At 72.1% G+C, this 87,854-nt stretch carries 92 protein-coding genes and 1 tRNA gene (1 of these 93 running past the window's edge); 35 read left to right on the top strand and 58 right to left on the bottom strand.

Annotated features, from left to right (window positions below; all coding sequences use genetic code 11):
- Positions 1 to 620 precede the first annotated feature (620 nt).
- On the bottom strand, positions 621 to 1,109 hold the full coding sequence (locus E4622_RS20725) for a MarR family transcriptional regulator (protein WP_134742122.1): 489 nt from the start codon (positions 1,107 to 1,109) through the stop codon (positions 621 to 623).
- 96 nt (positions 1,110 to 1,205) lie between these two features.
- Between E4622_RS20725 and E4622_RS20720 the strand changes: the two genes are divergently transcribed.
- Together E4622_RS20720 and E4622_RS20715 are read left to right on the top strand one after the other, a co-directional pair.
- Positions 1,206 to 2,597 carry a cytochrome ubiquinol oxidase subunit I gene (locus tag E4622_RS20720; RefSeq protein ID WP_245156130.1) on the top strand — a complete coding sequence of 464 codons (1,392 nt, stop codon included), beginning with the start codon at positions 1,206 to 1,208 and terminating at the stop codon, positions 2,595 to 2,597.
- Positions 2,594 to 3,595 (top strand): cytochrome d ubiquinol oxidase subunit II, encoded by a 1,002-nt coding sequence (locus E4622_RS20715; RefSeq protein WP_209022033.1) that lies wholly within the window; start codon positions 2,594 to 2,596, stop codon positions 3,593 to 3,595. Before E4622_RS20720 ends, E4622_RS20715 begins: the two co-directional genes overlap by 4 nt.
- A 4-nt stretch (positions 3,596 to 3,599) precedes the next feature.
- Here E4622_RS20715 and E4622_RS20710 read toward each other — a convergent pair whose 3' ends face one another.
- Together E4622_RS20710 and E4622_RS20705 are read right to left on the bottom strand one after the other, a co-directional pair.
- Positions 3,600 to 4,430 (bottom strand): SDR family NAD(P)-dependent oxidoreductase, encoded by an 831-nt coding sequence (locus E4622_RS20710; protein ID WP_134742121.1) that lies wholly within the window; start codon positions 4,428 to 4,430, stop codon positions 3,600 to 3,602.
- A complete protein-coding gene (locus tag E4622_RS20705; protein ID WP_348537015.1) occupies positions 4,427 to 4,933 on the bottom strand; it encodes a VOC family protein in 507 nt (168 codons plus the stop codon). The genes E4622_RS20710 and E4622_RS20705 overlap by 4 nt, the downstream gene beginning before the upstream one ends.
- A 144-nt stretch (positions 4,934 to 5,077) precedes the next feature.
- On the opposite strand from E4622_RS20705, the gene E4622_RS20700 reads away from it, so the two are divergent.
- A complete protein-coding gene (locus E4622_RS20700) occupies positions 5,078 to 9,739 on the top strand; it encodes a M1 family aminopeptidase (protein ID WP_134742119.1) in 4,662 nt (1,553 codons plus the stop codon).
- 61 nt (positions 9,740 to 9,800) lie between these two features.
- Positions 9,801 to 11,000 (top strand): sialidase family protein, encoded by a 1,200-nt coding sequence (locus E4622_RS20695; protein WP_134742118.1) that lies wholly within the window; start codon positions 9,801 to 9,803, stop codon positions 10,998 to 11,000.
- Here the strand turns inward: E4622_RS20695 and E4622_RS20690 are convergent.
- The 3 genes from E4622_RS20690 to E4622_RS20680 are packed head-to-tail and all read right to left on the bottom strand — an operon-like array spanning position 10,997 to position 13,623.
- Entirely contained in the window at positions 10,997 to 11,428 is a 432-nt protein-coding gene (locus E4622_RS20690) for an SRPBCC family protein (protein ID WP_134742117.1), read from the bottom strand. The two genes, E4622_RS20695 and E4622_RS20690, sit on opposite strands and share 4 nt — an antisense overlap.
- A 55-nt stretch (positions 11,429 to 11,483) precedes the next feature.
- A complete protein-coding gene (meaB, locus tag E4622_RS20685; RefSeq protein WP_134742116.1) occupies positions 11,484 to 12,449 on the bottom strand; it encodes a methylmalonyl Co-A mutase-associated GTPase MeaB in 966 nt (321 codons plus the stop codon).
- Positions 12,433 to 13,623 carry an acetyl-CoA C-acetyltransferase gene (locus E4622_RS20680; protein WP_134742115.1) on the bottom strand — a complete coding sequence of 397 codons (1,191 nt, stop codon included), beginning with the start codon at positions 13,621 to 13,623 and terminating at the stop codon, positions 12,433 to 12,435. The genes meaB and E4622_RS20680 overlap by 17 nt, the downstream gene beginning before the upstream one ends.
- Before the next feature lie 162 nt (positions 13,624 to 13,785).
- Between E4622_RS20680 and mce the strand changes: the two genes are divergently transcribed.
- From mce to E4622_RS20660, 4 genes are all read left to right on the top strand, one after another.
- Positions 13,786 to 14,256, top strand: a complete 471-nt coding sequence (gene mce / locus E4622_RS20675; RefSeq protein WP_134742114.1) for a methylmalonyl-CoA epimerase — start codon at positions 13,786 to 13,788, stop codon at positions 14,254 to 14,256.
- Positions 14,257 to 14,314: 58 nt separating this feature from the next.
- On the top strand, positions 14,315 to 15,667 hold the full coding sequence (ccrA, locus tag E4622_RS20670; RefSeq protein WP_209022032.1) for a crotonyl-CoA carboxylase/reductase: 1,353 nt from the start codon (positions 14,315 to 14,317) through the stop codon (positions 15,665 to 15,667).
- 100 nt (positions 15,668 to 15,767) lie between these two features.
- Positions 15,768 to 17,006 carry a hypothetical protein gene (locus E4622_RS20665; protein ID WP_134742112.1) on the top strand — a complete coding sequence of 413 codons (1,239 nt, stop codon included), beginning with the start codon at positions 15,768 to 15,770 and terminating at the stop codon, positions 17,004 to 17,006.
- Positions 17,003 to 18,205 (top strand): AI-2E family transporter, encoded by a 1,203-nt coding sequence (locus E4622_RS20660; RefSeq protein WP_134742111.1) that lies wholly within the window; start codon positions 17,003 to 17,005, stop codon positions 18,203 to 18,205. Before E4622_RS20665 ends, E4622_RS20660 begins: the two co-directional genes overlap by 4 nt.
- A gap of 3 nt (positions 18,206 to 18,208) precedes the next feature.
- Here E4622_RS20660 and E4622_RS20655 read toward each other — a convergent pair whose 3' ends face one another.
- Positions 18,209 to 19,192, bottom strand: a complete 984-nt coding sequence (locus E4622_RS20655) for a DMT family transporter (protein WP_134742110.1) — start codon at positions 19,190 to 19,192, stop codon at positions 18,209 to 18,211.
- Positions 19,193 to 19,230: 38 nt separating this feature from the next.
- On the opposite strand from E4622_RS20655, the gene E4622_RS20650 reads away from it, so the two are divergent.
- The gene (locus E4622_RS20650) at positions 19,231 to 19,773 is read left to right on the top strand and encodes a CGNR zinc finger domain-containing protein (RefSeq protein WP_134742109.1); all 543 of its coding nucleotides are present in this window, start codon (positions 19,231 to 19,233) and stop codon (positions 19,771 to 19,773) included.
- 16 nt (positions 19,774 to 19,789) lie between these two features.
- On the opposite strand, the gene E4622_RS20645 is transcribed toward E4622_RS20650, so the two are convergent.
- Genes E4622_RS20645 through E4622_RS20635 form a run of 3 tightly spaced genes read right to left on the bottom strand, consistent with a single transcriptional unit; the run spans position 19,790 to position 21,966 of the window.
- Positions 19,790 to 20,566, bottom strand: a complete 777-nt coding sequence (locus E4622_RS20645; protein ID WP_134742108.1) for an alpha/beta fold hydrolase — start codon at positions 20,564 to 20,566, stop codon at positions 19,790 to 19,792.
- Positions 20,557 to 21,324 carry an endo alpha-1,4 polygalactosaminidase gene (locus E4622_RS20640; protein ID WP_134742107.1) on the bottom strand — a complete coding sequence of 256 codons (768 nt, stop codon included), beginning with the start codon at positions 21,322 to 21,324 and terminating at the stop codon, positions 20,557 to 20,559. The genes E4622_RS20645 and E4622_RS20640 overlap by 10 nt, the downstream gene beginning before the upstream one ends.
- Positions 21,325 to 21,333: 9 nt before the next feature.
- Positions 21,334 to 21,966 (bottom strand): GNAT family N-acetyltransferase, encoded by a 633-nt coding sequence (locus E4622_RS20635; RefSeq protein ID WP_134742106.1) that lies wholly within the window; start codon positions 21,964 to 21,966, stop codon positions 21,334 to 21,336.
- Between the two features lie 25 nt (positions 21,967 to 21,991).
- Between E4622_RS20635 and E4622_RS20630 the strand changes: the two genes are divergently transcribed.
- Both E4622_RS20630 and E4622_RS20625 read left to right on the top strand, forming a co-directional pair.
- On the top strand, positions 21,992 to 22,480 hold the full coding sequence (locus E4622_RS20630) for an SRPBCC family protein (protein ID WP_245156129.1): 489 nt from the start codon (positions 21,992 to 21,994) through the stop codon (positions 22,478 to 22,480).
- A gap of 1 nt (position 22,481) precedes the next feature.
- A complete protein-coding gene (locus E4622_RS20625; RefSeq protein ID WP_134742104.1) occupies positions 22,482 to 23,420 on the top strand; it encodes a hypothetical protein in 939 nt (312 codons plus the stop codon).
- Here E4622_RS20625 and E4622_RS20620 read toward each other — a convergent pair.
- The gene (locus tag E4622_RS20620) at positions 23,417 to 25,219 is read right to left on the bottom strand and encodes a 3-hydroxybutyryl-CoA dehydrogenase (protein ID WP_245156128.1); all 1,803 of its coding nucleotides are present in this window, start codon (positions 25,217 to 25,219) and stop codon (positions 23,417 to 23,419) included. The genes E4622_RS20625 and E4622_RS20620 overlap by 4 nt on opposite strands.
- A 57-nt stretch (positions 25,220 to 25,276) precedes the next feature.
- Positions 25,277 to 25,819, bottom strand: coding sequence for a GNAT family N-acetyltransferase (locus E4622_RS20615; RefSeq protein ID WP_167736178.1), 543 nt, complete (start codon positions 25,817 to 25,819; stop codon positions 25,277 to 25,279).
- Between the two features lie 25 nt (positions 25,820 to 25,844).
- On the opposite strand from E4622_RS20615, the gene nucS reads away from it, so the two are divergent.
- Together nucS and E4622_RS20605 are read left to right on the top strand one after the other, a co-directional pair.
- Positions 25,845 to 26,531, top strand: a complete 687-nt coding sequence (gene nucS, locus E4622_RS20610) for an endonuclease NucS (RefSeq protein ID WP_134742101.1) — start codon at positions 25,845 to 25,847, stop codon at positions 26,529 to 26,531.
- Positions 26,531 to 27,091, top strand: a complete 561-nt coding sequence (locus E4622_RS20605) for a DUF952 domain-containing protein (protein WP_134742100.1) — start codon at positions 26,531 to 26,533, stop codon at positions 27,089 to 27,091. The genes nucS and E4622_RS20605 overlap by 1 nt, the downstream gene beginning before the upstream one ends.
- Positions 27,092 to 27,170: 79 nt before the next feature.
- Here E4622_RS20605 and E4622_RS20600 read toward each other — a convergent pair whose 3' ends face one another.
- The 5 genes from E4622_RS20600 to E4622_RS20580 form a co-directional block, all read right to left on the bottom strand.
- Positions 27,171 to 28,082: an FAD-dependent oxidoreductase gene (locus tag E4622_RS20600; RefSeq protein WP_134742099.1), complete on the bottom strand. Its 912-nt coding sequence runs from the start codon at positions 28,080 to 28,082 to the stop codon at positions 27,171 to 27,173.
- 45 nt (positions 28,083 to 28,127) lie between these two features.
- Positions 28,128 to 28,652, bottom strand: a complete 525-nt coding sequence (locus E4622_RS20595) for a ferritin (protein WP_134742098.1) — start codon at positions 28,650 to 28,652, stop codon at positions 28,128 to 28,130.
- 37 nt (positions 28,653 to 28,689) lie between these two features.
- Entirely contained in the window at positions 28,690 to 28,896 is a 207-nt protein-coding gene (locus tag E4622_RS20590; RefSeq protein WP_134742097.1) for a hypothetical protein, read from the bottom strand.
- Positions 28,897 to 28,976: 80 nt separating this feature from the next.
- Positions 28,977 to 30,974, bottom strand: a complete 1,998-nt coding sequence (locus E4622_RS20585; RefSeq protein ID WP_134742096.1) for a protein meaA — start codon at positions 30,972 to 30,974, stop codon at positions 28,977 to 28,979.
- 88 nt (positions 30,975 to 31,062) lie between these two features.
- Positions 31,063 to 31,368: an STAS domain-containing protein gene (locus E4622_RS20580; RefSeq protein ID WP_134742095.1), complete on the bottom strand. Its 306-nt coding sequence runs from the start codon at positions 31,366 to 31,368 to the stop codon at positions 31,063 to 31,065.
- 152 nt (positions 31,369 to 31,520) lie between these two features.
- On the opposite strand from E4622_RS20580, the gene E4622_RS20575 reads away from it, so the two are divergent.
- Together E4622_RS20575 and E4622_RS20570 are read left to right on the top strand one after the other, a co-directional pair.
- Positions 31,521 to 32,111 (top strand): cob(I)yrinic acid a,c-diamide adenosyltransferase, encoded by a 591-nt coding sequence (locus tag E4622_RS20575; RefSeq protein ID WP_134742094.1) that lies wholly within the window; start codon positions 31,521 to 31,523, stop codon positions 32,109 to 32,111.
- A complete protein-coding gene (locus tag E4622_RS20570) occupies positions 32,108 to 33,055 on the top strand; it encodes a hypothetical protein (protein WP_134742093.1) in 948 nt (315 codons plus the stop codon). The genes E4622_RS20575 and E4622_RS20570 overlap by 4 nt, the downstream gene beginning before the upstream one ends.
- Here the strand turns inward: E4622_RS20570 and E4622_RS20565 are convergent.
- The 23 genes from E4622_RS20565 to argS form a co-directional block, all read right to left on the bottom strand.
- Positions 33,027 to 34,202 (bottom strand): MFS transporter, encoded by a 1,176-nt coding sequence (locus E4622_RS20565; protein WP_134742092.1) that lies wholly within the window; start codon positions 34,200 to 34,202, stop codon positions 33,027 to 33,029. The two genes, E4622_RS20570 and E4622_RS20565, sit on opposite strands and share 29 nt — an antisense overlap.
- The gene (locus E4622_RS20560) at positions 34,199 to 34,639 is read right to left on the bottom strand and encodes a DUF2550 domain-containing protein (protein WP_134742091.1); all 441 of its coding nucleotides are present in this window, start codon (positions 34,637 to 34,639) and stop codon (positions 34,199 to 34,201) included. Before E4622_RS20560 ends, E4622_RS20565 begins: the two co-directional genes overlap by 4 nt.
- A 104-nt stretch (positions 34,640 to 34,743) precedes the next feature.
- The gene (locus tag E4622_RS20555) at positions 34,744 to 35,139 is read right to left on the bottom strand and encodes a F0F1 ATP synthase subunit epsilon (protein WP_134742090.1); all 396 of its coding nucleotides are present in this window, start codon (positions 35,137 to 35,139) and stop codon (positions 34,744 to 34,746) included.
- Entirely contained in the window at positions 35,139 to 36,596 is a 1,458-nt protein-coding gene (gene atpD, locus E4622_RS20550; protein ID WP_134742089.1) for a F0F1 ATP synthase subunit beta, read from the bottom strand. The genes E4622_RS20555 and atpD overlap by 1 nt, the downstream gene beginning before the upstream one ends.
- A gap of 18 nt (positions 36,597 to 36,614) precedes the next feature.
- Entirely contained in the window at positions 36,615 to 37,535 is a 921-nt protein-coding gene (locus tag E4622_RS20545; RefSeq protein WP_134742088.1) for a F0F1 ATP synthase subunit gamma, read from the bottom strand.
- A 1-nt stretch (position 37,536) separates the two neighbouring features.
- Positions 37,537 to 39,180 (bottom strand): F0F1 ATP synthase subunit alpha, encoded by a 1,644-nt coding sequence (atpA, locus tag E4622_RS20540; RefSeq protein WP_134742087.1) that lies wholly within the window; start codon positions 39,178 to 39,180, stop codon positions 37,537 to 37,539.
- A gap of 51 nt (positions 39,181 to 39,231) precedes the next feature.
- Positions 39,232 to 40,041, bottom strand: a complete 810-nt coding sequence (locus E4622_RS20535; RefSeq protein WP_134742086.1) for a F0F1 ATP synthase subunit delta — start codon at positions 40,039 to 40,041, stop codon at positions 39,232 to 39,234.
- Entirely contained in the window at positions 40,041 to 40,640 is a 600-nt protein-coding gene (locus E4622_RS20530; protein WP_209022031.1) for a F0F1 ATP synthase subunit B, read from the bottom strand. Before E4622_RS20530 ends, E4622_RS20535 begins: the two co-directional genes overlap by 1 nt.
- A gap of 44 nt (positions 40,641 to 40,684) precedes the next feature.
- The gene (gene atpE, locus E4622_RS20525; RefSeq protein WP_056908071.1) at positions 40,685 to 40,888 is read right to left on the bottom strand and encodes an ATP synthase F0 subunit C; all 204 of its coding nucleotides are present in this window, start codon (positions 40,886 to 40,888) and stop codon (positions 40,685 to 40,687) included.
- A gap of 61 nt (positions 40,889 to 40,949) precedes the next feature.
- A complete protein-coding gene (atpB, locus tag E4622_RS20520) occupies positions 40,950 to 41,795 on the bottom strand; it encodes a F0F1 ATP synthase subunit A (protein ID WP_245156127.1) in 846 nt (281 codons plus the stop codon).
- A 310-nt stretch (positions 41,796 to 42,105) separates the two neighbouring features.
- A complete protein-coding gene (locus E4622_RS20510; protein WP_134742084.1) occupies positions 42,106 to 42,510 on the bottom strand; it encodes a hypothetical protein in 405 nt (134 codons plus the stop codon).
- A 102-nt stretch (positions 42,511 to 42,612) separates the two neighbouring features.
- The gene (locus tag E4622_RS20505; protein WP_134742083.1) at positions 42,613 to 43,824 is read right to left on the bottom strand and encodes an MraY family glycosyltransferase; all 1,212 of its coding nucleotides are present in this window, start codon (positions 43,822 to 43,824) and stop codon (positions 42,613 to 42,615) included.
- Between the two features lie 3 nt (positions 43,825 to 43,827).
- Positions 43,828 to 44,487 carry an L-threonylcarbamoyladenylate synthase gene (locus E4622_RS20500; protein WP_134742082.1) on the bottom strand — a complete coding sequence of 220 codons (660 nt, stop codon included), beginning with the start codon at positions 44,485 to 44,487 and terminating at the stop codon, positions 43,828 to 43,830.
- A gap of 4 nt (positions 44,488 to 44,491) precedes the next feature.
- The gene (gene prmC, locus E4622_RS20495) at positions 44,492 to 45,334 is read right to left on the bottom strand and encodes a peptide chain release factor N(5)-glutamine methyltransferase (RefSeq protein WP_134742081.1); all 843 of its coding nucleotides are present in this window, start codon (positions 45,332 to 45,334) and stop codon (positions 44,492 to 44,494) included.
- On the bottom strand, positions 45,334 to 46,407 hold the full coding sequence (gene prfA / locus E4622_RS20490) for a peptide chain release factor 1 (RefSeq protein WP_134742080.1): 1,074 nt from the start codon (positions 46,405 to 46,407) through the stop codon (positions 45,334 to 45,336). Before prfA ends, prmC begins: the two co-directional genes overlap by 1 nt.
- 82 nt (positions 46,408 to 46,489) lie before the next feature.
- A complete protein-coding gene (rpmE, locus tag E4622_RS20480; protein WP_134742078.1) occupies positions 46,490 to 46,726 on the bottom strand; it encodes a 50S ribosomal protein L31 in 237 nt (78 codons plus the stop codon).
- A gap of 176 nt (positions 46,727 to 46,902) precedes the next feature.
- Positions 46,903 to 47,268 (bottom strand): response regulator, encoded by a 366-nt coding sequence (locus tag E4622_RS20475; RefSeq protein ID WP_134742077.1) that lies wholly within the window; start codon positions 47,266 to 47,268, stop codon positions 46,903 to 46,905.
- A gap of 54 nt (positions 47,269 to 47,322) precedes the next feature.
- Positions 47,323 to 49,398 (bottom strand): transcription termination factor Rho, encoded by a 2,076-nt coding sequence (gene rho, locus E4622_RS20470; RefSeq protein WP_134742076.1) that lies wholly within the window; start codon positions 49,396 to 49,398, stop codon positions 47,323 to 47,325.
- Positions 49,399 to 49,625: 227 nt separating this feature from the next.
- On the bottom strand, positions 49,626 to 50,534 hold the full coding sequence (gene thrB, locus E4622_RS20465; protein WP_134742075.1) for a homoserine kinase: 909 nt from the start codon (positions 50,532 to 50,534) through the stop codon (positions 49,626 to 49,628).
- Positions 50,534 to 51,634, bottom strand: coding sequence for a threonine synthase (thrC, locus tag E4622_RS20460; protein WP_348537014.1), 1,101 nt, complete (start codon positions 51,632 to 51,634; stop codon positions 50,534 to 50,536). The genes thrB and thrC overlap by 1 nt, the downstream gene beginning before the upstream one ends.
- Positions 51,631 to 52,938, bottom strand: a complete 1,308-nt coding sequence (locus E4622_RS20455; protein ID WP_134742074.1) for a homoserine dehydrogenase — start codon at positions 52,936 to 52,938, stop codon at positions 51,631 to 51,633. Before E4622_RS20455 ends, thrC begins: the two co-directional genes overlap by 4 nt.
- Positions 52,935 to 54,332, bottom strand: a complete 1,398-nt coding sequence (gene lysA / locus E4622_RS20450; protein ID WP_134742073.1) for a diaminopimelate decarboxylase — start codon at positions 54,330 to 54,332, stop codon at positions 52,935 to 52,937. The genes E4622_RS20455 and lysA overlap by 4 nt, the downstream gene beginning before the upstream one ends.
- A 4-nt stretch (positions 54,333 to 54,336) precedes the next feature.
- Positions 54,337 to 55,992, bottom strand: coding sequence for an arginine--tRNA ligase (gene argS / locus E4622_RS20445; protein ID WP_134742072.1), 1,656 nt, complete (start codon positions 55,990 to 55,992; stop codon positions 54,337 to 54,339).
- 125 nt (positions 55,993 to 56,117) lie between these two features.
- On the opposite strand from argS, the gene E4622_RS20440 reads away from it, so the two are divergent.
- Positions 56,118 to 56,190: transfer RNA gene (locus tag E4622_RS20440), tRNA-Arg, on the top strand.
- A gap of 173 nt (positions 56,191 to 56,363) precedes the next feature.
- Here the strand turns inward: E4622_RS20440 and E4622_RS20435 are convergent.
- Complete coding sequence (locus tag E4622_RS20435) at positions 56,364 to 57,260, bottom strand: LCP family protein (RefSeq protein ID WP_134742071.1); 897 nt, start codon at positions 57,258 to 57,260, stop codon at positions 56,364 to 56,366.
- The gene (locus tag E4622_RS23375) at positions 57,257 to 57,856 is read right to left on the bottom strand and encodes a hypothetical protein (RefSeq protein ID WP_167736177.1); all 600 of its coding nucleotides are present in this window, start codon (positions 57,854 to 57,856) and stop codon (positions 57,257 to 57,259) included. Before E4622_RS23375 ends, E4622_RS20435 begins: the two co-directional genes overlap by 4 nt.
- 173 nt (positions 57,857 to 58,029) lie before the next feature.
- On the opposite strand from E4622_RS23375, the gene E4622_RS20425 reads away from it, so the two are divergent.
- Genes E4622_RS20425 through E4622_RS20420 form a run of 3 tightly spaced genes read left to right on the top strand, consistent with a single transcriptional unit; the run spans position 58,030 to position 62,676 of the window.
- The gene (locus E4622_RS20425; RefSeq protein WP_134742070.1) at positions 58,030 to 61,833 is read left to right on the top strand and encodes a multifunctional oxoglutarate decarboxylase/oxoglutarate dehydrogenase thiamine pyrophosphate-binding subunit/dihydrolipoyllysine-residue succinyltransferase subunit; all 3,804 of its coding nucleotides are present in this window, start codon (positions 58,030 to 58,032) and stop codon (positions 61,831 to 61,833) included.
- A 6-nt stretch (positions 61,834 to 61,839) separates the two neighbouring features.
- On the top strand, positions 61,840 to 62,016 hold the full coding sequence (locus E4622_RS22950; RefSeq protein WP_167736176.1) for a DUF6104 family protein: 177 nt from the start codon (positions 61,840 to 61,842) through the stop codon (positions 62,014 to 62,016).
- A gap of 36 nt (positions 62,017 to 62,052) precedes the next feature.
- Positions 62,053 to 62,676, top strand: coding sequence for an acetoacetate decarboxylase family protein (locus E4622_RS20420; RefSeq protein ID WP_134742069.1), 624 nt, complete (start codon positions 62,053 to 62,055; stop codon positions 62,674 to 62,676).
- Positions 62,677 to 62,704: 28 nt separating this feature from the next.
- Here the strand turns inward: E4622_RS20420 and E4622_RS20415 are convergent, their stop codons facing one another.
- Complete coding sequence (locus E4622_RS20415; RefSeq protein ID WP_134742068.1) at positions 62,705 to 64,042, bottom strand: aminotransferase class I/II-fold pyridoxal phosphate-dependent enzyme; 1,338 nt, start codon at positions 64,040 to 64,042, stop codon at positions 62,705 to 62,707.
- A gap of 100 nt (positions 64,043 to 64,142) precedes the next feature.
- Between E4622_RS20415 and E4622_RS20410 the strand changes: the two genes are divergently transcribed.
- On the top strand, positions 64,143 to 65,081 hold the full coding sequence (locus E4622_RS20410) for a helix-turn-helix domain-containing protein (RefSeq protein ID WP_134742067.1): 939 nt from the start codon (positions 64,143 to 64,145) through the stop codon (positions 65,079 to 65,081).
- Here the strand turns inward: E4622_RS20410 and E4622_RS20405 are convergent.
- Positions 65,078 to 65,296 (bottom strand): hypothetical protein, encoded by a 219-nt coding sequence (locus tag E4622_RS20405; RefSeq protein ID WP_134742066.1) that lies wholly within the window; start codon positions 65,294 to 65,296, stop codon positions 65,078 to 65,080. The two genes, E4622_RS20410 and E4622_RS20405, sit on opposite strands and share 4 nt — an antisense overlap.
- Before the next feature lie 85 nt (positions 65,297 to 65,381).
- Here E4622_RS20405 and E4622_RS20400 point away from each other — a divergent pair, with 85 nt between their 5' ends.
- A complete protein-coding gene (locus E4622_RS20400; RefSeq protein WP_134742065.1) occupies positions 65,382 to 66,002 on the top strand; it encodes a TetR family transcriptional regulator in 621 nt (206 codons plus the stop codon).
- 4 nt (positions 66,003 to 66,006) lie between these two features.
- Here the strand turns inward: E4622_RS20400 and E4622_RS20395 are convergent, their stop codons facing one another.
- Both E4622_RS20395 and E4622_RS20390 read right to left on the bottom strand, forming a co-directional pair.
- Positions 66,007 to 66,699, bottom strand: a complete 693-nt coding sequence (locus E4622_RS20395) for an SDR family oxidoreductase (protein ID WP_134742064.1) — start codon at positions 66,697 to 66,699, stop codon at positions 66,007 to 66,009.
- Complete coding sequence (locus tag E4622_RS20390) at positions 66,696 to 67,673, bottom strand: zinc-binding dehydrogenase (protein ID WP_134742063.1); 978 nt, start codon at positions 67,671 to 67,673, stop codon at positions 66,696 to 66,698. Before E4622_RS20390 ends, E4622_RS20395 begins: the two co-directional genes overlap by 4 nt.
- 55 nt (positions 67,674 to 67,728) lie before the next feature.
- On the opposite strand from E4622_RS20390, the gene zwf reads away from it, so the two are divergent.
- Complete coding sequence (gene zwf / locus E4622_RS20385) at positions 67,729 to 69,171, top strand: glucose-6-phosphate dehydrogenase (RefSeq protein ID WP_134742062.1); 1,443 nt, start codon at positions 67,729 to 67,731, stop codon at positions 69,169 to 69,171.
- 30 nt (positions 69,172 to 69,201) lie between these two features.
- On the opposite strand, the gene E4622_RS20380 is transcribed toward zwf, so the two are convergent.
- Both E4622_RS20380 and E4622_RS20375 read right to left on the bottom strand, forming a co-directional pair.
- Positions 69,202 to 70,389, bottom strand: coding sequence for an NADP-dependent malic enzyme (locus E4622_RS20380; protein WP_280633787.1), 1,188 nt, complete (start codon positions 70,387 to 70,389; stop codon positions 69,202 to 69,204).
- A gap of 71 nt (positions 70,390 to 70,460) precedes the next feature.
- On the bottom strand, positions 70,461 to 70,832 hold the full coding sequence (locus E4622_RS20375; protein WP_280633786.1) for a S24 family peptidase: 372 nt from the start codon (positions 70,830 to 70,832) through the stop codon (positions 70,461 to 70,463).
- On the opposite strand from E4622_RS20375, the gene sodN reads away from it, so the two are divergent.
- The 3 genes from sodN to E4622_RS20360 all read left to right on the top strand — a co-directional run bounded on the left by sodN (position 70,831) and on the right by E4622_RS20360 (position 72,686).
- The gene (sodN, locus tag E4622_RS20370; RefSeq protein WP_134742060.1) at positions 70,831 to 71,232 is read left to right on the top strand and encodes a superoxide dismutase, Ni; all 402 of its coding nucleotides are present in this window, start codon (positions 70,831 to 70,833) and stop codon (positions 71,230 to 71,232) included. The genes E4622_RS20375 and sodN overlap by 2 nt on opposite strands.
- Before the next feature lie 205 nt (positions 71,233 to 71,437).
- Positions 71,438 to 71,863, top strand: a complete 426-nt coding sequence (locus E4622_RS20365; RefSeq protein ID WP_134742059.1) for an anti-sigma factor — start codon at positions 71,438 to 71,440, stop codon at positions 71,861 to 71,863.
- Between the two features lies 1 nt (position 71,864).
- Positions 71,865 to 72,686 carry an RNA polymerase sigma factor SigF gene (locus E4622_RS20360; RefSeq protein WP_134742058.1) on the top strand — a complete coding sequence of 274 codons (822 nt, stop codon included), beginning with the start codon at positions 71,865 to 71,867 and terminating at the stop codon, positions 72,684 to 72,686.
- Between the two features lie 4 nt (positions 72,687 to 72,690).
- Here the strand turns inward: E4622_RS20360 and E4622_RS20355 are convergent, their stop codons facing one another.
- A complete protein-coding gene (locus E4622_RS20355) occupies positions 72,691 to 73,089 on the bottom strand; it encodes a hypothetical protein (protein ID WP_134742057.1) in 399 nt (132 codons plus the stop codon).
- A 192-nt stretch (positions 73,090 to 73,281) separates the two neighbouring features.
- Here E4622_RS20355 and E4622_RS20350 point away from each other — a divergent pair, with 192 nt between their 5' ends.
- Entirely contained in the window at positions 73,282 to 73,533 is a 252-nt protein-coding gene (locus E4622_RS20350) for a WhiB family transcriptional regulator (protein WP_091026397.1), read from the top strand.
- Positions 73,534 to 73,546: 13 nt separating this feature from the next.
- Here the strand turns inward: E4622_RS20350 and E4622_RS20345 are convergent, their stop codons facing one another.
- Positions 73,547 to 75,022: a PAS domain-containing sensor histidine kinase gene (locus E4622_RS20345; RefSeq protein ID WP_134742056.1), complete on the bottom strand. Its 1,476-nt coding sequence runs from the start codon at positions 75,020 to 75,022 to the stop codon at positions 73,547 to 73,549.
- A gap of 87 nt (positions 75,023 to 75,109) precedes the next feature.
- Here E4622_RS20345 and E4622_RS20340 point away from each other — a divergent pair, with 87 nt between their 5' ends.
- The 4 genes from E4622_RS20340 to E4622_RS20325 are packed head-to-tail and all read left to right on the top strand — an operon-like array spanning position 75,110 to position 78,528.
- The gene (locus E4622_RS20340) at positions 75,110 to 75,952 is read left to right on the top strand and encodes a DUF2785 domain-containing protein (protein WP_134742055.1); all 843 of its coding nucleotides are present in this window, start codon (positions 75,110 to 75,112) and stop codon (positions 75,950 to 75,952) included.
- Between the two features lie 9 nt (positions 75,953 to 75,961).
- On the top strand, positions 75,962 to 77,644 hold the full coding sequence (locus E4622_RS20335; protein ID WP_134742054.1) for an acetolactate synthase: 1,683 nt from the start codon (positions 75,962 to 75,964) through the stop codon (positions 77,642 to 77,644).
- Positions 77,644 to 78,144 (top strand): GNAT family N-acetyltransferase, encoded by a 501-nt coding sequence (locus E4622_RS20330; RefSeq protein ID WP_134742053.1) that lies wholly within the window; start codon positions 77,644 to 77,646, stop codon positions 78,142 to 78,144. The genes E4622_RS20335 and E4622_RS20330 overlap by 1 nt, the downstream gene beginning before the upstream one ends.
- Positions 78,145 to 78,528 carry a thioesterase gene (locus E4622_RS20325; protein ID WP_134742052.1) on the top strand — a complete coding sequence of 128 codons (384 nt, stop codon included), beginning with the start codon at positions 78,145 to 78,147 and terminating at the stop codon, positions 78,526 to 78,528.
- 302 nt (positions 78,529 to 78,830) lie between these two features.
- Here the strand turns inward: E4622_RS20325 and E4622_RS20320 are convergent, their stop codons facing one another.
- Complete coding sequence (locus tag E4622_RS20320) at positions 78,831 to 79,403, bottom strand: TerD family protein (RefSeq protein WP_134742051.1); 573 nt, start codon at positions 79,401 to 79,403, stop codon at positions 78,831 to 78,833.
- Between the two features lie 67 nt (positions 79,404 to 79,470).
- Here E4622_RS20320 and E4622_RS20315 point away from each other — a divergent pair, with 67 nt between their 5' ends.
- Entirely contained in the window at positions 79,471 to 80,403 is a 933-nt protein-coding gene (locus tag E4622_RS20315; protein WP_134742050.1) for a pseudouridine synthase, read from the top strand.
- Positions 80,404 to 80,432: 29 nt separating this feature from the next.
- Positions 80,433 to 80,732: a hypothetical protein gene (locus E4622_RS20310; RefSeq protein ID WP_134742049.1), complete on the top strand. Its 300-nt coding sequence runs from the start codon at positions 80,433 to 80,435 to the stop codon at positions 80,730 to 80,732.
- A gap of 15 nt (positions 80,733 to 80,747) precedes the next feature.
- On the opposite strand, the gene E4622_RS20305 is transcribed toward E4622_RS20310, so the two are convergent.
- Positions 80,748 to 81,350 carry a TetR/AcrR family transcriptional regulator gene (locus E4622_RS20305; RefSeq protein WP_134742048.1) on the bottom strand — a complete coding sequence of 201 codons (603 nt, stop codon included), beginning with the start codon at positions 81,348 to 81,350 and terminating at the stop codon, positions 80,748 to 80,750.
- A 67-nt stretch (positions 81,351 to 81,417) separates the two neighbouring features.
- Here E4622_RS20305 and E4622_RS20300 point away from each other — a divergent pair, with 67 nt between their 5' ends.
- On the top strand, positions 81,418 to 82,845 hold the full coding sequence (locus tag E4622_RS20300; RefSeq protein WP_134742047.1) for an MDR family MFS transporter: 1,428 nt from the start codon (positions 81,418 to 81,420) through the stop codon (positions 82,843 to 82,845).
- A gap of 28 nt (positions 82,846 to 82,873) precedes the next feature.
- On the opposite strand, the gene E4622_RS20295 is transcribed toward E4622_RS20300, so the two are convergent.
- The 6 genes from E4622_RS20295 to E4622_RS20270 all read right to left on the bottom strand — a co-directional run bounded on the left by E4622_RS20295 (position 82,874) and on the right by E4622_RS20270 (position 86,592).
- Complete coding sequence (locus E4622_RS20295; protein ID WP_134742046.1) at positions 82,874 to 83,353, bottom strand: VOC family protein; 480 nt, start codon at positions 83,351 to 83,353, stop codon at positions 82,874 to 82,876.
- A gap of 108 nt (positions 83,354 to 83,461) precedes the next feature.
- Positions 83,462 to 84,136, bottom strand: coding sequence for a haloacid dehalogenase type II (locus E4622_RS20290; protein WP_134742045.1), 675 nt, complete (start codon positions 84,134 to 84,136; stop codon positions 83,462 to 83,464).
- Positions 84,137 to 84,173: 37 nt separating this feature from the next.
- Positions 84,174 to 84,452, bottom strand: a complete 279-nt coding sequence (gene rsrA, locus E4622_RS20285) for a mycothiol system anti-sigma-R factor (RefSeq protein WP_134742044.1) — start codon at positions 84,450 to 84,452, stop codon at positions 84,174 to 84,176.
- On the bottom strand, positions 84,449 to 85,123 hold the full coding sequence (locus E4622_RS20280) for a sigma-70 family RNA polymerase sigma factor (protein ID WP_245156125.1): 675 nt from the start codon (positions 85,121 to 85,123) through the stop codon (positions 84,449 to 84,451). The genes rsrA and E4622_RS20280 overlap by 4 nt, the downstream gene beginning before the upstream one ends.
- Positions 85,124 to 85,195: 72 nt before the next feature.
- Positions 85,196 to 85,843 carry an alpha/beta family hydrolase gene (locus E4622_RS20275; protein ID WP_134742043.1) on the bottom strand — a complete coding sequence of 216 codons (648 nt, stop codon included), beginning with the start codon at positions 85,841 to 85,843 and terminating at the stop codon, positions 85,196 to 85,198.
- A complete protein-coding gene (locus tag E4622_RS20270) occupies positions 85,840 to 86,592 on the bottom strand; it encodes an SOS response-associated peptidase (RefSeq protein ID WP_134742042.1) in 753 nt (250 codons plus the stop codon). The genes E4622_RS20275 and E4622_RS20270 overlap by 4 nt, the downstream gene beginning before the upstream one ends.
- 123 nt (positions 86,593 to 86,715) lie before the next feature.
- On the opposite strand from E4622_RS20270, the gene E4622_RS20265 reads away from it, so the two are divergent.
- Together E4622_RS20265 and aroA are read left to right on the top strand one after the other, a co-directional pair.
- Positions 86,716 to 87,243: a DoxX family protein gene (locus tag E4622_RS20265; RefSeq protein ID WP_134742041.1), complete on the top strand. Its 528-nt coding sequence runs from the start codon at positions 86,716 to 86,718 to the stop codon at positions 87,241 to 87,243.
- Between the two features lie 30 nt (positions 87,244 to 87,273).
- Positions 87,274 to 87,854, top strand: partial view of a 3-phosphoshikimate 1-carboxyvinyltransferase gene (gene aroA / locus E4622_RS20260; RefSeq protein WP_134742040.1) — the 5' portion only. 685 nt of this gene lie beyond the right edge of the window; 581 of the gene's 1,266 nt are visible here — the first part of the coding sequence; the start codon lies at positions 87,274 to 87,276; its stop codon lies beyond the right edge, outside the window.

Raw genomic sequence — 87,854 nt, 5'->3', positions numbered from 1 at the left:
GGCGGGGCTGCTCATGGGTCCACTCAAGCAGCGACCACCGACAGTCATAGGCGTGAAAGGGCGCTTATCCACAGGGTGTGGAGGGTTAGTGGCTTTCTTTCTCCGATTTTACTTTCAGCCCTCTGGGGTGGGGTGGTTTCGAGGCTCGCTGCGCTCGCACCTCAACCACCGAGGTCGGCGTCGTGGGTTGAGGAGGTTGCGCAGCAACCGTCTCGAAACCCCAGCGACCAAGAAGCCGGCAGCGGCGCGCAAGCACCGCCTACCTCGTCCCCGTCAATGCCAGAGACCGCGACGACCGCGGCGCCGCACGCGACCACCGATTCACGCCAGGAGACGACCAGAGGTGCGGGGTCTCGACGGGCGCTCGTCGCTGGCGCTCCTCACTGCTCGACCACCGGCACGTGGTTTCGAGGCTCGCTGCGCTCGCACCTCAACCACCGGGAGCCGGCAGCGGAGCGCCACCACCGCCCACCTCGTCCCCGTCAGTGCCAAGGACCGCGACCACCGCGGCGCCGCACGCAACCACCGATTCACGCGAGGAGGCGACCAGAGGTGCGGGGGGCTCGACGGGCGCTCGTCGCTGGCGCTCCTCACTGCTCGACCACCGGTTCTCCCGAGCGTCAGAAGTCGCCGGCCTGGCGGCGTACGGGGCGGAGGAGCTCGGAGAGGGCTTGGAGGTCGGGGTCGCTCATGGCGTTGAGGGCGAAGCCGGACTCGACGAGGTCGCGGGTCGCGGCCTCGACGACGGCGCGGCCCTCGGCCGTGATCTCGGCGAGGACGGCACGGCCGTCGTCGGGGTGCGGGCGGCGGGTGATGTGGCCCGCTGCCTCGAGGCGGCGTGCGATCGAGGTGATGGAGGTGGGGTGGACCTGGAGCCGCTCCCCCATCTTGCCCAGTGGCAGCGAGCCTCGCGAGGAGAAGACGAGCAGCACCAGCGCCTCGTAGCGGGCGAAGGTCAACCCGTGCGGCTTGAGGAGCGCGTCCAGCTGGCCGATGACCAGCTGCTGCACGCGCATGAGCGAGGTGACCGCGTGCATGGAGGCCACGCCGTCCCAGCGCTTGCCCCACTGTCGAGCGGCTTCGTCGATGGGGTCGAAGGGCAGGGGCATGGTCCGGACATAGTGGCAGCCGGGACCCCGGTTCGGAACTTGTGAAAACTTTCACAAAGGGTGGGACGATCGGCCTCTGCGTCCTACGGTCGGGGTGTGACGGTCTCCGCGCTCACCCTCCAGCTGCTCACCGCCGAGGACCCGGCGGGCCTGCTGCCGGCCCGCGAGCAGATGGCGCTCTCGCTCGGCTGGCACATCGTGCTGGCCTGCTTCGGGGTCGCCTTCCCCGCGATGATCTTCGTCGTGCACCGTCGCGGCATCGTCCGCGACGACCCCGTGGCTCTCGGCTTGGCCAAGCGCTGGTCGAAGGTCTCAGCGGTGCTGTTCGCCATCGGCGCCGTGTCCGGCACCGTGCTCAGCTTCGAGATGGGGCTGCTGTGGCCCGGGCTCATGGGACCGTTCGGCGACGTGCTGGGGCTGCCGTTCGCGTTCGAGGGGCTGTCGTTCTTCGTCGAGGCGATCTTCCTGGGGATCTACCTCTACGGCTGGGGCCGGATGCCACCGCGCCGGCACCTGCTGATGCTCCTGCCGATGGCGACCGCCGGCGTCGTGGGCACGTTCTGCGTGATCTCGGTCAACGCCTGGATGAACGCACCGGCCGGCTTCACGATGGTCGACGGCGAGGTCACGAACGTCGACCCGTGGGCGGCGATGTTCAACGACCTGGCGTTCATGCAGTTCCTGCACATGTGGGTCGCGGCCTTCATGGTGGTCGGCTTCACCGTCTCCGGGGTCTACGCCGTCGGCATGCTGCGCGGGCGCCGCGACGCGCACCACCGGCTCGGCTTCATCGTGCCGTTCGTCTTCGCCACCGTGGCCGCCCTGACGCAGCCGTTCATCGGCCACCTGCTCGGCGGCAACCTCGGGGACCGGCAGCCGGCCAAGCTGGCGGCGTTCGAGCTGGCCGAGACGACCGAGAGCCCCTCCCCGCTGCGGATCGGCGGCGTGCTCGTCGACGGCGAGGTCAGGTGGGCGATCGACATCCCCGTGCTGGGCTCCCTCATCGCGCAGAACTCCTTCACCGAGCCCGTGCCCGGCCTCGACACGATCCCGCCGGAGGACCAGCCGCCGGTCAACTTCACCCACTGGGCCTTCCAGACGATGATCGGCGTCGGCACCCTGCTGGCCGGCGCGGTCCTGCTGTTCTGGCTCCTGCGCTGGCGAGGGCGCGACCTGCTGGAGCGGCGGTGGTTCCTGCGCTTCGCGGCCACCGCCGGGCCGCTCGCGGTCGTCGCCCTCGAGGCGGGCTGGATCGCGACCGAGGTCGGCCGCCAGCCGTGGGTCGTCTACGGCGTCCTGCGCACCACCGAGGCCGCGGGCAGCAACTCCGGCCTGTGGTGGCTGCTCGGCGCGACCGTCGTGGTCTACGCCGGCATGACCACCGGGGCCGTGGTCGTGCTGCGCTCCATGGCACGTCGCTGGCGCGCCGGCGAGACCGACCTGCCGAGCCCCTACGGGCCCGAGCCGCGCGAGGAGGTGGCGCGGTGACCCTGCCGATGCTGGTCGTCGCGGCACTCTTCGTCGGCGTGCTCGCCTACGCGCTCTTCGGCGGCGCCGACTTCGGGTCGGGCTTCTACGACCTGACCGCGGGCGGCGCCGTCAAGGGCGCCGAGCTGCGCACGCTGGTCGACCACAGCATCGGCCCGGTGTGGGAGGCCAACCACGTCTGGCTCATCTACGTGCTGGTCATGTGGTGGACGGCGTTCCCCGAGACCTTCGCGAGCACCATGTCGACGCTGATCCTGCCGATGCTCCTCGCCCTGCTCGGCATCGTGCTCCGCGGCGCGAGCTTCGCCTTCCGCAAGTACGCCGGCACGCTGGGCCAGGCCCGGCTGTTCGGCGCGGTCTTCGCGGTGTCCTCGGTGGTCACGCCGTTCTTCCTGGGCGCGGTCGCCGGAGCCATCGCGTCCGGTCGCGTGCCCGCCACCGGCCGCGGCGACCTCTGGTCGTCCTGGCTCAACCCCACCTCGCTCTTCGGCGGCGCCATCGCCGTCGGCACCTGCGCCTTCCTCGCCGGCACCTTCCTCACCGCCGACGCCGTGCGCAGCGGAGCCGAGCGGCTGTCCGAGGAGCTCCGGCGCCGGACCCTCGCCGTCGGCGTCGTCACCGGGGCGGTCGTCTTCGCCGCCCTGGTCCCGCTGACCCGCGACGCCCCGACGCTCACCGACGGTCTCGCCGGGCGCGCCGCTCCCCTGGTGGTGCTGTCGGGCCTCGCGGGCACGGCGACGCTGGTCCTCCTCGTCCGTCGACGCCCGGCGGTCGCCCGCATCACCGCGCTGGGCGCCGTCGCAGCGGTGGTCCTGGGCTGGGGCGTCGCGCAGTACCCCTATCTCCTGGTCGACGAGATCACCATCGCCGACGCCGCCGGCGCCCCGGCCACCCTGCGCGCCCTCCTGGTCGCGGTCGTGCTCGCCGGGGTCATCGTCGTCCCGGCCCTCACCTACCTCTTCCGCCTCACCCAGAGCGAGGAGTGGACCCACTCCTGACGCGTCAGGCGCCGTCCACCCAACGGCTGGTCGCGTCCCACAGCCGGGATGCGGCATCGGCGTCCAGCGCCTCCGGCGAGGGCTCGGCGACGGCCGAGCGACGGTGGTAGGCACCCGGCACCGCCTCCGGCGACGTGGCGCAGAAGACCGTGGTCCTGGCGCCGTCCGCGGGCGTGGCCAGGGCCCGTCGCTCGAGCGGCGCCGCGAGCCGACGTAGCCGGGCGAGCACCGGCGCGGTCTCCAACCCGCGATCGGCGACGTGCGTGTAGACGGAGCCGGGGTGCAGCGAGTAGCCGTGCACTCCCTGGCCGCCGAAGCGCCGCTCGACCTCCGCGGCCTCGTGCACCAGGGCCAGCTTGGAGGTGCCGTACGCCGCCCACGAGTCGTACGGCGCGAGGTCGCCCCAGAGCCACGCGTTGCGCCCACGCTCGTGCAGCTTGGAGACGACGTCGACCACCCGCGCCTCCCCGTGCCGGGTGGCCGTGTCGAGGAGCGACGGCAGCAGCAGGCGGGTGAGCTGGGCCGTGCCGAGGTAGTTGGTGCGCCAGTGGACCTCGTGGCCGTCCACCAGCTGCGGCGCCCTCCACTTCGAGCGCAGGTCGAGGTGGACCCCGGCGTTGTTGACCAGGGCGTCGAGCCGGTCCGTCGTCGACGACACCCACTCCCCCAGCCGGGCGACGGACGCCCGCTCGGTGAGGTCGAGCGGGTGCTGGTCCTCCTCGACCGCACAGCTCCGCGTCGTCGTCAGCACCCGCCACCCCAGGTCGCGCAGGGCACGAGCCGTGGCCTCCCCGAGGGAGCCGCCGCCGGCGCCGGTGACCAGCGCGACCCTCACCGCGCCGCCCGCAGGCTGGCGGCCTTGACCCCGTCGTAGAGCTCGCGCATCAGCGGCCCGATCCGGGCGAGCTCGACGTAGGGCACCCCGGAGGCCGAACCGTCGACGTAGGCGAACTCGATCTCGCCGCCCATCATCGAGCCCCGCATCAGCACCGGCACCCCGGCGGCCTCGGACCGCGCGCACGCCGCGTCGACGTCGTCGACCTCGAAGCAGAGGTGGTGCAGCCCCGGCCCGTGCGCCGTCAGGAACTCCGCGTGGATCGTCTCCCCCCTCACCGGCTGGATCAGCTCCAGCTGCAGGTCGCCGGCGTAGCCGAGCGAGACGTGGAGCGTGAAGTCGGCCGGCTCGCCGCGCAGCGTGGTCTCCTCCGGCCCGAAGCGCACGTCCTCCATCCGGGTCCACGCCCCGACGCCGAACTGCTCGCTGAGCAGCCGCTCCGTCGCAGCGACGTCGTCAGTCACCCACGCCAGCTGGACGACCGGCCCCTCCGCGATGCTCATGGCCGCGACCCTAGTGGGATCCAGCATCCGAGATTGTCGGACAACATCACCGAAAGTGACACGGCCGTAACACGACCTCACTAGGTTTCTCGTCGATCCCGCTCTCGGAACACTGCCGCGGGGCACGACCCGAGAGATGCACACGTGACGACTGCGCGACGCCGCACCGGCCTGCTGGCCACCCTCGCCCTCACCACCGGCCTGCTGGTCACCGTCACCGGGGCGGAGTCGGCGCAGGCCGCCGACGCCGTGGCCGGCGGGCAGACCGCGAGCCCCGCCGACTCACTGTTCCCGAACCAGGGCAACAGCGGCTACGACGTGAGCCACTACGACGTCGACTTCCGCATCGACGTGGGGATCGGTGCGACTCACAACGCGCCGTCGACGACGACCCTGCAGGACGCCACCGCGACGATCGACGCGACCACCACCGCCGGGCCGCTGTCGTCGTACTCCTTCGACTTCCAGGGCACCTCGACGACGCTGGAGGCGTCGACGCTGAACGTCGACTCCGTCACCGTCAACGGCGCCCCCGCGACGTTCACGCGCATCGAGAACACGACGATCCCCGACGCCACCACGGACAAGCACAAGCTGGTCGTGACCCCGGCCACGCCGGTCAGCGGCGCGTTCACCACCGTCGTGACGTACTCCGGCCAGCCGGTCAGCCACCGCGACACCGACAACTCGATCGAGGGCTGGAACAACACCGTCGACGGCGCCACCTTCGTCAACCAGCCGGTGGGCTCGATGACGCTCTTCCCCAACAACAACACCCCGCGCGACACGGCCACCTACACCTGGACCGTCGACGCCCCGAGCAAGCTCGGCACCTCCAACATCGCCGTCGGCGGCGACCGCACCTACCAGGCCGCCGTCGTGAGCAACGGCGAGCTGGTCTCCCGGACCCCGAGCGGCGACGGCACCCGCACGACCTGGGTGTGGGACCAGCAGGAGCCGCAGGCCAGCGAGCTGTCCTTCTTCTCGATCGGCCGCTACGACATCTACACCAGCGACATCGCCCTCTCCGAGGGCCGCACCATCCCGGAGTGGACGTTCATCGACCCGGCGCTGTCCCAGGCCAACAAGGCCACGACGCTGAGCACCCGCGCCCAGATCGGCGCGGCCCTGACCTTCTTCGAGAGCAAGTACGGCGCCTACCCGGGCAACAGCACCGGGCTGGTCGTCGACAACACCACAGGCATCAACTACGCCCTGGAGACCCAGGACCGTCCGTTCTTCCCCAACAGCGCCAGCCGGGCCACGACGTACCACGAGCTCATGCACCAGTGGTGGGGCAACGCGGTCGCGCCGACCGACTGGAACGACATCTCGCTCAACGAGGGACCGGCGCAGTACTCGGAGTTCCAGTTCCCCTACGAGGGCGCCGGCTCCACCACGACGACGACCGAGCAGGCCAACTTCGCGCTCTACACGTCGCGTTCCGCCACGAGCGACACCTTCGCGGTGCCGCCGGCCGCTCTGACGGAAGCCGGCGAGCTGTTCGGCGACCAGTCCTACGAGCGGGGCTCGCTCGCCCTCGAGGCCCTGCGCACGTCGATCGGCGCCGCCGACTTCGAGACCCTCATGCGGGAGTACCAGGTGACCTACGGCGGCACCCAGATCCCCGGTCGCCGCATCGCCGCCTTCGAGGCGCTGGCGGAGGACATCTCGGGCCGCGACCTCGGCGAGTTCTTCCAGACCTGGTACTTCACCGCCGGCAAGCCCGCGTGGCCGGTGAAGTTCAACCTCAACCTCGCCGGCCCGACCGGACCGGTCGACTCCGGAGACCCCGTCACCTACACGCTGAGCGCCCGCAACACCGGCAAGGTCGCGATGCCTGCGGGAGGCACCGTGGTGAAGGTCGACCTCGCCGGTGTGCTCGACGACGCCACCATCGGGCCACTTCCGAGCGGCACCACGCTCGACGGGAGCACCCTGACGTGGACCGTCCCGGCCACCGCCCTGGCCGCCACGGCGAGCATCGACATCCAGGCCACCACCGAAGCCGGCACCATGGGAAGCACGCTGGATGCGGTCGCCCGCGCGGACACCCTCGGCGGCACCTGCGTGGACTGCGCCCCGCGCCTGACGATCGGCACGGCGACGACCTCGCCCGCACCGGTCCCGGCGATCACGGGCGGCCCAGCGACGGTCGGCACTCCGCTGACCGCCGACGCCACCGGCTGGGCCGAGGGCACCACCTTCTCCTACCAGTGGCTCGTCGACGGGACTCCCTTGCCCGACGCCACCACCGCCTCGTACACGCCGACCGCAAGCACCGTCGGCCTTCCCGTCCGTGTGAGGGTGACCGGCACCAGCGCGGGCCTCAACCCCGCCTCCGTGACCAGCGCCGCGACCGCCAACGTCGCACGCGGCACCCTGACCACGGCGACGCCCACGATCACCGGCGCCCCGCAGGCGGGCCAGCCGCTGACGGTCTCCCCCGGCGCCTGGACCCCGGGGACCGTGTTCACCTACGCGTGGCGCAACGGCGGCACCGCCATCAACGGAGCCACCGGCACGACCTACTACCCGACCGCCGGCCAGGTGGTGAGCGTGGTCGTCACCGGCACCCGCGCCGGTTACACCACGGCGACCGCGACCAGCGCCGCCACCGACGCGGTGGCGGCCGGCCCGGCCCTCGAGCAGACCCCGGCACCGGTGCTCGACGGCACCCCCAAGGTCGGCGCGCCCTTCGAGCCGACGCTCGGGACGTGGGACACCGGCACGGTGCTGACGTTCCAGTGGGCGGCCAACGGCACCAACATCGCCTCCAACCAGGGCGGCACCGGCGCGACCCTCACTCCGACCGCCGCGCAGCTCGGCCGGACCCTGACGCTCACCGTCACGGGCACCAAGCCCGGGCTCACGCCGGTCTCCCGCACCACCGCCGTCGCCAGCGCACCGGTCGAGGTCGGTACGCAGGTCCTCCAGCCGACGCCCACGATCAGCGGCACGCCGCGCGCACAGTCGCCCTCGACCGGGGTCCCAGGCACCTGGGACGCCAACACCACGAGGACCTACCAGTGGTACGCCGACGGTGTCGCCATCGCCGGAGCCACCGCGACGACGTACCAGCCGCTGCTGTCGCAGATCGGCCAGGCGCTGACGTTCGAGGTCACCAGCACGCGCGCCGGCTACACCACGGTCACCAAGACCAGCGCGCCGAAGACGGTGCTCGGCCTGCAGCAGGCCGAGGCCCCGACCCCGACGATCAGCGGCACGCCGAAGGTGGACGCGCCGCTGACCGCCGACCCGGGCACCTGGGACGAGGGGACGACCCTCGCCTACCAGTGGTCGGCCGACGGCGAGCCCGTCACCGGTGCGACCGAGCTCGTCTACACCCCCGGCGTCGCCCAGCTCGGTGCCCGGATCACGGTCACGGTGACGAGCAGCAAGCCGGACCACGAGACGGTCTCCCGCACCAGCGAGCCCACCGAGGCCATCGGTGACGGCGACCTGGTCTCCACCCCGAGCCCGACGATCACCGGCACCCCGAAGGTCGGCGTCGAGCTCACCGCCGTGCCCGGCGCGTGGGACGAGGGCACCACCTTCGGCTACCAGTGGTCCGCCGACGGCGTGGCCGTCGACGGTGCCACCGGAGCGACCTACACCCCCGGCCCCAGCCGCCTCGGCGAGATCATCACCGTCGCCGTGACCGGCAGCCGGACCGGCTACACCTCCGTCACCAAGTCCAGCGACCCGACCGCCCCCGTGGCCGCCGGCGACCTGGGCTCCAGCCCCAAGCCCACCATCGCGGGCACCCCGAAGGTCGGCGTCGAGCTCGACGCCGCCCCCGGAGCCTGGGACGAGGGCACCACCTTCACCTACCAGTGGTCCGCCGACGGCCAGACCGTCGAGGGCGCGACCGGAGCGACCTACACCCCCGGCCCCGGCCGCCTCGGCGACGTCATCACCGTCGCCGTCACCGGGACCCGCACCGGATACACCCCCGTCACCAGGACCAGCGACTCGACCGCCCCCGTGGCTGCCGGCGACCTGGCCGTCGCGCCCACCCCGGTCGTGACCGGCACCCCGAAGGTCGGCGTCGAGCTGACCGCCGTCCCCGGCACCTGGGACGAGGGCGTGACCCTGACCTACCAGTGGCGGGCCGGCGAGACGCTCATCGAGGGCGCCGACAGCGCGAGCTTCACCCCGGGCCCCGGCCTCGCGGGTGAGCGCCTCACCGTGACCGTCCGCGGCACCAAGGACGGCTACGAGCCGGTGTCCCGCACCAGCGAGCCCGCCGCCCCCGTGGCCCTGGGTGACCTGACGACCACGCCGGAGCCGACCATCACCGGCATCGCGCAGGTCGGCAGGACGGTCTCGGCGGCCTCGGCCCCGTGGGACAGCGACACGGTGCTGACCTACCAGTGGCAGCGCAACGGCGTGGCGATCGCGGGCCGCACCGCAGCGACGTACGCCGTCGTCGCGGCCGACCGCGGCACCCGGCTGAGCGTCGTGGTGACGGGCACCAAGCCCGGCTACGCCCCGGTCAGCCGCGTCTCGCCGGCCCCGCTCGTGGCCGCAGGGACGCAGACCCGCGCTCCCAAGCCGCGCATCACCGGCACCCCCCAGGTGGGTCGCACGCTCCGCGTCGCCCCGGCGGCGTACGACGCCGGCGTGCGGCTGACCTACCGGTGGCTGGTCGGCGGCAAGGTCGTGGCCGGCGGCAAGGCGAAGACCTTCCGCCTGACCAAGAAGCACGTCGGCAAGCGGGTCACCGTCCGCGTCACCGCCACCAAGGTCGGCTACGTCACGAGGACCGCCACCAGCGCGGCCACGCGAGCCGTCCGGCGCTGACCCACCCGGGGCGGCCGGGCCGGAGGGACAACTTCTCTCCGGCCCGGCGCGTCCCAGGGGCGTGACCCAGACCCGAACCGTCCGCGGCGCCGTCGCGGTCCTTCTCGTCACCGCGACGGCCGGCCTCGCTGTCGCCCTGCTCGCGCCCGGGAGCGACGAGTCGCCGCCGACCCCCGGTGGGAGGCCCACCACCACTCCTGCGACGGCGGGTACCCCGTCGCCCGCCCCCCAGCCCGACCCCCCGCCCGACCCGGCGAGCATCGTCGACGACCCCCAGGCACGGATGGCCGGACACACCGTCCGCGCCGCCGACCCCGACGTCCGCAGTGTCGTGTGGCGGCTCTGCCGGACCCCGCGCTGCCGACGGCGCGACGAGGTCCTCGCGGTCACCGACGACGGGTTCAGGACCCGGCACCTCCTCGCGGTCTCCCCCGAGGTGCTCGAGACCCCCCTGGACGGCGTCTTCCTCCTGGGCCGGGGCGCACGGGCACGGCTCGTCCAACCCGACGGGTCGCTGACACCGGTGGCGTGGGAGGCCTCGAGGCCGGGCCCCCTGAGGAGGGGCGAGCACCTGGTGACCGTCCACCGGTCCGGGGCGCTCTACGCCCTGCACCCCGCCACCGGGCGAGGTCACCGGGTCTCCGCGCCGCGAGGCATCCTCGACGTGGTGCGCGACGGTGACGGCCTGCTCCGTGGCCGCCTGCACGACCGTCCGCCGCGCCTCGTCGCCTCCGCCGACGGGGGCCGCACGTGGACGACCACCCGGGTGCCCGACGAGGCGGAGGGGCTGCTCACCGACCTGGTGGCGTCTGCGTCGGCCGCGCGCGCCCTGGTCAGCGGTGGGGACGGGGCCACCTTCCTGCCCTTCCACGTGACCCATCGCAGTGACGACGCGGGGCGCACCTGGACCAGCCGGCAGCAACCAGGGCCCAGCATCATGGTGAACCGGGGCCTGGCGGTCCTGCCCGACGGGCGCCTGCTGGCCGACCTCATGGGAGGCGGCAGCCCGAGACTCGGGCTGGTGGGTCGCCAGCCCTCCGGGCTCTGGCTGAGCGACGGTCAGGACTGGTCCGAGGTGGCGCCGGTCGCCATGGGAGCGCCGTTCGACGCGCTGGACCTGCGTCGCGAGTTCTCCCCCGTCGTCAGCATCGAGGTCGCACGCGACACCGTGACCGTCTACGCCGCCACCGACACGCTCCACCAGACGCTGTGGGCCTCCACCGACGCCGGCACGACCTGGCGCAAGGTGAGGGCGCGCTAGAGCGCGGCGAGCTTCTCCTGCATGCTGGCGGCGACCTTGTCGGCGAGCACCTTGAGGGCGAGCGGCATCAGCGGCTCGGCGAGCTTGGCGGCGCCGTGAGGGGAGAACTCCGCGTGGTAGGTCACCGACGTGCCGGTCGCCGTGGCCTCGAAGGTCATCGTGTCGAGCAGGTCCATCGAGCCCGCGTCTCCGGCGATCTGGAAGCGCTGGTGCGGGACGACCTCGGTGACGACGTACTTCACCTCGGTCTCGTTGCCGAGGAACTTCGACACGTTCGTGTACGTCGTGCCGACGCCACCCTCACCGGAGGTGCGGACCGTCGAGACGGTCGGTGGGTCCCACTCCTCGGTGGTGGTGAAGTCGGAGAGGTAGGTCCAGACCTTCTCGATCGGCTGGTCCACGGTCACGGTGCGCTCGACACTGGGCATGCCTCCAGGTGCCCGAACCCCTGACGACCGAATCGCAGGCCCGGTGCCGCCGCGCTCAGCCGACGAGGGACTCCAGCAGCCGGTCGGCGGCGCGGTAGGGGTCGGAGTCGCCGGCGACGACCGCGGCCGCCAGGTCGTCCAGCGAGGCGTGGCCCTGCACGTCGCCCCAGCCCCGTCGGAGCGACGTGAGCGCGATCGCCTCGATCTCGCTGCGGGCGCGGCGCACCCGGCGGCGCCCCAGCTGTCCCGAGGACTCCAGCCAGGAGCGGTGCCGCTCGAGCTCCGCCACGACCTCGTCCACGCCCTGCCCGCTCTGGGCGACCGTCGCGAGCACCTCGGGGCGCCAGGCCCCGTCGGGGCGCTCGCCCTGCGCGAGCATCCCGCGCAGGTCGCGGCGCACCTGGTCGGCGCCCTCGCGGTCGGCCTTGTTGACGACGTAGAGGTCGCCGATCTCGAGGATCCCGGCCTTGGCGGCCTGGATCCCGTCGCCCATGCCGGGGGCCAGCAGCACCAGGGTGGTGTCGGCCAGGCCCGCGACCTCGACCTCGCTCTGCCCCACGCCCACGGTCTCGACGAGGACCACGTCGCAGCCGGAGGCGTCGAGGACCCGCAGCGCCTGCGGCGTCGTCCAGGCCAGGCCGCCCAGGTGGCCGCGCGCCGCCATCGAGCGGATGTAGACGCCTGGGTCGGACGAGTGGTCGCGCATCCGCACGCGGTCGCCGAGCAGGGCACCGCCGGAGAACGGCGAGGAGGGATCGACCGCGAGGACGCCGACGCGCTTGCCCTCGCGTCGCAGCGCGGTCACCAGCGCGTCGGTGGACGTCGACTTGCCCACGCCGGGCGAGCCGGTGACGCCCACGACGTGGGCGTGTCCGGCGTACGGCGCGAGGGCGGCCATGACGTCGCGCAGCAGCGGCGACTCGTCCTCGACGAGCGAGATCAGGCGGGCGACCGCCCGGGCCTCGCCGGCGCGGGCGCGCTCGACGAGGTCCGGGACGTCGGCCTCAGTCCTTCGGGACACGCACGATCAGCGCGTCACCCTGGCCGCCGCCGCCGCACAGGGCGGCCGCACCGACGCCGCCGCCGCGGCGCTTGAGCTCCAGGGCGAGGTGGAGCACGACGCGGGTGCCGGACATGCCGACCGGGTGGCCCAGCGCGATGGCGCCGCCGTTGACGTTGACCTTGGCGTTGTCGATGCCGAGCTCGCGGGCCGAGGCGATGCCCACGGCGGCGAAGGCCTCGTTGAACTCGACGAGGTCCAGGTCGGTCGGGGAGATGCCGTCCTTCTTGCAGGCCAGGGCCGTCGCGTTGGCCGGCTGCAGCTGCAGGCTCGAGTCGGGGCCGGCGACCATGCCGTGCGCGCCGATCTCGGCCAGCCACTCCAGGCCCAGCTCCTCGGCCTTGGCCTTGCTCATCACGACGACCGCCGCGGCGCCGTCGGAGATCTGCGAGGACGAGCCGGCCGTGACCGTGCCCTCCTTGCTGAACGCCGGGCGCAGCTTGGCCAGCGACTCGGCCGTGGTGTCGGCCCGCACGCCCTCGTCGACGGAGACGACGACCGGGTCGCCCTTGCGCTGCGGGATCGAGACCGGCACGACCTCGTCCTCGAAGACGCCGTTCTTCCACGCCACGGCGGCCTTCTGGTGCGACTGCGCGGCGAACTCGTCCTGCTCCTCGCGGGTCAGGTTGGCGCCCGCGGCGTTGCGCTCCTCGGTGAGCAGGCCCATCGCCTGCGACGTCACCTGGTCGAAGAGTGCGTCGTAGGCCATCGAGTCGACGAGCGGCACGTCGCCGAACTTGAAGCCCTCCCGTGACTTGGGGAGCAGGTGCGGGGCGTTGGTCATGGACTCCATGCCGCCCGCCACCACGATCTCGACCTCACCGGCGCGGATCATCTGGTCGGCCATCGCGATCGAGTTGAGCCCCGAGAGGCAGACCTTGTTGATGGTGATGGACGGGACGTCCATGGGGATGCCGCCGGCGACCGCGGCCGTGCGGGCGGGGTTCTGGCCGGCGCCGGCCAGGATCACCTGGCCCATGATCACGTAGTCGACCTGGTCGCCGGTCACGCCCGCCTTCTCCAGGGCGCCCTGGATGGCGTGGCCGCCGAGCTCCGCGGCCGAGAGGCCCTTGAAGCCGCCGAGCAGGCGGCCGATGGGGGTGCGCGCTCCGGCGACGATGACGGATCCGGACATGGGTGCCTCCGTGGAGTTCTGGCCTGGTGGTCCCGGCCTGGGTGGGTCTCTCGTGACGATACCCACGAGCCACGGCGGGGGCGAGGGTGCCGGGGACCCCCGTCGTGAGGAACAAGTCACAACCGGTCGCGGCGACGGCGGCGGCGTACGACCATGTGGCGCATGACCGCACCGACCCCGTCCGTCGACCCGGGCACCGGCCTGCCGGGCCACCTGTTCACCGCCATCGACCACGTCGGCATCGCCGTGCCGGACCTCGACGTCGCCATCGCCTTCTACCGCGACACCTTCGGCATGGAGCTCGTGCACGAGGAGGTCAACGAGGAGCAGGGCGTCCGCGAAGCGATGGTCGCCGTCGGCGACTCCGGCTCCTGCCTGCAGCTCCTCGCTCCTCTCAACGAGGACTCCACGATCGCGAAGTTCCTGGAGCGCTCCGGGCCCGGGATGCAGCAGCTGGCCTACCGCGTGACCGACGTCGAGGCCGTCAGCGCGACCCTGCGCGAGCGCGGCGTGCGCCTGCTCTACGACGAGCCCCGCCGCGGCACGGCCGACTCGCGGATCAACTTCGTCCACCCCAAGGATGCCGGCGGCGTCCTGGTGGAGCTGGTCCAGCCCGCGACCACCTCCCACTGACCGGTTACCCATCGGTAATATCCGCCCCGACCCACGACCCGCACCACCAGGAGCTGACGTGCAGAACATCCTCGACGCCATCCTCGCCGCCTCGCAGAGCCCGGGCAGTGCCTCCACGGAGGACTTCGCCGCCCTCGACCTCCCCGAGTCCTACCGGGCCGTGACCGTGCACAAGGACGAGGTCGACATGTTCGAGGGGCTCGAGGCCCGCGACAAGGACCCGCGCAAGTCGCTGCACGTCGAGGACGTGCCCCTGCCCGAGCTCGGCCCGGGCGAGGCGTACGTCGCCGTGATGGCCTCCGCGATCAACTACAACACCGTGTGGACCTCGATCTTCGAGCCGGTGTCGACGTTCGGCTTCCTGGAGCGCTACGGCCGCCTCTCCGAGCTCACCAAGCGCCACGACCTGCCCTACCACGTGGTCGGCTCCGACCTGGCCGGCGTCGTCCTCAAGACCGGCCCGGGCGTGACGAAGTGGAAGCCCGGCACCGAGGTCGTGGCCCACTGCCTCTCGGTGGAGCTCGAGGACCCCGACGGCCACGACGACACGATGCTCGACCCGCAGCAGCGGATCTGGGGCTTCGAGACCAACTTCGGCGGCCTCGCCGAGATCGCGCTGGTCAAGTCCAACCAGCTGATGCCCAAGCCGGCCCACCTCACCTGGGAGGAGGCCGCCTCCCCCGGGCTGGTCAACTCCACGGCGTACCGCCAGCTGGTGTCCAAGAACGGCGGCAACATGAAGCAGGGCGACAACGTCCTGATCTGGGGCGCCTCGGGCGGCCTGGGCGGCTTCGCGACGCAGTACGCCCTCAACGGCGGGGCCACGCCGGTGTGCGTGGTCTCCAACGAGGAGAAGGCCGCGATCGCGCGCAGCATGGGTGCGGAGCTGATCATCAACCGCTCCGAGGAGGGCTACCGGTTCTGGAAGGACGAGCACACCCAGGACCCGCAGGAGTGGAAGCGCCTGGGCGCCAGGATCCGCGAGCTCACCGGCGGCGAGGACATCGACATCGTCTTCGAGCACCCGGGCCGGGAGACCTTCGGCGCCAGCGTCTACGTCACCCGCAAGGGCGGCATCATCACCACCTGCGCCTCGACCTCGGGCTACATGCACGAGTACGACAACCGCTACCTGTGGATGAACCTCAAGCGGATCATCTCCTCGCACTTCGCCAACTACCGCGAGTCGTGGGAGGCCAACCGCCTCATCGCCAAGGGCATGATCCACCCCACGCTGTCGCGCACCTACGGGCTCCACGACGTGGGCCAGGCCGCCCTCGACGTCCACAAGAACGCCCACCAGGGCAAGGTCGGCGTGCTCTGCCTGGCGCCCGAGGAGGGGCTGGGCGTGCGCGACCACGAGATGCGCGCCACCCACCTCGACGCGATCAACCGCTTCCGCGGGGTCTGAGGGCGGACACCCGAGCGAGGGGCTGGGTTCTTTCAGGCAGATCGTGGAGGATGGGCGGACTTCCCCTTCTGCACCCCACCACAGCGAGGTAACTCCCCCCATGAGCGACCAGGGCCTGTCCATCTTCGACCGCGAGCCCGACGGCACCGGCTCCGACGCCGACGCCGAGGCGACCCAGGTCATCCCCGTCACCCCGGACCAGCGAGGCGACAAGGCGGGCTCCGACCGCACCACCGCCCAGCAGCGACCGGTCCTGCCCCCGCCGCCGCAGTCCGAGCGCACCCAGGCCGCGCGGCCCCCCGCGGCCGCGCCGCAGCGACCTGCCGCCCCCATGCCCCCGCCGCCCTCCGGTGACCTGCCCGTCGTACGTCGTGGCGGTTACGACCGGGCGGCCGTCGACGCCCGCGTGACCCAGCTGGCGCGCGACAAGGCCGGGCTGAGCGCCAGCCTGACCCAGTCCGAGCAGCGGCTGGTCGAGCTCGAGTCCGAGCTCCAGGACGCCCGCCACCAGCTCTCGGAGGTCCAGTCCCCCTCCTACGCCGGGCTCGGAGGTCGCGCCAGCGCGATGCTGCGCCTCGCCGAGGAGGAGGCCAACGAGATCCGGACCACCGCCGAGCGCGAGGCCACCGAGATCCGCGAGCAGGCCGCCCGCGACGGCAAGGCGATCCGCGCCGAGGCCACCCGCGAGGCCCAGGACATGCGCACCGTCCAGCTCCAGGAGCTGGAGCAGACCCGCGTGCGGGTCCTCGCCGACGCCGAGCAGGAGCGGACCATGGCCAAGGCCGAGGCCGAGGACCTGCTCGCGTCCGCGCGCCGCGAGGCCGACCAGGTCCGCCTCGCCGCCCAGCAGGAGACCAGCGAGATGCGCACCTCCGCGACGCGCGAGGTCGAGCAGGCCCGCGCCGCCGCCGACCGCGAGGTGCAGGAGGCCCGCCGCACCCTGGCCGTCGAGAAGGAGCGCCTCGCCCGCGAGGCGACCGACCACCACAACAGCGCCACGGCCGAGACCAAGCGCCTCGTCGATGAGGCCGAGCAGCGCGCGGCCGCCGCCGAGAAGCGCGCCAGTGAGGCCAGCAAGCAGGCCGCCGAGGGTCGCGCCGCCGCCCAGGGCGAGGCCGAGGCCCTCCTGGCCCGCGCCCGCCGCGAGGCCGAGCAGATCGTCGCGACCGCCCGCAGCCAGGCCGAGTCGGTGGAGTCCACGGGCACCGCCGAGATCGAGCGCGAGATCGCCGCGCGCCGCGCGGAGCTCGACCGCCTCACCAAGCGTCGCGACGCCATCACGGCCCAGCTCGCCTCGCTGCGTGACGTCGTCGCCGGGTTCGGCGAGGACGAGAGTTGAGCAACGAGCACGCAGCTGCCGCGGAGGACGCCGCCGAGCGGGAGGACGCGGCCGAACGGGCCGACGAGTCCGCCGACCAGGCGGAGGCGACGGCGGAGGCGATCCCGGAGCCGGTCCACGACGGCGAGCTCGCCGAGCACGACCGTCACTACGGCGTGCAGGGCCCGCCGTTCGAGCACCGCTCGCCGTTCTACGTCGGCTTCTTCGGGGCGCTGGGCGCGCTGCTGGCCTACTTCCTGTGGTCGGCGATGCTGGGCATCGGCTCGACCCTGCTCCTGATCGTCGTCTCGCTCTTCCTCGCCGCGGGCCTCAACCCCTCGGTCGAGGCGCTCCAGCGGCGCGGCCTGCGGCGCAGCTGGGCCGTCACCGCCGTCATCACCGCGTTCCTCGCCGCCGTCGCCCTCTTCGTCATCGCGATCGTCCCGGTCATCACCGACCAGGTCACCGCGATCTCCCAGAACGCCCCCGAGTGGCTGGAGCGGCTGCAGGAGAACAAGCAGGTCCAGAAGCTCGACGACGAGTACGACATCATCTCCAAGGCACAGGACTACGTCGCCAACGGCGACTTCGTCAGCGGGCTCTTCGGCGGCGTCCTCGGCGTCGGCCTCAAGATCCTGGGCGCCCTGTTCAACGCCTTCATCATCCTCGTGCTGACGCTGTACTTCCTCAGCTCGCTGGACAAGACCAAGCAGGCGTTCTACCGCCTGGCCCCGGCCTCGCGACGCACCCGCGTCAGCTTGCTCGGTGACCAGATCGTCCGCAACGTCGGCGGCTACGTCTCGGGCGCGTTCATCGTCGCGCTCTGCGCCGGCGTCTCCACGCTGGTGTTCCTCTTCGCCGTCGGCCTGGGCGAGTACGCCGTCGCGCTGGCGTTCGTCGTGGCGCTGCTCGACGTGATCCCGATGATCGGGGCCACCATCGGCGCCGTCATCGTGACCGCGATCGCGTTCGCCACGGACGTCAAGACGGGCATCTTCTGCGCCATCTTCTTCCTGATCTACCAGCAGGTCGAGAACTACATCGTCTACCCGCGGGTGATGTCGAAGTCCGTCGACCTGCCGGGTGCCGTCATCGTGATCGCGGCGCTGGTGGGCGCCGGTCTGCTCGGCGTCGTCGGCGCCCTGCTGGCCATCCCGACGGCCGCCGCCATCCTGCTCATCATGCGCGAGGTGGTCGTGCGCCGACAGGACGCTCGCTGAGCGCTACTCCTCGTCGCTGACGAGCACGGGCTGGGCCACCACCTCGCGCTCGCCGAGCTTGACCCCGACCACGCCCAGGAGGATGAGCACGCCGCCGACCAGCTGCAGCGCCTGGGGCAGCTCGTCGAGGAGGAGCCAGGCCCACAGCACGCCCGCGACGACCTCGGCGAGGGCGACGAACGAGGCCAGGCGCGAGCCGAGCCGGCGGATCGCGAAGATGCCGGAGACGTAGGCGACCGCGGCGGTGACCAGGCCGAGCAGGAGCAGCGGCACCCACCACGCGAACGACTCCCCCGCCATCGTGACGTCCTGGGTGGACGCGGCCATGGGCAGCAGCCGCACCAGCCCGAGCAGCGCCAGTGAGACGCCGCCGACGATGAGGCCGCCCGCGGCCAGCGCCAGCGCCGGCAGCCCGTTGTCCTCGTCGGCCGAGATCAGGAAGTAGGCCGCGCACCCGATCATCGCCCCGAGCGCCCACAGGACGCCCGGCACGCTGAGGTCGGCGCCGGAGAGCAGGTCCAGGACGAGCACGAGGCCGAGTGCGGCGAGGCCGGCTCCGGCGAGGGTGAGGCGGCCCGGGCGCTCGCCCTTGCGTATCCACAGCCAGACCACGACGGCCGCCGGCGCGGTGTACTCGATGAGCAGCGCCGGGCCCACCTGCATGTGGCCCACCGCGGAGAAGTAGCAGAACTGCGCGCCGGCCACGGCCAGCAGGCCGTAGGTGAGCACCAGGGCGAGGTTGGGGCGCAGGGCGCTCCAGCGCCCCCGCATGGCGTAGGCGCCGAAGGGGGCGACGACCACGGCCGCCAGGGCGATCCGCACCAGCACCACCGACCCGGGGGTCCAGCCGGTGTCGAGCAGCCCCCGCGCCAGGGCGCCCGACAGCCCGAACGTCACTGCGGAGAGGAGGGCCAGCGCCAGGCCGCTCACCGTGCGCGATGCCCGCATGGTGGTGGAGGCGTCGTCGTCACGAGTCAAAGTCGTCATGGGTCATGACACTAGGCGGGATGCAGTAACCTGTCAACGTGGTTTTCGCTCATGACACCGAACTGTCCCTCCAGGCGGCCGCGACGCTGGTCAACACCGAGGACGACGACGAGGACACGCTGTCGACGATCGCCGACCTCGACGCCTTCTTCCGCGACTACGCCTACACCGGTCGCCGCGACCGTGACCGCGCCGAGCTGGACGCCGTGCGGGCCCTGCGGCCGCGCCTGCGCGAGCTGCTGACGGCCGAGCGCGACGACGCCGTCGCCCTGGTCAACCAGATGCTGCGCGACGGCCAGGCGCTCCCCCAGCTCGTGCGCCACGACCCCTTCGACTGGCACCTGCACGCCGTCGTCGACGACGCCCCCCTGGCCACGCGCATCATCGTGGAGACCGCCATGGCGATGATCGACGTCATCCGCACCGACGAGATGTCGCGCCTGGCGCTGTGCGCCGACGACGACTGCAACGGCGTCGTGCTGGACCTCTCGCGCAACCGCTCGCGGCGCTTCTGCTCCACCTCGTGCGGCAACCGCAACGCGGTGGCCGCCTACCGCGCCCGGCAGGCGGCGGGCGGCTGACCCGAGCCGCCCGAGGTCAGCTGGCGAGGAAGCGCCGGAGCACCTCGGTGAAGACCGCGGGCTGCTCGGAGTGCACCCAGTGGCCGGCGTTCTTCACCGTCACCTTGCGGTTCTGCGGGAACCACCGGTCCATCGCCGCGTCGTAGTCGTCGGTGACGTACGACGAGGTCTGGCCGGCGACCCACATCACGGGCCCGGCGTAGGGCTCGAGACCCTCGAGCCGGTCGGCCGGCCAGCCGGCCAGCGTCGCGAGATCCCGACCGAGCACGGCCAGGTTGGGCTGCCACGACCAGGAGTCGCCCTCGCGGCGCAGGTTCTGCAGGAGGAAGCTGCGCACGGTGCGGTCGGGCACCGCCGCCGCCAGCGCCTCGTCGGCCTCGCTGCGCCGAGTGAGCCGGTCGAGGTCCAGCCCCAGCATGGCCTCGATGAAGTCACTGAACTCCGTGAGCCCGTGGTAGTCGACCGGCGAGATGTCCACGACGCACAGGCGCTCGACCAGCTCGGGGTGGCGCAGCGCGAGCACCATGGCCGTCTTGCCGCCCATCGAGTGGCCCACGAGCGCGACCGGGTCCTCGGCGGAGAACAGGGCGGCCACCTCGTCGGCCATGTCCACGTAGTCGACGCGGTGGTGCCAGTCGGACCGGCCGTGGTTGGGCATGTCGACGAGCAGCACGCGGTGGTCCTCGGCCAGCGTCTTGGCGATCGAGGTCCAGTTCTTCCCCTGCCCGAAGAGCCCGTGGCAGAACGCCACCAGGGGGCCCGACTCCCCCAGGGTCACGGTGTTCAGCACCATGCGTGCACGCCGTTGCGGCTCAGGGCGCGGTCGCGCAGCACGATGGCCACGTCGTCGCCGTGACGACGGCAGGCCCGCCGGAAGTCGGCCCGGCGGTACTCGATCATCAGCACCTGGTCGCCGTAGTGGTCGACGTAGTCGCCGCACTCGGCGTAGCGGCCGCACTCCTCCGAGACCGCGAAGTCGAAGCCGACGGCCGTGCCGTCGTAGTCGGCGAGGTTCTTCTGCCCGGCCGCCAGTCCCTCCGCGTGCGCCCGGCGCACCAGCAGCCGGGCGAAGGCCACGGCGTGGCGCCGCTTCAGGAGCCGGTGACTGCGGCTGAACGAGTCCAGGTTGTCGTACTCCACCGCGTCGAAGCCGTCGGCCGCGCAGCCGGCGGTCCAGCGTCCGACGATCCGCGCGATCGCCTTCCGCTTCCGCGCCGTGCGCAGGTCGAGCAGCCACTCGCCCCACGCCTCGTCGACGACCGCACGGCCGCCGCGCTTCAGCACCAGGGACCAGTGCCGGCGCCAGAAGCGCTTGGCGTCCGGCTGGGTCTGGAAGCCGTTGACGTAGCAGACGTTGTAGCGCCCCGCGGCCGGCTTCTCGGTGCGGTCGCGCACGATGATCCCGACGTGCGCCGGGAGCTGCTTCGGCCCGCCGAGCTGGTAGTCGACGTCCGTGCCGGTCGGGAGCCGCTCGACGTCGGCGGAGGACGGAGCGGCGGGTCCGGCGAGGAGACCGACGAGCAGGAGCAGCAGCAGAGCGGTACGGCGCATGGTGCGAGCCTAGGGCGTGCCCTCACCGCACCAGGTGGTCATGCCCGCCGCGACGTCCCAGCCGAGGCGTGCGTAGAGGGCCTGGCCCTCGGGTGACGCGGCCAGCAGCCCGGTGCGTGCCCCGTTCGCCAGCGCCCAGCCCTCCAGTGCCTGCATGACCCGGCTCGCGTGCCCGCGGCGTCGGTGGCCGGGCGTCGTCCCGATGCGGTCGAAGATCGCGTGCTCGCCCAGCACCGCCACCCAGCCGCTGGCCGCGACGTCCCCGTCGGCGCGGACCACGGCTTGCAGGCGGTGCCCGTGCGGCTCCAGGTCGACGCCGCTCGGAGCGACCCGGTCCCCCACGAGCCGGCGGGTCATGAGCACCTCGTCGTCGAGCTGCCTCCGCATGCCCTTCGGCGCCGGGTGCTCGCCGGGATCGAGCGAGAAGGCGGTCACCCAGACGTCGGGCGCCAGCGCCGCCCTCGCCGCCGTGGCCTCGAGCAGCTCGGGCGTCGGCTCGGTCAGGACCAGCTCCATCCGGCGTCCGCCGTCCTCGACCTCCACCTCGAAGACGTCGCCGTAGCGGGCGTAGGCGACCTGGCGCGAGCGGGCGAAGCCCTCCACCCACCGGTCGACGAGGTGGGCGAGGTCGGGCGTCGTCATGGGGCGATGCTGGCATGATCGCGGCGTGACCGACACCCGACTGGAGGCCGAGCGCCTCGTGGCCGCCCCCGCGGCCGACATCTTCGCCCTGCTCTGCGACCCGCAGGGCCACGTCGCGATCGACTCCTCCGGGATGCTCCAGGACGCCGAGGGCGACCCGGTGCGGGCCGCCGGCGACAGCTTCGTCGTGCACATGGACCGCGAGGCGCTCAACGACTACCCCGAGATGGGGCGCTACGACGTCACCGTCACGATCCGCGACTTCGAGCCCGACCGGCTCATCTCGTGGACGGTGCTGGGCCGGATCCGCCCGCAGATCGGCCACGTCTACGGCTACCGCCTCGAGCCGGACGAGGAGTCCGGCGGCACCCGGGTGACGTCGTTCTACGACTGGTCCACCATCGCGCCGGAGTGGCGCAACTCGGGCATCTTCCCCGTGCTCACCGAGAACGCCCTGCGCGGCACGCTCGGCATCCTGGACCGCACCGTGCGGCGCGGCTACCCACAAGGCTGACGTGCACGTCGACCTCGAGGCCGCGACGTCCCTGCGCTTCGAGGACGGGGCGCCGGTGCGCGCGGCCTCGGCCGTCGCCCGCCTCGGCGACGGCCTGCTCGTCGCGCAGGACGACGCCACCGTCGGCTGCTGGCTGCGTCCGGGCGCGGGCACGCGTGCGGGCACTCCGGTCCGGCTGCTGCCGCCGGTGGCCGGCCACGACACCTTCTCCCCCGCCGAGGGCACCAAGCACCTGAAGCCCGACCTGGAGGCGGCCGTCCAGGTCGAGCTCGACGGCGAGGCCGCGGTGCTGCTGTTGGGCTCCGGGTCCACCCCGGCCCGCACGCAGGCGGTGCTCGTCGGGCTGCGCCAGGGCACGCCCTGGACGCTCGCGCGCGACCTCACCCCCCTCTACGACCGGGTGAGCGTGCTCCTCGGGCTGGCACCCGGCCAGCTGAACCTCGAGGGCGCCTGCGTCCTGGACGGCACGCTGCGGTGGTTCCACCGCGGCCTGCCCGCCGCCGGGCTCCCCAGCAGCAGCGTCGACCTGGACCTGGCCCGGCTGGTGGCCACGGTCGCCGGCCGCGCCAGGACCGCCGGCCCCGCCGACCTGCACCCGACCGCCGTACGACGCTATGAGCTGGGCGCCGTCGGAGGTGTGGGGCTGGCCGTCACCGACGCCGTCGCACTGCCCGACGGCACCGTGCTGGTGAGCGCGGCGGCCGAGGACAGCCCCGACGCCTACGACGACGGGCCGGTCGTCGGATCGGCGCTCGCCGTCGTGGACGACCACGAGGTGCGCGCGGTGACGCCGCTGCCTCTCCTCGCTGGGCGCGTCGCCAAGGTCGAGGGCCTGACACTGGACCGCTGGGACCCCACGGGCGGCCGCGTGGTCGCCGTCGTCGACGAGGACGACCCGGCGGCCGCCTCGCCGATGCTGACGCTGCGGGTCGGCCTCTAGCGCTGGCTGTAGTCGCGGAAGCCGCGCTTGGTCTTGCGGCCGAGGTAGCCGGCGGTGACCAGGTGCTCGAGCAGCGGGGCCGGCGCGAAGCCCGGCTCGCGGAACTCCAGGTAGAGCTCGCGCTGGATGGCCAGCGAGACGTCGTTGCCCACCACGTCGAGCAGCTCGAAGGGGCCCATCGGCAGCGCACAGCCCTGCTTCATCGCCAGGTCGATGTCGTCGGCGGTGGCGTAGTGCGCCTCGAGCATCTTGACCGCGTCGTTGAGGTAGGGGAACAGCAGGGCGTTGACGATGAAGCCGGCCCGGTCGCCGCAGGACACCGCCACCTTGCCGACCTTCGCGCACAGGGCGCGGGTGGTCTCGGTGACGTCCTCGGACGTGGCGACCGTGGAGACGACCTCCACCAGCTTCATCACCGTCGCGGGGTTGAAGAAGTGCATCCCGACGACGTCCTGCGGGCGGCTGGTCACCTTGGCCATCGCGATGATGGGCAGGCTCGAGGTGGTCGTGGCGAGGATGGCGCCCTGCTTGCAGATCTCGTCGAGGTTCTCGAAGAGCGTGGTCTTGATGGCGAGGTCCTCGGCGATCGCCTCGACGACGAGGTCGACCGAGGCGAGGTCGTCGAGGCTGGTGGACCCGCTGACGCGTCCGAGCACCTCGGCCTTGGCCTCCTCGGTGGCCTTGCCGCGCTGGATCTGCTTGTCGAAGCTCTTGGTGATCGTCGCGGTGACGCCGGCGACCTTGTCGGCGCTGCGACCGACGTAGCGCACGTCGTAGCCGGCCTTGGCGAAGACCTCCACGATCCCGCTGGCCATCGTGCCGGTGCCGACGACGCCGACCTGCCGGATCTCGTGGCGCAGCTGCGGCTGCTCGTCGGCGGACGGCGTCTTGTCGTCGTCGACGACCACCGGGCTGTCGGGGCCCTCGTAGGTGTAGAAGCCGCGCCCGGTCTTGCGGCCCAGCAGTCCGGCCATGACCATCTGCTTGAGGACCGGGGTCGGCGCGTGCAGGCGGTCGCGGCCCTGGCGGTACATCGTCTCGAGGATCTCGTAGGCGGTGTCGAGGCCGATCAGGTCGAGCAGCGCCAGCGGCCCCATCGGGTAGCCGCAGCCGAAGCGCATGGCGGCGTCGATGTCCTCGCGCGAGGCGTAGCGGCCCTCGAACATCGACGCGGCGTGGTTGAGGTAGCCGAACAGCAGCGTGTTGGCGATGAAGCCCGCCTTGTCGCCGCAGACCACGGGGCTCTTGCCCAGCTGCGCAACCAGGCCCTGGACGTCGTCGAGAACCGCCGGCTCCGTCACGACGGTCCGCACGATCTCGACGAGGTTCTGCACCGGCGCGGGGTTGAAGAAGTGGACGCCGACGACGCGGCCCGGCGAGGAGTTGGCGGTGGAGATCTCGGTGACCGAGAGCGAGGAGGTGTTGGTGGCCAGGATGGCCTCGCCGGAGACGATCGAGTCGAGCTCGGTGAAGATCGCCTTCTTGGTCGCCAGCGACTCCACGACCGCCTCGATGACGAAGTCGGCGTCGGCGAGGTCGGCCAGCGAGGTCGTGAACGTGATCCGCCCCAGGAGCTCGGCCTGCTCGGCCTCGGAGAGCTTCTCGCGCCTGACGGCGCGGTCGGTCGAGTTGGCCAGGTGCTGGCGGCCGCGCTCGAGGCCCTCGTCACTCTGCTCGACGCCCACGACGGTGAAGCCGTGGCGGGCGAAGACCTCGGCGATCCCGGCGCCCATCGTGCCGAGTCCGACGACGCCGATCGTCGTGAACGTGCGGGCGGAGGTCTCAGGCGTGCTCGTCATGGCGCGCATCATCGCACGGTCCACAGGCCCCGGGCTGTGGGGTAACTCACCAGTAACTTACGGCCTCGCGGGTCGCTGGAGACGGGTCGACATCACCACGCGCGGGCCGTGCCGGTCCAGCCCGAGGGCGATCTCGTGCTCGCGCTGGCGGGTCTCGAAGGGCTCGGGTCGGCTCTCCTCCACGAACCCCAGGCGGGCGTAGAAGGGGCCGTTGAAGGAGAGGTCGCGGTACGTCGTCAGCGACATCCGCTCGTAGCCGGCGTGCCACGCCTCGCGCATGGCCTCCCGGACCAGCGCCGACCCGAGGCCCTGGCGCATCCGCTCCGGGTGGACCGACAGCTGCGCGAGGTGCGCCGAGCCGTCGACGTACGTGACGTGGGCGAAGCCGGTCGGCTCCCCCACCTCCCCGGTCACCAGCAGGAAGCCCGGCTCGCCCACCCGGTCGCGGCCGTCGGGCGCCGGCGAGGACAGTGCGTCGCCGCTCAGGTCGCCGAACGCCGTCTCGAACAGCGTCACGCCGGCGTCCTCGATCGCACGCAGGTGGAGCAGGTCGGCGGCGCGGGCGTGCCGGACGGTCACGGCACCCTGGTGGTCGGTCACGGGGACCACTGTAGATTCGTCGCCCGTGAGACTCGTCGTAGCGCGCTGCCAGGTCGACTACGCCGGACGCCTGACGGCGCACCTGCCGATGGCGACGCGGGTGCTGATGATCAAGGCGGACGGCTCGGTCCTCGTCCACTCCGACGGCGGCTCCTACAAGCCGCTCAACTGGATGTCGCCGCCGTGCACCCTGCGCGAGGGCACCACCGAGGACGGTCAGGTGGAGTGGACGGTCACCAACCCCAAGACCGACGACACGCTGCGCATCCTGCTCGCCGAGGTCGTCAGCGACTCCTCCCACGACCTCGGCATCGACCCGGGTCTGCAGAAGGACGGCGTGGAGAAGCACCTCCAGGCGCTCCTGGCCGACCACCCCGGGACGCTCTCGGAGGGTCTGACGCTGGTCCGCCGCGAGTACCCCACGCCCATCGGCCCCGTCGACCTGATGTGCCGCGACGCCCTCGGCGTCAGCGTGGCCGTCGAGATCAAGCGCCGCGGCGACATCGACGGCGTCGAGCAGCTCACCCGCTACCTCGAGCTCCTCAACCGCGACCCACTGCTCACCGGCAACGGCCCGGTCCGCGGGATCTTCGCCGCCCAGGAGATCAAGCCCCAGGCCCGCGTCCTCGCCACCGACCGCGGCATCGCCTGCGCCGTCGTCGACTACGACGCCCTCCGCGGGCTCGACGACCCGAGCCACCGGCTCTTCTGATGCGGATCTTCCACCTCGCCACGGTCGCGGAGTGGGACGCCGCCCGCGCCTCCGGCGCCTACACCACCTCGACGATCGGCCGCACGCTCGCCGAGGAGGGCTTCATCCACGCCAGCCGCGCCGACCAGTGGCAGGGCGTGCGCGAGCGCTACTACGCCGACGTCACCGAGCCGCTCGTGCTACTGGTCATCGACACCGACCGCCTCACCTCGCCCGTGATCGAGGAGCGCGTCGGCGAGGGCCCCGAGACCTTCCCCCACATCTACGGGCCGATCAACCCCGACGCCGTCGTCCAGGCGCTGCCGGTCGGCGACCAGGGCGCGTCCGTGCCCGACGGCTCGACGTTCACCCAGGTCTTCCTCGGCGAGGTGGTCCACCGGGTGGTGCTCGCCCTCGTCGCGATGGCCACCGCGGTGCTGGGCGCCGTCATCGGCGCGGCCGTCGTCCCCGACCCGGGCGCGGCCGTCGGCCTGCTCGTGGGCTTCGCGGTCGGCGTGCTCCTCGCGGTGCTCGTGCACCGGCGTCGTGGGCGTCGCTCGCGTGGGGCCAGATCAGTCTGACCCCTCACGCCACGCCGGCCCCACTGCCCGCCCGAAACTCACGCTTCCCGTACGAAGTTTCATGCCGGAAGCGTGAGTTTCACCGGGTACCCGGTGAATCTCCCGCGGAGTCGACCAGCGCGACGACCTCGTCGGCACAACCCCAGCTGAGGGTGACGCCGGCGCCGCCGTGGCCGTAGCAGTGGACGACGCGGCCGTCGCGCTCGACGCGGACGGCGGAGCGGGCGGGGCGCAGGCCGACGCGGTGCCGCAGCACCCGGGCGTCGGCGAGCTCGGGCACCAGCACCGCCGCGCGCTGGAGGATCGCCTCGGCCACCTCGGGTGACGGGGTGCGGCTCCACTCCCCCTCCTCGTAGGTGCCACCCACCACGATCTCGTCGGCCCGCGGTACGACGTACAGCGGCTCCGGGCCGGCGTCGAGCCACCAGCGCTCGAGGCCGTGCTGCTCGACGTGGACGACCTGGCCGCGCGCCGGGGTGACCGAGAGGTCGGCGGCGAGCAGGCGGGAGCCGATGCCGGAGCAGTTGACGACCAGGTCCCCGCCTTCGGGCAGGGCGCTCAGGTTGAGCCTCGTGACGGTGCCGCCGAGCTCCTCCACGCGACCCGAGAGCCAGCGCAGGTAGGTGGGCGTCTCGGCGACCGGCGCCACGAACGACCAGCCGTCCGCCACCCGCCTCAGCGACGGCACGGCGTCGGCCCACCACGGATGTGGGGCGTCCGGTGCGACGACCTCGGTCCCCTCCAGCATCCGTACGCCGGTCGCCTCACGGGCGGCCAGGGACTCGAAGACCTCATACGAGCGCGCCGCCCACGCCGCGACCCGGGGGTCGGCGGGCGTGCCGTAGGGGTACCAGAGTGCCGCCGCCACGGCCGACGTCGTCTCCAGCGGCAGGTCGCGGGCGACCACGTCGACGCGGTGCCCGGCCTCGAGCAGGCGGACCGCGCAGGTCAGCCCGACCACCCCGGCGCCCACGACGATCACTCGGCTCATCCGCCGAGTGTGCACCACGGGTCGCGCCCCGGGGAGGGCGTCGGGTCAGGCGCCGGCGATCCGCGGCGCCGTCGGGTCGACCTCGCCGCTCTTCTGCTCGCGGGCGACGTACTCCTCGATGTCCTCGATGTCGTTCTGGTTGCGGGTCACGACCGCCAGCAGGTCGCTCATGGTGGCGACCTCCTCGACCTGCTCCTTGATGAACCACTGCATGAACTGCTCGGAGGCGTAGTCGTGCTCCTCGCGGGCGATCCGCAGCAGGCCGTTGATCTGCTCGGTGACCCGCTTCTCCTGTGACAGGGCGAGCGCCACGGGCGCGATGACGTCGGCGAAGGAGGAGACCGGGGCCTCGACGCCGGGGATGACCGCGTCCACGTCGGTGTCGAGGAGGTACTGGACCATCATCATCGCGTGGTCGCGCTCCTCGAGCGCCTGGGCGTAGAAGAACGCCGCCATCTGCGGCATGGTCTTGTCGTCGTAGTAGACGGCGCAGGCGAGGTACTGGTTGTGCGCGGCGAGCTCGTTGCCGATCTGGACGTTGAGCTGCTCGGCGAAGCGGGCTGCGGGCATGGGGATCCTCGGCTTTCGTCGGCGGACCGCCAGTGTGTCAGGCGGCCTTCGCGAGCTTCTTCTTGGTGACCTTCTTGCCGTCCACCGTGACGAGCTTGCGCTTCTTCACCGTGTAGCCCGCGGGCAGCGTGCCCTCCTTGAGCATCCGCAGCGGGCACCGCCCGCACTTGGACTTGGAGACGCAGCACTCGGTCTTCGGGAGCTTGCTCACCGAGGACTTCGCGGACGCCTTCTTCTTGGGCACGTAGGGGAGCCTAACAGAGGCAAGCCTTGCCTAGCAGTGACCCCGCCCACGCTCCCCGAGTCCCCGAGGCTCGCGCCCGGTCAGTCGAGGTCGTGCGCGCGCCGGATGACGTCGACGATGCCGCCCATGATCTCGGTGAGCCCGAAGTCCTTGGGCGTGAACACCGCGGCGACGCCCAACGACAGCAGGCGGCGCCCGTCGGAGTCGGGGATGATCCCGCCGACGATGACCGGCACGTCGCCCAGGCCGGCCGCCCTCAGGCCGTCGAGCACGTCCGGCACCAGCTCCATGTGGGAGCCGGAGAGGATGGAGAGGCCGACGCAGTGCACGTCCTCGGCCACGGCCGCGGAGACGATCTGCTCGGGAGTCAGGCGGATCCCCTGGTAGATCACCTCGAAGCCGGCGTCGCGTGCCCGCACCGCGACCTGCTCGGCGCCGTTGGAGTGCCCGTCGAGCCCGGGCTTGCCCACCAGCAGCCGCAGGCGGCCGCCGAGCTCGTCCCCGGTCGCCCGCACCCGCTCCCGTACGGCGGACAGCTCGGCGCCCGCGTCGGCCGCCCCGACCGCGCCACTGACCCCCGTGGGCGCGCGGAACTCGCCGAACACCTCGCGCAGCGTGCCGGCCCACTCCCCCGTGGTCGCGCCCGCGCGGGCGGCGACCAGCGTGGCGGCCATCAGGTTGTCGGTCGTCTTGGCCGCTGCCGCGAGGGCGGCCAGCGCGTCGGCGACCTCGGTCTCGTCGCGCTGGGCCTTCCACTCCTCGACCGACGCCAGCGCCGACTGCTCGGCCTGCGGGTCGGCGGTCATGATCGCGGCGTCGAGGTCGGCGGTCAGCGGGGAGGGCTCGGTGGTCTCGTAGACGTTGACGCCGACGACCTTCTCCTCGCCGCTCTCGATGCGGCCGCGGCGCGCGGCGTGCGCGGAGACCAGGGCCTGCTTCATGTAGCCGGACTCGACCGCGGCGATCGCGCCACCCATCGCCTGCACCCGGTCGATCTCGGCGCGGGCGCCGTCGACCAGCTCGGCGACCTTGGCCTCGATGACGTGCGAGCCGTCGAAGATGTCCTCGTACTCCAGCAGGTCGGACTCGAAGGCCAGGACCTGCTGGAGCCGCAGCGACCACTGCTGGTCCCAGGGGCGGGGCAGGCCCAGCGCCTCGTTCCACGCGGGCAGCTGCACGGCGCGGGCACGGGCGCTCTTCGAGAGCGTCACGCCGAGCATCTCCAGCACGATCCGCTGGACGTTGTTCTCCGGCTGCGCCTCGGTGAGCCCCAGCGAGTTGACCTGCACGCCGTAGCGGAACCGGCGCATCTTGGGGTCCTGCACGCCGTAGCGCTCGCGGGTGATCTCGTCCCAGAGCTCTACGAAGGCGCGCATCTTGCACGTCTCCTCGACGAATCGGACGCCGGCGTTGACGAAGAAGGAGATCCGACCGACCACCTTCTCGAAGTCGTCCTCCTCGACCTGTCCCGCCGCCTTGACCTGGTCGAGCACCGCGATCGCGGTGCACAGCGCGTAGGCCAGCTCCTGCGTCGGCGTCGCGCCGGCCTCCTGCAGGTGGTAGCTGCAGATGTTGATCGGGTTCCACTTCGGGATCTGGTGGACGGTGTAGGCGATCACGTCGCCGATCAGGCGCAGCGAGTGCTCGGGCGGGAAGACGTAGGTGCCCCGCGAGAGGTACTCCTTGATGATGTCGTTCTGCGTGGTCCCCGCGAGCTGGGCGGCGACCTCCTCGGGCGACAGGTCGGGGTTCTGCTCCTCGGCGGCCACCTGGTAGAGCGCGAGCAGCCACATGGCGGTGGCGTTGATGGTCATCGACGTGTTCATCGAGGTCAGCGGGATGTCGTCGAAGAGCTTGCGCATCTCGCCCAGGTGCGGGACGGGGACGCCCACCTTGCCGACCTCGCCGCGCGCGAGGGGCGAGTCGGGGTCGTAGCCGGTCTGGGTGGGCAGGTCGAAGGCGACGGACAGGCCGGTCTGGCCCTTCGCGAGGTTGCCGCGGTAGAGCGCGTTGGATGCCGTGGCGGTCGAGTGCCCGGCGTAGGTGCGCATCACCCAGGGGCGATCCTTCTCGGTCATGGGTCCGAGAGTAGGACGAGACCTACCACTTGGTAACCGGCGCGACGTGTGGCTTATCCGACACGCCGTGCCCCCGGACGGCGCGCCGTCAGGCGCTGGCGACCTCGCGCTCGAGCTCCACCACGCGGATCAGCCGGGAGATGTGGAGCATCCGGCGCACGGCGGGTCCGCAGCCTCGCAGCGTGAGGTGGTGCCCGTCGCGGACGGCGAGGCGGGTGGCGAACGCGAGCACCTTCAGCGCGGTGTGGTCGACCGTGGTCACGCCGCTGAGGTCGACCACGACGTCGTCGTAGGTGTGCAGGTGGTCGTGCAGCGCGTTGCGGACCTCCCAGGTGCTGCGCACGTCGAAGTCGCCGCTCAGCACCAGCGTGGGCCCATCGAACGCGATGTCCATGCCTGCCTCGTCCCTTGCGAAGGTAGAAGAACCTAGTCACTCACTATGACGCGCACCACTCCCCTGAGGTTGCACCCGCAGGGGAGGAATTTTCCGGACCTGCGCCCGGGCGCGCCGCGAGCGGCTCGGAGGCCCCCACTAGGGTCGGCCGCATGGTCAACCTCACGAGGATCTACACGCGCACCGGCGACGGCGGCGAGACCCGGCTCGGCGACATGAGCCTCACGTCCAAGAACGACCCCCGCCTGCACGCCTACGCCGACGTCGACGAGGCCAACGCGACCCTCGGCCTGGCGCTCTCCGTGGGGACCCTCGACACCGACGTCGTGGCGGTGCTGACCCACGTCCAGAACGACCTCTTCGACGTCGGCGCCGACTTCTGCACGCCGGTCGTGGCCGACCCGGAGTACCCGCCGCTGCGCATCGAGCAGGACTACGTCGACCGGCTCGAGGCCTGGTGCGACCACTACAACGAGCCGCTGCCGGCCCTGCGCTCGTTCATCCTCAACGGCGGGACCCCCGGCGGCGCTCACCTCCACGTCGCGCGCACCGTCGTACGGCGTGCGGAGCGGTCGGCGTGGGCCGCGTTCGAGCAGCACGGCGACACGATGAACAAGCTCGCGATCACCTACCTCAACCGGCTCTCGGACCTGCTCTTCATCCTGGCCCGCCACGCCAACCGGGAGCAGGGCGACGTGCTGTGGGTTCCCGGCGGCGAGCGCGGGGCATCCTCACCTGCATGAGACCAGCCCTCCCGGCCGCCCTGGCGCTCCTGCTCACGCTCACCGCGTGCGCACAGGAGCCCGACACGGCGGCCGCGGAGCGTGACCTGGCCGCGGTCGACGGCGTCGTCGACGCCGACGTCCGGTGGGTCGAGGGCAGCTTCAAGGTCCCCGCCAGCGCGGCACTCGCGGTGGCGGTGGGCGAGGACCTCACCACGGCGTCGGTGGACCGTCTGGTCCCGGGACTGCTCGACGCCGTCGCGGACCTCGGCTGGGACGGGGACGTGACCCTCGCCGTCCAGGTCAGCGACGAGGCCGACGGCTCGCCGTTCGTGCCGCGACCTCCGGGGAAGGGACAGGTGCCGCAGCCGACCGACGTGACCGTCTACAGCGCCTCGGTCGGCAGCCTCGAGGACCGGGACCTCGCCGCCGACCTGTCACTCCTGGTGGAGGCCCGTGACGTGCTCGGAGGGCAGGCGCAGCTGCGGGCCGAGGGCGGCGGGACCTCGACCCTCACCGCCGAGCTCGAGACCGACGCCGTCGGGTCGGTCGGACTGGTCGAGGAGGCGAGCGCACGGCGCACCCTCACGGTCGACGACCTGACCTGGCGGGTCAGCGGCCGGGGCCTCCTGCTCGAGGTCGAGTCGGCGCTCACCCCGGCCGACGGTCTCCTCTGGGCCGCGGTGGTCGACGGGACCTCGGACCTCGGCGGCCTCGAGCGGGAGCGGTTGGTGCTCAGCGTGGACGCCGAGCAGGGACTCACGGTCGTGAGCGTCGAGCTCCGCGCCGAGGGTCCGGTCGCCGAGGCCACGGGTGCGGTGTCGCGCCGTGCGCAGGAGCTCCAGGAGCGCTGGGCGGGCGGCGCCGGCGTCGACGAGGTGCGCGTCGAGGTGACCGGGACCGACGGCTCGCGGTCCCGCACCTTCTTCGAGGGCGCTACCGAGGGCTGGGAGCCGGGCGCCTGACCGGTGTCCCCACGGCGAGGACCGCCACGGCCGCGGGTGCCATGAGGACCGTCACCGCGAGCAAGGCGTCCAGGGTGCCGACCGCGTCGCCGAGGGCGCCGAGCAGTGGCGGTCCCGTGAGGAACGCCGCGTAGCCGACGGTGGCGACGACGCTCACGCGCGCCGCCGAGCGGACCGGGTCATCGGCCGCGGCGCTCATGCCCACGGGGAAGCCCAGGGACGCTCCCGTGCCCCACACCAGGATGCCGAGGACGGCGAGGACCGGCCCGCCGAGCACGGTCAGCAGGGTGCCGGCGGCCACGCCGGCGGCCGAGGCCCACAGCACCGACCGGCGCCCGAAGCGGTCGAGCGCCACGGGACCGAGCAGCCGGCCACCCGTCATCGCCGTGACGAACAGGGCGTAGCCGCCCACGCCGACCCAGTGCTGGGCGTCGTAGCCGTCGATGATCGCCAGCGAGAGCCAGTCGTTGGCGGAGCCCTCGGCCACCGCGAAGGTCAGGACCATCAGCCCGATCGCGAGCGTGCGGGGCTCGGTCCAGGCCGAGCGTGGCCGGCCGGCCGGGTGCTCCTCCTCCACGCGCACGGGCAGGAAGTCGCGCACCGCGACCAGGGCGGCGACCAGTGCCAGCACGGAGATCACGCCGAGGTGCGCGGGCACCGGGGCGTCCCAGGCCGCCATCGCCACCCCGACCCCGGCCCCGCCGATGTTGCCGAAGGACCACCCGGCGTGGAAGCGCGGCATGATCGTGCGACCCAGCAGGCGCTCGACCTCCGCGCCCTCGACGTTCATCGCGACGTCCCAGACCCCGCTGCCGACCCCGAAGAGGAACAGCCCGACCGCGGCCGCCGCCACCGAGCCGGCCGTGAACGCGCCCACGGCGGTGGTCACCAGGCCGACGGCGCCGAGGACCGCGCCGAGACGCACCACGCTGGCAGCGCTGCTCCAGGCGATCAGCCGGCCGCTCGCGGGCAGCGACAGGACCGAGCCGGCCGCGATCGCCAGCAGGAGCAAGCCGAGCGCGCCGTTGTCGAGGTCGAGGCGCTCCCGCAGGGAGGGGATCCGCGAGATCAGGGTCGCCATCATCACGCCGTTGAGCGCGAAGGCCAGGGCGACCGCCCGCTTCGAGGCGGGCAGGGAGGCCGTCACCGCGACCAGTCGGTGCCGGGCGGACGCGCCTCCAGCCACGACTGGAAGCCGGTGAGCGAGGCCTGGCTCAGCGCCAGCTCGATCTCGCCGGCCGCCGTCTGGCAGTGGATGACGACGTGGTCGGGGTAGAGCGAGACCTGCTCGGCGCCCTGCTGCTCGCGGCGACCGTCGTAGTAGAGGTCCTCACGCGCCCAGGTGCGCTTGGGACGGGGTGCGAGCGAGAACAGCCGGAACCACTGCAGGTCCTGGCCGGAGTAGCGACCGACCCCGAGCACCCAGCCGCGCCCCGCCTTCTGGGGCCGCACGCGGTGGCTGAGCTCGAACGTGCCGCCGTGTCGGGAGAGCAGCCGGCGGCGTACGACGAGCGCGAGGCCGTAGCCCAGGACGAGGAGCAGGAGGACACCGGCGATGTCGATCAGCCACTGCCACCACGCCATCCGGTCCCATCCTCCCTCGGTCCGTGAAGCCTATCGGGAGCACGAACGGCGGCCCTCATCGAGGGCCGCCGTTCGTGGTGTGGGTCAGGGTGGATCGGTGCAGGTCAGGCGTGCTCCGCCGCGCGGATGCGTGCCTCGGCCCGGCGGATGCGGGACTCGGCGTCGTCGCCGTCGGAGGCCCGGGCCTCCTCCAGCTCGCTCTGCGCGGCCGAGACGTCGATGTCGGTCGCGAGGATGGCCCGCTCGGACAGGATCGAGACCCGGTTGTTGGCGACCGAGAGGAACCCGCCGTCGACCGCGGCGACGACGACGTCACCCTCCTCGGCCGAGATCTCCACGACCGCGTCCGTGAGCAGCGAGAGCAGGGGCGCGTGGTCGCGGAGCACGCCCACGTCGCCCTCGACGGTGCGGGCGATGACCATCGTGGCCTGGCCGGACCACACGGTCCGGTCGGCCGCGACCAGCTCGACCTGCAGCGCGTCCCCTTCGGAGGCCGCCATCAGAGGTTCTTCTGGATCTCGGCCCACTTCGCCTCGACGTCGTCCAGACCGCCGCACATGAAGAAGGCCTGCTCGGCCACGTGGTCGTACTCGCCGTCGGCGATCTTGTTGAACGCCTCGATGGTGTCCTTGACGGGCACCGTGGAGCCCTCGATGCCGGTGAACTGCTTGGCGACGTAGGTGTTCTGCGACAGGAACCGCTGGATGCGGCGGGCGCGGGACACGATGATCTTGTCCTCCTCGGACAGCTCGTCGACACCGAGGATCGCGATGATGTCCTGGAGCTCCTTGTTGCGCTGCAGGATCTGCTTGATCCGGATGGCGCAGTCGTAGTGCTCCTGCCCGATGTACTGGGCGTCGAGGATGCGCGACGTCGAGGTCAGCGGGTCCACGGCGGGGTAGATGCCGAGCGACGCGATCTCGCGCGAGAGTTCCGTCGTGGCGTCCAGGTGGGCGAACGTCGTGGCCGGCGCGGGGTCGGTGTAGTCGTCCGCGGGCACGTAGATCGCCTGCAGCGAGGTGATCGAGTTGCCTCGCGTCGAGGTGATCCGCTCCTGCAGCTGACCCATCTCGTCGGCCAGGTTGGGCTGGTAGCCCACGGCGGAGGGCATGCGACCCAGCAGGGTCGAGACCTCGGAGCCGGCCTGGGTGAACCGGAAGATGTTGTCGATGAAGAGCAGCACGTCCTGGTTCTGCACGTCGCGGAAGTACTCCGCCATCGTCAGCGCCGACAGGGCGACCCGGAGGCGCGTGCCCGGCGGCTCGTCCATCTGGCCGAACACCAGGGCGGTCTGGCCGATGACGCCGGCCTCGGTCATCTCCTCGATGAGGTCGTTGCCCTCACGGGTGCGCTCGCCGACACCGGCGAACACCGACACACCACCGTGGTCCTTCGCGACACGGGCGATCATCTCCTGGATGAGCACCGTCTTGCCGACGCCGGCACCGCCGAACAGGCCGATCTTGCCGCCGTTGACGTAGGGCGTCAGCAGGTCGATGACCTTGATGCCGGTCTCGAACATCGTGGTCTTGGCCTCGAGCTGGTCGAAGGCCGGGGCCTTGCGGTGGATGCCCCACCGCTCCTTGACCTCGTACTCCTCGCCCTCCTCGAGGTTGAGGACGTCGCCGGTCGCGTTGAACACGTGACCCTTGGTGATGTCACCCACGGGGACCGTGATCGGCCCGCCGGTGTCGGTCACCGTGGCGCCGCGCACGAGGCCGTCGGTCGACTGCATCGAGATGGCACGGACCATGCCGTCGCCGATGTGCAGCGCGACCTCGAGGATCAGCGTCTTGGTCTCGCCGTTGAGGTCGAGGTCGACCTCCAGCTTGTTGTACATCTCGGGCATCGCGTCCGCGGGGAACTCGACGTCCACGACGGGGCCGGTCACGCGGGCGACGCGGCCGGTGCTCGTGGCACCCGAGCCGGTCTGGGTCTCTTCAACAGTGGCAGTCATGTCTCTTCACTCACTCTGCTAGTCGTTGCCGGAGTTGGCGTCGGCCAGCGCGTTGACGCCGCCCACGATCTCGCTGATTTCCTGGGTGATGCCGGCCTGGCGGGCCTGGTTGGCGATGCGGGTGTACTTCTTGATGAGCTCGTCGGCGTTGTCCGTGGCGGACTTCATCGCCTTCTGACGGGCGGCCAGCTCTGAGGCGGCCGCTTGCAGCAGGGCGAAGAAGATCCGGCTCTGGACGTACTGCGGCAGCAGCCCGTCGAGGACCTCGGCCGGCGACGGCTCGAACTCGTAGAGCGGGAGCAGGTCGGCCTGCGACTGCTCCACGCCCTCCTCGGCGTCGACGACCTCGAGGGGCAGCAGCCGCACCGCGGTGGGCTCCTGGACCAGCATCGAGCGGAACCGCGTGTAGACCACGTGGACCTCGTCGACGTCGCCGTCCTCGCCCTGCTCCTTGAGGAACGCCTCGATCAGCACGCGGCCGATGTCGGCGGCCGTGTCGTAGGACGGCTGGTCTGAGGCGCCGGTCCAGGCCTGGACGATCGGGCGCTGGCGGAACTTGAAGTACGCCTCACCCTTGCGTCCGGCGATGAACCAGTCGATCTCCTTGCCCTCGTCGCGCAGCTTCTCGGCGAGACGCTCGGCCTCCTTGAGCACGCTCGAGGAGTAGGCGCCGGCCAGACCACGGTCGCTGGTGACGATGAGGACGGCGGCCCGCTTGGGGTCCTCCTCCTCCCGCGTCAGCGGGTGGTCGACGTTCGAGAACGTCGCGACGGCCGACACCGCACGCGTCAGCTCGCGGGCGTACGGCGCTGCCGCCTGTGCCCGTTGCTGCGCCTTGATGATGCGGGACGCAGCGATGAGCTCCATGGCGCGCGTGATCTTCTTCATCGACTCCGTCGACTTGATCCGCGCGCGGTACTCACGCAGCGAGAGGGCCATCTCAGCCTCGCTTCTGCTTGACGATCTGCTCCTGCTCGTGCTCCTCGTCCGACAACGCCTCGGCCTGCGCCTCGTGGCCGACCTTGATCGAGCCACCGTCGGAGGTCTCGAACTCGTTGAGGAAGGAGTCGTACGCGTCGGAGACCGAGGACTCGGTGTCGTCGTCGAACTTCAGGGACTCGCGGATGGCCGAGAGGATGCCCTCGTGCGAGCGGCGCAGGTAGTCGAGGAACTCGCGCTCGAAGCGCAGCACGTCGTCGACCGGGACCCGGTCCAGGCGACCCGAGGTGCCGAGCCACAGGGACACGGTCATCTCGTCGATCGGGTAGGGCGAGTAGGCCGGCTGCTTGAGCAGGGCCATGAGCCGCTGGCCGCGGTCGAGCTGCTGGCGCGAGGCCGCGTCGAGGTCCGAGGCGAACATGGCGAACGCCTCCATGGCGCGGAACTGCGCCAGGTCGACCTTGAGCGACCCGGTGACGGACTTCATCGCCTTCGTCATGGCCGAGCCACCCACGCGCGAGACCGAGACACCCACGTCGATGGCGGGACGCTGGTTGGCCGCGAACAGGTCCGACTGCAGGAAGATCTGGCCGTCGGTGATCGAGATGACGTTGGTCGGGATGAACGCCGACACGTCGTTGGCCTTGGTCTCCACCATCGGCAGGCCGGTCATGGAGCCGGCGCCGAGCTCGTCGGAGAGCTTGGCGCAGCGCTCGAGCAGGCGGCTGTGGAGGTAGAAGACGTCGCCCGGGTAGGCCTCGCGGCCCGGCGGGCGGCGCAGCAGCAGCGACACCGCACGGTAGGCCTCGGCCTGCTTGGTCAGGTCGTCGAACACGATGAGGACGTGCTTGCCCTGGTACATCCAGTGCTGGCCGATCGCCGAGCCGGTGTAGGGGGCGAGGTACTTGAAGCCGGCGCTGTCGGACGCGGGGGCGGCGACGATGGTGGTGTACTCCAGCGCGCCGGACTCCTCGAGGGCGCCACGCACGGAGGCGATGGTCGAGCCCTTCTGGCCGATGGCGACGTAGATGCAGCGCACCTGCTTGGCCGGGTCGCCGGTCTCCCAGTACTGCTTCTGGTTGATGATCGTGTCGATCGCGACGGTGGTCTTGCCCGTGGCGCGGTCACCGATGATCAGCTGGCGCTGGCCGCGGCCGATCGGGGTCAGGGCGTCGATCGCCTTGATGCCCGTGGCGAGCGGCTCGTGCACCGACTTGCGCTGCATGACCGAGGGTGCCTGGAGCTCGAGGGCGCGACGGCCGTCGGTCTCGATGTCGCCGAGGCCGTCGATCGGGTTGCCGAGCGGGTCGACCACGCGGCCGAGGTAGCCCTCGCCGACGGGGACCGAGAGGACCTCACCCGTGCGGCGCACGGTCTGACCCTCCTCGATCTTGTCGAAGTCGCCGAGGACGACGGCGCCGATCTCGCGGGTGTCGAGGTTGAGCGCCAGGCCCAGCGTGCCGTCCTCGAACTCGAGGAGCTCGTTGGCCATGGCCGAGGGCAGACCACTGATCCGCGCAATGCCGTCACCGGCCTCGGCGACCGTGCCGACCTCTTCCTTGCCGGCGGCCTCCGGCTTGTAGTCGGAAACGAACTTCTGGAGCGCGTCCCGGATCTCGTCCGGACGGATCGAAAGCTCCGTCATGTCTGCCTACTCTCTGACTCTGGATGATCTGCTTGGTGGGGGTTGCCGGCGTCAGCCGGCGAGCTTCCGTCGTGCTTCGTCGATCTTGCCTGCCACCGTGCCGTCGATGACGTCGTCACCGATCTCCACCCGCATTCCTCCGAGGAGGGACGGGTCGACGACGACGTTGAGGTGGACCTCACGGCCGTACTGCCGGGTGAGCGCCCGCTGCAGGCGGCTGCGCTCGTCGTCGCTCAGCTCCTGGGCGACGCGGACCTTCGCCACGCTCTCCTCGTGCACCGAGGCGGCGACCTTCTGGTAGTCGGCGAGCGCGAGGCCCACCGTCCGGTAGGCACCCGAGAGCGCCTGCTCGGCCAGCACCAGCGACTCCGGGAGGACCTTGCCCTCGAGAAGACCGCGCAGCAGCGACCGCTTGTCGTCGATCGACCGGGCGGGGTCGCCCAGCGCCGAGCGGAGCTCGGGGTTGTCGTTGACCGTCTGGCCGATGACGAACAGCTCGTCGGCCAGGCGGCTGGCCTGGGCCGGCTGGTCGCCGGCCGAGCGCACGACGGCGATGACGCCGAGCAGCTCGAGCGCGTCGGCCAGGTCGCGCGTGGCGGTCCACCGTCGCGAGACGGCGTCGGCGACCAGGTCGAGCGCGACCTGGTCGACCTTGCCCTCGAAGATCGAGCGCACCAGCCCCGCCTTGGCGCCGGAGTCGGTCGAGACGTCCGTGGCCAGGCGACGCAGGGCCGGCTCCGAGCGGAGCACGCCTGCGACGCCGAAGAGGTCCTGACCCACGCCGGTGCCGGGGTTCGGGACCCCGGCCAGCTGGTCACGCAGACCGGCCACGGCCTCGGCAGAGGCGCCACGCACGGACATCAGACCGCCCCGTTGCCGCTGGAGCTGCCGGCGCCCGTCGACTCGATGGCCTCGAGGTCGGCGAGGAACCGGTCGACCACGCGCGCGGAGCGGTCGTCGTCCTCCAGGCTCTCCCCGACGATGCGACCGGCGAGGGTGGTCGCGAGCGCGCCCACCTCGGCCCGGAGCGAGGTGACCGCCTGCTGGCGCTCGGCCTCGATCTGGGCCTTGCCGTGCTCGGTGATGCGGGTGGCCTCGGTCTGCGCCTGCTCCCGCATCTCCGCGATGATCTGGGCGCCCTGCTCGCGCGCCTCCTCACGGATGCGCGCCGCCTCGTGCCGTGCGTCGGCGAGCTGCTTCTCGAGCTCGGCGAGCTTGGCGTCGGCCTCGGCCTGCTTGGTCTCCGCAGCCGCGAGCCCGCCCTCGATCGCCGTCGTGCGCTCGGCGTACGTCGCCTCGAACGCGGGGACCACGAACTTCCTCACGAGGAAGAACAGGATCCCGAAGACGACGAGGGAGAGCGCCACCTCGGCGAGGTGAGGCAGCAGCGGGTTGAGCTTGTGCTCCGCCTCTTCGCCTTCGGCGGCCCTCACGACGAGCGTGGGGATGAGTGTCTGCATGGCAGTCCTTTGTGTTCGGTCGGCCTACGTCGGGAGGACGGAGGTCAGAGGACGAACGCGAGGGCGATACCGATGATCGCGAGCGCCTCGGCGAGCGCGAACCCGAGGATCGCGATGGACTGGAGGCGAGACTGCGCCTCGGGCTGGCGAGCGACGCCGCTGATGTACGCGGCGAAGATCAGGCCGATGCCGACACCGGGGCCAATGGCCGCCAGGCCGTACCCGATCATGTTGAGGTTGCCGTCCACGGCGAGTTCCTTTCGGTTGTTTCTATCTCAGGTTGTACAGCTGGGGGTTGGTGCGTGGAGCTCAGTGCTCGTCGGCCAGCGCGCCTTGGATGTACATGGCGTTGAGCAGGACGAACACGTACGCCTGGAGGAACTGGATCAGGATCTCCAGGAAGGCGACGGCCAGGAAGAGCACCCACGCGAGGATGCCGACCGGGGCGTAGGCGAGGCTCATCTCGACGATGAGGTACTCGCCACCGAGGGCGAACAGGATCAGCAGCAGGTGGCCGGCGAACATGTTGGCGAAGAGTCGCAGGGCCAGGGTGACCGGCCGGACGATGATGTTGGACATGAACTCGAGCGGCACCAGCAGGACCAGGATCGGTCCGGTGATGCCGGCCGGCACGGACTGCAGCTTGAAGTAGCCGCCGACGCCGTGCTTCTTCATGCCCACGACGTTGTAGATGACCCAGCTCATCAGGGCCAGGCCGTAGACCATGCCCGAGCGCGAGAACGTCGGGAACTGGATGAACGGGATCGAGGCGAAGAGGTTGTTGAGCAGGATGAACGTGAAGAGCGTGAAGAGGTAGGGCACGAACCGCTGGAAGTCGTGGGTGCCGATGATGTCGCGACCCAGCGAGTTGCGGACGAAGCCGTAGGCCTCCTCGCCGACGAACTGCAGCTTGCCCGGCACCATCGCCCGCTTGCGCGAGGCGAGGTAGAAGAAGCCGAAGATCAGGACGGCCGAGAGGACCAGCTGCAGCATCGGCTTGGTGATGCCGAGCACGAACTCCTGCCCGAACGCGTGGAACGTCCCGAAGTCGCCGCCGATCGGGGGCAGGTCGAAGTCGGCCGGCCCCGGAGGCTCGAAGCCCTCCGCCCGGATCCCCGCGGCCTGCGGGACAAGTGCGCTGCCGATGCCGCTCAACGTGTCTCCTGTGTCGTCACTGCCAACTCGTGCACTACGTCTGACTCTGGTCGGTGTCGCGATCGCCCGGGAACCGGAAGCGTGCCCAGGTCTGGAAGGTCCCGAGCACGGCACCCAGCAGGATCCCGATCGCTACCAGGAAGGACGTCCCCAGCCAACGATCGAGGAGCCAGCCGACCAACCCGTAGAGAAGCACACCGGAGACCAGGTACCCAAAGGCGAGCCAGGGGTCTCCGCGAGGTCCGTCGTCGTGCTCCGCAGGGGGAATCTCCTGAGCCATCGCGAACCGGACAATAGCAGTCGAGGTTGGTCACCGTTCACCCCCCTGCGGCGGCAGGTCGAAGACCGGGATGCGGCGCCGCGTCACGAGAACGACCTGGCTGACGAGCCAGAAGACCGTCCCTCCGATGACCGCGGCGGCGAGCCACGTGCGGTCGAGGGTGGAGTCGAGCAGGCCCGAGCCGGACAGGGCCGCGAACACCAGCCCCATGAGCACCACCTGGGCGGTGTAGGTGAAGAGCGCGAACATCAGCGCGGCGGTGGGCATCACGCCGGCGACCAGGTTGACGGCCAGCGAGCTGCCGCCCAGCACCACGACCACCAGCGCCGTGCCCACGAGGGCACCGAACGCAGCGGCCGCACCGGCGGCGAACGCGCCGACCAGGCTCAGCAGGAGGCCGAGCACCAGGGCCGCCACGGCCGCACCGACCAGCATGCTGACACCGCTGTCGCGGTCAGCACGGGCAGTGCGGGGAACCTCGGTCGTCATCATCGGCGGCCGTCCTGGTGGGGGGTCTCTCGGTGCTCGTGAAAACTATCACAAAGTCCCGGAGGGCTCCGAATCCGCGTCCTCGTCCAGCCCCGTCGGCGGGGCCTCCGCGGACTCCTGCACGGGCTCGGGAGGCTGCTCGGCCAGCGGCCGGGCGAAGCGCGGGAGGACGAAGGTCAGCGCCACGGTCACGGCCGCCATCGCGCCGAGGGCCAGCCACATGCGCGGTCCCGTGTAGAGGCTCGCCAGGACCGTGCCGAAGGCGATCAGCGCGGCCCACAGCCACATGATCACGACGGCGCGCCGGTGGGAGTGACCGATCTCGAGCAGCCGGTGGTGCAGGTGCTGCTTGTCGGGGGCGAACGGCGAGCGGCCCGCACGCGTGCGGCGTACGACGGCGAGGACGAGATCGGCCATGGGCACGATCAGGATCAGCACCGGCAGCCCCAGCGGCAGCAGGAACGGCAGCAGGCTGGCCTGCGAGCCGTCGGCGCCCTGGGTGAGCTCCTTGCCGCTGAACTGCGTCGTGATCGTCAGGGCGGTCGTGGAGAGCACCAGCCCGATCAGCATCGAGCCGCTGTCACCCATGAACAGCCGCGCCGGGTGGAAGTTGTGGACCAGGAAGCCCGCACACGCCCCCGCCAGGGACGCCGAGAGCAGGGCCGCGGTGGTCGCCAGGGGTGCCGCGTTGAGGTTGGCGAGCTGGTAGCTGAAGAGGAAGAACGCCGCGGCCCCGATGCCGACCACGCCCGCGGCCAGGCCGTCGAGCCCGTCGACGAAGTTGACCGCGTTGACCGTGGCCACCACGACCACCACGGTGAGCAGCGCCCCCTGCACGGGGTCCAGCGAGAACTGGTAGCCGTCCGGCCGGGGGAAGAAGTAGAACTGCAGGCCGGAGTAGGTCAGCAGGCCGACCGCCAGGACCTGGCCGCCGAACTTGGTGAGGGCGTCGAGGTCGAAGATGTCGTCGAGCACGCCGATCCCGCAGACCATCGCCCCGGCGATGATCACGAGCTTGTAGTCCTCGAAGACGAAGGGACCGGCGTTGGAGAGGAACGGCAGCTCCCGCGCGACGAGGTAGGCGGCCACGAGCCCCCCGAGCATCGCGATCCCGCCGAGGTAGGGCACCGGCTCGGCGTGCACGTCGCGGTCGCGGACCTTGGCCACCGCGCCGGTGCGCAGGGCGATCTCGCGCGCCACCACGGTGAGCAGCGAGGTCACCGCGGCCGCGATGAGGAAGACCAGGATGTACTCGCGCACGCCTCAGCCTTCGTCGAGGAGGGTGACGCCGAGCGGCTCCAGCACCTCGTTGAGGCGCTCCAGCGAGAGGGCGCCACGACGCAGGACCCGACCCTGGTCACCGGTGACGTCGACGATGGTCGAGGCCTCGCCGCCGGGCGACTCCCCCGCGTCGATCGTGACGTCGACCGAGTCGCCCAGCATCTCGTCGGCCTGCTCGGCGTCGGTGGCGGCCGGCATGCCGGTGCGGTTGGCCGAGCTGACCGCGAGCGGGCCGGTGCGCTCGAGGAGCTCGAGGGCCACCGGGTGGTCGGGCATCCGCACTGCGACGGCGCCCCGGGTGTCGCCGAGGTCCCACCGCAGGGAGGTCTGCATGTGGCACACCAGCGTCAGCGGCCCCGGCCAGAGCTCCTCCACGAGCGCGCGGGCGTAGGCGGGCACCCGGACGGCGAGCGCGTCCAGCGTCGAGGCGGCGCTGACCAGGACCGGCGGGGGCATCTCGCGCCCCCGACCCTTGGCCGCGAGCAGCGACTTGACCGCGTCGGCGTCGAAGGCGTCGGCGGCCACGCCGTAGACGGTGTCGGTGGGCATGACCACCAGCTGACCTCGCTGGATCGCCACGCTGGCCGCGCTGACCGCGGCCTCCAGCTCGTCCGGGCTTCCGGTCGGGTAGCGGGTGCTCACGGCCTCATCGTGCCAGTCGCGCCGTCACGAAGCGCGCACGACCGGCCAGATCGGGGTGGTCCCGCACGTCGGTCCAGCGGCCCGTGGCCACGAACAGCGCCGGGGCCGACTCCCCCTGGGCGTCGGCGTGCTCGACGCCGACCACGCCGCCGGGGCGCAGCAGGGCGGCGGCGCGGCGCTCCACCACCCGGATGGCGTCGAGGCCGTCGTCGCCGGAGAACAGCGCGAGGTGCGGGTCGTGGTCGCGGGCCTCGAGCGCCACCGACTCCCAGGCGTCCAGCGGGATGTAGGGCGGGTTGGACACCACGACGTCGACGGCGCCCAGGAGGTCGTCGAACGCCGTGCCGAGGTCGCCCTGGCGCAGGTCGACGCCCGTGCCGGCGAGGTTGCGCTCGGCCCAGGCGTGCGCGCCCTCGTCGAGCTCGACCGCGTGCACCCGCGCCGCGGGCACCTCGTGGGCGACCGCCTTGGCGATGGCGCCCGAGCCGGTGCCGAGGTCCACGACGACCGGCTCGTGGTGAGCGCTCGCCTCGGTGACGGCCCACCCGGCGAGCAGCTCGGTCTCCGGGCGCGGGACGAAGACTCCGGGGCCGACCAGGAGGTCGACGTGGCGGAACGCCGCCGACCCGGTGAGGTGCTGCAGGGGCTCCCGCGCCGCCCGGCGGGCCAGCAGGGCGTCGTACCGCTCCACGGCTGCGTCCTCGACCTCGTCGACGAGGAGCAGCCGCCCCCGGGTCGTGCCGAGCACGTGCGCGAGCAGCTCGGCGGCGTCGTGCTCGGGGCTCGCCACCCCGCCGTCGCGCAGCCGCTCGACCGCGGCGGCCACCAGCCGGCGACGGTCGGGCATCAGGACTCGAGCGCGGCGAGCCGCGCGTCCAGGTCGGCCTGGAGGCAGGAGTCCAGCACCGGCTGGAGGTCGCCGTCGAGCACGCTGTCGAGGTTGTAGGCCTTGTAGCCGGTGCGGTGGTCGGAGATGCGGTTCTCCGGGTAGTTGTAGGTGCGGATCCGCTCCGAGCGGTCGACGGTGCGGATCTGGCTGTGCCGCGCCTCGCTGGCCTCGGCGTCGGCCTTCTCCTGCGCGGCCGCGAGCAGCCGCGCGCGCAGGATGCGCATGGCGGACTCCTTGTTCTGCAGCTGGCTCTTCTCGTTCTGGCAGCTCGCGACGATCCCGGTGGGCACGTGCGTGATGCGGACGGCGGAGTCGGTGGTGTTGACGCTCTGCCCGCCCGGACCGCTGCTGCGGTAGACGTCGATGCGCAGGTCGTTGTCGTCGATGCTGACGTCGACGGGCTCGGCCTCGGGCAGCACCAGGACGCCGGCGGCGCTGGTGTGGACGCGGCCCTGGGACTCGGTGACGGGCACCCGCTGCACGCGGTGGACCCCGCCCTCGAACTTGAGCTGGGCGAACGGCCCCTCCCCCGGCGCCGGCGTGCCCTTGGCCTTGACGGCGAGCGTCGCAGACTTGTAGCCGCCCAGGTCGGACTCGGTCGCGTCGATGACCTCGACGCGCCAGCCCCGCGCCTCGGCGTAGCGGGTGTACATCCGCACCAGGTCGCCGGCGAACAGCGCCGACTCCTCCCCGCCCTCGCCGGACTTGATCTCCAGCAGGGTGTCCTTGTCGTCGGCGGGGTCGCGCGGGATCAGCAGGTAGCGCAGCCGCTCCGCGGCGACCGCCTGCTGCTCGACGAGCGCGTCGACCTCCTCGGCGAACGTCGGGTCCTCGGCGGCCAGCTGCCGAGCGGCCTCGATGTCGCCGTCGTACTGCTGCCAGTCGCGCCACGCCGTGATGATCGAGGTCAGGACGGCGTAGCGCTGGTTGAGCGTCTTGGCCAGCCGGGCGTCGGCATGGGTCTCGGGTGCGCCGAGGCGCGACTCGAGCTCGGTGTGCTCGGCGAGGTAGCCCTCGACGGCCTCGAACATGCGGACTCCTAGAGAGGGGGCGGCGGACAAATCACGAGCGCCGACCCGCTGCATGGAGGCAGGGGGTCGGCGCTGTACGTGGCTACTTGTTGTCCGCGGCCTTCGAGCTGTCGGCCTTCTTGGCGTAGCGGGCCTCGAAGCGGGCGACGCGACCGCCGGTGTCGAGGATCTTCTGCTTGCCGGTGTAGAACGGGTGGCACTGCGAGCAGACGTCGGACTTGATGGTCCCGCTCGTCACGGTGGAGTGCGTGGTGAACTCGGCGCCACAGGTGCACGTCACCTGGGTCGTCACGTAGTCCGGGTGGATGTCCTTCTTCATGGTGTCCTCTCTGTTCCCATCTCTGGGAGGGTCGCCGGGTCGTCCCCGCCTCGTGCGGGCACGTGAACCGGAACCGTCGAACAGGATAGAGAACGCCGGAACCCGGCGCCTAATTCCCCGACCTCGCGGTGGTGGAGGAGGGACGAGGTCCCGTCTCGAAGCCACCCTCGCCGAGGCTAGCGGTTGAGCAGCGCCTCGACGCGGGACGCGAGCTCGCGGGGGCTGAACGGCTTGGTGATGTAGTCGTCGGCGCCGGAGTCGAAGCCCGTCTCGACGTCGGACTCCTGCGCACGGGCCGTCAGCAGGATCACCGGAAGGTCGACCAGTGTCGGGTCGGCCCGGATCAGGCGGATCGCGTCGAGCCCGGAGGTGCCCGGCATCATCACGTCGAGCACGGCGAGGTCCGGGCGCTCGGCCTGGCACGCCGCGACCGCCGCAGCCCCGTCCCCGACGGCCACGATCTCGTGGCCCATGGTCGAGAGCTTGAACTCGACCAGCTCGCGGATGTCCACGTCGTCGTCCGCGACCACGATGCGTGCCACGTCGTACCTCTCGCTCGATGGGGACTGCGGCGACAGACTAGCGGTGCGCGCCGCTCAGTCGTCCTTCGACGTGGCCGTCGGCGTGGTCTTCTGCACCTGCATCAGGAACTCCAGGTTGGTCTGGGTCTTCTTCAGGCGCTCCAGCAGCAGCTCCAGCGCCTGCTGACCGTCCAGGCCGGAGAGCACGCGCCGCAGCTTCCAGATGATCGCGAGCTCCTCCTTGCTCATCAGGAGCTCCTCGCGGCGGGTTCCGGACTGCACGGCGTCGATCGCCGGGAAGATCCGCTTGTCGGCGAAGTCGCGGCGCAGCCGGATCTCCATGTTGCCGGTGCCCTTGAACTCCTCGAAGATCACCTCGTCCATCTTCGAGCCGCTCTCGATCAGGGCGGTGGCGAGGATCGTGAGCGAGCCGCCGTTCTCGATGTTGCGGGCCGCCCCGAAGAACTTCTTGGGCGGGTAGAGCGCGGCCGAGTCGACGCCACCGGACAGGATGCGCCCGCTGGCGGGGGCGGCGAGGTTGTAGGCACGCCCCAGGCGGGTGATCCCGTCGAGCAGCACGACCACGTCGTGACCGAGCTCCACCAGCCGCTTGGCGCGCTCGATCGCGAGCTCGGCGACCATGGTGTGGTCGGAGGCCGGGCGGTCGAAGGTCGAGGAGATGACCTCGCCCTTGACCGAGCGCTGGAAGTCGGTGACCTCCTCGGGACGCTCGTCGACCAGCACCACCATCAGGTGGCACTCGGGGTTGTTGGTGGTGATCGAGTTGGCGATCGACTGCATGATCATCGTCTTGCCGGCCTTGGAGGGCGACACGATCAGGCCCCGCTGTCCCTTGCCGATCGGGGCGGCGATGTCGATGACGCGGCCGATCAGGTTGCCCGGCTCGGTCTCGAGGCGCAGGCGCTCCGAGGCGTAGAGCGGCGTGAGCTTCTGGAACTCGACGCGGTGCTTGGCGGTGTCCGGGTCGGCCCCGTTGACGCTGTCGATGCGCACCATCGGGTTGAACTTCGCCTTGCTCTCGCCCTCGCGCGGCTGGCGCACGTCACCGACGATGGCGTCCCCTCGGCGCAGGCCGAACTTGCGCACCATCGAGAGCGAGACGTAGACGTCCTCGCTGCCGGGGAGGTAGCCGCTGGTGCGCACGAAGGCGTAGTTGTCCAGCACGTCGAGGATGCCCGCCGCCGGGACGAGCACGTCGTCCTCGAGGATCGTGGTGTCGGGCTCGCTGCGCTGGGTGCCGGTGCCCGTCTGGCCCGCGGGGCCGGCCGGGCGGTTGGTGTTGCGCTCGCGGCCGCGGCGACGACGGTTGCGGCCGCCACCCTCCTCGGCGTCCCGGTTCTGGTCGCGGTTCGCCTCGGGCTGGTCCCGGTTCTGCCCGGCCTGGTCCCGGTTCTGCCCGGCCTGGTCCCGGTTCTGCCCGCGGTTCTGGTTGCCCTGGTCGCGGTTCTGCTCGCGGTTCTGGTTCCCCTGCTCGCGGTTCTGGTCCCGGTTCTGGTCCCGGTTCTGGTCGCGGTTCTGGCTGCCCTGGTCCCGGTTCTGCTCGCGGTTCTGGCTGCCCTGGTCCCGGTTCTGCTCGCGGTTCTGGCTGCCCTGGTCCCGGTTCTGCTCGCGGTTCTGGTTCCCCTGGTCCCGGTTCTGCTCGCGGTTCTGCTCGCGGTTCTGGTCGGCCCGGCCCTGGGTCGGCCGGTCCTGGTTGGCCTGGTCCTGGGCGGGCCGGTCCTGGGTCGCCTGGTCCTGGGCCGGCTGGTCCGGGGCCGCCGTGGCGGCGCGGCGGCGGGTCCGCGTCTTCACCTCGGGTGGCGCGGTCGCCTCGCGCGTCTCGGCGCGCGGCAGCTCGGGCTGGGCGGGCTGCTCGGCGCGCGGCTGCTCGGGTCGCTCGGCGCGCGGCTCCTCGGCCGGGCGCGACCGGTCGGCGGACTGACCGCCCGAGGCGCCACCGGAGGGGCCCGCCGACTGGGCGGCCTTGATGGCGTCGACCAGCTGCGCCTTCTTCATGCCGCCGGCGCCTGCGATGCCCATGCCCCCCGCCATGGACTTGAGGTCCGCGAGGAGGAGGGAGCTGAGCCCGCCGCCGCGCTTCTTGGCGGCCGGGGCGGCCGGCTCGGGGGCGGAGTCGAGGGTGTCGGTCACGTGAGGTCCTTCCCACGATCAGTGCCGGCTGGTGTGGTCACCGCGGCTGCTGGTCACTGCCCCACCTCGGCGTCTTCCACACAGAGGTGGGAGGGCTTGCGATGCGCGACTGAGCCGCAGATCCAGAGGGAGGGGTGTGCGCTGGGGGTTCCGTCCGACCGTGAGGTCGGTGGTCACTGGCGCAGCGTCAATGTATCACTGCGTCCGGGGCGTCGGGCCGGGGTCGGTCAGCCCGCGCGCACGCCGTCGAGGTCGACCGCGAGCGGCAGCGCGGCCCAGCCCTCCGGGGCCTGCGCGAGCAGGTCGTCGTCGCCGGCGGTCTCCCCCGCGACGCGGAAGGCGAGGACCGTGGGACCCGCCCCCGAGACGACCGCCGGCACACCCTCGGCACGCAGTGCGTCGACGAGCGCCAGCGACTCCGGCATCGCCGGGCGACGGTAGTCCTGGTGGAGGTAGTCGCGGGTCGCCCGCCAGAGCTGGTCGGTCCGCCCGGCCAGCGCGGCCACGAGCAGCGCCGTGCGTCCCGCGTCGGCGGCGGCCTCGGCGTGCGGCACCTGCGCGGGCAGCAGCCCCCGGGCCACCTCGGTCGAGACCGCGTGGGGCGGCACGAACACCACGACGCTGATGCCCGGGTCGACCGGCGAGCCGACGGCGTAGAACTCATCGTCCTCGTGCCCGGAGATGACGAAGCCGCCGTGCGCGGCGGGCGCCACGTTGTCGGGGTGACCCTCCTGCTGCGCAGCGAGGGTGAAGAGCGCGTCGTCGTCGAGGAGGCGGTCGCCGTCGACCACCAGGGCGCGGGCCAGCGCGAGACCGCCGACGATGGCGGCCGAGGAGGAGCCGAGACCCCGCGCGTGCGGGATCACGTTGCTGCAGGACAGACGCAGCCCGCCGGGCTGGCCCCCACAGGCGTCGAAGGCCGCCCGCATGGAGCGGACGACGAGGTGCGACTCGTCGAGAGGTACGTCGCCGGCGCCGGCGCCCTGCACCTCGACGACCAGGCCCTCGGGGAGCACCTCCCCCTCGAGCCGGTCGCGCAGGTCCAGCGCCAGTCCGAGCGAGTCGTAGCCGGGACCGAGGTTGGCCGAGGTCGCCGGCACCGAGACGCGCACGGCGCCCACGACGAAGGCCACCATCAGGCGAGGCCGGCGGCGCGGGCCGCGGCGAGCACGTCGGCGTCGATGACGGTGTCGACGATGCTCTGGCCGCCGCTGGTGAAGCCCTCGAGCGCGGTGGCGGTGTCCTTGAGGCCGTGGCCGGTCACGGTCACCGCGACGGTCGCGCCGGCGTAGCTCTCCCCGTGGGCGAGCTCCTGCAGGAGGCCGGCGATGCCGGCGGCCGAGGCCGGCTCCACGAAGACGCCGTCGTGGGTGGCGAGGTCGCGCTGGGCGGACAGGATCTGGTCGTCGGTGACCGAGGCGAAGCGACCGCCGGACTCGTTGCGTGCGGCCTCGGCGAGCTTCCAGGAGGCGGGGTTGCCGATGCGGATGGCCGTCGCCTTGGTCTCGGGGTCGGGGAACGGCTCGCCGGTGACCAGCGGCGCCGCGCCCTCGGCCTGGAAGCCGCGCATGACCGGGGTCCTCGTGGCGAGGCCCAGGCGGCGGTACTGGGTGTAGCCCAGCCAGTAGGCCGCGATGTTGCCGGCGTTGCCGACGGGCAGCAGGTGGTAGTCGGGCGCGTCACCCAGGAAGTCGCAGATCTCGAAGGCGGCGGTCTTCTGTCCCTCGAGCCGGGCCGGGTTGACGGAGTTGACCAGCGCGACGGGGTACTCCCACGCGAGCTGGCGCGCCAGCGACAGGCAGTGGTCGAAGTTGCCGCGGACCATGATCACCTGGGCGCCGCACACGATCGCCTGCGCCATCTTGCCGGCCGCGATCTTGCCCTCGGGGACGAGCACCAGCGGCTTCAGCCCGGCCTTGGCGGCGTAGGCGGCCATCGATGCGGAGGTGTTGCCGGTGGAGGCGCAGACCACGGCCTCGGCGCCGTCGGCCTTGGCCACCGAGATCGCCGTGGTCATGCCGCGGTCCTTGAAGGAGCCGGTCGGGTTGTTGCCCTCGACCTTGAGCCAGACCTCGGCGCCGGTGACGCCGGAGAGCCACTCGGAGAAGACCAGCGGCGTGCCGCCCTCGCGCAGCGTCACCGCGGGCGTGCCCTCGGGGATCTCCAGCAGGGGGCGGTACTCCTCGATCACGCCGCGCCACTGGTGGGCGCGGCCGGCGGCCAGCTCGGTGCTCACTCGGACGTCCCCTCGACGCGCATGACGGAGGTGACGTCGCGGACGATGTCCATCCCCCGCAGGTGCTCGACGGTGGCGCTCAGCTGGGCGTCGGAGGCCTCGTGGGAGACCACCACGAGCTGGGCGTCGTCGCCGCGGCCCTCCTGGCGGACCGTCTGGATCGACACGTCGTGCTCGGCGAAGGCGAGCGCGACGGCGGCGAGCACGCCCGCGCGGTCGTCGACGTCGATCGCCACGTGGTAGCGGGTGCGGGTCTCCCCCATCGCCAGCACCGCCCGGTCGGCGTACGCCGACTCACCGGCGCCGCGGGTGCCCGCCAGGTGGTTGCGGGCGACCGTGACCAGGTCACCGAGCACGGCCGACGCGGTCGGCGCGCCACCGGCGCCCGGGCCGTAGAACATCAGCTGGCCGGCGGCCTCGGACTCCACGAACACCGCGTTGAACGCCTCCCGCACGCTCGCGAGCGGGTGCGAGCGCGGGATCATCGCGGGGTGGACGCGCACGGCGACGGCGTCGTCGCCGTCGGGGCCGGGGATCAGCTCGGCGATGGCCAGCAGCTTGACGACGCTGTCCATGTCGCGCGCGGACTGCACGTCGGCGGCGGTCACCTCCGAGATGCCCTCGCGGTGCACGTCGGAGGCGGTCACCCGGGAGTGGAACGCCAGCGACGCCAGGATCGCGGCCTTGGCGGCGGCGTCGAAGCCCTCCACGTCGGCGGTCGGGTCGGCCTCGGCGTAGCCGAGCTCCTGGGCCTCCTCCAGCGCCTCGGAGAAGCCGGCACCCGAGGTGTCCATCTTGTCCAGGATGAAGTTGGTGGTGCCGTTGACGATGCCCAGCACCCGGGTGACCCGGTCGCCGGCGAGCGACTCGCGCAGCGGTCGCAGGATCGGGATCGCGCCGGCGACGGCGGCCTCGTAGTAGAGGTCGCGACCGGCCTTCTCGGCGGCCTCGAAGAGCGTGGGCCCGTCCTCGGCCAGCAGCGCCTTGTTGGCGGTGACGACCGAGGCGCCGTGCTCGAGCGCCGACAGGATCAGGGAGCGGGCCGGCTCGATGCCGCCGATGACCTCGACGACGAGGTCGACGTCGTCACGCGCGACCAGCCCCTCGGCGTCGGTCGTGAGCAGGCCCTCGGGCACCTCGACCTCGCGCGGCGCGTCGATCCGGCGTACGGCGACGCCCGCGATCTCGACGCGCGTGCCGATGCGGGCCGCCAGGTCGCCGGCCTGCTCCTGGAGCAGCCGCACCACCTGGGAGCCGACCGAGCCGCAGCCGAGCACGGCCACCTTCAGTGGCTTGTCATTCATGAAGCACCCATGTCCGTAGCCAACAAGTCGTCCTCAGTCTCGCGCCGCACGACCACGCGTGCGACCCCGTCCCGCACCGCGATCACCGGGGGGCGCAGGGCGTGGTTGTAGTTCGACGCCATCGACCGGCAGTAGGCGCCGGTGCCGGGGACGGCCAGTAGATCACCGGGAGCGACGTCCGCGGGCAGGAACTCGTCCTTCACCACGATGTCGCCGGCCTCGCAGTGCTTGCCCACGACCCGGGTCAGGACCGGCGGCGCGTCCGAGGCGCGCGAGGCGATGGTGCAGGAGTAGTCGGCGTCGTAGAGGGCGGTGCGGATGTTGTCGCTCATCCCGCCGTCGACCGAGACGTAGGTGCGGACCGCTCCGCCGTCGAGCGCGACCGGCTTGACCGTGCCGACGGTGTAGAGGGTGCACATCGCGGGCCCCACGATCGCGCGGCCGGGCTCGATCGAGAGCCGCGGCTTCTCGATGCCGAGCGCGCGGCACTCGTGCTCGACGATCTCGCTCATCTCGCGTGCGAGACTCTCCGGCTCGGAGGGGTCGTCCTGGGTCGTGTAGGCGATCCCGAAGCCGCCGCCGAGGTCCATCTCGGGCATCGTGACGCCCAGCTCGCTCGCCACGCGGGCGTGCAGCGCCAGCACCCGGCGGGCGGCGACCTCGAAGCCCGACGAGTCGAAGATCTGGCTGCCGATGTGGGAGTGCAGGCCGAGCAGCTCGAGCCCGTCGGCCGCGACCACGCGGCGTACGGCCTCGAGGGCGTCGCCGGAGGTGATCGAGAAGCCGAACTTCTGGTCCTCGTGGGCCGTGGCGATGTACTCGTGGGTGTGGGCCTCGACGCCGGCGGTCACGCGGACCATCACCGACGCGGTCGTGCCGAGGTCGGCGGCGACCTGCGCGAGCCGCTCGATCTCGATGAAGGAGTCGACCACGATCCGCCCCACGCCGGCGGTGACCGCGCGACGCAGGTCGGGGAAGCTCTTGTTGTTGCCGTGGTAGCCGATGCGAGCGGGCTCGAAGCCGGCGCGCAGCGCGACGCTCAGCTCGCCGGACGAGCAGACGTCGAGGCTGAGCCCCTCCTCCGCCACCCACGCGGCGACGATGGTGCAGAGGAAGGCCTTGCCGGCGTAGTAGACGTCGTAGGCGGAGAAGGCGTCCCGGAAGGCGCGCGCCCGGGCCCGGAAGTCCTCCTCGTCCAGGACGTACGCCGGGGTGTTGAACTCCGCCGCGAGGTCGGCCAGCGCCACCCCGCCGACGGCCAGGTCACCGTCGGTCTTGCGGGCGGTGGCCGACCACAGGGAGGGGACGAGCGCGTTGGCGTCGGTGGGCTCGCGGAGCCACGACGGCCCCCGCAGGGCGCCGGGCGCGTGTGCCCAGCCGGCTTCGTGGGTCACCGGTTCACATCCGCTCGGGCGCGGAGACGCCCAGCAGCGCGAGCCCGTTGGCGAACACGACCCGGGTCGCGGCGACCAGCGCCAGGCGAGCGCGGTGCAGCTCGTTGGGCTCCTCGTCGCCCAGGGGCAGGACCCGGCAGCTGTCGTAGAAGCGGTGGTAGATGCCGGCGGTGTCCTCGAGGTAGCGCGCGACGCGGTGCGGCTCGCGCAGCTCGGCGGTGCTCGCCACGACCCGCGGCAGCTCGGCGAGGGCGCGCAGCAGCTCGCCCTCCTTCTCGTGGGTCAGCAGCCCCAGCTCCGTGCCGGGCTCCAGACCCAGGTCGGCGGCGTTGCGCAGGATCGAGGCGACCCGGGCGTGGACGTACTGCACGTAGAACACCGGGTTGTCGCTGGACTGCTTGGTCATCAGCGCGACGTCGAGGGTCAGCGGGGAGTCGGCCGGGTAGCGGCCCAGCGTGTAGCGCAGGGCGTCGACGCCGATCTCGTCGGTGAGCTCCTCGAGCGTGACCATGGTGCCGGCGCGCTTGGAGAGCTTCATCTCCTCGCCGTCCTTCATGATCTTGACCAGCTGGCCGATGAGGACCTGGATGTTCGCGTCGGGGTCGTCACCTGCGCACGCCGCCATGGCCCGCAGCCGGCCGACGTACCCGTGGTGGTCGGCACCCAGGAGGTAGACGCACAGGTCGAAGCCGCGCGCCCGCTTGTTGAGGTAGTAGGCGGTGTCGCTCGCGAAGTAGGTGAGCTCGCCGTTGGTCCGGATGAGCACCCGGTCCTTGTCGTCGCCGTAGTCGGTCGTGCGCATCCACACGGCGCCGTCGGCCTCGAAGACGTGGCCCTTCTCCGTCAGCGAGCGCAGGGTGTCGGCCACCGACTCGCTGTCGTGCAGCGAGCGCTCCGAGAACCAGGTCTCGAACTCGGTGCGGAAGGTGCGCAGCTGCTCCTGCTGCTCGCCCAGCTGGGCGGCGTACCCGGCCTCGCGGAACGCGACCAGACGCTCGCCCTCGGGCAGCTCGAGCAGGTGCGGGTCGGCGGCGACCAACCGCTGGGCGAGCTCGACGATGTAGCCGCCCTGGTAGCCACCCTCGGGGATGGGCTGTCCGAGCGCCGCCGCCTCCAGCGAGGCACCGAAGAGGTCCATCTGGTTGCCGCGGTCGTTGATGTAGAACTCGCGGTCGACCTCGGCGCCGGCCGCGGCGAGCACCCTCGCGAGGGCGTCCCCGACCGCGGCCCACCGCGTGTGGCCCAGGTGCAGGGGGCCGGTGGGGTTGGCCGAGATGAACTCGACGTTGATGCGCTGGCCGGCCAGCGTCTGGTTGTGCCCGTAGCGGTCGCCCGCGGCGAGCACGTCGAGGGCCACCTGGCCCTGCGCGGCGGCCTCGACGGTGATGTTGAGGAAGCCCGGGCCTGCGACCTCGGCGCCGCCGATCCCGTCGACGTCGGTCAGGCGGCCGGCCACCAGCTCGGCGAAGGCGCGCGGGTTCGTCCCGGCCTTCTTGCCCAGCTGCATCGCCACGTTGGTGGCGTAGTCGCCGTGCCCCTTCTGTCGGGGTCGCTCCACCGTCACCGTCGTCGGGACGCCGTCCGGGAGGGTGATCGCACCCTCGGTGGACAGCGTCGTCAGGACATCGACGATCGCGGAGGAGAGCTGCTCGGGAGTCACCGTGGAAGCCTATCGGCGCGGGGCGCGCCGCCCCGCATCGATATCGGCGGTGGGACCGAGAGGCCGAGTACGGCGCCGGTGCCCGTCGGTTGTAGGGTGGCGCGCAGCCTCGCTCGCGAGGCTATGCCTCCGTAGCTCAGGGGATAGAGCACTGGTTTCCGGTACCAGGTGCCGCAGGTTCGAATCCTGCCGGGGGCACACACATCGCTACGCGCGGGGCGCGGGTCGCTCACCCTGGGGGTGCGGGGCGGGGGCGACGTCCCTCCGGCTCCGCGTCCGGCGTCGCCCCCACCCCGCACCGCACTCGGGTGATGGGCCGGAAGGGGTGGGGGTGGAGCGGTGGTCGCGGCTGCCTTTCGGCTCGTGGGGTCTCAGCACCTCTCGATCGTGGCGTCCTTGCGGGCCTGGTCGCCGTAGCGGCGGGCCTGGTCGACGTAGGGCAGGACGACGCTGGCGCCGCCGACGTCGCCGATGCCGCCCTGGACGACGCAGGAGGTGATCTTGCGGGGGTCGACCTGGGCGACGGCCTGGGCCAGGCGGAAGAGCTCGGAGGGCGGAAGGTCGGTGTGCAGGTGCTCCATCACCGACAGGACGCCGCGCTCCATGAAGCCCGGCCGGCGGGCCTTCTCGCGGATCGTGGACTGGATGCCACGCAGGACCCGCTGCTGGTTGGCGGAGCGGTCGAAGTCGCCGGCAGGCAGCGACTTGCGGATGCGGGCGAAGGCCATGGCGCCGTAGCCGTCGAGGTGGATGCGGCCGGGCTTGAAGCCGTTGGACTTCAGGTGGGTGTCGGAGAAGAAGCGGGGGTTGCGCACGTGGATGCCGCCGATCTCGTCGACCATGTCCTCGAAGAACGGGAAGCGCGTCACGAAGACGTACTCCGGCTCGATGCCGACCAGGTCCCCGACGGTCCTGCCCAGGAGCTGCGGCCCGCCGTAGTAGAGGGCGGCGTTGACCCGGTCGGAGCCTCGGCCCGGGATCGGGACGTAGGAGTCGCGCGGGATGCCGATGGCCGTGGCCGCGCCGGTCCGGGTGTTGAGGCCGATGAGCTGGAGGGCGTCGCCGCGCGTGCGCAGCATGTCCTCCCCCGGCCTCGCGTCCGAGCCGACCGCGAGGATCCAGATGACGTGGGGGCCGTAGTCGATGCCCTGGGCGCGGTCCACCTTCACCAGCGCCGCCTGGGTCGCGGCGACGGTGGAGTTGGGGACGACCAGGGCCGCCACCACCAGCACGAGGCCGAGCGTCAGCGTGCGGACGATGCGCCTCATCGGACCACTCCCCTGTCCACGTCGTAGCCGAAGACCTTCCAGGCGCCGTCGGACCGCGTGAGGAAGAGGCGACCGCGGACGCGGTCGGTGCGCTGCACGTCGCCCTCGAGGTCCATCGCGAGCACGAAGCGGGCGGTGACGGCGACGGCGCGCTTCCTGGTGGCGAGGGCGTCCACGACGACCTCGCGGCGTACGGCGACCACGTCGTCGACGCGCGCGCCGACCCGCTCGTTGCTCATCGACCGGCCGTCGGCGCGGGCGTCGGCCGCCGCGCCCTTGGTGAAGCCGGGGAAGGCGCCGGTGAAGTCGGTGCGGGGGAAGTCGCCGAGGTAGGCCGCGTCGATCCAGGCGTCGACCACGCCGGCGATCGTCGACCGGAGCCGCTCCCGCTCGGGACGGCCGAGCCTGCCGGTCACCCTCCCGAGCCGGGCGGTCGTCTCGAGCGGAGCCGCCGCCGAGGGCGCGGAGCTCGCCGCGGGGGCGGGGTCCGCCTTCGGCTCGTCGTCACCGGAGCACGCGCTCACCGACGCGGCGAGCGCGAGGGCGAGGGCGGTCGCGGGGACCGCCTTCCGGGCGCAACGTCGAGGTCTGACCATGGTCGGGACGGGTCCTCTCGGGTCGGCGTCGAGGCCTGGGACGGCGCCACGACGGTAGAACGTGTCCCAGCCTGCCCGAATGGCAGGCCTCGGTCGGGTATTTGCTGGCCCGTGGGTCTAGCCTTGAGAGCACCCACATCCCCGCCCGCTCATCGGAAGAGGCGAAGCAAGTCGTGCCGCAGTCGTCAGGCAACCAGTCCTCAGGCAGCTCCCCCCAGCCCTCCTCGTCCTTGGGGGCGAACGAGTGGCTCGTCGAGGAGATGAGGGAGCGCTACACCGCGGATCCGGGGTCGGTCGACCCCACGTGGGCCGACTACTTCAAGAGCAACGGCGCGGCCCCCGCCGGCAGTGGGTCCAGCAACGGGTCCAGCAACGGGACCTCCACCGCGACGAAGGCGCCCGCGAAGCCCGCCGTCGAGGACAAGCCGTCTGCCCCCGCCCCGAGGCAGCCCGCCGACAAGCCTGCGGACAAGCCGGCCGAGAAGCCGGCCGCCGAGGCTGCTGACAAGAGCGAGTCGAAGCCGGCCCCGGTCGCCAAGCCGCGCCCCGACTCCAAGGCCGCCGAGCCCGCCAAGGGCACCAGCGAGCCGATGCCCAAGGAGTCGCGCCCGACCGCGCCCGCCGCGGCCAGCGACGAGCCGACCTACACCGTGCTGCGCGGCGCCCCGGCCCGCACCGCGGCCAACATGGACGCCTCCCTGAGCGTCCCGACGGCGACGTCCGTGCGCTCGGTGCCGGTCAAGCTGCTCTGGGACAACCGCACCGTCATCAACAACCACCTCGCCCGCGCCCGCGGCGGCAAGGTGTCCTTCACGCACCTGATCGGCTACGCCCTGGTGCGCGCGGTCAAGTCGATGCCGGAGATGAACAGCGGCTTCGAGACCCGCGAGGGCAAACCCAACCTGATCACCCCGGCGCACATCAACCTCGGCCTGGCCATCGACGTCCCGAAGCCCGACGGCTCGCGCCAGCTCCTGGTGCCCAGCATCAAGGCCACGGAGTCCATGGACTTCGCGGCGTTCTGGACGGCCTACGAGGAGGTCGTGCGCAAGGCGCGCGACAACAAGCTCGCCGTGACCGACTTCCAGGGCACCTCGATCTCGCTGACCAACCCCGGCGGCATCGGCACCGTCCACTCCGTCCCCCGGCTGATGGCCGGCCAGGGCGCGATCATCGGTGTCGGCGCGATGGAGTTCCCCGCCGAGTGGCAGGGCGCCTCGGACGAGGCGATCGCCCGCAACGGCATCAGCAAGGTCATGACGCTGACGTCGACCTACGACCACCGCGTCATCCAGGGCGCCCAGTCGGGCGAGTTCCTCAAGCGCGTGCACCAGCTGCTGCTCGGCGAGGACGACTTCTACGACGACATCTTCCGCTCGCTGCGGATCCCCTACGAGCCGATCCGCTGGGGCAAGGACATCTCGACGTCCCACGACGACGAGATCAGCAAGCAGGCCCGGATCCTCGAGCTGATCCACGCCTACCGCGTGCGCGGCCACATGATGGCCGACACCGACCCGCTCGAGTACCGCCAGCGCAGCCACCCCGACCTCGAGATCGAGTCGCACGGGCTGACCCTGTGGGACCTCGACCGCGAGTTCGCCACCGGCTCGTTCGGGGGCGAGGGGCGTCGCTTTATGAAGCTGCGCCAGATCCTCGGCATCCTGCGCGACTCCTACTGCCGCACCACCGGCATCGAGTACATGCACATCATGGACCCCGAGCAGCGCCGCTGGATCCAGGAGCGCGTGGAGCAGCCGCACACGAAGCCGCCCCGCGAGGAGCAGCTGCGGATCATGCTCAAGCTCAACCAGGCCGAGGCCTTCGAGACGTTCCTGCAGACCAAGTTCGTCGGGCAGAAGCGCTTCAGCCTCGAGGGTGGGGAGACCACCGTCCCCGTCCTCGACGAGATCTGCGAGGCGGCCGCCGAGGCCGACCTCGACGAGGTCACGATCGGCATGGCCCACCGCGGTCGCCTCAACGTGCTGGCCAACATCGTGGGCAAGAAATACTCCCAGATCTTCCGCGAGTTCGAGGGCAACATCGACCCGCGCACGGTCCAGGGCTCCGGCGACGTGAAGTACCACCTCGGCGCCGAGGGCGAGTTCGAGGCCGGTGGCGGGGCCACCATCAAGGTCTCCGTCGCCGCCAACCCCTCGCACCTCGAGGCCGTCGACCCGGTGCTCGAGGGCATCGCGCGCGCCAAGCAGGACGTCCTCGACCGCGGCGCGGCCTACCCCGTGCTGCCGCTCCTCGTCCACGGCGACGCGGCCTTCGCGGGCCAGGGCGTCGTGGCCGAGACGCTCAACCTCAGCCAGCTGCGCGGCTACCGCACCGGCGGCACGATCCACCTGGTCGTCAACAACCAGGTCGGCTTCACCACCTCGCCCGGCTCGTCGCGCTCCTCGCTCTACTGCACCGACGTCGCGCGGATGGTCCAGGCGCCGATCTTCCACGTCAACGGTGACGACCCCGAGGCCTGCATCCGGGTCGCCCGGCTCGCCTTCGAGTACCGCCAGGCGTTCAACAAGGACGTCGTCATCGACCTCGTCTGCTACCGCCGGCGCGGGCACAACGAGGGCGACGACCCCTCCTACACGCAGCCCCTCATGTACGACCTGATCGAGCAGAAGCGGTCGGTCCGCAAGCTCTACACCGAGTCCCTCATCGGCCGTGGCGACATCACGATCGAGGAGGCCGAGCAGGTCCTGCGCGACTACCAGCAGCAGCTGGAGCGCGTCTTCACCGAGGTGCGCGAGGCGAGCAGCCAGCCCTCGGAGTGGACGACCGTGCCGGACTACCCGGACAAGCCGGCCGGCGAGACGGGCACCGCCATCCCCATGGAGGCGCTCAAGCGCATCGCCGACGCCTACGTCACGCCGCCCGACGGCTTCACCGTGCACCCGAAGGTGATGCCGCAGCTGCAGCGCCGGGCCACCGCGATCACCGAGGGCCCGATCGACTGGGGCACCGGTGAGATCCTCGCGTTCGGCGCGCTGCTCATGGACGGGCGGCCCGTGCGGCTGGCCGGCCAGGACTCGCGGCGCGGGACGTTCGTCTCGCGCTTCGCGACGATCATCGACCGCAAGAACGCCGACGAGTGGACCCCCCTCTCCTCGCTCACCGAGGACCAGGGCCGCTTCTACGTCTACGACTCGCTGCTCTCCGAGTACGCCGCCCTCGGCTTCGAGTACGGCTACTCCGTCGCGCGCCCCGAGGCGCTGGTGCTGTGGGAGGCGCAGTTCGGCGACTTCGTCAACGGCGCCCAGACGGTCATCGACGAGTTCATCTCCTCCGGTGAGACCAAGTGGCGCCAGGAGTCGGGCGTGGTCCTGCTGCTGCCCCACGGCTACGAGGGACAGGGCCCCGACCACTCCTCGGCCCGCATCGAGCGCTTCATGACCATGGCGGCCGACGACGCGTTCGTGGTCGCGCAGCCGTCCACGCCGGCGTCGTACTTCCACCTGCTGCGGCGCCACTCGCTCGGCGCGCGGCACCGTCCGCTGATCGTCTTCACCCCGAAGTCGATGCTCAAGCGCAAGGAGGCGGCCTCCCAGCCGTCCGACTTCACCAGCGGGACGTTCCGGCCGTTCATCGGCGACGACGCCGCCGACCCCGACAAGGTCGACACCCTGCTGCTGTGCTCGGGCCGCGTCACCTGGGACCTCATGGTCGACCGGGCCAAGCGCGAGAACAACGAGCGCTTCGCGATCGCGCGGGTCGAGCAGCTCTACCCGCGCCCCGTGGACGAGATCAAGGCCGAGATCGCGCGCTACCCCCACCTCAAGGAGGTGCGCTGGGTGCAGGACGAGCCGAGCAACATGGGTCCGTGGCCGCACTACGCGCTCAACGTCTGGCACGAGGTCGACGCTCACGTCGTCCCCGTCACCCGCGAGGCGTCCAGCTCGCCGTCCGTCGGCACCGTCAAGCGTCACGCCGCCGAGCAGAAGGACCTGCTCGACCGCGCTTTCGCGTAGGCACCCGTGTACTTCACGGACCGTGGCATCGAGGAGCTCGAGAAGCGCCGGGGTGACGAGGACGTCACCCTGGCCTGGCTCGCCGAGCGCCTCCAGGAGTTCACCGACATCCACCCGGAGTTCGAGACCGCGGTGGAGCGCTTCGCCACCTGGCTGGCTCGTCTGGACGACCCCGACGACTGACCGCGTCACCGGCGACGGGTCGCCTAGGGTGCTGCCATGACGGAGCACACCGACGAGACCCGGATCTACCCTGCGGCTCCCTGGCACATGGTCGGCTCGCTGTGGCTGACGCTGTTCAAGGTGCGCGAGGACGTCGACGCGACCCGTCCGGCGGGCGTCTACGGCGCCGCCTTCGTCAGCTACGAGGAGGGCAGCCCGCTGACCTACTCCGAGCTGCTGGTGGCCCGCTCGACGGGCAAGGCCCACGGCGGTCGGGTGTCCATCACCGACATCTGGGTCGACTCCCCCGCCTCGGTCGCGGGCGGTCGCGAGCTGTGGGCGATCCCCAAGGACCTCTGCGACTTCACCTTCGAGAGCAGCCACACCGGCCCGCTGTCGCGCACCTCCTGGTCGGCGAGCCTCGAGCGACGCCCCATCGCGTCGGCCCGCTTCACCGATGTCTCCCGCGCGGCCGTGCGCGTGCCGTTCAAGGGCGGCACCTGGCAGCCCGAGCTTCCCGAGGGCGGCGGCGAGAGGACGGCCGACCTCCAGGGCTCCGCCAAGGCGCTCCCCTGCCGGGGCCGCTGGGACTTCGCCCCGGACGGCCCGCTCGGCTGGCTCGCCGGCGCGCGGCCACTGGCCTCCGCCCGGATGTCGGGCTTCCGGATGTCGTTCGGCTGAGCCCGCTGGTCAGCGCCGGGTCGTCACCTCACGCAGGTGCATCCGCGGTGAAGTGCACGCCGGTGAACTGCGAGCGCCACGCGGTGACGTCGGGCCCGACCGACGAGGCGTCGACCTCTGGGTCGAGCCCCCGAGCCACGAAGCCCGCCAGCTCGGCCATGTCCGCCCCGGTCATGCCGAGTCGGGCGACCTCCGGCGTGCCGAGGCGCAGCCCGTTGGTGTCGCCGGGCACCTCGTCGGTCGGCAGGCCGATGCCGCAGGCGAGCAGGTTCGCCTGCCGCAGCCGCTGGGCGGCGGCCTGACCGCCGCCGTAGGACGCCGCGAGGACACCGACCATGTGCGAGCGCGTGTAGCCGTCGGCACCGCCGAAGACCGGCACGCCACGGGTGGCCAGCCCGTCCGCGAGTGCCGCCGCGGTCTCGACCATCATGGCGGCGTACGCCGGCCCGGCGGCCTGCCAGTCCACCATCGTCGCGGCCAGCGCCGCGGCCTTGCCGGCGTCGAAGTTGGCGGTCAGGCCGGGGTAGGCGACGGCGTCGAGGCGCTGCGCGAGGTCGGCCTCGTCGGTCACGATCAGGCCGCCCGGAGGGCCGCCGAGGCTCTTGTAGGTGCTCATCGTCATCAGGTGCGCGCCCTCGGCCACTGGGTTGGGCCAGGCCCCGCCGGCGACGAGCCCGCACACGTGCGCGGCGTCGAAGAGCACCTTGGCGCCCACCTCGTCGGCGATCTCACGCACGGCCGCGACCGGGTGGGGGTAGAGGTTCATGCTCGCGCCGAGCGTGATCAGCCGCGGCCGCGACTCGTGCGCCAGGTCGCGGAGCCGGTCGACGTCGACGGTGAACCGCGCCGGGTCGACGGGCGCGGGCAGCGTGCGGAGTCGGTACATGCCGGCCGAGCCCCCGGCGTGGTGGGTGACGTGGCCGCCGATGCTCGGAGGCGGCGCGATGATCGTGTCCCCCGGCTCGCAGGTCACCAGGAACGCGTAGAGGTTGGCGATCGCGCCCGAGGGCACCCGGATCTCGGCGTACGACGCCCCGAAGACCTCCGCGGCGAGCTCGGCCGCCATCACCTCGATCCGCTCGATCGCCTCGAGGCCCGTCTCGTACTTCGCTCCCGGGTAGCCCAGGGACGCCCGCGACCCGAGCCGCGCCGCCAGCATCGCCTCGGCGCGGGGGTTCATCAGGTTGGTCGCGGGGTTGAGGTTGAGCGTCTCCAGGTTGTGGATGCGGTCGTTCTCGGCGATGAGGTGGTCCAGCTCGGCCAACAGGTCGGACGGCGACGCGGCCGCCGCCCGGTCCGCGAGGTCGCCGACGAGCGCCTCGCTCGTGGCGGGGACCCAGGGGCGGTGCTGAAGCGCTCGTGTCATGCGCGCCAACCTAGGTCGCGTGGCACTGCCCGCGCACCGGGCTCGTGCCCGGAGCTGCGGCCGTCCTCTCCTACAGTTGTACGAACGACGAGGGGGCGCGGTGGTCGCGGGAGACGTGCAGGACCGGCTGGACGCGCTCGCGGACGTCCTCGGGCGCAGCCTCACCCTGGACGCACCCGACGGCAGCCTCCTGGCCCACAGCATTCGCGGCGAGGACAGCGACCGCGCGCGGGTCACCAGCATCCTGCGCCGCAGCGTCGCCCCCGACGTCCACGCCTGGCAGCTGGGACACGTCGACACCTCCACGGACACGATCCAGCGGGTCCCGGCCAACGAGGCGCTCGAGCTGTCGGCGCGCCGGTGCCTCCCGGTCCGCGCGCGCGGTCGTTGCCTGGCGCTGCTCTGGATGGTCGACGACGGAGCGCCCCTGGCCGACACGCACCTCGCCGTCCTGCACCGCGCAGCGGCCGACCTGTCACGCCTCGTGCCCGACCGCGCGACGCGCGGAGGCGCCCGGCTGCGCGTGGTGGCGACCGCCGACGACCGGCCACCGGTCGTCGTCTCCTCCGACGCGGAGCTGGCGGCCGCGCTCGACTCCGCCCCTCCTCGTACGGCGGTCGGCGTCAGCGAGCGGGGCGCGCCCGGCGAGGGCGCGGGTGCCCGACTGGTGCGCCAGGCCGTGCTCGCCGCCCGGGTGGCCGCGCGGGACGAGTCGGTGGCGTCGCCGGCCCACTGGTCGGACCTCGGCGTCTACCGACGGCTCGACACCGCCACCGCGCCCGACCCCGACCCGCTCGCGCCGCTGGACGCCTCGTCCTCGGGGCCGATGCTGCTGGAGACCCTCGAGGCCTACCTCGACCTCGCGGGGGACGTCCGCGCCACGGCGGCGCGGCTGCGCCTGCACCGCAGCAGCCTCTACTACCGCCTCGAGCGGCTCGCCGCGGTGCTGGACGCCGACCTCGCCGACGGGCTGGTCCGCCTGGACCTGCACCTCGCGGTCAAGCAGCGCCGGTGGGCGAGGGTGACGGCGACGGACTAGTCGCGCGGGTCCTGCTCCTCGGCCGCCTTCTGCGAGGCGTCCTTGATCTCGTAGAGCTCGGTGGCGAAGCCGCCCAGCGCTCCGGCGACCTCCTGCACGGCCCGGGAGACGATGCTCGCCACCTCGCCGGCCGCCACGGCCGCGGCCTTCACGGCGGACTCGATGGCGTCCTTGCCGATCTCCTGGCGGGACAGGTGGTCCGGTTGCTGGCTCATCTCGCCATTGTCACCCCGGCTCGCCCAGCCGGCCAACGGGCACGTGCCGTGACGGTGCACACATGTCCACTGCTAGGTTGGACGGGTGACCGTCACCCGGGGCGAACGCAAGGAGCGCACGCGGCGCGCGATCCTGGACGCCGCCCTGACGCTCTGCGAGGACAGCTCCTTGGTCGCCCTGTCCCTGCGGCAGGTGGCCAAGGAGGTCGGCATCGTCCCGACCGCCTTCTACCGGCACTTCGACTCGATCGAGGACCTCGGGCTCGCGCTGGTCGACGAGTCGTTCGTGTCCCTGCGCGCGATGCTGCTCGACGTGCGCCGCAGCGACCCGGCCTTCGACGACACCATCGACTCCTCCATCGACATCCTGGTCGACCACGTGCGCCGCCAGCACCAGCACTTCCAGTTCATCGTGCGCGAGCGCGGCGCCGGGCCGGTGAGCGTGCGCACCGCGATCAACCGCGAGATCGAGCTGTGCCAGCAGGAGCTCGCCACGGACCTCGCCCGCCTTCCCGGTACGGCGGACTGGTCACCGGAGGACCTGCGCATCCTGTCGGCGCTGATCGTCACCGCCATGGTGGCGACCGCCGAGGCCATCGTGCGCTCGCCGGACAGCCCCGAGGTGGAGAAGCAGATCGTCGAGGACGCCCGCGTGCAGCTGCGCATGGTGCTGATCGGCGCCCTCAACTGGCGCTCGCGCACCTGACGGACTAGGTCGCGCGGGCCACGACCGGGCGCACGGTCACTTCGGGGATCGTGGCGTCGCCGGACAGGTCGAGCACGTGCAGGATCGTGTCGACGACCGTCTCCGGGGCGATCCACCGCGACGCGTCGTAGGTGCGTCCCTCCTGCTCGTGGACCTTCTCCTGCATGGGCGTCGCCGTGCGGCTGGGGAACACCGTGGTCACGCGCACGCCGTGCCCCGCCTCCTCCGCGCGCAGGGAGTCCGCGAAGCCGCGCAGCCCGAACTTCGACGCGGCGTAGGCCGACCAGGAGGCGCTGGCGGCCAGGCCCGCGGAGGAGTTGACGAACACGAACGTCCCGCGCGTCCGGCGTACGGCGGGCAGGCACCGGCGGGTCAGCAGGGCGGGCGCGACCAGGTTGACGTCGACCTGCTCGCGGAACGCGAGCGGGTCCTGGTCGGCCACCTCGCTCAGCTCGACCACGCCGGCCACGTGGTGCACGGAGGCCAGCTCGTCGGGGATGCCGTCGAGCGCCGCGACGGCGTCCAGGTCGGCGAGGTCGACCACGAGGACGGTGCTGCCGGCGTAGCGCGCCTCCAGCTCGCCCGCCCGCTCGGCCGACCGGGCGAGCAGGACGAGCTGGTCGCCGCGGGCGTGCAGCCGGTCGGCGAGGGCCGCGCCGATGCCGGAGCCGGCGCCGGTGACGAGGTGAGCGGTCATCGGGTGAAGACCACCTTGCCGAACAGGTCTCCCGAGCTCATCGCGGCGAAGCCGTCTCGGGCCTCGGTCATCGGCACCGCACGGTCGACGAGCGGGCGGACGCCGGTGGCGTCGAGCATGGACACCAGCGAGGCGAGCTCGGCGCGGGTGCCCATCGTCGAGCCGATGACGCTGAGCTGCAGGAAGAAGATGCGGGTGAGCTCGGCGTCGTCGAGCTTCGGGCCCGACGTGGTGCCGCTGATGACGATCTTGCCGCCGGGTCGCAGCGCCCGCACCGAGTGGGTCCAGGTCGCGCGGCCCACCGTCTCCATCACGGCGTCGACCTTCACGGGCAGCCGGGCCCCGGACTCGAAGACGTCGTGCGCGCCGAGCTCGAGCGCCCGCGACCGCTTGGCCTCGTCGCGCGAGGTGGCCAGCACCCGCATCCCCGCGGCGCGCCCCAGCATGATGAGCGCGGTCGCGACGCCGCCGCCGGCGCCCTGCACCAGCACGGTGTCACCGGCCTTGAGGTCGCCGCGCGTGAAGAGCATCCGGTACGCCGTCAGCCACGACGTCGGCAGGCAGGCCGCCTCCTCGAACGACAGCGACGCCGGCTTCGGCACGACGTTGGCCGACGGCACGACGACGGTGTCCGCGAAGGTGCCCTGGTGCCGCTCGGAGAGCAGCGAGCGCTTCGGGTCGAGGGTCTCGTCGCCACGCCAGGCCGGGTCGGAGATCACCGCGTGCACGACGACCTCGTTGCCGTCCTCGTCGAGGCCGGCGGCGTCGCAGCCGAGGATCATCGGCAGCGCCTCCTCGCGCAGGCCGACGCCCTGCAGCGACCACAGGTCGTGGTGGTTGAGCGAGGCGGCCTTGACGCTCACCCGGGTCCAGCCGTCGGGCACCTCGGGCTCGGGCCGCTCCCCCACGACCAGGCCCGCGAGCGGGTCGTCGGAGTCGGCGGCGGCGAAGGAGTCGGCGTAGACGGCGAACATGTTCCGACCCTACTGACGTCACATCCCGGCAATCTTCGAGGTCTACGGTCGCGCCATGGAGCACCCCCACGTCGTCGTCCTCTTCGGCGCCACCGGCGACCTCTCACGGCGCAAGCTGCTGCCCGGCATGCTGCGGCTCTTCGAGGCCGGGCTGCTGGCCGACTGCCGCATCATCGGCACCTCGCTGGACGACCTCGAGCCCGACGAGTTCGTGGAGCTGGCGCGCGCGGCCTGCGCGGAGTTCGGCAAGGGCGAGCTGGGCGAGGAGCGCTGGACGGCGTTCGCCTCGACGCTGCGCTTCGTGCCGCAGACCGCCGGTCCCGAGGCGCTCTCGGTCCTGGTCAAGGAGTGCGAGTCGGAGCTGGGTCACCCCGACGACGTCCGCCGGCTCCACTACCTCAGCGTCCCTCCCAAGGCCGCGCTGGATGTCGTCCACCAGCTCGCCGCCGCGGACCTCGTGGAGCGCTCGCGGGTGATCATGGAGAAGCCCTTCGGCACCGACCTCGCCTCGGCCCAGGCGCTCAACGCCGAGGTCCACGAGGTCTTCGACGAGGACCAGGTCTTCCGCATCGACCACTTCCTCGGCAAGGAGGCGGCCCAGAACATCCTGGCCTTCCGCTTCGCCAACGGCCTCTTCGAGCCGATCTGGAACCGCAACTTCATCGACCACGTGCAGATCGACGTGCCCGAGACGCTGGGCCTCGACGGCCGCACCCGCTTCTACGAGAGCACCGGCGCCTACCGCGACATGGTGGTCACGCACCTGATGCAGGTGCTGGCGTTCATGGCGATGGAGCCGCCGACCTCGCTGGCACCCGGGCCGATCAGCGACGAGAAGCTCAAGGTCTTCCGCTCGATGCGCCCCATCGAGACGGCGAACGTCGTCCGCGGCCAGTACTTCGGCTACCGCGACGAGGAGGGCGTGGCCGACGACTCCGACACCGACACGTTCGTGGCGCTCAAGGTCGAGATCGACAACTGGCGGTGGGCCGGGGTGCCGTTCTTCCTGCGCACCGGCAAGAAGATGGCGGAGGGTGCCCGGATCATCTCGATCGCGTTCAAGGAGCCGCCGCTCTCGATGTTCCCGGCCGGGTCCAACGCGGGCACGCACGGCCCCGACCACCTGACGTTCGACCTCGCGGACCACTCGCGGATGTCGCTGTCGTTCTACGGCAAGCGACCGGGGCCGGGCATGACGCTGGAGAAGGTCTCGATGCAGTTCGCCACGACCGAGACCAAGGGCGCCAAGTCGGTGCTCGAGGCCTACGAGCGGCTCATCCACGACGCCATGCGCGGCGACCACACGCTCTTCACCACCGCCGCGGGCATCGAGGCGCTCTGGGAGAGGTCCACCGCGCTCGTGGAGGACCCGCCGCCGGTGCGCGGCTACGCCCCCGGCAGCTGGGGGCCCAACGCCATCCACCAGCTGATCGCGCCCCACGCCTGGCGGCTGCCGTTCGAGCGCACCTGGCGCGACCCCAACGCCACCGGCCAGTAGCGCCGGCAGCTCAGCAGGCGCACGGACGGCTCAGCGGCGCGCGACGCCGTCGCGGCGGGCGGCGGCGGCGACGGCGGCCGCGACCGCCGGCCCGACGCGCGGGTCGAACGGCGAGGGGATCACCAGGTCCTCGGAGAGCTCGTCGCCGACGAGGTCGGCGATGGCCTCGGCCGCCGCGAGCTTCATGCCCTCGGTGATCGCCGTCGCGCGCACGTCGAAGGCGCCGCGAAAGATGCCGGGGAACGCCAGGACGTTGTTGATCTGGTTGGGGAAGTCGGAGCGCCCCGTGGCGACCACCCGGGCGTGGCGGCGGGCCACCTCCGGGTGCACCTCCGGGTGCGGGTTGGCCAGCCCGAACACGATCGAGTCGGGCGCCATGCGGGCGACGTCCTCCTCGGGCACGGTCCCTCCGGAGACGCCGATGTAGACGTCGGCGCCGTCCAGGACGTCGGCCAGCGAGCCGGTGCGATGGGTGCGGTCGGCCGTGAGCTGGGCGAGCGCGCGCTTGACCGGCGTCAGGTCGCCGCGCGAGGAGTGCAGGACGCCCTTGCGGTCGGTGACGGCGAGGTCCTCGACGCCGGCCTCGAGCAGGATCTTGGCGACGGCCACACCGGCCGCGCCCGCACCCGAGATCACGACCCGGGTCGTGGCCGGCGCACGCCCGGTGAGCCGCAGCGCGTTCTTGAGCGCGGCCAGGGCGACGACGGCGGTGCCGTGCTGGTCGTCGTGGAAGACCGGGATGTCGAGGCGCTCCTTGAGCCGGTCCTCGATCTCGAAGCAGCGCGGGGCCGAGATGTCCTCGAGGTTGATCCCTCCGAAGCTCGGCGCCAGGCGCACGACGGTCTCGATGATCTCCTCGGTGTCGGTGGTGTCCAGGCAGATCGGCACGGCGTCGACGCCGCCGAACTGCTTGAAGAGGACCGCCTTGCCCTCCATCACCGGCATCGCGGCCGACGGCCCGATGTCGCCGAGACCGAGCACCGCGGTGCCGTCGGTGACGACCGCGACGACGTTGGGGACCCACGTGTAGTGCTGGGTCATCGACGGGTCGGCGGCGATGGCCTCGCACACGAGCGCCACGCCCGGCGTGTAGGCCAGGGACAGCTCGGCCGGCCCGGTCAGGGGGGTGGTGGAGACGACCTGCATCTTGCCGCCGAGGTGCAGGTCGAAGACCGGGTCGCCGGAGTGCGGGTGCGGGGGGAGCTCAGCGGTTGCCACGAGGATCGATCCTTCCACAGCGGCACCGGTCCGCCCGGGCCGTCCCAGATGCGCCGCTGGCAGGCACACGGTCAGAGGCGTCGGGAGGGGCGCGGCCAGGCCCGCGCCAGGACCACGGCCCGCACGTCCTGGTCCGCGACGACGCCGCGGTGGCGCGAGTCGACGCCGACCGCCGGGTTGTCGCTGAGCAGCCACCAGCCCGTCGTACGCCGCTCGGCGGCGCGCTTGACCACCAGCGTCCCGTCCGGGAACGCCGCCACCACCACGTCGCCGACCGACGGGCGCCGGCGGTAGGACACGAGCAGCCGGTCGCCCGGGCGCAGGGTGGGGAGCATGGAGTCGTGACGGACCAGTGCCCACCCCCAGAACGCCCCTCGTGGCCGTCTCTCCATGCGGAGTAGTGTCGCAAGCACACGCTTCACCCACGACGAGAGGACACGCATGTTCGCGCGACTGTTCGCCCCCACGGTCGAGGTCTCGGCCCACTGCGACCTTCCCTGCGGTGTCTACGACCCCGCTCAGGCCCGCATCGAGGCCGAGTCGATCAAGGCCATCATCGCCAAGGTCGCCGACAACGACGACCCCGACTTCCGCACCCGCGCCATCCTGATCAAGGAGCAGCGCTCGGAGCTGGTCAAGCACCACCTGTGGGTGCTGTGGACCGACTACTTCAAGCCCCCGCACTTCGAGAAGTACCCGCAGCTCCACACCCTCGTCAACGAGGCGACCAAGCTGGCCGGCGCCTCCGGCACCAAGGGCGAGCTCGACGCCGGCAAGGCCGACGAGCTGCTCGCCAAGATCGACGAGATCGCCGAGATCTTCTGGGAGACCAAGAAGGCCTGACGTCCCCGGCAGGTCAGCGACCTGCAGCGAGACCGACCGACGCCGCCCCGTCCGCACGGACGAGGCGGCGTCGTCGCGTTCGGAGACACGGCGTTTGTCACGGGCAGGCTCCGGGTACACGCCCGGTGGCCGCCTCGGCCGATGCACGCCCTGTCCGCAGTAGGGTCCTCCACGACCTGCCTCGCTTCAACGAAGGACGAAACACATGTCGGTGACGGGCACGGCCCAGCAGGGCGACCACCAGCGCGACCGGGCCGACGTCGAGCTCCGGCTCCCGGCCGACAGCGCCTACGCCTCCGTGCTGCGCACGACCACCGCCGGCCTCGCGGCCCGCCTGGACTTCACCATCGACGACATCGAGGACCTGCGGATCGCCGTCGGCGAGGCCTCGGCGCTGGTGCTGCCCGAGGCCGACGCCGGCACCGACCTGATCTGCCGCTTCTACCTGTCGCCGGGCGAGCTCACGATCTCGGTGGGGGTCACCGCGGCCGTCTCGCCCGCCCCCGACTACGACAGCTTCGCCTGGCAGGTGCTGACCACCCTGGCCACGAGCGCGACCGCCACCACCGAGGGCGGCCGGTACGTCGTGACGATGACGATGCAGTCGTCGCTCGGGGTCCCCGGACTCTGACATGGACCCTCAGACCCCTCGGGACGAGCCCGTCCCGCCGGAGAGCGAGGCGCCCACCGGCGTCGAGCTGACCCGTCGGCGCAGCGCCGAGCTGTTCCTCGAGCTGCACGACGACACCGCACCGCAGTCCTCCCGCGAGGGGGCTCGCGACTCCCTCGTCCACCTGCACCTGCCGTTGGTGGAGCACTGCGCCCGCCGCTTCCGCAACCGCGGCGAGCCGTTCGAGGACCTGGTCCAGGTGGGCACGATCGGGCTGATCAAGTCGATCGACCGCTTCGACTCCGACCGCGGCGTGGAGTTCTCGACCTACGCCACGCCCACGATCATCGGCGAGATCAAGCGCTACTTCCGCGACAAGGGCTGGGCGATCCGGGTCCCCCGGCGCCTCCAGGAGCTGCGGATGCAGATCGGCGCCGCCTCGGCCGAGCTGACCCAGTCGCTGGGTCGCTCCCCCACGGCGCGCGAGCTCGCCGAGAACATCGGCTGCACGGTCGAGGAGATCGTCGAGGGCATCGAGTCCAGCAACGCCTACTCCACCCTCTCCCTCGACGCGAGCGACGACTCCGACGACGGCTCCGCCTCGATGCTGGACGCCATCGGGATCGACGACGCCGGCCTGGAGCACGTGGAGATCCGCGAGTCGATCAAGCCCCTGCTCGACCGGCTCGACCCGCGCGAGAAGAAGATCCTGCTGCTGCGCTTCTTCAAGAACATGACGCAGTCGCAGATCGCCGAGGAGATCGGCGTCTCGCAGATGCACGTCTCGCGCCTGCTCACCCGCACCCTCGACCAGCTGCGGGCCTCCTTGGAGGAGGAGGACTAGACCATCAGTCCTCGCGCCGGGACCCCGTCGGGTCGTCGGCGAGGACCGCCATGGTGGCCGGGTGGATGATCCCGGCGACCACGACGACGGCGACGACGGCCATCGGGAGCGCCACCCCGGGGTAGTCGCGCAGGTTCCACGCCAGCCCGAGCTGGATCAGCTGCGTGAGCAGCACGGGCCCCCGCGCCCACGAGTGCTGGCGGGTCAGCGCCCAGGCACAGCCCGTCAGCGCCACGCCGTACGCCGCGAAGAACACGCTGGTCGTGACGCCGACCGACACCCGTTCGGAGGAGACGTGCGCCATCTCCAGCACGGCCAGCATGACCAGCAGGAGGCCCTGCAGCCCGGCGAGCGAGGCCGCGACGACGAGCTGCGGGGGGTTGGGAAGGGGTGTGGGGGGCACCTGCGAAGGGTACGGGGCAGCCACCAGGAGTGCCTGTGACCCAGAAGACCACCCGAAAGGCTTGAATCGTGCGTGTTTAGTTGCGACTCTGGTGGGGCGCTCGTGAAAACCTTCACTTTTGCGTCAACACGCGCGCCCGCAGGCTGGAAAGCCCCTGCCTGCACTCAATGCGAAAGAGAGATCCACCACCCCATGGATTGGCGTCACCGTTCCGCGTGCCTCGACGAGGATCCGGAGCTGTTCTTCCCGATCGGCAACACCGGTCCGGCCATCCTCCAGATAGAGGAGGCCAAGCAGGTGTGCCGTCGATGCGACGTGCGCGAGCAGTGCCTCGCCTGGGCCATCGAGGCGGGCCAGGACCACGGTGTCTGGGGTGGACTCAGCGAAGACGAGCGGCGCGCGCTCAAGCGCCGCAACGCGCGCTCGCGCGTGCGCACCGCCTGAGCGTCTCGTCTCCTCAGTCGGCCGGTAGGTCGATCTCGGCCCGCGTGCCGGCACCCTGCGGGAGCCTGCCCAGCGACAGCTGACCGCCCAGCTCCGACTCCACGAGCGTGCGCACGATCGAGAGCCCCAGGCTCGAGGAGCCGTCGAGGTCGAAGCCCTCGGGCAGCCCGCGCCCGTCGTCGTCCACCGTCACGTGCAGGCGGCCCACCAGGCGCCGGACGGTGACGGTGATCGTGCCGCTCAGCTCGAGGTCGTCGGCGTCGTAGCCGTGCTCCACGGCGTTCTGCAGGACCTCGGTCAGCACCATCGCCAGCGCGGTGGCCGACTCCGAGGCCAGCACCCCGAACGTCCCCTCCCGGCGCACCCGCACCCGACCCCCCTGCGAGCCGACCTCGGCCACCATCGCCCCCAGCCGGTCCGCGATCTCGTCGAACTCGACGTTCTCCTCGACCGCCTGGCTCAGGGTCTCGTGGACGATCGCGATCGACCCCACCCTCCGCACGGCCTCCTCCAGCGCCAGCTTGGCCTCGTCGGAGTCGATCCGGCGGGCCTGGAGCCGCAGCAGCGCGGCCACGGTCTGCAGGTTGTTCTTCACGCGGTGGTGGATCTCGCGGATGGTGGCGTCCTTGGTGACCAGCTCGCGGTCGCGGCGGCGCAGGTCGGTCACGTCCCGCACCAGGATCAGCCCGCCGATGTGCTCACCGTGCGGGCGCAGCGGGATCGAGCGCACGATCAGCGAGACCGCCTCGGTGCCGATCTCGGTGTCGCGGTGGGCGCGACCGCCCAGCACCGCGCTCAGCGTCTCCTCGTCGGGTCGCCGCCGGGGCGGCACCAGCTCGCGGGTGAGGTCCGGCAGCGCGAGGCCTGCGAGGTCGCCGGACAGCCCGAGCCGCCGGTAGACCGACAGCGCGTTGGGGCTGGCGTAGACGACCCGACCCGCCGCGTCGACGCGCAGGAAGCCGTCGCCCACGCGCGGGGAGTCGGCGTGGTCGCTGCGCTGGCCGGCCGAGGGGAAGTGCCCGGCCGCGATCATCTGGGTCAGGTCGGCCGCGGTCTGCAGGTAGGACAGCTCCAGCCGGCTGGGCGTGCGGACCCCGAGCAGGTTGGTGTTGCGCGCGATCACCGCGATGACCCGGTCCTGGCGCCGCACCGGGATGGTCTCCACCCGCACCGGCACGTCGTCGCGCCACTCGGGGTCCCCCTCGCGAACCAGCCGGCCGCGGGTCCACGCCTCGTCGAGCATGGCCCGGCGCCCGGCCGGCACGAAGGTCCCGACGATGTCGTCGACGTACGCCGTGGGGCCGGTCGTGGGGCGCATCTGGGCCCCGGCCCAGAAGCCGTTGCCGGCCTGGTCGGGCAGCCACAGCACCAGGTCGGCGAAGGAGAGGTCGGCGATGATCTGCCAGTCGGCCTGGAGCAGCATCAGCCACGCGACGTCGGCCTCGTCGAGGTCGGTGTGGCTGCGCACGAGCTCGGTCAGGGACGGCACCCGGCCCACCCTAGAGCGTGGATCGGGCCGCCACAGGGGTGAGACCCCGGGGCGACGGAGCGGCCCCGCTTTGGCACTATGGGTCGCATGTCGGCGGCGTACTGGAGGCAGGTCCACGAGGACGACTTCGCCGTCCCCACCGACCGCCCGCTGGCCGACCTCACCGCCGAGCTGACCCGCCTCCTGGGCGACGCGGACCCGGACCTGCGCGACGGCCTCGCGTTGCCCGCCCTGGCCACGTGGGTCGAGCGCGGCGTCTACGACGACCTGTTGCGCGGGCTCGGCGACGGCATGGCGGCCGGACTGCGCGTCGGCCTCGGCGAGCGCGACACCGACACGGTCTTCCGGCGCAGCTTCTCGGTCCTGGTGCTCGGCGAGTGCATCGCGCGCGACAACGAGCGCCCGCTGGTCCCGGGTGGCAAGGTGCTCGACTGGGGCGACCGGATCGCGACCTGGATCCTGCAGGAGCGCGACCTGCGCGGCTTCGTGCCGGGCAAGGGGTGGGCCCACGCCGTCGCTCACGGCGCCGACGCCCTCGGCACCCTGGCCCGCTCCCCTCACGTGGGGGCGGCCGAGCTGGTGGTCGTGCTCGACGTGATCGCCGAGCGGCTCGCCGCACCCGCCGACGGGCTGCTCACCTCCGGCGAGCCGGACCGGCTCGCGCTCGCCGCCATGAGCGTCCTGCGCCGCAACCGCGTGCCGTGGGACCTGGTCGAGCCCTGGGTGGAGGCGGTCACCGCCACCGCGGCCCACCAGCGGCTGCCCGACCGCGACCCCTACGTGCGCAGCGGCGACGCCGAGGCCTTCCTGCGCGCGCTCTACCTCCAGCTGGCGCTGGGCCCGCGACCTCCCGCCGTGCGCGCGGACCTGATGCTGCTCCTGGTCGACGCGCTGCGGTCCACCAACCAGGTCCTGCTCGCGCCTGAGTAGCCTGCGGGCATGACCCAGGAGCAGACCACGGACGGCACCACCCCGGGCACGATCGAGGGGCACTCCGGCGAGCTCGCCGTCGCCGTCGCCCGCGCCTACGGCGTGGAGACCATGTTCACCCTGTCGGGGGCGCACGTCTTCCCGATGTACGACGGCGCCGTGAAGGCCGATCCGCCGATGCGGCTGCTCGACGTGCGCCACGAGCAGACCGCGGCGTTCGCGGCCGAGGCCACCGGCAAGCTGACCCGCGTGCCCGGCCTGGCCGTGCTGACGGCCGGGCCCGGTGTGACCAACGGGGTCAGCGCCATCGCCCAGGCCCAGTTCGCCGGGTCCCCGATGGTCGTCGTCGGCGGCCGCGCCCCCGCCAACCGCTGGGGCAGCGGCAGCCTGCAGGAGCTGGACCAGCCGCCGATCGTCGCGTCGGTCTCCAAGCTGGCGACGACGCTGCACACCGCCGGCGACATCCTCGGCGGGATGGACACCGCGTTCGCCACGGCCGGGTCCTCGCACCGCGGGCCGGTGTTCGTGGACGTGCCGATGGACGAGTTCTTCGCCGCCTCGTCCGGGCCGGCACCCAGCCGCTCCTCCACGCGCGGCGCCGAGCCCGACGGCGACGCGGTCGCCAGGATCGCCGGGCTGCTCGCCGGCGCCTCCCGTCCCGTGCTGATCCTCGGCACCGACGTGTGGGCCGACCGGGCCGAGGAGGCGGCGCTGCGCTTCGTCCAGGACGTCGGCGTCCCGGTCATCACCAACGGCATGGGCCGCGGGATCATCCCCGGAGGGCACCCGCTGCTCGCCACCAAGGCGCGCGGTCAGGCGCTGGGAGGAGCGGACCTGGTGGTCGTCGTCGGCACCCCGCTCGACTTCCGCCTCGGCTACGGCATCTTCGGCGGCAAGGACGGGGCCGAGCCCGCCCAGGTGGTCCACGTCGCCGACTCCCCCGGCCAGGTCTCCGGTCACGCCACCCTCGCCGCCTCGGTGTCCGGCGACCTCACCGCGGTCTTCGACGGCCTCCAGGCCGGCCTCGAGCGCGGCAGCAAGCCCGACTGGAGCGCCTGGGTCACGAGCCTGCAGGACACCGCCAAGGCCGCGACCGCCCGCGACCGGGAGCTTCTGACCGCCGAGGCCGACCCGATCCACCCCGCGCGCATCTACGGCGAGCTCGTGCCGCGCCTCGCCGAGGACGCGGTCGTCATCGGCGACGGTGGCGACTTCGTGAGCTTCGCCGGCAAGTTCGTCGAGCCCCAGCGCCCCGGCGGCTGGCTCGACCCCGGCCCCTACGGCTGCCTCGGCGCCGGGCTGGGCGCGGCGATCGCGGCCCGGCTGGCGCGCCCCTCCTCCCAGGTGGTGCTGCTGCTCGGCGACGGCGCGGCCGGCTTCTCGCTGATGGACGTCGACACCCTGGTGCGCCACCGCCTCCCCGTCGTCATGGTCATGGGCAACAACTCCGCCTGGGGCCTGGAGAAGGGCCCGATGCAGATGCTCTACGGCTACGACGTGGTCGCCGACCTCGCGCCCCGGACGGCCTACGACGAGGTCGTGAAGGCGCTCGGCGGTGGCGGCGAGACGGTCACCGACCCGCGCCAGATCGGGGCGGCCCTCGACCGCGCCTTCGCCGCGGACGTGCCCTACCTCGTCAACATCATCACCGACGTCGACGCCGCCTACCCGCGCGCGACCTTCGGGATCTGATGCGGCTGCGACGAGCCACGCCCGGCGACTACGAGGCGATCGGACGGGCCACCGTGGCGGCGTACGTGCCGTTCCTGGGCGAGGCGGGACCGCGCTCGGGCTACGCGCTGCGACTGGCCGACACGGCCTCCCGCGACCGCGACGCCGAGGTGTGGGTGGCCGAGGAGGACGGCAGGGTCCTGGGCTCGGTCACCATCTGTCCCGAGGGGTCGCCGTGGGCGCAACGGGCCGAGCCGGGCGAGGGTGAGTTCCGGATGCTGGCCGTCGACCCGACCGCTCACGGCCGTGGTGTCGGGCGGGCGCTGCTCGAGCTGACCGTCGAGCGCTTCCGGGCCGACGGCGCACGGGCGGTCGTGCTCGGCAGCCTGGAGGACATGCACGCCGCCCACCGGCTCTACGAGCGCGCCGGCTTCGCACGGGTGCCGGAGCGCGACTGGGAGCCCGAGCCGGGCGTCCAGCTGCTCTGCTTCCGCCTGCCGCTGACCACCGAGGAGCCCTGAGTGGACGCCAGCCTGACCTTCACCGTGACCGAGGCGGACACCGCGCAGGCGGTCGGCTCCGGCAGCCTGCCCGTGCTCGGCACCCCACGCCTGCTGGCCTGGCTGGAGGCCGCCACCTGCGCGGCCGTCGACCCCACGCTGCCCGACGGCTCCACGAGCGTCGGCACCCGCGTGGCGCTCGAGCACACGGGCGCCAGCCCGGTGGGCCAGGTGGTCGAGGTGAGCGCCTCGGCGTCGTACGTCGACGGCCGCCTGCACCGCTTCACCGTCGCCGCCCGCCACGTCGACGCGGGCGTCCCGGGCAAGGTCGTGGCCACCGGAGAGGTGACCCGCGTCGTGGTCGACGCCGCCAAGTTCCTGAGCCGGATTTCTCCTGCGGGTTGAAGTCTGGGAAACTGACCCTTGGCCCTCAGCGGGTCGCGACCCGATTCGAGGAGGAACCATGGGCAAGACCGGACGCAAGCGCCGCGCGCGCAAGAAGAAGGCCGCCAACCACGGCAAGCGCCCCAACGCCTGAGCGCACCGCTCGGCAGTTGCACTGAACCCCCCGCCGTTGGCCGGGGGTTCGTTGCATTTGTGAGCTGGTGCCCCGCGGGCGTTTCCCCAAGGTATGCACCTGAGCTGTCACTTCCCGGGGGTTGCACACCGAGGGAAGTGACACCTTCCCTGCATACCTTGGGGAAACGTCACCGCGAGAGGTACGGCTGCAGCGCCCCCACGGACTCGCTGGGCACCTTGACCGCGATGCCCTCGCCGAGTGCGACGAGCGTCCACCCCGCGCCGTCGCGGACCAGCTTGGCCATCACCAGGCCGGTCTCGGGTACGCCGGCGGTGATGCGGAACCGCGCGAACTCCTCCTCGTGCTCGTCGACGAGGCGCACGTAGGCGCGGTCGATCCAGGTGAGGCTGTGGCCCTGGTAGCTGCTGACGAGCAGGATGATCGTGTCGACCGGTCCGTGCACGCGCTCGAGGTCGACGGTGATGACCTCGTCGTCGCCCTCCCCCGAGCCGGTCGTGTTGTCGCCGAGGTGGACCACGGAGCCGTCGCGGGTCCGCAGGTTGTTGTAGAACGCCAGGTCGAAGAGCTGCCCACCGGCGAACTGCACCGCCGAGGCGTCCAGGTCGACGTCGGGGGCGCCGGTGCCCATGGCGCCGGCGGTCGGGATCTTGTCCCAGCCCAGGCCCACGTGCAGGCGGGTGCGCGGCCGCCCGTCGTCGGTGGTCAGCGCCAGCTCCTGGCCCTTGGTCAGCTCGATCACGTTCGGGTCCTCACGTCGGTGGTGCCTCCGAACGTACCCGTCGCGCGGCTGCGTCTAGCCTCGGCTGGTGCCTCCCCGATCCCCGCTGCCGCCACGCCACGGCCTCGGCGCCGCCTGGCTGCGGACCCCGGACCGGGAGCGCGACGGCCGCCCCGCGCCGTGGGCGACGATGGGCGACTGGCTGCGACACCGGCTCGACGGCCGCACCGACGTGGCCGGGATGCTCGCCGGCGAGCGCTTCGTGTACGACGACGCGCGCGCCGTGCGCGACGGCGACCCCTACCGGCCGCACACGTTCGTGTGGTTCCACCGCGACCTGCGCGAGGAGGCGGTGGTGCCGGGCACCCTGGACGTGCTCCACCGCGACGAGCGCATCGTGGTCGTCGACAAGCCGGCCTTCCTCTCGACCATCCCGCGCGGCCAGCACGTCCGGCAGAGCGTCGTGGTCCGGCTGCGCGACGAGCTCGGGCTGCCCGAGCTGTCGCCGCTGCACCGCCTGGACCGGATCACCTCCGGGGTGCTGCTGCTGGCCACCGAGCGGCGGTGGCGCGGCCCGTACCAGGTGATGTTCGAGCACGGCACCGTGCGCAAGACCTATCGCGCGCTCGCGCCCTGGCGCGCCGACCTGACCCTGCCGACGACCGTGCGTGACCACGTCCGCAAGACGCGCGGCGAGTGGCGGGCCGAGGTCGTGCCGGGCGCCCCGGTCAACGCGGAGACGCTGGTCGAGCTGGAGTCGCGCGACGGCGACCTCGCCGTCTACCGCCTCACGCCGCGCACCGGCCGCACCCACCAGCTGAGGCTGCACCTGCACGGCCTCGGCGTCCCGATCGTCGGCGACCCGCTCTACCCGGTCGTGCGGGAGACCTCGGTCGACGACTTCACGCGGCCGCTGCAGCTGCTCGCGGCGGAGCTCGCCTTCGTCGATCCCGTCGACGGCACGCCCCGCCGGTTCGTGAGCCGCCGACGCCTGCCGCTGACCCCGGAGCAGCCTCGGTAGGCTGCGCGGACCGAGGACAGGGGTACGACATGGTGGCGAGCCGATCGGCCCGCGAGCGCAAGGCCGCGACCGAGGCCGGCCCGCTGGCGAAGGTCCGGATCGAGGTCGACGGGCAGGACCAGTTCGTCTACAAGATCAGCTGCACCGAGTGCACCGTGCGCGGCCACATCGCGTGGTCGGCGTACCGGCCAGGCGAGGACAACGGGTTCATGGCCGCCATGGACCGGTGGACCTTCCACCTCGTCGAGCGGCACCCCGACAGCCAGGCGCCGTGCCTGACGTACCTCGACGCCGCGCAGCAGCGGCTCCAGGAGCGGCGGGAGCAGTAGCGGGATGCTGGGGCGTCACGCCTCCCCGCCGGTCGTCACCAACGGCAGGAACACCTCGTCGAGGATCTCCTCGATCACCGCATCGGGCACGGGGGCCAGCGTCATCAGCGCCTCGTGGCGATAGAGGTCGAAGGCCAGCGACCGCAGGCGTGGCGTGAGGCGGCCCCGAGGGATCTCGCCGCGCTCGACCGCGCGGTCGAGGATCACGTCGATCGCGGTCGGCCCGTCCCCCAGGATCACGGTCCGCAGGACGGTGGGGCTGGTGCCGGTCTCCTGGAAGTAGGAGCCGAGGTAGTAGGTGAGCATGGCCGCGGAGGTGACGGTGCGTCCGTTCGCCAGACGCATCGTCGCCACCAGGTCGCCGCGCAGGGACCCCGTGTCGGGCACCTCGGCCTCCTCGCGACGCAGCGCGTGCTCGACGGCGGCGCGGACCAGCTCCGCCTTGGTCGCCCACCGTCGGTAGATCACCGGTCGACTGGTCTGCGCCCGCTGCGCGACCGCGTCGATGGTCAGGGCGCCGTACCCGACGTCGCACAGCTCCTGCCAGGCCGCCTCCAGGAGGGCGGCCTCCAGGACGGCGCCGCGACGCCGACGTGCCGAGCCGTCTTCAAGATTCACTTGCGTATCTTATCGCAGGTCCCTAGTCTCTCGAAGACACATTCCTGTATCTAAAGAGAGCAGCGCCATGAGCCGTCCCCTTCCAACCGCCCCTGCCGCGGCGAGCGACGCGTCCCTGGACCCCCAGCTGAGGCGGCTCGTGCTGGCGATCATCGTCGGCGCGGTCGCGGTCATCCTCGACACCACCATCGTCAGCGTCGGGATCGAGAGCCTCGGCCGGTCGCTGGACGCACCGGTCTCCACCATCCAGTGGATCGGCTCGGTCTACCTGCTGGCGATGTTCGTGACCATCCCGCTCACCGGCTGGGCCCAGGGACGGCTCGGCAGCAAGCGCCTGTGGCTGCTCGCCCTCACGACCTTCACCGTGGGATCGGTCCTGTGCGCCCTGGCCTGGGACGCCCCCAGCCTGATCGCCTTCCGAGCCCTCCAGGGCGCCGGCGGCGGGGTGATGATGCCGCTGATGACCACGGTCCTGATGCAGGCCGCCGGGGGTCGCAGCCTCGGGAGGCTGATGGCCATGGTGAGCCTGCCGGCGGCACTGGGGCCGATCCTGGGACCGGTGCTGGGCGGCATCATCCTGGACTCGCTGTCGTGGCGCTGGCTGTTCCTGGTCAACCTCCCGCTCGGCCTGGTCGGGCTGGTCCTCGCCCTCCGGCTCTTCCCGGCCGACGAACCCGGACGGCGCGTCCCCCTCGACCACGTCGGCGCACTGCTGGTCACGCCCGGAGTGGTCGGCGTGATCTACGGGTTGACCCAGGTCGGCGAGGCCGGCGGCTTCGGAGCCTCCCGCGTCCTGGTGCCGATGCTCGCCGGTCTGGTGCTGCTGGGCGGCTTCGTGGCCTGGGCCCTGCACCGCGGCGAGCGGGCGTTGATCGACGTCAGGCTGCTGCGCCACCGCTCGGTGGCGACGTCCTCGGCCCTGCTCCTGCTGACCGGCGTCGCGCTGTACGGCGCGATGCTCCTCCTGCCGCTGTACTGGCAGCAGGTCCGCGGGGAGGACGCCCTGCACGCCGGGCTGCTCCTGGTCCCCCAAGGCATCGGCGCGCTCGCCTCCCGCAGCCTCGCAGGCAGGCTCACCGACTCGATCGGCGGCCGCTGGGTGGCCCTGGCCGGCTTCGCGGTCATCACCCTCGGCACGATCCCGTTCGCGTTCGCCGACGAGCACACCAGCACGTGGTGGCTCATGGCCACCCTGGTCGTGCGCGGCTTCGGCCTCGGCGCCGTCGTCATCCCCCTCATGACCGGCGCCTACGTCGGGCTGCAGCGCCACGAGATGCCCGACGCCAGCATCCTCACCCGCGTCGCCCAGCAGCTCGGGGGCTCCCTGGGCATCGCGGTCCTCGCCATGATCCTCGCCCACAGCGTCACCGACGCGGGTGGCGTCATCAGCGGGTTCCACGCCGCGTTCTGGTGGGCCACCGGCCTCTCCGGTCTGGCAGTCGCCCTCTCCCTCGCCCTCCCGGCGCGGGCGCCGGCGCCGGCGGCCGGGCGCTGATGTCCGGCCCCCGACCCGGGGCAGACCGTCAGGCGCCGTCGGCCGCCCGTTCCAGCGCCGCGACGTCGAGCTTGCCCATCGTGAGCATGGCCTCCATGGCCCGGCGGGCGCGCTCGGGGTCGGGGTCGTCGAGCAGCTCCTCGAGCCGGTGCGGCGTGATCTGCCAGGACACGCCGAAGCGGTCCTTGAGCCACCCGCACGGGCCGGGCTCGCCGCCGTCGGCCGTGAGCGCCTCCCACAGGCGGTCTACCTCGTCCTGGTCGGCGCAGTCGATGACGAAGGACACCGCCTCGTTGAACACGAAGCCAGGACCGCCGTTCAGCCCCTGGACGCGTTGACCGGCGATGGTGAAGTCGACGGTGAGCACCATGCCGGCGGGACCGGAGGGAGTCTCGGCCGGTGAGCGCCAGACCTTGTCGACGTGGCTGTCCGGCAGCAGGCCCGCGTAGAAGGTGGCCGCCTCCTCGGCGACGCCGTCGAACCACAGGCAGGGGAAGAACGCGCTCATCGCAGACTCCTCGGGTCGAGGCCGCGGCGGATCCGCGGTCGCTTCCTGGTGAGACCACCATCGCCGCGCTTTCTCAGCGGTCCGCCGAGGCGCGCCGACGGAACGACGCTAGGGCAGCAGCGTCGCGAGGGCCGCGAGGTCGCCCGCGACGTGGTCGAAGCGCCGCGCGAACGCCGCCATCTCCGCGGCCGTGCTGTGCGAGCGGTCGACGTAGGCCGTCCGGAAGCCGTGCCGCGCCGCGGCGTCGAGGTCCCAGGGGTGCGCCGCGACGAAGACGCACTCCCCCACGTCCAGCTGGAGGGTGCGGACGACGTGCTCGTACATCCGGGCATCGGGCTTGTAGGCGCCGACGGTCTCCCCCGACACCAGGGTGGTCCAGCGCAGCCCGGCGGACCGCGACATCGCGTGGGCCTGCGCGGTGCCGGCGTTGGTGAGGGCCACGAGCGCGTACGAGCCCGCGAGCCGGTCGAGCGTGTCGACCACCTCGGGGAACGGCTCCAGGTGGCGACCGGCCCCGGCCAGGCGGTCGACCTCGGCCTCGGTCAGCCGCTCGCCCCGCTCGGCCGCCACGGCGAGGACCGCCTCGGCGCTGACCGTCTCGGCGACGGCGTAGGGACGTCGTCCCTCCCGCATCGCGCGCGTGGCCTCCTGCGAGAGCTCCTCCCAGCGGGCCACGAAGCCCTCGGCCCCGTCGCCGACGACCTCTCGGGCGGCAGCGAGCCGGCCGGCGTCCTCGTCGAGCAGGGTGCCGAGGACGTCGAAGACCAGGGTGGTCGTGCTCATGGCGCGGTCACGCGGGGCACGTACGGGCGGCCGGAGCTCAGCGCTCGGTGATCTGGACCTGGACCTCGCGCAGCCGGAAGAGCACGCGCTCGCGCAGCTCGAGCGGCGCGGTCTCCGAGCAGGACCGGGCGACGACGGACTTGACCGTGCGCTGCAGGTCGTACTTGACCAGGCAGGGGTTGCACGTGTCGAGGTGCTCGCGCACGGCCGAGCAGTCGGCCTCGTCGAGCTCGTTGTCGATGAAGTAGACGATCCGCTCGAGGTAGTCGGCACACTGCTCGCGCGACATCTCGTCGGGGTGCTGGTGCTCGCTCATGACTGGCCTCCGTCGTGGCCGACCCGGAGCAGGTCGTTGGTGCGGACGTAGTCGGACAGCATGTCGCGCAGCTGGCGACGGCCGCGGTGGAGCCGCGACATCACGGTCCCGATGGGGGTGTCCATGATCTCGGCGATCTCCTTGTAGGCGAAGCCCTCGACGTCGGCGAGGTAGACCGCGAGGCGGAACTCCTCGGGGAGCCGCTGGAGGGCGTCCTTGACCTGCGAGTCGGGCAGGTGCTCGAGTGCCTCCATCTCGGCGGACTTCAGCCCGCTCGAGCTGTGGGACTCCGCGCGGGCGAGCTGCCAGTCCTCGACGTCCTCGGACATCGACTGCTGCGGCTGGCGCTGCTTCTTGCGGTAGGTGTTGATGAAGGTGTTCGTCAGGATCCGGTAGAGCCACGCCTTGAGGTTGGTGCCCGGGCGGAACTGGTGGAAGGACGAGTAGGCCTTGGCGAACGTCTCCTGGACCAGGTCCTCGGCGTCGGCCGGGTTGCGCGTCATGCGCATGGCCGCGGAGTACAGCTGGTCGAGGAACGGCAGCGCGTCGCGCTCGAAGCGCACGGTGCGGTCGCCCTCGGTCTCGGTGGCGACGTCGATGTCGGCGTCGGCCGGGCCGGTGGCCTCGGGGTCGTTGAGGTCGACGTCAGCGTCGACGGGAGTGTCAGTCATCGTCCCCCAGCCTAGCCGGGGGTCCGCCGGGACCGTTCGTTCGAGTAGCGCCATCACGCAAGGCATAACCGCTCATCGCCGCGCGTCATTCCCGGTGATCTCGCGCACGACCCACTCCAGGGTCGCCTCGACCACGATCTCCATCGCCTCGTCCTGGGTGACCGAGCCGCGCGCGGGGACCTTGAGACCGTGGTCGGCGCCGGGCACGACGCACAGGTCGGTGGCGCCCGGAAACTCGTCGGGACGCCCCATGGCGTCGTTCTCCCCCTGGATCACCAGCGTCGGGAGCCGTACGGCGGTCAGCTCGTCGAGGCGGGACTTCTCGGGCCTCCCCGGCGGGTGGAGTGGGAAGGACAGCGCCAGGCACCCCGCCGCGCCCAGCGCCTGGGCCGACCGGGCCGCGGCCCGCGCGCCGGCGGACCGCCCGCCCAGCACCAGCGGTGTGCGGACCCGCATCGCGTCGGCGGCCGCGCGCAGGGCGGCGTCCAGCGTGGCCGGCGGCGTGGCGATCTTGCGGCCCGCGCGACGCCAGGGCTGCTCGAAGCGCACGACGGTGATCCCGTGGCGCGGCAGGTGCCGGGCCAGCGCCTCGAGGTCGCGGGACTCGATGCCGCCGCCGGCGCCGTGGCCGAGCAGCAGGGTGGCCCGCGGGGAGCGGGCCCGGCTCGTGACCAGGCGCCCCTCGCCGTGCGGGGTGTCGACGAGCCGGTCGGTGCTCACTCCAGGACCTCGTCGAGCGGCAGGGGCTCGAGGAGCTCGGGACCGTTGTTGCGCACGTGGGAGACCAGCGTCGACACCGGGAACGCCTCGAGCCGGCCGGGAGCGGCCGGCTCCAGCAGGTCGAGCAGCGACTCCTGCGCCGCCGTGGGGTCGAGCCAGGCCGCCCAGCGGTCGGGCTCGACCATCATCGGCATCCGGTCGTGGATGTGGCCGAGCGAGTCCTCGGCCTGGGTGGTGATGACGGTGCAGGTCCAGCGGAAGCGCTCGGGGTCGTCGTCGTCGCGGGTCGGGTCGCGCCAGATCTCGTAGAGCCCCGCCATCGCGAGCGTGCCGCCGTCCTGGGGACGGATGAAGAACGGCTGCTTGCGCGGCTTGCCCTTGGCGGTCAGCTGGGAGGTGGGGTACCACTCGAAGTAGCCGTCGGCCGGCAGCAGGCAGCGGCGCTTGGCGAAGGCCCGCTTGTAGGCCGGCTTCTCGGCCACCGTCTCCATGCGGGCGTTGATCATCCGGTTGCCGATGGCGGGGTCCTTGGCCCACGACGGCACCAGGCCCCACTTGAGCACCCGCAGCTGGCGCTCGGGCCGCTCCTCCCTCTCCTTCGAGGGCGGCCTCTCGACGACGGCGTACACCTCCTTGGTGGGGGCGACGTTGTAGTCGGGCGCCAGGACCTTGTCGATCCGGCTCTCGACGACCTCGAACTCCTCGATGAGGTCCTCGGGCTTGCGACTGGAGGCATAGCGGCCGCACATGGCAGCAATCTAGCCCTCGGAGCCGCTCGGGAGCGGCCGTCGGCGGTGGCGTACGTCGGTTCCGCGAACGTCTCACCCCCTGAGGTGGGTGTGGCGCCACCCGGGTCGGGTAGGAATAAGGGCATGACCGTCAGCCGACTCCTCGCCCGTCCCATGCTCGCCTCCATGTTCGTCGTCGGAGGTGTCAACGCCCTGCGCAACGCGCCCGCCCTCGCGGCCAAGGCCCAGCCGGTCACCGACAGGCTGGTGCCCCAGGTCAAGAAGGCCACGGGTCTGCCGATCCCGGAGGACCCGACCACGCTGGTCCGCATCAACGCCGCCGCCCAGCTCCTCGCCGGCGCCGCCCTCGCCACGGGTCGCGTCCCGCGGCTGTCCGCCTTCGTGCTCGCGGCCTCGCTGCTGCCGACCACGGCGGCCGGACACCGCTTCTGGGAGGCCGACGACGCCCAGACCAAGACCCAGCAGCAGCTGCACTTCTTCAAGAACGTCTCGATGCTCGGCGGCCTGCTCATCGCCGCCGGCGACACCGACGGCAAGCCCGGCGTCGCCTGGCGTGCGCGTCGCGCGGCCGGCGACGCGAAGCGGGAGGCCAAGCACCTCGCCAAGTCGGCCCGGCGCGAGGCCAAGCTGGCCAAGGCGCAGCTGACCTGAGCCGCGGGCGTACGCCCTAGAGTTCCGCCTGTGACCGTCGACCCGTGGCCCGCCCCTCGCGCCCATGACCCTGTCGACGTGGTGGTGTCGCTGCCCGGCAGCAAGTCGCTGACCAACCGCGCGCTCGTGCTCGCCGCGATCTCCGACGGCCCGTCCGTCGTACGGCGTGCGCTGCGCTCGCGCGACACCTCGCTGATGGCGGCGGCGCTGTCGTCGCTGGGAGCGAGCGTCGACACGAGCGGCGAGGACTGGCGGGTCACGCCCGGCGTGCTCGCCGGCGACGCGGAGGTCGACTGCGGCCTGGCCGGCACCGTGATGCGCTTCGTGCCGCCCGTGGCCGGGCTGTCGACCGGGACGGTGGCCTTCGACGGCGACCCCCACATGCGTCAGCGCCCGGTGGGCCAGGTCCTGGGCGCGCTCGCGTCCCTCGGCATCCGCGTCGAGGACGAGGGCCGCGGCTCGCTGCCCTTCCGCGTGCACGGCACCGGCCACGTCCGCGGGGGCACCGTCGTGGTCGACGCGTCGGGGTCCTCGCAGTTCGTCTCCGCCCTGCTCCTCGCCGGCGCCCGCTACGAGCACGGCGTCGACGTGCGCCACGACGGCAAGCCGGT

Source organism: Nocardioides sp. 503 (genome assembly GCF_004522095.1).
Taxonomy (GTDB): Bacteria; Actinomycetota; Actinomycetes; order Propionibacteriales; family Nocardioidaceae; genus Nocardioides.
This window is presented reverse-complemented; position numbering and strand designations above follow the sequence as displayed.

Excerpts from the sequence above, each read along its gene's own strand:
- E4622_RS20725 (WP_134742122.1), bottom strand. The coding sequence starts at position 1,109 with ATGCCCCTGCCCTTCGACCCCATCGACGAAGCCGCTCGACAGTGGGGC.
- E4622_RS20705 (WP_348537015.1), bottom strand. The coding sequence starts at position 4,933 with ATGAGCATCGCGGAGGGGCCGGTCGTCCAGCTGGCGTGGGTGACTGAC.
- E4622_RS20690 (WP_134742117.1), bottom strand. The coding sequence starts at position 11,428 with ATGCCCAGTGTCGAGCGCACCGTGACCGTGGACCAGCCGATCGAGAAG.
- E4622_RS20680 (WP_134742115.1), bottom strand. The coding sequence starts at position 13,623 with ATGTCCGGATCCGTCATCGTCGCCGGAGCGCGCACCCCCATCGGCCGC.
- mce (WP_134742114.1), top strand. The coding sequence starts at position 13,786 with ATGACCGCACCGACCCCGTCCGTCGACCCGGGCACCGGCCTGCCGGGC.
- E4622_RS20665 (WP_134742112.1), top strand. The coding sequence starts at position 15,768 with ATGAGCGACCAGGGCCTGTCCATCTTCGACCGCGAGCCCGACGGCACC.
- E4622_RS20655 (WP_134742110.1), bottom strand. The coding sequence starts at position 19,192 with ATGACGACTTTGACTCGTGACGACGACGCCTCCACCACCATGCGGGCA.
- E4622_RS20645 (WP_134742108.1), bottom strand. The coding sequence starts at position 20,566 with ATGGTGCTGAACACCGTGACCCTGGGGGAGTCGGGCCCCCTGGTGGCG.
- E4622_RS20640 (WP_134742107.1), bottom strand. The coding sequence starts at position 21,324 with ATGCGCCGTACCGCTCTGCTGCTGCTCCTGCTCGTCGGTCTCCTCGCC.
- E4622_RS20635 (WP_134742106.1), bottom strand. The coding sequence starts at position 21,966 with ATGACGACGCCCGACCTCGCCCACCTCGTCGACCGGTGGGTGGAGGGC.
- E4622_RS20620 (WP_245156128.1), bottom strand. The coding sequence starts at position 25,219 with ATGACGAGCACGCCTGAGACCTCCGCCCGCACGTTCACGACGATCGGC.
- E4622_RS20605 (WP_134742100.1), top strand. The coding sequence starts at position 26,531 with ATGCGGATCTTCCACCTCGCCACGGTCGCGGAGTGGGACGCCGCCCGC.
- E4622_RS20600 (WP_134742099.1), bottom strand. The coding sequence starts at position 28,082 with ATGAGCCGAGTGATCGTCGTGGGCGCCGGGGTGGTCGGGCTGACCTGC.
- E4622_RS20595 (WP_134742098.1), bottom strand. The coding sequence starts at position 28,652 with ATGCCCGCAGCCCGCTTCGCCGAGCAGCTCAACGTCCAGATCGGCAAC.
- E4622_RS20585 (WP_134742096.1), bottom strand. The coding sequence starts at position 30,974 with ATGACCGAGAAGGATCGCCCCTGGGTGATGCGCACCTACGCCGGGCAC.
- E4622_RS20580 (WP_134742095.1), bottom strand. The coding sequence starts at position 31,368 with ATGGACATCGCGTTCGATGGGCCCACGCTGGTGCTGAGCGGCGACTTC.
- E4622_RS20575 (WP_134742094.1), top strand. The coding sequence starts at position 31,521 with ATGGTCAACCTCACGAGGATCTACACGCGCACCGGCGACGGCGGCGAG.
- E4622_RS20570 (WP_134742093.1), top strand. The coding sequence starts at position 32,108 with ATGAGACCAGCCCTCCCGGCCGCCCTGGCGCTCCTGCTCACGCTCACC.
- E4622_RS20560 (WP_134742091.1), bottom strand. The coding sequence starts at position 34,639 with ATGGCGTGGTGGCAGTGGCTGATCGACATCGCCGGTGTCCTCCTGCTC.
- E4622_RS20555 (WP_134742090.1), bottom strand. The coding sequence starts at position 35,139 with ATGGCGGCCTCCGAAGGGGACGCGCTGCAGGTCGAGCTGGTCGCGGCC.
- atpD (WP_134742089.1), bottom strand. The coding sequence starts at position 36,596 with ATGACTGCCACTGTTGAAGAGACCCAGACCGGCTCGGGTGCCACGAGC.
- E4622_RS20545 (WP_134742088.1), bottom strand. The coding sequence starts at position 37,535 with ATGGCCCTCTCGCTGCGTGAGTACCGCGCGCGGATCAAGTCGACGGAG.
- atpA (WP_134742087.1), bottom strand. The coding sequence starts at position 39,180 with ATGACGGAGCTTTCGATCCGTCCGGACGAGATCCGGGACGCGCTCCAG.
- E4622_RS20535 (WP_134742086.1), bottom strand. The coding sequence starts at position 40,041 with ATGTCCGTGCGTGGCGCCTCTGCCGAGGCCGTGGCCGGTCTGCGTGAC.
- E4622_RS20530 (WP_209022031.1), bottom strand. The coding sequence starts at position 40,640 with ATGCAGACACTCATCCCCACGCTCGTCGTGAGGGCCGCCGAAGGCGAA.
- E4622_RS20510 (WP_134742084.1), bottom strand. The coding sequence starts at position 42,510 with ATGCTGGTCGGTGCGGCCGTGGCGGCCCTGGTGCTCGGCCTCCTGCTG.
- prmC (WP_134742081.1), bottom strand. The coding sequence starts at position 45,334 with ATGCCCGACCGTCGCCGGCTGGTGGCCGCCGCGGTCGAGCGGCTGCGC.
- prfA (WP_134742080.1), bottom strand. The coding sequence starts at position 46,407 with ATGTTCGAGGCCGTCGAGGGCTACCTCGCCGAGCACACCGAGCTCGAG.
- rpmE (WP_134742078.1), bottom strand. The coding sequence starts at position 46,726 with ATGAAGAAGGACATCCACCCGGACTACGTGACGACCCAGGTGACGTGC.
- thrB (WP_134742075.1), bottom strand. The coding sequence starts at position 50,534 with ATGGTGGCCTTCGTCGTGGGCGCCGTGCGCGTCTCGGTGCCGGCGACC.
- E4622_RS20455 (WP_134742074.1), bottom strand. The coding sequence starts at position 52,938 with ATGAATGACAAGCCACTGAAGGTGGCCGTGCTCGGCTGCGGCTCGGTC.
- E4622_RS20435 (WP_134742071.1), bottom strand. The coding sequence starts at position 57,260 with ATGAGGCGCATCGTCCGCACGCTGACGCTCGGCCTCGTGCTGGTGGTG.
- E4622_RS23375 (WP_167736177.1), bottom strand. The coding sequence starts at position 57,856 with ATGGTCAGACCTCGACGTTGCGCCCGGAAGGCGGTCCCCGCGACCGCC.
- E4622_RS20420 (WP_134742069.1), top strand. The coding sequence starts at position 62,053 with ATGACGGAGCACACCGACGAGACCCGGATCTACCCTGCGGCTCCCTGG.
- E4622_RS20415 (WP_134742068.1), bottom strand. The coding sequence starts at position 64,042 with ATGACACGAGCGCTTCAGCACCGCCCCTGGGTCCCCGCCACGAGCGAG.
- E4622_RS20405 (WP_134742066.1), bottom strand. The coding sequence starts at position 65,296 with ATGAGCCAGCAACCGGACCACCTGTCCCGCCAGGAGATCGGCAAGGAC.
- E4622_RS20395 (WP_134742064.1), bottom strand. The coding sequence starts at position 66,699 with ATGACCGCTCACCTCGTCACCGGCGCCGGCTCCGGCATCGGCGCGGCC.
- E4622_RS20390 (WP_134742063.1), bottom strand. The coding sequence starts at position 67,673 with ATGTTCGCCGTCTACGCCGACTCCTTCGCCGCCGCCGACTCCGACGAC.
- zwf (WP_134742062.1), top strand. The coding sequence starts at position 67,729 with ATGGAGCACCCCCACGTCGTCGTCCTCTTCGGCGCCACCGGCGACCTC.
- sodN (WP_134742060.1), top strand. The coding sequence starts at position 70,831 with ATGTTCGCGCGACTGTTCGCCCCCACGGTCGAGGTCTCGGCCCACTGC.
- E4622_RS20375 (WP_280633786.1), bottom strand. The coding sequence starts at position 70,832 with ATGCGTGTCCTCTCGTCGTGGGTGAAGCGTGTGCTTGCGACACTACTC.
- E4622_RS20365 (WP_134742059.1), top strand. The coding sequence starts at position 71,438 with ATGTCGGTGACGGGCACGGCCCAGCAGGGCGACCACCAGCGCGACCGG.
- E4622_RS20360 (WP_134742058.1), top strand. The coding sequence starts at position 71,865 with ATGGACCCTCAGACCCCTCGGGACGAGCCCGTCCCGCCGGAGAGCGAG.
- E4622_RS20350 (WP_091026397.1), top strand. The coding sequence starts at position 73,282 with ATGGATTGGCGTCACCGTTCCGCGTGCCTCGACGAGGATCCGGAGCTG.
- E4622_RS20340 (WP_134742055.1), top strand. The coding sequence starts at position 75,110 with ATGTCGGCGGCGTACTGGAGGCAGGTCCACGAGGACGACTTCGCCGTC.
- E4622_RS20335 (WP_134742054.1), top strand. The coding sequence starts at position 75,962 with ATGACCCAGGAGCAGACCACGGACGGCACCACCCCGGGCACGATCGAG.
- E4622_RS20330 (WP_134742053.1), top strand. The coding sequence starts at position 77,644 with ATGCGGCTGCGACGAGCCACGCCCGGCGACTACGAGGCGATCGGACGG.
- E4622_RS20310 (WP_134742049.1), top strand. The coding sequence starts at position 80,433 with ATGGTGGCGAGCCGATCGGCCCGCGAGCGCAAGGCCGCGACCGAGGCC.
- E4622_RS20300 (WP_134742047.1), top strand. The coding sequence starts at position 81,418 with ATGAGCCGTCCCCTTCCAACCGCCCCTGCCGCGGCGAGCGACGCGTCC.
- E4622_RS20295 (WP_134742046.1), bottom strand. The coding sequence starts at position 83,353 with ATGAGCGCGTTCTTCCCCTGCCTGTGGTTCGACGGCGTCGCCGAGGAG.
- E4622_RS20290 (WP_134742045.1), bottom strand. The coding sequence starts at position 84,136 with ATGAGCACGACCACCCTGGTCTTCGACGTCCTCGGCACCCTGCTCGAC.
- rsrA (WP_134742044.1), bottom strand. The coding sequence starts at position 84,452 with ATGAGCGAGCACCAGCACCCCGACGAGATGTCGCGCGAGCAGTGTGCC.
- E4622_RS20280 (WP_245156125.1), bottom strand. The coding sequence starts at position 85,123 with ATGACTGACACTCCCGTCGACGCTGACGTCGACCTCAACGACCCCGAG.
- E4622_RS20270 (WP_134742042.1), bottom strand. The coding sequence starts at position 86,592 with ATGTGCGGCCGCTATGCCTCCAGTCGCAAGCCCGAGGACCTCATCGAG.
- E4622_RS20265 (WP_134742041.1), top strand. The coding sequence starts at position 86,716 with ATGACCGTCAGCCGACTCCTCGCCCGTCCCATGCTCGCCTCCATGTTC.